The following is a 115,343-nucleotide window of genomic DNA, read 5'->3' as shown; positions in this document are numbered from 1 at the left end:
TTGACGATAAGATGCACGCCCGTTCAATCGGTCCGTACTCATTAATCACACAACAGCCATTGGGTGGTAAAGCACAGTTCGGTGGTCAGCGTTTTGGTGAGATGGAGGTTTGGGCACTGGAAGCATTCGGTGCAGCGAACATCCTTCAGGAAATCTTGACCGTTAAGTCTGACGACGTGATCGGCCGTGCCAAAACATACGAAGCCATTGTAAAAGGCGAGAACCTGCCTACACCATCTGTACCGGAATCATTCAACGTATTGGTTCACGAGTTAAGAGGCTTAGGTCTGGATATTACATTAGAATAATGAATGAATTTAGTGAAGGGCCGGTTGATCGATCATCCGGTCCCTTTGTTAACTTCTATGTGCAGATAAGTGATCAGATCACTCATTCACTAAACAAATCATTCAATCTTAAAAACAAAAGGAGACTATGTCTTACAAAAAGGATAATAAAATCAAAAGTAACTTTACCAGCATTACAATCAGCTTAGCCTCTCCGGAGTCTATTCTTGAGCGTTCAAGCGGTGAAGTTTTAAAACCTGAAACCATTAACTACAGGACTTACAAACCTGAACGTGATGGTTTATTCTGCGAGCGTATTTTCGGTCCGGTGAAGGATTACGAATGTCATTGCGGTAAATACAAACGTATCCGTTACAAAGGTATCGTGTGTGACCGTTGTGGTGTTGAAGTTACCGAAAAGAAAGTTCGTCGCGAGCGTATGGGCCACATTAACCTGGTGGTTCCGGTAGCGCACATCTGGTACTTCCGTTCTTTGCCAAACAAAATCGGTTACCTGCTGGGCTTACCAACCAAAAAGCTCGACCTGATTATTTATTATGAGCGTTATGTAGTTATTCAGCCTGGTATTAAAGAAGCTGACGGAATTTCAAAAATGGACTTCCTTACAGAAGAAGAATACCTGGACGTATTAGATACATTACCAAAAGAAAACCAATACTTAGACGATAAGGACCCACAGAAGTTTGTGGCTAAAATGGGTGCCGAAGCGTTAGAAGAATTATTAAAGCGTATCGACCTGGATCAGTTATCTTATGATCTTCGTCACCAGGCTGCCAACGAAACGTCTCAGCAACGTAAAAACGAGGCGTTAAAACGCCTGCAGGTCGTGGAAGCTTTCCGCGATGCAAGAACACGTATCGACAACAGCCCTGAGTGGATGATCGTGAAGATCGTTCCTGTAATTCCGCCAGAACTGCGTCCGTTGGTTCCGTTGGAAGGTGGCCGTTTTGCTACTTCGGATTTGAATGACCTTTACCGTCGTGTAATTATCCGTAACAACCGTCTGAAAAGACTGATCGAGATCAAAGCTCCGGAAGTAATCTTACGTAACGAAAAACGTATGTTACAGGAAGCGGTTGACTCGTTGTTTGATAACTCACGTAAAGTAAACGCGGTTAAAACCGAAGGTAATCGTGCCCTGAAATCACTTTCAGACATTCTGAAAGGTAAACAAGGCCGTTTCCGTCAGAACTTATTAGGTAAACGTGTTGACTACTCTGCCCGTTCAGTAATCGTCGTTGGACCAAACCTGAAACTGCACGAGTGTGGTTTACCAAAAGATATGGCCGCAGAGCTGTTTAAACCATTCATCATTCGCAAGATGATCGAAAGAGGTGTGGTGAAAACGGTAAAATCAGCTAAAAAGATTGTTGACCGTAAAGATCCTTTGGTTTGGGATATCCTGGAAAACGTACTGAAAGGTCACCCTGTATTACTAAACCGTGCACCGACGCTGCACCGTTTGGGTATCCAGGCGTTCCAGCCAAAACTGGTTGAAGGTAAAGCGATCCAATTACACCCATTAACCTGTACCGCATTCAACGCCGACTTTGACGGTGACCAGATGGCGGTTCACGTACCGCTGGGTAATGCGGCTATTTTGGAAGCACAGATCCTGATGCTGGCTTCGCACAACATTCTGAACCCTGCTAACGGTACACCTATTACTGTACCTTCTCAGGACATGGTATTGGGTCTTTACTACATTACTAAAGGCCGCAAAACAGATGAAACCAGAGTGGTTAAAGGCGAAAACCTGACTTTCTATTCTCCGGAAGAAGTGATCATCGCTTACAACGAGAAGAAAGTAGATCTGCACGCTTTCATCAAAGTTAAAGTAAATGTAAAAGAGCGTGATGGCAGTATTGTTAATAAATTGACTGAAACTACCGTAGGCCGTGTGTTATTTAACCAGGTTGTACCTGAAGAAGTAGGTTACATTAACGAATTGCTGACCAAAAAATCGCTTCGTGATATTATCGGCGACGTTGTGAAGAACACCGGTATGGCACGCGCAGCACAATTCCTTGATGATATTAAGGAGTTAGGCTTCCAGATGGCATTCCGTGGTGGTTTATCATTCAACCTTAAAGACGTGAACATCCCTGCACAAAAAGTAACCCTGATTGAGCAGGCCTCTAAAGAGGTTGAAGAGGTAATGAACAACTATAACATGGGTTTCATTACCAACAACGAGCGTTACAACCAGATCATCGATATCTGGACCCGTATCAACAACAGGCTTACTGCAAACGTAATGGATATCCTGTCTAAGGATAACCAGGGCTTTAACTCGGTGTACATGATGCTTGATTCAGGTGCCCGTGGTTCTAAAGAGCAGATCCGTCAGTTAGCTGGTATGCGGGGTCTGATGGCGAAACCTCAGAAATCTGGTTCGGGTGGCGAGATCATCGAGAACCCGATCCTTTCAAACTTTAAAGAAGGTCTGTCGGTATTAGAGTACTTTATTTCTACCCACGGTGCCCGTAAAGGTTTGGCGGATACGGCGTTGAAAACTGCCGATGCTGGTTACTTGACCCGTCGTCTGCATGACGTTGCCCAGGATATGATTGTTGGCGAACCGGATTGTGGTACCCTGCGTGGTATATTCACAACTGCGTTGAAAGACAACGAGGATATCGTAGAGCCATTATATGATCGTATCTTAGGCCGTACTTCATTACATGATGTACATGATCCTATTACTAACGAACTGTTAGTTGGCGCAGGTGAAGATATAACAGAGGAAATTGCAAAAGCAATAGAAAACTCTCCGTTAGAAGGCATAGAGATCCGTTCGGTATTGACTTGCGAAAGTAAACGCGGTGTGTGTGCCCTTTGTTACGGTCGTAACCTGGCTTCAGGTAAACGTGTTCAAGCCGGTGAAGCTGTGGGTGTAATTGCCGCACAGTCTATCGGTGAGCCTGGTACACAGTTAACACTTCGTACCTTCCACGTGGGTGGTACTGCATCTAACATCGCGGCTGAATCTCAGATCAACGCACGTTATGACGGTATCATCGAATTTGAGAACGTACGTACTGTTGAGTTCCAGACTGCAGAAGATGGCCCGGTTGATGTGGTATTAGGTCGTTCAGGCGAATTCCGTATCATTGAAGAGGGTAGCAATAAAGTGATCATGACCAATAACATCCCATATGGTTCATACCTGTATGTGAAAGATGGCAGCAAGATCACCAAAGGCGAGCGTATCTGTTCATGGGATCCGTACAACGCGGTAATCATCTCTGAATTCGCTGGTCGTGCACAGTTTGACGCTGTATTGGAAGGTATCACTTTCCGTGAAGAGTCTGACGAGCAAACCGGTCACCGCGAGAAAGTGATTATCGATACCCGCGATAAAACTAAGAACCCTGTAATTCAGATCACTGACGTTGCAGGTAACATTATCAAGGGTTATAACATCCCGGTAGGTGCGCACATCGCAGTAGACGAAGGCGAGAAGATCCAAACCGGTCAGGTAATTGCGAAGATCCCACGTTCAACCGGTAAAACCCGGGATATCACCGGTGGTCTGCCACGTGTAACTGAGTTATTCGAGGCACGTAACCCGTCTAACCCTGCGGTAGTAACCGAGATTGACGGTGTGGTAACTTTAGGCGGTGTGAAACGTGGTAACCGCGAGATCACTATCGAATCTAAAGACGGCCAGATCAAGAAATATTTAGTACCGCTTTCTAAGCACATCCTGGTACAAGATAATGACTTTATCAAAGCTGGTATGCCATTGTCTGACGGTTCTATATCACCTGCGGACATCCTGGCAATTAAAGGCCCTGCGGCTGTACAAGAGTATCTTGTAAACGGTATCCAGGAAGTTTACCGTCTGCAAGGTGTGAAGATCAATGATAAACACTTCGAAGTGATCGTTCACCAGATGATGCAGAAGGTACAGATCGAGGATCCGGGCGATACCCGTTTCCTTGAGAAAGAAGCTGTAGACGGATGGGATTTCATGATGGAGAACGACGAAATTTTCGACAAGAAAGTTGTTGTTGATCCGGGAGATTCCAGCACCCTGAAAGCTGGTCAGATTGTTAATTTACGTAAACTGCGCGACGAAAATTCGGTGCTGAAACGTAAAGATCTTAAACTGGTTCAGGTTCGTGATGCTATCGCAGCAACTTCAAGTCCGTTACTGCAAGGTATCACACGTGCATCTTTAGGTACTAAATCATTCATCTCCGCAGCTTCCTTCCAGGAAACTACTAAGGTGTTGAATGAGGCAGCTATCGCAGGTAAACGCGACAAAATGCTTGGTCTGAAAGAAAACGTGATTGTAGGTCACTTAATTCCTTCAGGTACCGGTATGCGTATCTATGATAACATCCGCGTAGGATCACAAGAAGAGTTTGACAAACTGATGGCTTCTAAAGCTGAAGAAGTTTAATAACTAATCTTTTTATAGATAATTAAGTCAAGGGAAGGGTGCTCCAAAAAGAGCGCCCTTTTTTATGCCTAATAGTAGGACTAAGACGTATAATGGTTTCGCTGTCTAATAAAAAGGTAGGGATTAGCGATAGAGCGATAGGTATTTTGCTGACTCAGCCTCTTTCGCTACTTCACAAGCAGTAAGGTATATCAGCTAGCTGTTCTGGATAGAAGTTGGCTAGTTTTCATTAAAACCAAATACAACGCTTAAAACATGGAATCCGAAGTGATTAAAGTGAATATGCTCAGTTGGCCGTCGAGGGGTATCGGCTTTCAGAATGAACATCGCTAATGGTAATCTTATGAAAGATATCAAATAGGAGAGAAGATGCTGCGCATTTTGTGCATAAACAATAAAGGTTGAAAACTGCTTCACAAGTCTGAAACTGTTGTCAACCTTTAAATATTATTAGAAAACCTAAGAGAGTAGAATTTCTTAATATCCTGAACCGCTTAAATTGAATGAGTAAGCTACATTTAAGCCGAACATGCTCAAATAATTATTTCTCTGATTCAGGTTCTCATATTTTAAGCTGATGTCTAGACCAATGTCCTGGTTACTGTAGCCGATACCAGGAGCAATTGTTTTAACAAATGTAGAGTTCAGCATACCTTTAGGGCTCGCAAAACCTATACCTACATCAGCAAGTAAATACAAATTAGATACAACAAAACCTTTCAGTCCCGCCCGTATCGGCACGAAAGAAAAGTCAGGCAATTTAACTCCGTTTGGTTTTGCACCGATTAATCTCAGGTAGCCTGTGGAAACAGTTACCCCCACATAGTTAGTAGGATAGTACTCCAATTGACCTTCAGCTCCGTAACCAATGTGAAGTACATCACTTCCTGGTTTTACATTGACTAGCCCACTTGGACCAACAACGAGATGCCACGAGTCTTCACGGTAGCTATTGTTACTGGATTGTGCTTTAGCGTTGTGCAGCACAAACAATGCGGCGACGATTAATAAAATTTTTTTCACAGAATTAAATTTATGTTAATTAATGACCTCAAACAGTAAGAATTCCTAAACGAACTGTAATTATAAATAAATAAATTAAAAAATATCGCTTTTTTGTGCAAAATAATTTCAATTATAGTCGTCGTTATTTTTTTTAATTAAAAGAATAAATTTAATAATAAGGTCGGTTTACTATAATGCTTTTTTAATTTTATTGTCATAAAATAATTGAGGAATTATTGATAGATTTGCAATAATATACATTTTTACCTGATGGAAGAACAAACTGAAGGACAGTTAAATATCGAGTTAAGCGAAGACGTTGCTGAAGGAATTTATTCGAATTTGGCTATTATTACTCATTCTAATGCAGAGTTTGTTATTGATTTTATCAGAGTGCTTCCCGGTGTGCCAAAGGCTAAAGTGAAATCCCGAATTATTCTTACGCCTGAACATGCGCGAAGATTACTAAGCGCATTGAGTGATAATATCGAAAAGTTCGAAAGCGCAAACGGTAGAATTAGGTTACAGGAGAATGTTTCCGGGTTCACCATGAATTTCGGCGGCACGATGGGGCAGGCTTAAATTTTCTATACTTTTTTCATATATTGTAATAGGGCTTTTAAGCCTTATAAGTTTAAAAACGCATTTGATGTCAACTAAAAAAAAGGAAAGTTTTTTCTCTCTGATTGTTCTTTTGGGCGTGATGATTCTGTCATCGTGTTTTAATGAGAAAAAGATAACTTATTTTCAGAGGTCTGGTTCGAAGGATACGGTAGCTATTGCCAGAGAATATGTACCTAAAATACAGCCAGGCGATCTTTTATCTATTTATGTAAATTCTCTCAGCCCCGAGGCTAGCAGTTTTTTTAATCCGTATTCATCTTCCCGGGAAACACCAGATGCAACCCCGAGTTTAAGTCAGTCCGCAGCGCCAGGATATTTAGTAGATGGCTCAGGAAATATTACCCTACCTTTAGTAGGTTCAGTTGCGGTAGGATCTCTTACTACTAATGAGGCAACGGGTATTATTCGTAAAAAGCTTGAGTTTTATTTGAAAGAACCGACAGTAACTGTGCGATTTTTAAACTTTAGAATTTCAATTCTTGGTGAAGTAAGTAAACCCGGTATTTACGTTATTCCTAACGAACGAATCACTTTGCCAGAAGCAATTACCCTTGCTGGTGACCTTACACCTTTTGCTAAACAAAATAGTATTGAAATTATCAGGGATGTAAATAATAAAAAGGAGTTCGGCGAAGTTGACTTTACAAAAAGCGACGTATTTTCTTCGCCATATTATTATTTGCATAGTAACGATATTGTTTATGTTAAAGCATCAAAAGGTAAGATTGCGCAGACAGACCTCGCTTTAAGATTAATTCCTATAATGGTATCTATCATAACTGTCGGGGTATTAATTTTTAGAAAGTAAGTAAATGCAAAGAACTTCAGAATATTCAGACGAATTTGTAGAGCCGGAAATAAATCAAGATGTTGATTTTAAGGAGGTATTACAAAAGTATTTGCGGCATTGGAAATGGATATTATTATCAGTTGTAGTGATGCTTTTAGCCGGTTATTTCTATGCGAAGACGTTAACACCGCAATTTAATGTGCAGATATCTATCTTAATCAAAGACAAACAATCTGGAAACGATAAGGACATACTTCAGCAACTGGATGTATTCTCAACCGATAAGATAGTCGACAATGAGATCCAGATTTTAAAAACCAATGCCTTAATGGAAAAGGTTGTTAAAGCGTTGGAACTGGAGAATACGTATTTGGTTAAAAAGGGCTTCACGAAAATTGTTCTTTATAAGAACGAACCGTTTAAGATAAGGATGCTTAGACCTTCTGCTAATATTGCAAAGCAGGAATGGGATGTGCAACAGATTAATGATCGTGAGGTTGAGTTTAACGGAAAAAAAATTCCTTATAACAAACCCGTTGAGACAGAGGCGGGTCTTCTAGTAGTAATTCCGACAAAAGTAAAGTCTGCCGAGGTGGTACAGGTTATTTTCGGCTCTGCCGAGGACGTTGCACAGTCATACATTGGCAAATTGCAGATCACACCCGCCAGTAAGCAAGCGACCGTATTGTTTATCTCAATGGAAGATCAGAATGCGCAACGGGGTAAGGATATACTGACCAAGCTGGTAGACGAATATAACCAGATATCCATCGACGATAAAAATAAAACCACTGCTAATACGCTGGCTTTCATAGAAGGAAGATTGGCAGCGGTGGCTGGCGAACTTAATACGGTGGAAAAGAAGGTTCAGGATTATAAGTCTACCAATGAAATTACAGATATTTCTACCCAATCGAGTATATTCTTAACCAATGTCCAGAATAATGATGCTCAGCTCACGAAGATTGATTTAGAGTTAGGTGGATTAAAAGTGCTGGAGAATTATCTGAACAATGATAATATGGATCAGATGAAGCTACCCTCAATGCAAGGGATAGAGGATCCGTCTTTAACCTTATTAATAACTCAGCTTAGCGATGTACAGGTAAAAAAAGAGAGTTTGCTTAGAACTATTCCGCAGACTAACCCTGCGGTTAGTTCCTTGAATGACCAGATCAAAGCCCTTAAGCAAACTATTTTACAAACCGTACAAAACATCAGAGCAGGTCTTGTTAGCAGTAAAAGACAATTGATAAACCAAAACAATGGTTTCAAGGCAATTATAAGAAGTGTTCCTTCAAAAGAACGGGGACTTATTGATATTATGCGGGACAGGGATATTAAAAATAACCTGTTTACTTTCTTACTTCAAAAGCGTGAAGAATCAGCAATGTCACTTGCCTCTACTGTTTCGGATAGTAAGACTATAGATAAAGCAAAAAGTTCAGGGATGTATTTCAAGCCTGCAAAAAATGCTGTTTACTTTTCTTTCTTCGCTATAGGCCTATTTTTGCCTATAATTAGCATATTCCTTTTGGGTATGCTTGATACTACAATAAAGCGAAGGTCTGATATCGAGCGTTATACCAAAGTTCCTGTTATTGCTCAGGTCAGTTACTCATCAGAGCAGGAGCCGATGATAACTATAGAACGTCCCAGAGCGATGATTTCTGAGCAAATACGCGTATTAAGGACAAATTTGCAGTTCATTATGCCGTCTGCAGAGGATAAAGTGATTTTGTTCACCTCTAATATCAGTGGCGAAGGGAAATCCTTTATCGCTTTAAACTTGGGTGCCAGCCTTGCAAGCACGGGAAAAAAAGTGATTGTCCTGGAACTTGATTTAAGAAGGCCAAGATTTGAAACGATGCTAGGTCTGCAACCCGAACTCGGGCTTTCAAATTATTTAATTGGGCAGGTGGATTACAAAGATGTGATGAGAGACCAGTTTAAGTTACCTAATTTACAGGTAATCACTAGTGGAACTATCCCTCCTAATCCTGCTGAGTTGCTGTTAAACGGTAAAATTGAATCTTTGCTTGAGCAGCTTAAGCAAGAATACGATTACATTATACTAGACGCTCCTCCTGTCGGAATTTTGACGGATGCGCAAATTCTAAGTAAATATGCAAGTGCAACATTGTTTATCGTAAGATATAATTATACACATAGAGACCAGATCAGATTTGTAGATGACCTTAGACAAAGGAGGATATTCAAAAACCTGAATATAGTCTTCAATTCTATAGATCAATCGAAAATTGGCTATGGTTACGGTTATGGCTATGGTTACGGCTACGGTTATTATGAGGAAGATAAGGGCAGAAAAAAATCATGGTTCAGCAGGTTCACTTCCTAATATTTTAATATAAATGAGTGCAGTAGACACGGCAGCTTCCTCAAAAAACAAACTCGACAAGTTAATTCATTGGTTTAAGCTAATTACAATAACTGGAACTGCGCAAATCATTGTTCAAGGTGTAAGTTTAGTAAGCGGTATAGTTATAATAAGATTTTTATCAACAGCAGAATACGCTTTATATACCCTTGTTAATACGATGCTTGGTACAATGACAGTTTTATCTGATGGTGGTATTAGTGCAGGGGTAATGGCTCAGGGCGGGAAGGTTTGGCAGGATAACACCAAATTGGGAGTGATAATGGTTACGGGCCTTAACCTGCGAAAAAAGTTTGCTATTTTTAGTTTGATAGTTGCTATACCGGTTTTGTTTTACCTCCTGGTACAGCATGGGGCCAGTTGGTTACAAAGCACCATAATAATACTATCTTTGATACCGGCATTTATAGCTGCGTTATCGGACTCATTGCTTGAAGTGGGATTAAAGTTGAGGCAGGATATCACTTCGCTGCAAAAAAACCAAGTTTGGGTCGGCATTTTCCGGATGATCCTAGTTTTCGCGACCTTTCTAGCTCCTTTTGCTGCAGTAGGCATTATCACAGCCGGGATACCTCGTATCTTAGGTAATATCAAATTAAAAAAACTCACTGCAAAATATGTGGATTGGAATCAGAAATCTGATCCAGAGGTTAGAAAAGAAATACTAGCAGTTGTCAAGCGTATTTTACCTGGCGCGATATATTATTGCGTATCCGGACAAATATCCATTTGGCTGTTATCTATTTTTGGAAATACAAATAATATCGCTCAAATAGGTGCATTAAGCCGTTTGAGCATGGTGCTGTCGTTGTTTAATGTACTTTTTAGCACTTTGATTATTCCAAGATTTTCTAGACTGCCTGATAATAAGGCTGTACTCACACGATATTATTTTCAATTACTTATTGGAGTAAGCGTTATTTTACTTGTAGTTGTAGGTGTTTCCGGTGTTTTTCCGACGCAAATATTATGGATACTGGGAAAGTCTTATTCCAATTTAAAGAATGAGTTGTTTTACAGTGTTATTGCTGCCTGTTTAAGTATAATGTCAGGCATATGTTTTGGATTAGCGACAAGCCGGGGATGGGTTATTAATCCTGTTATTTCTATACCTATAAACATTCTATCTATTGTTTTTGGGGCCTTGCTGTTTCACGTAACAACGCTCACGGAGGTTTTGCATTTCAATTGCTTTATAGCGCTTGTACAAGTGCTTATGCACGTTTTGTACACTTGTTACAGGCTTGTTAAGTTTGATAACGTTAATTACTAAATATGTCATCAGCTGTTTGCACCCTTTTTGAAGGACATTATCATTATGGAGTATCAGCTCTTGTTAATTCACTTTATAAGCAGGGGTATAAGGGAGATTTTTATGTTGGATATAGGGGGCAATTGCCAAAATGGGTAAATAACTATAACGATGTTCGCAATATTAGTAATTTCTTTGAGTGGCAAAACGTAACTTCGGTAGAGGTGACTAGCGATCTAAGAATATATTTTTTACCACTGACTACTGACTATCACCTTACTAACTATAAACCAGACTTTATGCTTAGGTTATTACAAGGCCCCGCAAAAAGTGCAGATGGTTTGTTTTATTTCGATCCAGATATCGTAATATCAGGTCCATGGTATTACTTTTTGGAATGGATACAATGTGGTGTTGCTTTGTGTGAGGACGTAAACTCTCCCATATCAGAGTATCATCCACGTAGAGTGGCTTGGAGACGATTATTTAGCCAATATAAAATTGAGTTGAAGTTTAAAACGTCTATCTATGTAAATGGGGGGTTTATTGGTGTTTCTAAAGCTGATTTTCACTTTCTAGAAAATTGGAAGTCTATTCAAGAACATATGTCTTTGTATATTGGAGGGTTAGATAAATCCATATTTAAAAATGGAGGACAGTTAGCTAAGGAGGCTCAAGGCGATTTTGCGCCTTTCAGCAAAACTGATCAAGACGCTTTGAATATAACAACTGAAGTTTGGAATAGACCCATTAGTTATATAGGGCAAGAGGCTATGGCTTTCAAGCATGGAGCTGCAATTCTACCGCATGCACTAGGTACGCAAAAACCATGGGTTAGTAGTCCCATAGTTCGAGCACTTAAAGGGCAACGTTTACGGGTAGTTGATAGGTTGTTTTGGGAAAATTTAAGTGGTCCAATTAGACCTTACAAACTTGGGTTGATTAAGTTTAGGCAATTTGAGTTGAAAATAGCTGCTTTTGTCGGAAGGTTTTATGGAAATAGCTAATGCTATACCAGTTTAAAAATGAGAATGTAATTTATTTGTTCTTAAAAATATTGATATCATAGGAAAACATGCTTATTGCCTCCGTTGGTACCAATTATAAGATGGATTATTAATCGGTTATTTCTGTGCCTTTAATATTCTATCTATTATTTCGGAGCCTTGCTGTTTCACTTAAAAACAGTTACAAAGGTTTTGTAATTCAATTGTTTTATAGCACGGGTCAAGCGCTTATACATGTTTTGTACACTTGTTATAGGCTGTTTAAGTTTGATAACGTTAATTACTAAATATGTCATCAGTTGTTTGTACCCTTTTTGAAGGACATTATCATTATGGCGGAGGAGCCTTAGTCAATTCGCTTTACAAAAGTGGTTTCAGAGGTGATTTTTTTATTGGATATAAAGGTGAATTACCTTTTTGGGCAAGGGCGGTAACGGAAAAGGTATGGCCTTCGGGAAAGATTTCGAAATCAGTTGAGGTAGCTGAAGGATTGCTGGTCCATTTTATTTTGATAGAAACCAATTACCATTTCACCAATTACAAGCCGCAATTCATGTTGCTTTTAATGAGTGATTACGCTAATGATGCAAGTGGAATTTTCTATTTTGATCCGGATATTGTTGTAAGGTGCAAATGGGAATTTTATGAAAATTGGATTCAATATGGTATAACTTTAGTTCATGAGATTGTAAGCTCGGATTTTCCACCAACTCATCCAAAAAGATTTGCGTGGCAAAAGGTAATAAACGCTCTAAATCTTAAAGTGGAGAGAGAATTGTATCACTATATAAATGCTGGCTTTTGTGGGGTTTCAAGTGATCGCTTACAATTTTTAAAAACATGGGATGAGATCATAAAAATCGCGATGAGTAGTTTTGGAATGGATATGAATTATCTTGACAACAAAAATGATCCGTCAAATGAATTTCATATGGGTGATCAAGATGCATTAAATATCTGCGCGATGTGTTGTAAAGAACCAATCAGTGAAATTGGACCTGAAGGAATGGACTTTATTGGCGGGGGATGGCTAATGTCGCACGCAACCGGAAAACCTAAACCTTGGAAGGTATCGTTCTTTTTGCAGGCATTAAAGGGTAGAAGAGCTTCGCTTTCGGAAAAGCAATTTTGGAAGAACGTTAAGTATCCTATCAATTTATATCCTAAAACAAAAGTTTTTTTTAAATACGTTGATCTTAAAGTGTCTTTAATAGTGAATAGGTTTTATTCAAAGTGATATTTTGTTAATAACTGTTTAGCGGTCGTACTTTTACTAAATAAATGAAAATAGCCTTCATATGCGGATCGCTTGAGCCTGGTAAAGACGGGGTAGGAGACTATACCCGTAAATTGGCAGAAGAGCTTTGCAAAAAAGGCCACGAGTGCCTTGCTATTGCCTTGAACGATAAATTTATAAAACAATGTGCGGACTTTAAAGATAGCACTCTCAACTTAACACTAACGCGCATTCCATTTACTTTTCCAGAGAAAGAAAGACTTAAAATACTGGAAGCAGTCGTTTATGCTTTTGAAGCAGATTGGATAAGTCTGCAATTTGTTTCATTTTCCTTTCAACCTAAAGGCATTATTTCCACCCCATTTATAAGAGTGTTTAAAAAAATAAGCGGGGATATCAAATGCCATATTATGTTTCATGAAATATGGGTTGGAATAGAGCAAAAAGCACACTTAAAACATATACTTTGGGGTAGAATACAAAAGGCGAGAATAGTAAGTCTGATGAAAAGTGTAAAATTTTTGCTTATAACAACTTCAAATAGACTGTACTACTTAAAGCTATCTCAAGTTGGTATCAAACCATTCATTTTAAGATTATTCAGTAACATTCCAATTATAAAGAGTACCAAAGTATCCTTAAAACCAACTTCGGAAGTGTTGATCGTTTTTGGAGGGATACATCACGGCGCGCCCATTGAAGATTTTGCAAAAGAGGTTTCGGATTTTTCTAAAAAATCTGGCAGAGCTTTCGAATTAATCATAGCAGGCAGATCTGGTAGTGAGCAGGTGAAATGGCAAGCTGCCTGGGAGAGGTATCAAATGCCTGTAAAAATCTCCGGAGAGATTGAGGAAAGCGGCATATCCGAACTTCTCCAAAGTTCAACCATCGGAATTAGTACTACACCAATTAATTTGGCAGACAAAAGCGGCGCTGTGGCGGCTATGCGTTTACATCAGTTACCTATTATCAGCGTTGCCCGTGATTGGTTGCCTCGAGGTCACAGTGTTAACAATGCTATCGCTCCTGATGACATATTCGATTATAGAGGTGGAAATTTTGAAACTATATATTCGAACTTACAGACTAGTTTAGGAAACAACAGTGTTGAAGAAATCAGTAAGATACTAATTGAAAGTATGGAGGAAACTATATGGCCAGTTTAAGTTATTTATATAAGAACAGGGCAAAATTTAGTGTTACATCTGTAGCTTTTTATAAGGCTTGGGCTAAGCGCTTGCTTACCTTTAATGAACTGATGAAACGGAATTACCGCCGTTGGAAACTTTTGAGAAAAGGAGCAGATATCCATCCAACTGCAGAAATAGGTTTAGTTGAGGTAGGTGGACAAAAGAAGAAATTAACGATTGGACCAATGTCTTTTTTAGGAAAGGTTCAAATAGCATTGCATGATGCCGTAGTTATTGGGGCTAATGTTTGCATAAATGACGGAGCAATACTTCTTACGGCATCGCATAATACACAGGATTCTCTCTGGCGGCATGTAAAAGGGCCAATCATCATAGGTGATTACGCCTGGATTGCCACCAATGCCATCATCTTACCGGGCGTTTCTATTGGCAAAGGAGCCGTAGTCGGCGCCGGAGCAGTAGTAACGAGAGATGTTAAGGATTTTGAAATAGTTGCTGGAAACCCAGCTAAACCGATTAGTAAAAAGCGGATAGAAGAATTAAATTATAATCCTTGTGAGTTTCTGGCTGCAAATCTTGCCTGGATCAAAGGTTAATATTATGAAAGTACTTTATACAGCACCAACCCGCGCACATCACTACAAATACGCCGCCTCATTACAACAACAGGGAGCCCTGTATAAATTTGTCAGCGGCTTTTCGCGGTTAAGCCCCAGGGCAGAGCTGCCAGAAGTAGGCGATAATTTGGTGCGTCAGGATTGGATACAAACTGTTTTCCTAGCAAGCCTTCGTTTTAATCTTCCTGCTAAATTTAGTGCGCACTTAGCCTATCTTGCAAAAAAGGAATTAGATTGGGCCTGCAAAAAACTGGTGGATGATGCCGATATTTTTATCTTTTACAATGGCGCCGGCCTTAATACTGCTAAATATGCAAAGCAAAAGGGCATTATTACCATAGTAGAGGCCGTGAACAGCCATGTATCGTACCAGGAACAATTACTTAAAGAGGAATACGAACTAAGCCATATACCTTGGCTTCCATTTCATAAAGCCGAAAAAAAACGCCGGATTGAAGAGTACGAAGTGGCTGATTTTATATTGATGCCTTCCGAATTTGTAAAACGAAGTTTTATCAAATATGGTTTCCCGGAGAAAAAGCTGATCAAGGTGCCTTATGGGTTTAACAGTCTGACCTTAAATACGGTAGTACCTGGCAAAAAAACCGATGAATTTAATATCTTGTATGTAGGGAGTGTATCAGTCAGGAAAGGATTAAGGTATTTGATCGAAGCATTTAAAATGGTTAAACACCCTAAAAAAAGGTTGACCATTGTAGGGCCTCCGAATACTCCGGATGGCTTAGCTGGAATTACGATTCCTGAAAATGTTATATTTACTGGGGTTTTAAAAGGAGCTGAGCTGGAAAATGTATACCAGAATGCAAGTGTTTTTTGTTTGCCGTCTATAGAAGAAGGGCTTGCATTGGTTTTAGGTGAGGCTTTGTCATACGGTATCCCCATTGTTGCTACAGAGAATACAGGAGCTGATGATCTTATAACAGACGGCAAAGAGGGATTTATTGTTCCGATTCGCGACAGCACAAGCATTGCGGCGAAAATACAGCAGTTAGCTGATGATAGTGAGCTGTACGACCGTGTGAAAGCCAATGCTGTCAATAGGGCAAGCAGTTTGAAGGGCTGGGATGAAAGTGGAAAAATGTTAAAGGTTGCACTGGACAAAATATTAGCAGAAAAGTTTCAAGGGATTTGATGGACAGACTAAGCACACTTAACAGACTTAGAACGGATAAACTTCGTGTTAAGGCCAAAACAATTGTTTATGCGCTGGTCTTTTTATTGGTTTTTGAGGGCTTAGTCAGAAAATTGCTTCCTTCTGCAATCGGCTTAGTGATATTTTTCCTTAAGGATGTTTTATGTATTTATGCGCTGACTTTAGTCTTGAACCTGAATTTTAAAGGCTTATCGAACACGATCTTAAAAAGTTGGAAAATAATATTTATCGCATTTATCCCTTGTATTATTCAAACAGCACTTCATGACCCTGTTTTAGCTATTTTCGGCATTAAGCAATATTTATTGTATATAGTTGTGGGCTTACTAGTTCCGATAGCTTTTCCGCCATCGCGTATTCTGGAATTTAGAACATTTTTATCGATATTTATTTTTTTGCTGATCCCGACGGCACTTATCGCTATAGTCCAGAATTCTTTACCTGCTACCCACTGGTTAAATCGCAGTGTTGACGGCGATTCATTAGAGGGTTTTTCAGCTGCGGGTTATTTGCGTGTAAGTTCTACTTTTGCCTTTACGGGGCAGTATTCGTGGTTTTTAGATGTGGTATGCGGTTTTTTTGCTGCCACTTTTTTTTTCCCTTCGTTTAAGCGAAAGAAGAAATATCTGAATATCTTGCTATTATCTCTTGCAGGTTTGTCACTGGGGGTTGGGGCTTTTATTACAGGGGGGCGCACCGCAGTTTTAGGGTGTGGGGGGTGTTTATTGATTGGATTCATTTTCGCATCCATAAAATCGCCCGGCCGGTTTGTTTTAAGAGGAATTGCTATGATAGCGGTATTTTTTATGCTATTAGGGGTGATTCGTGCGGTCAAGCCAGAGTTTTTCGCGGCCTATGATGCGCGTTCGACCGGTACAGAGGAACGATCACATTCGCAGGAAATTGAAGGTCGTGTATCGGAAGAATTGTTTGCATGGGTAGGATGGCTTTTCCGTCAGGACCTTTTGCCAATGTTGTTCGGTCGTGGTTTGGGGGTGATGAGTAATGGTTCAGATAAAATAAGCGCTTACGCTGCAGTAGAAAGGAGCTTTGGTGCAGAGGCTGATTATATTACCACAGCGTGGGAAGGCGGAGTTTACCTAATGATTATCTGGTACGGCTTCAGGATCTGGGCCATTTTTTTCTGTATCAGGATATGGGTAAAAAGTGTGAATTTAGGGGTGCCCATTGCATTCCTCCTCGGATTTGTTATCATTATTGGTTTATATAGCTTTATCGCCAAACAACCCCCGCTTAATATTTGGTTTTGGCTTACTATAGGTTCTATTATCACTTTAAAAAATTTTGATGACGAGCGCGAGAGAGTAAGCAAAAAAAGATTAGCTAACCGTCAACCTCAACCGATGCTTTAAAATATATGAAACAGATTATATTTGTAAATTCTCATCCCATCCAATATTTTGCGCCGCTTTACCAATTTCTTAACCGCAATGGTTTAAAAGTTAAAGCATGGTATAGCTCTGATGAGTCTATTAAAGGGTCCACCGATAAGCAGTTCGGCGTGAAGGTGAAATGGGATATACCATTGTTAGAGGGGTATGAATATCATTTCTTTAAAAATTATTCATGGAAACCTTCTCATTACAATGGTTTCTTCGGATTAATGAACTTGGGCGTAGTTAGGCAGTTGTTCAACGAACCTAAGTCTGTAATTGTAGTTCACGGATGGCATTATTTTACCCATACGCTTGTTTTACTTTTGGCAAAGTTAAAAGGGCATACCGTTTGTTTCAGATGCGAGATGCCTTACATTCAGGAAAACAAGAAAAGAGGTTTTAAGAATACATTGCGCAGAGCGGCTTTAAAATACGTGTTATTCCCCAGGATTAACTATTTTCTCAATATCGGTGAACAAAATAGGTTGTTTTATAAAAGTTTTGACATTGAGGATGACAGGATTATTTTCTGCCCTTACTCTGTGGACAATGACAGATTTAGAGAGGAAGCTGCAAAGCTAGATTTGAACCAGATCAGACAGATACACCACATCCCGGCCGGGGAAAAGGTAATAATTTACTCGGGAAAATATATTTCCAAGAAAAAACCTGTAGATTTAATAAACGCATATATTAAACTTAATCGTACCGACTGTTGGTTGATCATGATCGGCGAAGGTGAATTACGAAAAGAAATGGAAGCCCTGATTGCAGAACATCAGTTAACCAAAGTAATTCTTACCGGGTTTGTAAATCAGAGCCAGATAGCGGATTATTATGCCATGGGCGATTTATTTGTAATGTGTTCAACCGTTGGTGAAACATGGGGTCTATCAATCAATGAAGCAATGAATTTTAATTTACCGGTCGTTGTTTCTGACCTTACCGGCTCGGCCTATGATCTGGTTAAAGAAGGAGTGAACGGCTATGTGTTTAAAACCGGTGATGTTAATGAACTTACCGAAAAGATAGATGCAGTTTTATCGGGCAAGTTAAGCTGGCAGAATTCTTCTCAACAGATAGTAGACAGATATAGTTATCGTACGATTTTAGAACAGTTACGTCCCTTAACACAGTAAAAATACGATTGATGAGAATTGTTTTTTTTACCCATCCAGCTTTCTTAAACTCTCAAAGTATGCCCCGCTTTGCGACAATGCTAGCCGAAGGAATGAAGGGCAAAGGGCACGAGGTTGAGCTATGGAACCCCGAGGCTTTTTTTTATAAGGCGCCTGTTCCGGATAAACTAAAAAAATGGATGGGTTATCTTGATCAGTTTATCGCATTCCCGCTCAAAGTTAGAAAAGCGCTAAAACAACAGCCTGTTGACACTTTGTATGTTTTTACCGATCATGCATTAGGCCCTTGGGTACCTTTGGTAGCTGACCGTCCTCACGTGATTCATTGTCACGATTTTTTAGCTCAGCGCTCTGCGATGGGAGAGATACCCGAAAATGTAACCGGAATCACCGGGCGTAAGTACCAGGAATTCATTAGGAACGGTTACAAGCGTGGGCAGAATTTTATTTCGGTATCAAAAAAAACAGAGCAGGATTTACTATTTTTCTTAAACCGGAAGCCCCGATTCTCAACAGTAATTTATAACGGGCTTAATTCCGGTTTTCAACCGTTGCAACCTCAGAGGGTCAGACAGTCTATTCAGGCGGAAACCGGTATTGATGTCAGCAATGGCTATCTGTTACATGTAGGGGGGAACCAATGGTATAAAAACAGGGTAGGGGTTGTGAAAATATATAAGGAGTGGCGTGCGCAGTATCAGCAACGTCTCCCATTATTGCTTATCGGAGCTGCACCTACAGCCGGTTTATTGGAAGAAGCAAGCGCGTCTGATTACAGTGAAGACATCTATTTCCTGGTTGGGAAAGGTGATGATTTTGTTCAAAATGCATATGCTGGAGCAACACTGTTTTTATTCCCTTCCCTTGCAGAAGGATTTGGTTGGCCTATTGCAGAAGCAATGGCTTCAGGATGCCCTGTTATTACAACTAATGAAGCCCCTATGACTGAAGTAGGCGGAATAGCAGCGTCCTATATACCTAAGATGCCTCACGATACGGCTGAGTTGCGGGAATGGCTGAAAATTGCTGCTAAGGTTTTGCAAGAGACAGTCAATCTGTCAGTGGAAGCAAGGGAAGCAATTATCAATTCCGGATATCTGAATATCAAAAAATTCGACCTAGATCAAGCACTTAATCTTGTAGAACAAGCATACCAAAATATTTTAGCCGATAAGCAATTTTATGAAAGTGTTATACGTGATCGCAAGTATGGACCCAGCTAGCGGCGGGACTTGTCAAGGTTTACGAAATTCAATACCAGAACTGCAAAAGAGTGGCGATCATCATGAGGTAGTCAGCCTGGATTCGCCTGATGCGCCTTTTCTCGGAAAGGATAGTTTTAAAATAACAGCCTTAGGGCCGGGAAAAGGGCCTCTGAAATTTAACAGAGCATTGATTTTTTGGCTACGGGACCATCTGTCTGGTTTTGATGCGGTCATTATTAACGGTTTATGGTTGTTCCCCAGCTATGCTGTAAATAAGGTGATTCGTGAACTTAAAAAGCGAAATGGCAAAGTTCCGCGGGTTCTTGTAATGCCACACGGTATGCTTGATCCTTATTTTCAAAAGGCAAAGGGCCGCAAGTTGAAAGCTATCAGGAATAATATTTACTGGGCGTTGGTAGAAAATAAGGTGGTGAATGAAGCTGATGCACTACTTTTTACCTGTGAAACAGAACTTCTGCTTGCCCGGGAAACATTTAAAAATTATCATCCCAAAAGGGAATTAAACGTTGGTTACGGAATAAAGGAACCTCCGCAAGCAAATGATGAGGTTTTTAGGACGCTGTCTGATAATGGTTTTGAATGGTTAAATAAGCCATATCTTCTTTTTTTAAGCCGTATACACCCCAAAAAGGGGGTAGATTTACTGGTTCAGGCTTACATTGACTTAATTAAACTTAACAATGACTTACCATTTCTTGTGATAGCTGGCCCGGGCATAGAACAACCCTATGGGCGGCAATTGAAATTACTTGTTGATGGTGCACCCGAATTGACAAACCGTGTTTTTTTTCCGGGGATGCTGGCCGGGGACGCAAAATGGGCTTCATTTTATCGTGCAGAAGCGTTTATATTACCAAGTCATCAAGAGAATTTTGGTATCGCGGTGGTAGAAGCGTTAGCATGCAGTACTCCGGCACTTATTAGCAACCAGGTAAATATTTATAAAGAAATATTGAAATCTGATGCCGGGTTAGTGGCAGAAGATACTTTGGATGGGGTAGAAGATTTGTTGGTAAAATGGTTAACTTTGACTGCATCTGAAAAACAAGCAAAAAAAGCAAATGCTCTAAATGCTTATCTAACCTATTTTAAAATTGAGGTTGCTGCAACACAGTTGAAAAATGCAATAAAAGAATTAATCGAATCTTGAAAATCACAATCATATTCGGCGCTTTTTTAACGGTACCAATCTTACTTGGCGGTGCAGTTGAAAAAATGTGGCTCGCGCTTGCAAAAGAATTTGTTGCAAATGGTCATGAGGTAGTTCAGATCTGCAGGCAATATGAAGGAATGGCCTCGAATGAGGTTATTGACGGATTAATTTAATCATTGTGTTAAAGGTTACTCGGTAGATGATAGAGTAGTTAAATGCACATCTTAACTATGAAGGAACTTTTATGAGGGTATTACGCGTAATAGCAAGTATGGATCCGGCTAGCGGCGGGCCGTGTCAAGGTGTACGAAATTCAATACCAGAACTGCAAAAGAGTGGCGATCATCATGAGGTAGTCAGTCTGGATTCGCCTGATGCGCCTTTTCTTGGCAAGGATAGCTTTAAGATAACAGCTTTAGGACCGGGAAAGGGGCCTTTGAAATATAGCAGAGCATTGATTTTCTGGCTACGGGACCATCTGTCTGGTTTTGATGCGGTTATTATTCACGGTTTATGGTTGTTCCCCAGCTATGCTGTAAATAAGGTGATTCGTGAACTTAAAAGGCGAAATGACAAAGTTCCGAAGGTGCTTGTAATGCCACACGGTATGCTCGATCCTTATTTTCAAAAAGCAAAGGGCCGCAAGTTGAAAGCTATCAGGAACAATATTTATTGGGCCTTGGTAGAAAACAAGGTAGTGAATGAAGCTGATGCACTGCTTTTTACCTGTGAAACAGAACTTCTGCTTGCCCGCGAAACATTTAAAAATTATCATCCTAAAAGAGAATTAAATATTGGTTACGGAATAAAGGAACCTTCGCCAGTAAATGATGAGATTTTTAAGACGCTGTCTGATAATGGTTTTGAATGGTTAAATAAGCCTTATCTTCTTTTTTTGAGCCGTATACACCCTAAAAAAGGGGTAGATTTACTGGTTCAGGCTTATATTGACTTAATTAAGCTTAACAAAGACTTACCATTTCTTGTGATAGCAGGCCCGGGCATAGAACACCCCTATGGGCAGCAATTGAAATTACTTGTTGATGGCGCACCCGAATTGGTAAACCGTGTTTTTTTTCCGGGGATGCTGGCCGACGACGCAAAATGGGCTTCATTTTATTCTGCAGAAGCGTTTATATTACCAAGTCATCAAGAGAATTTTGGTATCGCGGTGGTAGAAGCGTTAGCATGCAGTACTCCGGTACTTATTAGCAACCAGGTAAATATTTATAAAGAAATATTGAAATCTGATGCTGGATTAGTAGCAGAAGATACTTTAGATGGCGTAAAAGATTTGTTGGTAAAATGGCTAACTTTGACTGCATCTGAAAAACAAGTAAAAAAAACAAATGCTCTAAATGCTTATCTAACGTATTTTAAAATTGAGGTTGCTGCAACACAGTTAAAAACTGCAATAAAAGAATTAATCGAATCTTGAAAATCACAATTATATACGGCGCTTTTTTACCGGTACCAACCTTACTTGGCGGTGCGGTTGAAAAAATGTGGATAGCACTTGCAAAAGAATTTGTTGCAAATGGTCATGAGGTAGTTCAGATCTGCAGGCAATATGAAGGAATGGCTTCGGATGAGGTCGTTGACGGCTTAAAGTATCATCGTGTTAAAGGATATTCGGCGCCCGAATCCGGGTTACTCTATAAGATATTTGATCTTTTTTATACCAGAAGGGCAATAAGGAAAGTCCCGATTGATACTGATATCATCGTGACGAACACCTTTTGGGCTCCTTTATTGCTGTCCGCCTCTTTCAACAAACGTGTTATGGTTGATGTACAGCGGATGCCTAAAGGACAGATGAAGTTTTATAAAAAATCTCGACGACTTCGTGCTAATTCTACCCCCGTGGCTGTAGCAATTAAGGCAGAACTCAGCTCTGATTTGCACTCTAAAGTGATAACTGTTCCCAATCCTCTTCCGTTTAAGGTGATTGATCAGGTTGATTTGGTGGATAAAAAGAAGGAGATACTGTATGTAGGTCGCGTTCATCCGGAAAAAGGATTACACTTACTTTTGTCAGCATTTAAAGGGATTGATACAGATTGGGTGTTAAAGATTGTAGGGCCGGTAGATGTTAGCGCTGGTGGTGGCGGAGAGCAATATTTAAATAAGCTAAAGGCTGAAGCTAATGAAAGAGTTCAATTTGTCGGCCCCGTTTACGATACTCAAAAATTGAATAGCTACTATTCAGATGCCGCCGTCTTTGTATACCCTTCTGTTGCTGAAAAGGGAGAAACCTTCGGTTTAGCACCGCTGGAAGCGATGGCATGGGGTTGTGTGCCTGTAGTATCCAATTTGCTTTGCTTTAAGGATTTTATAGAAGATCAGAAAAATGGTGCTATATTCGACCATAGACAGCCGAATGCCGTAGACCTACTTAAAGCCGCGATCGAAGCGCTTCTTGAGGATTCTGCAACTAGAAAGAAAATGGCAGAAGAGTCAGTTAAAGTACGTATTAGCCACTCTACGGCCTCAATTGCTTCGCAATTTCTCAATGAGTTTAAATTAATGCTTAATGAAACCAGCTGATAAGGTTGATATCCATTCTCAAAATAGTCCTTACGATAGTCCCTGGACGGTGGGTCAAAGGATGAAAATGTTATTGTGGGAATATGTTTGGGTTATATTTTGCTCTTGGACACCAAAGCCTTTAAATCCCTGGCGTTTATTTTGGCTAAAGATGTTTGGTGCCAATATTTATGGTAAACCATTTGTACATCAAAGAGCCAGAATACAAATCCCCTGGAACCTAACTATGCACCACTTAGCTGCTGTTGGTGACCGCACAAACATCTACTCTTTAGGGCCCATCGTTATTCATGAAGCAGCAACCGTAGCTCAAGAAGCCTATATCTGCACAGGCACGCATGCTTTTGACCGGCCAGAAAAAAATCTGATTACTGTGCCGATTATCATTGAATCCAATGCATTTATTGGTGCAAGAGCTTTCATTTTACCAGGTGTAACTATCGGAAACTCCGCCATCGTCGGGGCCTGTAGCGTGGTAACAAAAAATGTGGCACCGAATACTATTGTTAGAGGTAATCCAGCTCGGGTTTAATTTTCAATTCTTAATTTACACTTATGCTACCTGTTCTTGATCTCACCATAGCTATTCCTGTAAAGAATGAAGAAGTAAATCTAAAAGGTTGTTTACAGGCAATAGGAGAAGATTTCGCAAAGAAGATTGTACTGATTGACTCGGGCAGCACAGACGGTACAAAAGCAATCGCAGCGCAATTTGGTATTGAGGTTATCGATTTTAAATGGGACGGAAAATTTCCCAAAAAGCGCAACTGGTATTTGCGAACACATACGCCCACCACTAAATGGGTATTATTTCTTGATGCGGACGAATATATTACTCCAGCGTTCAAGAATGAACTAAGAGAGGCCCTTAAAACTGACGACTTTGTAGGTTACTGGCTTAATTATACCATTTACTTTATGGGTAAGATAAATAGGGGAGGGTATCCACTTAAGAAGCTTGCGCTATTCAAAGTCGGAGCAGGGGAGTATGAACGGATTGATGAGGAGCAATGGAGTAAGCTGGATATGGAAATCCACGAGCATCCTATCCTAAATGGAACTTTAGGTCTAATCAAAAGCAAGATTGACCACCGCGATTTCAGGGGTATCAATCATTATGTTGCAAAGCATTCTGAATATGCCTCATGGGAAGCGTCAAGATATCTTAAAATTTCGCAGGATGATACTATCCGGAACTCCTGGACCTGGAAGCAAAAATTAAAATACAGATTAATGCGCAGTGTTTTAATAGGGCCAGTTTATTTTTTGGGTAGTTTTTTTCTACTTGGAGGTTTTAGAGACGGAAAAAGAGGATTGGCCTTCGCCATATTAAAAATGTCATATTTTAATCAGATCTACTGTAAGATTAAGGAAAATGAAGCGTAATGGCTCCATTTTATTAGTCCTTTAAACTCTTATGGGGTTCATTGTTAATTATGATTATATTAATATCGTAAATAAAGTGGCAAAAAAATATTAAAAATGAGCTACTTCTTATGTAATTTTATATTAATTTTAAATGCTCGCTTGGATACTACCGTTGTGATTAATAAATGGCAATAAAAAAGGTTCTTTTAATAAGTCATAATTTCTACCCGGAACCGACGGGTATTGGCAAGTATAATGGCGAGATGATCGCCTGGATGGCTGCCAACGGCTATCATTGTACGGTGATTACTACCTTTCCTTACTATCCTTACTGGAAAATTCAGAAACCGTATAAGGGCAAATGGTACAAGAAAGAGGTGATCAGGAATCAGGGGAGTTTGCCTGTAACGGTTTATCGTTGCCCGTCTTACGTGCCTTCTGATCCGACTGGTAAGCAGCGCATGATACAGGATATTTCTTTCTGGACATCAAAACTCTGGCAGATCTTTCGCCTGATTATTTTTAATAAAAAGTTCGATCTGATTATCACCGTCGCGCCGCCTTTCCATTTAGCCTACCTTGGTTTTATGGTGAGAAAGTTTACCGGCGGCAAGCTGGTTTATCATATTCAGGATCTGCAGATCGAGGCCGCTCAGGAATTGAACATTCTTTCTAACAAAACGATGTTCAAGCGGTTATATAGTATCGAAAAAAAGATTCTGCGACGAGCCGATTTTGTGAGCAGTATATCTGACGGGATGATTAAAAGGATTGAGGAAAAGATAGAAGATAAAAATGTGCTTTTTTTTCCTAACTGGGCAGATACACACTTTTTTTCACCTTTACCCAATAGAGAGCAATTGAAACAAAAGTGGGGCTTTTCAAACAATGATAAAGTTTACTTGTACTCAGGGGCGATAGGCGAGAAGCAGGGACTGGAAAATATTATCTTAGCTGCAGAGCAGCTTAAGGACGATGATCAGATAAAGTTTGTAATTTGCGGTTCTGGCCCTTATAAAGAAAAACTGATAGGACTGGCCGGCCAGAAGGGATTAAAGAGTATCACCTTTTTGCCTGTTCAGGAGAAGAACGTCTTTAATGAGTTTTTGAACATGGCAGATTTTCACCTCGTACTACAAAAATCAAACGCAGGTGATCTGGTGATGCCTTCAAAACTAACTACCATATTGGCGGTTGGCGGTGTTAGTATTGTCACTTCATCCCCGGGAACATCATTGTTTGATGTGGTGAAAAAATATGATGTGGGTTATTTAATAGAACCAGATAGCTACATGGAATTAGCCAGGGTAGTTAAAATGGTGAAGACGGATGAAGATGCAGAGCGGAAAAGGGCACATTCGAGAGAATATGCGATGAAATATCTCAACATTGATCAGGTGATCAGTGGGTTTATTGAAAATGTATCATCTAAACAACAGGGAAAAATAGAAGAGGCTTTGGAAGCCGTTTAACACTTAATATGAAGAAGAAAGCTTTAGTTACAGGGATAACAGGACAAGATGGCGCCTATTTGGCAGACCTGTTATTAGAAAAGGGTTATGAAGTACACGGTATCAAACGCCGTAGCTCTTTGTTTAATACAGATCGTATCGACCATCTTTACCAAGACCCGCACGAGTCTAACAAGAATTTTTTCCTGCATTATGGTGATCTGACCGATTCTACCAACCTTATCCGCATTATTCAACAGGTACAACCAGACGAAATTTATAACCTTGGGGCCATGAGCCACGTGAAGGTAAGTTTCGATACACCGGAATATACTGCGAATGCAGATGGTATCGGAACGTTACGTATCCTGGAAGCTGTACGTTTGTTAGGGCTTACCCAGAAAACCAAAATATACCAGGCTTCAACATCAGAACTTTATGGGTTAGTACAGGCGGTTCCGCAATCAGAAACTACGCCGTTCTATCCACGTTCACCATATGCCGTAGCTAAGCTTTACGGTTACTGGATCACTGTCAACTATCGCGAGGCCTATGACATGTACGCCTGCAACGGCATCCTTTTCAATCACGAAAGCCCATTACGCGGCGAAACCTTCGTGACACGTAAAATCACTCGTGCTGTCGCTAAGATTGCATTAAACTTACAAGGCTGCCTGTTCCTGGGTAATCTGGATGCACAACGCGATTGGGGCCATGCAAAAGACTATGTAGAAGCAATGTACCTGATCCTACAACAAGAGAAAGCAGAAGACTTTGTAATTGCTACCGGTGTTACTACCCGCGTACGCGAATTTGTAAGACTGGCTTTTGCCGAATTAGGCATCGTGGTTGAGTTTAAAGGCGAAGGCGTGGATGAAAAAGGTTACGTGGTAAGCTGCAGCAAGCCTGAATACCAAGTAGAGATAGGCAAAGAAGTAGTGGCTGTAGACCCTGCTTATTTCCGCCCTACTGAAGTTGATTTGCTGATCGGTGATCCGACCAAAGCACAGGAAAAATTAGGCTGGAAGCCAAAATATGACCTGCAAGGCCTGGTTAGCGAGATGGTACATGCAGATGTTGAGCTTTTCCAACGCGAGAAATTGCTGAAAGCATCTGGATACGTCATTAAAAACCAATTCGAATAACCTGATGGAAAAACATGCCAAAATTTACGTAGCGGGCCATAGGGGAATGGTGGGGTCTGCTATTTGTCGTAAGTTACAAAAAGAGGGGTATAGCAATATTATCACCCGTGTTTCGTCAGAGTTAGATCTGCGAAACCAGCAGGCTGTTGCTGATTTTTTTGCGCAGGAAAAGCCTGATTACGTTTTTCTTGCCGCTGCGAAAGTAGGGGGCATTGTTGCCAATAATACTTATCGCGCAGAATTCTTATACGATAACCTGCAGATTCAAAATAACATCATCGATTCATCATACCGTAATGGCGTGAAAAAGCTGATGTTTTTAGGATCAAGCTGTATCTATCCTAAAATGGCGCCACAGCCATTGAAGGAAGATTATTTACTGACAGGCCCGCTTGAGTACACGAACGAACCCTATGCAATCGCTAAGATTGCCGGTATAAAAATGTGCGATGCGTACCGCGATCAATACGGATGCAACTATATATCAGTAATGCCTACCAACTTGTATGGCTATAATGATAATTACCATCCGCAAAACTCGCACGTATTGCCGGCAATGATCCGCCGTTTCAATGAAGCGAAGCAGAATAACCTGGCAGATGTAACAATCTGGGGAACCGGAACGCCTAAACGCGAATTTCTTTTTGCAGATGATCTGGCAGAAGCTTGTTTCTATCTGATGCAGAATTATAACGAACCCGGCCTGGTAAACATCGGTACTGGTGAGGATATCAGCATTAAAGATCTGGCAGAACTGGTTAAAAAAGTAATCGGGTTTGAGGGAGAGATTAAATTTGATACCACAAAACCGGATGGTACGCCGCGTAAGTTAATGGATGTATCTAAATTGCATAGCCAGGGCTGGAAACATACCATCGAACTTGAAGAAGGCATACAATTAGCTTATCAGGATTTTTTAAAACATTACGAACAACCCGTAAATAGTTAACCCATCACAACTTAAAAGCTCACATTAACAAAACATGAAAATAGCAGTTGTAGGTACAGGCTACGTAGGCCTGGTTACCGGTACTTGTTTAGCAGAAACAGGCAATAATGTAATTTGCGTTGATATCAACGTTGAAAAGGTGAAAAAAATGCAGGAAGGCCAGCTTCCAATTTATGAGCCTGGTCTGGAACAATTATTTCACCGTAACATTAACCAGGGAAGATTGCACTTTACAACAAGCCTTGCAGAGGCTATTGAAGAGGCGAAGATTATTTTCCTGGCGTTGCCAACCCCTCCGGGTGGTGATGGTGCGGCCGATTTGAGCTATGTACTTGGTGCAGCAAAAGATATTGCAGGCATTATTAAAGAGTACAAAGTTATTGTAACCAAATCAACCGTTCCGGTGGGTACCGCGGATAAAGTACGTGCCGTAATGAGCAAAGAAACAAATCTGGAATTTGCCGTGGTTTCTAACCCTGAATTCTTGAGAGAAGGGGTAGCCGTAGAAGACTTTATGAAACCGGACCGCGTGGTTGTTGGCACTACTGACGAACGTGCGCGTAAATTAATGGGTGAGCTTTATGCACCTTATGTTCGCCAAGGTAACCCGGTGATCTTCATGGATGAGCGTTCTTCTGAGTTAACCAAATACGCAGCCAACTCTTTTCTGGCTACTAAAATCTCTTTCATGAATGAGATTGCTAATATGTGCGAGTTGGTGGGTGCTGATGTGGACATGGTTCGTCGTGGTATTGGTGCTGATGAGCGTATCGGGAAACGTTTCTTATTCGCAGGTATCGGTTACGGTGGTAGCTGTTTCCCTAAAGACGTACAGGCTCTGGCCAAATCTGCTGAAGAAAATCAGTACGATTTCCAAATCTTGAACTCTGTAATGAGCGTTAACGAGATCCAGAAAAAAGTGCTGGTTCAGAAAGTAAAGAAATTCTATAACGGCGATATCGCAGGTAAGCATTTTGCACTTTGGGGCTTAGCTTTCAAACCGGAAACAGACGATATCCGCGAAGCACCGGCTCTATATATCATTGATGAGATTGTTGCCGCAGGCGGAACTATTACTGCTTATGACCCTGAAGCAATGCCTAACATCAAAAATCTTTTGGGCGATAAAATTAAGTATGCCGAAGATCCTTACCAGGCTTTAGATGGTGCTGATGCTTTGTTGATTGTTACCGAATGGTCTGTTTTCAGAACACCTGATTTTGACCAGCTGACCAGCGGCCTTCAAAGCAAAGTGATCTTTGACGGCCGTAATCTATACGATCTGGATAAGATGGAAGATTGTGGTTTTTACTACAACAGCATCGGTCGTAGGGTAGTAGAAAAAGCATAAATAACAAAACGAACAACAGGCCTTTTAAGGCCTGTTGTTTTAATAATCACTCATCAAAAACTCTGACCCAATGGGAGAAGCAAGAAAGCGTATATTAATTACCGGAGCCGCGGGGTTTCTGGGATCGCATTTATGCGATAGATTTATAAAAGAAGATTACCATGTTATTGCCATGGATAACCTCATTACCGGTGATCTTCGTAATATTGAACACCTGTTTAAACTGGAGAACTTCGAATTTTATAACCACGATGTTTCTAAGTTTGTACACGTACCAGGCGAATTGCATTATATCCTGCACTTTGCATCACCTGCAAGCCCGATAGATTATTTAAAAATTCCTATCCAGACCCTTAAGGTAGGTTCATTAGGTACGCACAACTTACTTGGTTTGGCAAAAGCCAAGGGTGCACGTATGCTGATCGCTTCTACTTCTGAAGTATATGGCGACCCTAACATTAATCCGCAGCCAGAGGAGTACTGGGGGAACGTTAACCCGGTTGGCCCAAGAGGTGTATACGATGAAGCAAAACGTTTCCAGGAGGCTATTACCATGGCATACCATACCTTCCACGGTTTGGAAACACGTATTGTTCGTATCTTCAACACTTACGGCCCTCGTATGCGACTGAATGACGGACGGGTATTACCTGCCTTCATCGGCCAGGCTCTACGCGGCGAACCGCTTACCATGTTTGGAGATGGTTCTCAAACCCGTTCTTTCTGCTACGTGGATGACTTGATCGAGGGGATCTACCGTTTGCTATTCAGCGATTACGCGCAACCGATGAATATTGGTAACCCTGATGAAATTACCATTAAAGAGTTTGGTGAAGAAATCATCAAATTGACAGGTACTAATCAGGAACTGATCAGTAAACCACTGCCTACTGACGATCCGAAACAAAGAAGACCGGATATCACAAAGGCTAAAGAAATATTAGGCTGGGAGCCTAAAGTATCACGTAGCGAAGGTCTGAAGATCACTTACGAATACTTTAAGTCGCTGCCAGAACACGAGATCAAACACAAAGATTTTACTTATTTTAATAAATAATTAAGATTTTCATAAAACCGCCCCCAAACAGCTAACGGCCATTTGGGGGTATTTTTTTGCTCAATAGTTTCCTATTTAACCTTTATTGTAAATTCCTGTTCTTTTATGGTGTTCAGGCCGGTAATTCGCCAACGATGTACACCGCTGTGGAAGCTTTCATCATTGTGATAAATATATACGTGCCCAAATTTGTCTTTAACAATTTTGGCTGCAAAAGCATTTCCGGCCATCATAGGCTGCGCTTCTGCATGCCAGTCTGTAGTGGTGCCGAACTGGCCGATAAATAATCCGTCGTCGTAAACGTGGTTCCATTTGTTCACTTCACCATTACCCCACCCTTCGCCATAATAGCCCCAAAAAACGTTTCTACCCATTACCAGGTCTGTACTGCCTGCATAGTTTACCCGCCGGTTATCAAAGCTACCGTCTGGGGGGTAGGGGCCTTTATAGTCCGGCGATGTCCCTTTAGCTGTGCGCCATAACCACTTGCTATCACCTATACGTATACCGCCAAGGTGCCAGTTCAGAATATTATTCGCGGTAAAGCGACTACGATTGAACTGGATGAGTATGTTAGACGAGGTAATGTCGGCAGCACGATAAGTTGTCAGATCCAGGTTCTCCATCGGGTCGGTTGGTTCAGCTGCTGGTAGTGTTGCCAGTACCTTCTCAGTTCCCCAGACCGGGGCGTTTTCTGCGTTAAATCCGGTCAAAGCACGTGATGTCCATATTACAGGCTTTCCCATTATTATTGGGCCACGCCCTCTTAGGGAACCATCGGGATATAGCTGTAAATTCATGTCGAAAGTAATACTGGTAAATCTTAAAGGGCCATGATCAGGCAATTCTGCCAGAAACTTTTTCTTTAGCTGAGGATTTAATAGAGTGGCGAAGGTGTGGCCATTACTCAGGGTAGTCACGTCTTTAAGTCGTAGGTATTTATTGTCTGTTTCTTTCGGAATATTGAACCCCCAGTTTTTTACTAAAGTCCATGATCCGTTGTTGGGGTTTAACGGTTTGCTGTAGTCTATCTTAAATTCAAGGAAGTCTGAGAAAAGCCGCTGGGGGTTGTTATCGTCAACGCCCATGCTGTAAGAGTACGTCAGAAACATAACTTTGCCGATTACTTTTCGGTCCGCTGAAAAATGAAGCAAACGACAGTTGCCAACATCATTAAGCCAGAATGAACCGTCGGGTTGAAAGGCTATGCAGGCTCCAAACAACCCGCGCATATCATTGAAATAAAATTTATCATCCCTAACATCAGGATTATCTTTATATCCGCCTGCTATACCCATCGTCCATTTGGCAGCCCCGGTTTTAGTATCAAAAGCCTTAACTTGCTGGCTGTTATCGCCATCAATAACTGCAACGGTCTGTTGATCGGGCGCTAAGCCTAGGGCTAGTGGCTGAACCAAATTTGAAAGGGTAAGCAGCGGTTTCGACAAATCACCATTACTTTTAATCTTTAATTTTTCAACTACAGCCTTCTGATCAACAGTTGCAATCAACCAAAGATTGTTTTCCAGATCTGTGGTTAAGGCTTTGGGGGAATTAATGGATACAGACCCGATCAGTGTTCCCCTGGTCTTATCCAGCACGTCAATTTTATTCATGTTACCATGTGCAACAAAAAGATAAGGCCCATTTTGTTGTACGGCCATACCGGTAATTTTAGCATTTATATCCGTATAGACGTCAATGGCGCTCTTGTAACTTCTGGCGAATTTTGTTTTTACAAATTTTCCGGCTTCAAAGTCGGTTTCAGAATCATCTGAATTTGCAGTTGCATAAACAAAAGAATTTGCGGGAATATTGGCGTCAGCACCGCCCCAAAATACATGTTGCCCGTCTGTAGCAACACACGCGGCATAAATACCTTTCCCTAAAACGCTGAACTTACGCTGCGGATCATTGGTTTTAAACCTGAACGTAGCCGGACTTTGTTCGTTGTAACCGGTAACATAATAGGCATCGCTACCAGATATGGTGATGCCGATCACATGTTCGTCAGCATGGTGAACACGTGGGCCGGACAAGGAGTCCGAAGTATTGCCGACAACCCCTTCCCATTGATAGGCTACGTTATTACTGAGAACACGCACTGTGTATGTCCCCTTAGGGGCTATTTTCCCATCGTCTGTCATACCATCCCAGGTTTCTTTATGCGGTCCGGAAGTGTACTTTACACCGCTCCATAAGGTTTTTAGCAAGGTGCCGTCCTCAGCAAAAACTCCGGCACTGGTTGAAGCCGGGGCCGACAACGAAAAAGTAAAACCGTATTTTTTTGTGTCCTGCATGTTTTGGGCACAGCAAATTATTGGCAGGAGAAGAAATAAAAAAAGGATATTTAGCTTACGCATAAGTCATTCACAAGCGTTAACAATGTAATTAAGCCCCTATTGAGTAGTGATGCGTAAAAGTTTCGACTTACTAAAGTAATGTTCTTTATACAAAAAAGTATATTAAAATTCGATTATAAATGCCTTAGGGAGACGAATACTACAAGTGCGAAATTTTATTTATAAATTCGACATTGATAATTCGCATAGTGCTTATCTAATGCCGATGCTGCCTGGTAAGTGCTTTTCAGATTCGCTTTCTGTGGACGATGAATATTAAGCAGCGAGGCAAACATCAAAAATGACCATCATAGAACTATAAAAACATACTACAACTAAATGGGTAAGATTCTGGTATTCGGAGGCTCAGGGCAGTTAGGCCATTGCCTGAAAACTGTAGCAGACCGGGTAAATTTTTCCGAAATAGAATTTCCGACGGAAAAGGATGCAAATATTCTGAATGAGGAAGGGCTAAAGCAATTGTTTGAAAAGTACCAACCAAAGTATGCCATTAATTGTGCGGCTTACACCGCTGTTGATAAGGCAGAAGATGAGGTAGAACTTGCACGGCAGGTGAACCGCGATGGCGCTGCAAACCTGGCGAAACTTTGCAGGAATTATGATTGTACGCTGGTCCACGTATCTACAGATTTTGTTTTTGACGGCAATGTGCCGAAATTACTGGCCGAAGAAGACATTGCCACCCCTGTAAACGTGTACGGATTGACCAAGCTGGAAGGCGAGCAGGCTATAACAGCAGAATGGGAAAAGCATTATATTTTGCGTACCAGCTGGCTATATTCTGAATTTGGGAACAATTTTGTGAAAACCATGCTGAAGCTTGGCGCTGAACGAACTGAGTTGAACGTCATTGCCGACCAGGTGGGCACGCCAACTTACGCTATTGATCTGGCAGCAGCAATTTTAAACGTAATCCAGCACGATGAACATCAGTATGGTATTTATCACTACAGTAACGAGGGGGTAACTTCCTGGTTTGATTTTGCAAAAGGTATATTTGATATTGCCGAAGTTAACATCAAAGTTAACCCGATCAAAAGTAGCGAGTACATCACCAAAGCCATCAGACCGGCTTTTTCTGTAATGGACAAATCTAAAATAAAGTCAACTTTCAAGCTCGAGATTCCGTATTGGAGGGATAGTTTAATAGCTTGTATTAATGCATTGAAATAATGAAAGGAATTATATTAGCCGGTGGGTCCGGAACCCGCTTATATCCTATTACCAGGGCGATCAGTAAGCAGTTAATGCCAATCTATGATAAGCCCATGATCTACTACCCGCTATCTGTTTTGATGATGGCGGACATCCGCGAGATATTGATCATTACCACCCCTGAAGATAATGCAGGTTTTAAGCGTCTTTTAGGCGACGGTGCTGAATTAGGTTGCCGTTTTGAGTACGCTGTTCAGGAGAAGCCTAATGGTCTTGCGCAAGCTTTTGTGATCGGCGCTGATTTTATTGGTGATGATAAAGCTGCTTTGATCTTAGGGGACAATATCTTCTACGGATCCGGGTTTGGCGAATTGATCCGTAGTTTTAATGATGTGGACGGTGCCGCTATTTTTGCTTACCAGGTAGCAGACCCTGAACGTTATGGCGTGGTGGAGTTTGATAAATCTTTCACTGCGTTGTCGATAGAAGAGAAGCCTACGCAACCTAAATCTAATTACGCGGTGCCCGGTTTGTACTTTTACGATAATTCTGTGATCGAGATTGCGCGTAACATCCAACCCTCTCCACGGGGAGAGTATGAGATTACAGACGTCAACAAGTACTATTTGTCACAAGGGAACCTACATGTAGGTGTAATGGATAGGGGAACAGCCTGGTTGGATACCGGTACATTTGATTCATTAAGCGATGCTACGGAGTTTGTGCGTGTAATTGAAAAAAGACAGGCTACTAAGATTGGCTGTATTGAAGAAGTTGCTTACCGCAGGGGGTTCATCACCCGTGAGCAACTAAACGAAGTGGCTGCAAAATATATTAAAAGCGGGTATGGCCAGTACCTGATGAATCTGCAAGATTAATCAGTTTTTCTGCCAACGCTACAACATTATCGGTAAGGGGATTAGTCCAGCTGATCTCCTTATCTTTATTGAACCAGGTTAGCTGCCTTTTGGCAAACTGCCTGGTATGTTGTTTAATCAGTTCTACAGCTGTATGCAAATCTGTTTTACCATCCAGGTAGTCAAATAATTCGGTGTAGCCTACGGTTTGTAGGGCGTTCAAATGCCGATAGGGTAGCAGGGCTTTCACTTCTTCCAGCAGCCCATCCTCCATCATCAGTTCTACTCTTTGATTAATACGGTCGTAAAGTTGCTCACGTGGCATTGTCAGACCGATCTTCACGATATGAAATGGCCTTGTATGCTTCTTTTCCTTACGGTAGGATGAAAAAGGTTTTCCGGTACTTTGATACACCTCCAATGCCCGTATCAAACGCTGGGGATTGTTCAGGTCGACTTCACGGAAGTAAACCGGATCTGCTTTTGCTAAATCTTCCTGTAAGGAAGTAATGCCTTTTTCCTGGAGTTGCCGGTTAAGATTTTCCCTTACTTCAGGCGGTGCGGATGGCAACTCGTCGAACCCCTCACAAACAGCCCTGACATACAACCCTGATCCACCTGCCATGATCACGACGTTATGATTTTCAAATAGCCGCTCGATTACCTTTAACGCATCCTGTTCAAAATCGCCAACGGTAAAAGTTTCAGTAATGCTATGCGAGCCAATAAAATGATGCTTTGCTGCAGCGAGTTCTTCCAGAGAGGGTTTAGCCGTACCAATAGACATTTCTTTATAGAACTGTCGGGAATCAGCCGAAATGATCTCTGTTTGAAAATAGCGGGCCAGTTCAATTGCAGCCGCAGTTTTTCCTACGGCTGTAGGGCCGGCAACAACAAGCAATGTTTTGGTTTTATCCATAGCAGGATAATAACGATGCCTTTATCCGGCGCTAGTAATCGTCGTGGTTTCCGCGTCTGCCACCGCCAAATTCGTCATCGCCAAAGTTTTCATTATCTGAAAATTCATCGCCGAATTCGTCTTCTTCCTCCTGCTCATCTTCCTGGCCATGCTCTTCGCCTTCGTCCATATCATCCTTCACTTCAGAAAAGTCGCTGGTATCTTCAGGGGTATATTCCATTTCGTTCAGGAAGTCGAACTCTTCGCTTGTCGGCGGTAAGACCGTTGGGTTGAAGGCGTTGCCAAACTGCTTTGGCGCTTCGCCAACACTTCTTACTACCACAGGATATTCTGTCCCAGGCGCGTCGGCTAATATTTTAACCAGCTCCACATGAAAGTCAAACGGGCGGTCGAAATTAAAGGTATAGTAGAATTTTTGGTGCGGATCATCAATAAAGCTACTCAGCTTTGCGTTCTCCATTAGCGCTACACCACGGTCTATTTTACGTTGGGAGGGTTTATAGGCAATTTCTTCGCCTTTGGTCCATTGGTCGTTACTGACGTAAAACGAGGAAGAATAATCAGGGTTGTAGCCGGTTGATTTATGTATTGCCTGGTGCAGATCAGCAAAAGTCTGGTTAGACTTAACGTCGATCTCCCTTATTACTTCGTCATAATCTTCAAAGGTAACCCTGAATCTGTAAATAGCCATTTTGTGGTTAGTAGATTTTTCGCCAAAAATAATATTTTAATTCAATTTGTGTTTGCTACAACTTTTAAGCCAATTTCTTCGCCTTTGCTAATGGTAAAGGTTAATGCGGCCTCGCGGGTGTTAGGTATTTCGCCCTCGAGTATCGCTTCGCGGATCTGATTTTTAATAATCCCCACCTCGCGACCTTCCTTAAGGCCAAACAGTTGCATAATGTCATTTCCCGTTACTGGGGGCTGCCAGTTACGTATTTTATCGCGCTCTTCAACATCTTTCAGCTTTTGCTGCACTAATTCAAAATTCTGCCGGTACTTCTTTACCTTGTACTCATTTTTGGTTGTAACATCTGCTTTACAAAGCAGCATCAGGCTTTCTACATCGTCTCCCGCCTCGAAAAGTAAACGGCGGACTGCAGAATCTGTAATGGTTTCCTGGGCCAGCACGATGGGGCGCAAATGCAGTTGCACTAATTTTTGTACAAACTTCATATGCTCATTCAGCGGCAGCTTCAGTTGCGCAAATATTTTTGGTACCATACGTGCGCCGCGGTCTTCATGCCCGTGAAATGTCCAGCCGTGGCCATGTTCGAAGCGCTTGGTGGCAGGTTTGGCAATGTCATGCAGAATGGCAGCCCAGCGAATCCAGAGGTCGGTGGTGTCCATGCAGATGTTGTCCAGCACTTGCAGCGTGTGATAGAAATTGTCTTTATGGCCTTTTCCATTGATATATTCCACGCCGTATAAGGCTGTCATCTGCGGGAAAATGAGATGCAGCAAGCCCGTATCAAACATATATTCGAACCCAATAGATGGTTTGGGCGATAAGATGATCTTATTAAGTTCATCTGTGATGCGTTCCTGTGAAACGATTTTGATACGCTCCTTTTGCTGTTTAATGGCATCAAAGGCATCATCTGCAATAGTAAAACCAAGTTGCGAAGCGAATCTTACCGCTCGCATCATCCGCAGGGGATCGTCCGAAAAGGTTTCTAAGGGATTCAGGGGCGTACGGATCAGTTGCCGCTTCAGATCTTTCATGCCCTCAAACGGATCGATCAGTTCGCCAAACTGATCGGGATGCAAAGCGATGGCCAGCGCATTGATGGTAAAGTCGCGGCGTTTCTGATCGTCATCCAGTGTGCCGTTTTCCACGATGGGTTTACGGGAATCTGCCCGGTACGATTCTTTTCGGGCACCTACGAATTCCACTTCTACATCCCGGTATTTCAGCATGGCCGTGCCGAAATTCTTGAACACCGAAAGTTTTACTTTTAGTTTTTTAGCAACGGTTTCGGCAAAAGCAATACCATTACCCAAAATCACGATATCAATATCTTTTGAAGGGCGGTGCAGGAAAATATCGCGCACGAAACCGCCAATAGCAAATGCCTGTACCTGCTGTTCGCCTGCAAGTTTAGAAATAATAGAAAATACAGGGTGTTTCAGGTGCGCTTTCATGAATAGTTCCTTTGCCGAAACCGCAAATTTACGGATAATGATTCAGGTATAGGAAACCTAAATCAACGCCGGATAAATTCGAACTTTCCGGAAGGCTCCAGGCGCATGATAGTCGACGGTTTTTTAGGCGTGGTATTGTTTTGTTCCAGGTCAACCACGTAATCCACGCCCTCTAAAATCTCCGGCGAAATCTCGGCAAACGTTTGCGGCGTAGGCTGCCCGCTGATATTAGCCGATGTAGAAACCAGGGGTTTGCGTAAACGTTGGATCAGCTGTTCACAGAAGGCATTTTTCACCACCCTTATGCCCACGCTACCGTCCGCGGCGATTACAGCAGGTGAGATATTCTTTGCCCCCGGCATGATCAGCGTCAATGGGTTTTCAGCGTATTCGATCAGGTCGAAAGCAATCTCTGGCACTTCCCGTATATAGCTTTCTAATTTATTGACTGTTTCAATCAGCACGATCATGCTTTTGGCCTCATCGCGCTGTTTCAAACTAAATATTTTCTTTATAGCTTCGGTGTTTGTTGCGTCGCAGCCGATACCCCATACCGTGTCGGTAGGGTAAAGGATAATACCGCCTTCTTGTATCACTTTAAGCGCTTTGGCAACTTCTTCTTTAAGCATGTCTGGTAATCTGTTGATAAAGGGAAATATATTGTTTAGCCAGTAAATCAGGGGCAAAGTTAGCGGAAAAACTTAATCCCCGGCTAATCATGCTGTTGGCAAGCTTTTCATCAGCCAATATGCGGTTAACGGCAACGGCTAAAGCCCGGTGGTCATCCGGATTTACATATAAGCTATCCGGACCGCCTGCTTCTTCCAGGCAGGAACCTGTTGCGGCTACTACGGGCACACCGGAACTCAAAGCTTCTAAAATGGGGATACCAAAACCCTCGTAACGCGAAGGATAAATAAAGCACTTAGCCAGGTGATAGATCGCAGGCAAATCTTCAAAAGGTACCTGGTGCAGGAACAGAATGCGATCAGTTAAATTTAACTCCCTTATCTGTTTTTTGATCAGTTCCAGATAGCCGGTTGGCTTGCCTACCACCACCAGTTTAATTTCAGGGATAAAAGGCAAGGCTTCGATCAGTAGCTGAAGGTTTTTCCGGGTTTCGATAGTGCCCACGTTAAGCAGGTACTGATCGGGTAATTGATATTTTAACCGCACCTCATTCAACCGAGCGTCATCCGGGCGTTTTTTGAAAGCCTCATCGCATCCCTGGTAAATTACGCTTATCTTGTCAAGAGGAACGTTCAGCAACTCATTGAGATCGCCTTTGGTTTGTTCGCTCATGGCTACAATGGCATTGGCAGCTTTACAGGCGTATTTCAGCTTTGCTTTGTAGATGAGGCGATCTACCGCTTTAAAGTACTGTGGATATTTTAATACGATGAGATCGTGAATGGTAACGACAGATTTGATACCGCTTTTTTTAATTCCAAACGGTAATTCGTGGCTTAAACCGTGGTAAAGGTCTATGCGGTCGCGTTTTAAGTCGCTTAGGATATACCGGGTTCGCCAGGCGGGTTTGAAAAGCGAAGCGTTAGGCAGCCGGGTTATTACGTTAATACGGGTTTCAGCAGGAAAGGTAATAGCTTTACTTTGCTTCGGGGTATAAAGAAAGTAATCATTATCCGGGAAGTATTCGACAAGGCTATGGATGAGCCAGCGGCTGTAGTTGCCCAGGCCGGTACGATTTAGAAAAGCACGTTTTGCATCAAAGCCAATGTTCATCAAATACTTTGGTTATTGAGTTAATAAGTTATTTAGTTATTGGTGTTCCTTTGCCTTTTTTAGATAGCTGATATATCCGTTCAATAACTTCAGACATTGCTCGTACTGTAACTTTAATTGTGCTAATTCTGTATCGCTAATATAATTGCAATCCACGGCACAAATTAAATGATCGAGGGTCTCACGAAGAGACCCTCGGGCAGTTCGGCAGAACTGTATATTTTCCTGATAATGAAACCTTCCAAAGCCCTCTGCAATATTAGCTGTAATGCTTCTGGAAGAACGGATTAACTGATCTGTCAATCGGTACTTTTCTTCGGTGGTAAAATTTAGAGGCAGTTAAGTAAACGTTATTTCTGAATAAGCGTGCTACTTTCCATACTTCTAACTCCTCAAAAGAATTCATTAATAACCAATAACTTATTAACCAGTAACCAGCTTATACCGCAACATTATTGTCTCTTAACGCATCGTTAAGGGAGGTTTTTTTGTCGGTTGATTCTTTACGTTTACCGATGATAAGCGCACAAGGCACCTGGTATTCACCGGCAGCAAATTTCTTAGTATATGAACCAGGGATCACTACCGAACGTGCAGGTACAACGCCTTTGTATTCAACAGGCTCCGGTCCGGTTACGTCGATGATTTTCGTAGAAGCAGTTAATACCACATTGGCACCTAAAACGGCTTCATGCTCTACTTTTACCCCTTCTACCACGATGGCGCGAGAACCCAGGAAGCAATTATCCTCAATAATTACAGGTGCTGCTTGTACCGGCTCTAACACACCGCCGATGCCAACACCGCCGCTCAAGTGACAGTTTTTACCCACTTGCGCGCATGAACCTACCGTAGCCCAGGTATCCACCATGGTACCTTCGTCTACATAAGCGCCTATGTTCACGTAAGACGGCATCATGATCACGCCTTTGGCCAGGTATGCGCCGTAACGGGCAATACCATGCGGAACAACACGAACGCCGGCTTTCTTGTAATCGGTTTTCAGTTTCATCTTGTCATGAAATACGAAAGGACCAACCTTGATCTCCTCCATTTTCATGATCGGGAAATACAGGATCACCGCTTTCTTGATCCAGTCGTTTACGTGCCAGCGGCCCGCAATACATTCTGCAACGCGCATTTCGCCACGGTCAAGACGTTCTATAATGGTTTCAATGGCATTAATATAATCGCTTTCGCTTAAAAGGGAGCGGTCTTCCCAAGCTTCTTCAATTAATTGTTTGATTTGGGTATACATGATCTAAATTTTGGCAAAGTAAATACTTTTTAGGCAGAAACACTACCTGATAATTAACGGCCTGCGCCGCCAACTAAAAACAGTTGTAAGATAAATAACAAAAACGCCACCAGCAGCGGGCCTGCAATACTGCGCGGATAGTAATCCTTCTCTGGAAAGTACTTCCGGTAAAAGTAAAATATCAGCACAAGTGCGCCTATGAGGTTAGCAGCCAGCATAATACCTAACAAAGTGGTAGCATTTTGTGGTGTTACCTTCTGAAAATCAACTACCGATGGCAGATAGCTTTTTAAAAGCAGATTTTCTAAAAGATAGTAAGCAAACGAAAAAAGTAAAACTATCCAGGCCGGGGTTTTATAACCGCTCCAGCGGAGGTTGAGCATCATCATAATACCCCCGAAAATGGGTGTGAATATTAAACTGAACCAAAATATCGCCCGGCGGGAGTAGATCTCTACGTAATTATCTTCCTGCTGGTTATTATAGTCCTCTTGATCCTGAAATTCCATGCCTCAAATATAATTTAAAACAACACTTGATGTTTCGCGATTTATTTAACCATTTTGTAATTTGTTGTTAGTTAAAAACCATGCCTGAAAAAGAAAAGCTACGTATAGATAAATATTTGTGGGCTATCCGCATTTTTAAAACCCGTACCATGGCTACAGAAGCCTGCAAAGCCGGTCGTGTGAAGTTAGACGGGCAGAACATAAAGGCTGCGCACGAGGTGAAAGTAGGAGAGGTGTATCATATATCTAAAGGGATTGAACGTAAGGTAGTTAAAGTAACCGGCTTGTTGGAAAACCGAACCGATGCCAAAACTGCGGTACTGTTTTATGAAGACCAGACACCGGTAGAACAACGGCCGGGTTTTCAATCCATGTTTCATTCGCCACTACTCCGCCGCGACCGCGGTGCCGGCCGGCCAACTAAACGCGACCGCCGTGAAATAGACGATCTGCAGGAAGGCTTTTTCTCTAAAGAGGAGGAAGATGATGAGTAAGATTTAAATTATTAGTCATTGAACATTAGTCATTGCTTGCAGGGTTTACTAGAATTAATTAATGACGAATGATCAATGACCAGTGCCTGATTACTTCCCAAACGGCGGTTTGCCTTCTAACTGCCGGTAAACCGGAAACTCCGGATGGGGCTGCTTGCTGATGTGGAAGTTTTTGCAATAATACACCTGCAGGTGCAGTTCGTCCCGTCCGTTACGGTGGATGATTACATCGGGCAGTTGTTGTACATTATCAAAAAACGGTGCTACGTTAACCGGGATACTTGCCTGGTGTTCCTGTCCGAAAATAACGGCATCACTGCCGGTTAACATACGCGGATCTACCAGGAAAGCCAGGTTGCGTGGGTCTTCATCAAAAACGATGATCGGTTTTTTGCCTTTAAGCGCCCAGTCTACTTTACCGGTTAACCACCAGCGCGTGCTTCCGGTAAAAACTTTAGGATTATTCATCCAGCCCTTTTGTTCAAAAAGCGTTTCTATGTCGTTATAATCCTGTCCCTGCATGGTAGGGTCGCTCTTCCCACCAAATTGTTGAACGATCCATTTTGGCCCATATGCCTGCCAGAAACCGGTAATCTGGTGAAGGTTGACCGCAAAAACAATAATAACGGTAAACCAGGTGGTGAAAGAAACCCATCGGCGCGTACGGTTATATGCTGAATTTGCATGGTTACTTAACGCAGTATCAATGGCAAACCCCAGAGGCATAAACAGCATCATGTAGCCTGGCGCCTGCCAGTGAAAGTGATATTGCAAATCGCTCCAGAGGGTTACCGTAGTGAAGAAAATGATCGTCAGAACGGACGTCCACATTAAGAAGCTGAACTCTTTGGACTGGTTCCGCAGCTTGATGCTTTTAATCAGTTGGCCCATTACCGGTACCCATATCCATGGTAACAGCCAAATGGCCTGCCCTAAAATGCTGCGTAAAAACCATTCTGGGTGAAGTGAAAAATGTCCCTTATTTCCGGCCCTTGATCCCTGGAATACAAAAGATACCCAGTGGTTGTTATAGTTCCACCAAAGAACCGGGAAAGACATGGCCAGGGAAATTACCACGGCGATATAGGGGCCGGGATGTGTAAGCCAATGTCGCTGATCTTTATTGGTGATGATGAATAGAAATACCCCTACGAAAAGAAACAGCACGTGGTATTTGCTAAGGATATCCAGCCCCATGCTGACACCGATTAACAACCACATCAGGTATACTTGGCTGCTGCTGCGGTTTGCAATTGAGCCATCGGCTTTTTTGTTGAAAAGTAGCTGAACAATAAAATACGTACTTAACAACCAGAAAAACATCAGCGGCGCGTCCGGCTGGAACCAGCAGGCAATAGGTATAGTGAACACGGCGCTAAGGTTCATGATCAAAACTGCCCAAAACCCTGCACGGGAGTTGAACATTAGCCGGGTAACCAGGAACAGTAGCCAACTGGTACCTGCAAATAACAGTACGGACGGAAAGCGCAACCCTAATGTAGTCAGTCCAAGCAGTTTAATACTGATACCGCCCAGCCAGAAAAAAAGTGGCGGTTGGTCAAAATAGCTCAAGTCCAGTTTAAGCGCACCACGGAAATAGTAAGATTCGCCAATACCTAAACCGGTATAGGCTGCAACCAGTAAGCGCAATACAAAGGTGACGGCAATAAGTAAAAGAGTGTAAGTACGCGCGTTACTGTCGTTTATTTTTTTCATAATCACAATTAATGATGCAGGCGTTTTTCGTAACAGAGAAACTTTAACCCCGGGCGGAAGCCCAAGCCTATTTCGCCCGATAATATATATCCCAGTTTAGGGAACAAGGCTTGTGTTGCTTTATTCTGCGTGTTGGTATCTACACGTAAAACGCTGATGCCTTTTTCTACGGCAACCGCTTCTGCTTGCTGCATCAGTGCTTTAGCAACACCTTTGCCCTGCGCGTCCGGATCGACGGCGAGCCTATGCGTCACGATAGCCGGTTCGGTAATGTCCCAGCCTACCTGTTGATATTCGGGTTCCTGGTCTGTGGTAATGGCAGAAACGCCTACAATTTCTCCGTCCAGTTCTGCTACCCATAGATGCCCGGCTTCGATGTCATTTTCAAAAACCTGGCTGTTTGGATAGCTATTGTCCCATTGATAATTACCTTGTGCGTTCATCAGCGGAACAACCTTGGCAATAACCTTTAAAATAGGTGTAATATCAGCGGTGGTAGCGAGTCTGATTAACATCGGGTATTAAATAGCGAACAAATATCGCATTTGTATGCTATTATTCATCTTTTACCCATAACTTACCTCAAAAAAGTACTTTATGCCGACGTTATCACTATCCCCACGCTTTTACAGGAATGCGTTATACCTGACGGGTTTAGGTGCCGGGATTTTAGTCTTCGGATTGTTTATACTGTATAGGCTACCGGTAACCAAGCAAAATATGATGGCCGATGCTTTGCTGGCAGATATGGTGATCAGCTTTCCCCTGGCTTACTACCTGTTGATGATTAAGCCCTTTAAGCTCAGGAAAACAGGTGTGCTATTGGTGATTAGCATTTGTTGTTTAATGGCATGGTTGATATTGCCACCCCGGCAACAAAGCTACATAGTTCAACTCCGGCATTTGATCAGTCTAGTCGAGCTTGGTTTTGTTGTTTATGCTATAGCAAAGATCAGGCGGATAAGGGCGATTTATCAATCGAAGCAAGCCTTATTCCCGGATTCCGCCTATCATCTGCAGGAAAGTATGGTTGAAGTATTGGGCCATTTAAGACCGGTGAAGCTGCTTGCCGCAGAACTTGCTGTTTTGCGTTACAGTATTTTTGCTATGCGACGGGAGAGAAAATCGCAAGTGCGCTATTTGTCTTTCAGCGTTTATAAAGAATCAGGATACATCGGTTTATTTTCGGTTATACTTTTTGTAGCTATCATTGAAATGGTTGGGTTGCACCTGTTGTTAATGCAGCATCATCCGGTAATTGCTTTGTGGGTAAGTCTTCTAAGTGGTTATAGCCTGTTTTTAATGGTAGCAGATATTTCTGCCGTGGTGAAAAGACCAGTCATGATATTGGAAGATCAATTAATGCTTCGTATTGGTATTCGCTGGCGTGCGGTAACAGGTATTGAAAATGTACAGGAAATACAAATAGTGAATAGTGATATGATTACTGACGAAAACTGTTTAAGAGGGGGATTGATAAAAAGCAGTATCAACTTATCCGTTACATTTAAAGAACCCGTGCAAGTAGATAAGCTTTATGGCAAAAGCAGGTATTATCATCGTATTTTAACTACGGTGGACGATCCTACAGGAATAATTGATAAGATCAAAGGCGTATAATTTTGTTAAATAACCGATAAATCTCAACTTGGAAAGTTCAATTACCACCAACCGGCTGAAGTTAAACCTTATAACTTTTGACGACCACCGCTTTATGCGTCAACTGGTAAATACCCCCGGATGGCTAAAGTTTATTGGTGACAGAAATGTACATTCAGACCAGGATGCGATTGCTTATGTAGACAAGATCATAAGCACGGCTGATCTGTATTATTGGGTGATCCGTTTATTGGATGATGCTAAGCCGATTGGGATTATCTCCTTTATCAAGCGGGAATACCTTGATCATCCGGACATCGGGTTTGCCCTAATACCCGAATATTCAGGCCAAGGGTACGCTTTTGAAGCAGTGTCGGCGGTGTTAGATATGGTTAAAGCGGATGGAAATAAAATCATCCTCGCTACCGTGATGCCGGAAAACGGAAAATCTATTGCCTTACTTAACAGGCTGGGGTTAAGCTTTCAGGAAGAGAAAGAGCTGGGCCACGGTAAAATTCACATATATACCAATCAACCGGGTTAAAATATTTTATTCCCGGCCGACTGGTATTTAAGTATTTAAAGCACTAATTAAAAAGCCCCTTTTAACAAGCCGCCTTCTGCGCGGATAGCCGCGCCGTTAGTGGCGGAAGCCAGCGGACTGCTTAAATAAGTTACGGTGTTAGCAATTTCTTCAACTGTTAAGAAGCGTTGAATCAATGAAGTCGGCCGCATGTGTTTGAAAAAGTCCTGCTCTACCGCTTCGACCGTTTTATTCTGGTCTTTCGCCAGGTTTTCGATAAAGCCGCCCACACCTTCAGACATGGTTGGGCCCGGCAGTACGGTATTTACTGTTACATCTGTCCCTTTAGTTAACTCGGCGAGGCCACGTGCTACGGCAATCTGTGCAGTCTTGGTCATGCCGTAATGGATCATTTCTTCAGGGATCTGTATCGCCGACTCGCTGGAGATAAAAATAATTCGTCCCCAGTTCTTTTGCAGCATCTTGTCGAAGTAAGCACGGGATAACCTGATGCCGCTCAGTACGTTCAGTTCGTAAAAGCGCAGCCAGTCTTCATCGCTGATATCTTTAAAGGCTTTGGGCTCGAAAATAGCCACGTTGTTGATCAGGATGTCCACATCGGGCAGTTGTTGTATTAGGCCGTCTATTTGCTCTTTTACCGCAAAGTCTACCGGGATGCCCTTTACATTGCTATTCCCGGTATCGGCTTTTATTTCTTCTACGGCTTTATCCACACGTTGCTGGGTGCGGCCGGTAATAATTACGCTTGCGCCTTCTTTAGCCAGTTGTTTTGCAATAGCATAGCCAATGCCGGCGGTTGAACCGCTGATGAGCGCGGTTTTGTTTTTCAGTTGCAGGTCCATGTTTTTGTCTTAAATTTCTACAAACATAAGGGCTATCGCGATCGATCGTTTCATTACCTGTAAAACATGGATTAGGGCTGACAATCAGCGGGAACGCGTGTATTGCCAGGAATCAAGATTTACCGGAAGACCTCGACTAAAAACTGTCATTCTTCTCCGCAGACTGGCGGATCAGAATCTTCTTCGATTTGTATATTAATGAAGATTCCTCGTTACTCTCGGAATCACAATATTGGTAACACTTTTGCGAGATAATGCCATCGGACGCGCGTGACAAATAAACTATTACAATTTTCCGTCATTGCGATTCGCCAACAGCGTGCGAAGCCCGCTCTACTCTCTTCTCTTGCCGCCAATCCTCTACGCCAGCGCAGGCATCGCATTAGTCAATGTTTGGATTTCTTCCAGCAGATCATCACTTGGGTTAACGCGGATGGATTTTGACGGCATTTGCACTAGGTAACCTTCATCATCTTTCACCAAGAACTTCAGCTGACAATTTCGGGCGGGATATTTTTCGCTGTTCTTTTTAAACGCTTCATCCAGGCCCTGCAGCAACTGCTCGTTCAGGTGATGCAGGTCGATGTGCACTGTCAATGATTTGGTCAATTTGTCGCGTAGTTCGGAGAGGAGCGAAATGGCTGTAATCCGCAGATCCCAGTTGTCTTTCTGGCGGAACTTCTCTTCAATATTACCCCGTATCTGCACAAAAAAGCCTTCACCTAATAGGTTGCGGAATTTGATATAATCGTCACCGAATAAAGCGAACTCGTACGACTCGTTGTAGTCTTCTAACACAAACGTGCCGAAAGGCCGACCAGTCTTGGTGGTTTTGTGCTGTACATTGCTCATCAAGCCGCCCACACATAATTCTCCCTTCTTGCGTAGGTTGGCAAAAGCAGCGGCAGTATCATCGCCACCCTCGCCAGAGCGTGCTTTTTGCATCAGCTTCAAATCACTTACCGAACTATTACAAAAACGGCTGATCTCGAACTTATAATTATCCAACGGGTGACCAGTCAGGTAAATACCAATCACATCCTTCTCGTATTTCAGTTTCTCTATCAACGCCCATTCCTCGCACTCGGGCATAGCAGGTTCGGGGATAGCAGCAGAGACACCGGCGGAACCAAACAGCGACACCTGTGAGCTGCTTTCGTTATTCTGATAATCGTTCGCAAATTTGATCAGGCGTTCAATACCGTTTAGTACACCATTCTCTGTTTTGGCAAAGAATTGCGCACGCTTTAAACCCATGCTATCAAAAGCACCGGCATAGATGAGGTTTTCGTATGATTTTTTGTTTACGGCACGGACATTAGAACGCTTTGCAAAATCAAAAACCGAAGTATACGGGCCATTGGCATTACGTTCTTCAATGATGCTTTCTACCGCCTTTTCGCCTACACCTTTCACGCCTGATAAGCCAAAACGGATACTGCCCTTGCCGTTAGGTGTAAAAGCCATCACGCTTTCGTTTACGTCCGGGCCAAGCACTTCAATACCCATGCGGCGGCATTCGTCCATAAAGAACGAAATCTTGTCGATGCTGTTCTGGTTGTTCAATACCGAAGCCATGTACTCGCCAGGGTAGTGGGCTTTCAGGTAAGCCGTTTGATAAGCCACAAAAGCGTAACAGGTAGAATGCGATTTATTGAAGGCGTATTGCGCGAAAGCTTTCCAGTCGTTCCACACCTTGGTCAATACGTCTTTCGGGTGACCTTTCGCCATGGCGCCCTCCATAAACTGGGCTTCCATTTTGTTCAGTACCTCTATCTGCTTTTTACCCATGGCCTTACGCAGCACGTCGGCATCGCCTTTACTAAACCCTGCCAGTTTTTGCGATAGAAGCATCACCTGTTCCTGGTAAACAGTAATACCATAGGTTTCGCCAAGGTATTCTTCCATGTCCGGAAGGTCATAGGTAACAGGTTCCAGACCGTGCTTACGCTTGATGAAGTTGGGGATGTACTCTATCGGGCCCGGGCGGTAAAGGGCGTTCATGGCAATCAGATCCTCAAACCTGTCCGGCTTTAGGTCGCGCAGGTACATTTGCATACCATCACTTTCAAACTGGAATGTACCGTTGGTATCGCCGCGTTGGTAAAGCTCGTATGTTTTCTGGTCATTCAGCGGAATGTAATCAATATCGATTTCCACTCCGTGGTTCTTTTTGATCATGTTCAGGGCGCCCTTAATAATGGTTAGGGTTTTTAAACCCAAAAAGTCCATCTTGATTACGCCCGCGTCCTCAATCACACGGCCGTCGTACTGGGTTACTAACAGGTCAGAGTCCTTTGCGGTGGCGACGGGTACAATATTCGTCAGGTCGTCCGGTGCGATAATGATTCCCGCAGCGTGTACACCGGTATTGCGGACAGAGCCTTCCAGCTTTTCTGCCTCACGAAGTACTATGCCTTTGATATCATTGCTTTTGTAGATGTCCTGTAGTTCGGGTACGTCTGCAATAGCCTGTTTCAAGGTAATACCAAGCGTTTCTGGTACCAGCTTTTTCAGGGCGTTTACATCCGAAAGCGGCATATCCAATACCCGGCCCACGTCCTGGATACTGGTACGGGCCGCCATAGAACCATAGGTGATGATCTGCGCCACCTGGTTCTTGCCGTATTTATCTACCACATAGTCGATCACCTTCTGCCGACCTTCATCGTCAAAGTCCGTATCAATATCGGGCATCGACTTACGGTCGGGGTTCAGGAACCTTTCGAACAGCAAGTTGTATTTAATTGGGTCGATATTGGTGATGCCGATACAGTAGGCCACTGCCGAACCCGCCGCCGATCCACGGCCCGGCCCGATGAATACCCCGATATCACGGCCAGCCTTGATAAAGTCGGCCACGATGAGGAAGTAACCCGCAAAACCCATGGTTTTGATGGTGAACAGCTCAAAGTTCAGGCGTTCCTCTACATCCGGGCTAATTTCCTTGTAGCGTTCCTTGGCACCGGTAAAAGTAAGGTGCTTCAGGTATTCCCACTGGTTCAGGTTGTCAGCCTCGGCACCGGTGTGGATCTTGAATTCCGGAGGGATGGGGAAGTTGGGCAGCATAATATCACGCTTCAGCTTCAGTACATCTACCTTGTCTACGATCTCATTGGTATTATCAAGCGATTCCGGAATATCGTGGAACAGCTTGCCCATTTCAGCCTGGGTTTTAAAGTAGAACTGATCGTTAGGGAAACCGAAGCGGAAACCCTTACCACCTTCCTCATCGGTAGCGATAGGGGTGCTCTGCATATCGCCGGTGTTCACGCATAGTAAAATGTCGTGGGCGTTGGCATCCTGCTGATCCACATAGTGCGAATCGTTAGAGCAGATCACCTTAACGTTATGCTTTTTAGCGAAACGCAGCAATACTTCGTTGATCTTTAACTGCTCCGGGATATCGTGGCGCTGCAGCTCGACGTAATAATCTTCGCCGAAAAGATCTAGCCACCATTTAAACTCTTCTTCGGCTTCGGCCTCGCTTTTTCTTAAAATAGCTTGTGGTACAGATGCACCGATACAACAGCTGGTAGCGATCAGGCCCTTATGATATTTCAGGATCAGTTCCTTATCAATACGCGGCCATTTACTGTACAGCCCCTCCATGTAACCCAGCGAACAAAGCTTAATGAGGTTACGGTAACCTTCGGCATTCTTGGCCAGGAACAGCTGGTGATGACGGACGTCTTTTTTCTCTTTGGTGAACTGCTTTTTATGGCGGTCTTCCACCACGTAAAACTCGCAGCCGACGATAGGTTTTACGTTATGCTTACCGGCCTCGGCCACAAACTTAAACACTCCAAACATATTACCGTGGTCGGTAATAGCCAGGGCCTTCATACCATCGGCTGCTGCTTTTTTATACAGCTTGCTGATATCGGCGGCGCCATCGAGCAAAGAAAACTGGGTGTGTACGTGTAAGTGCGAGAAATCCGGCATAACTAATCCTTTACGAGAGTTACAAATTTAGTAAAAATGTAAGTGGCGTTGCGTTTAAGAAAGGTCAGTATTTTTAAACAATCTGAATTGGACTTGTTTTAAGGTTGTCATGCTGAACGCATAAAGAATTTGTAATCAAGCTAACTGATAGATCCTTCGCATAGCTCAGGATGACATCTTGAATTTAAGAAAAAATAATCAAATTGTGTTATCCTGAAAGATGTAAAGAATCTATTTTTTAGGCCAAGACTAATGCAAAAGAACACCTGGCAGATTCTTCATTTCAATCAGAACGGCGCAGGAGTTCTAGGAATTATTCCCAACTAAGTTTGTCATTCTGAACGCAGTGAAGAATCTGTATTTAAGCTAACTGGTGGATAATCTATCCACATTGTTCAATTGGAGGCCATTCTGAGAAATCTTGATTTAAAAATTTCCATTCTGGATTAGATCGTGCAATTAAATCGTCTTTCTTATCGCGTTTCCATCCTTTGATTTCTTTCTCACGTTCGATTGCGTGAGTAATAAACTGATGCCTTTCAAACCATACCAGATAGAAGCACTTGTACTTTTTTGTAAAATTCTCTCTTTTATCTAATCCAAAATAGTGCTCGTATAGTCGTCTAGGTAGATCGTTTGTGACACCGGTATACAATACGGTCCTGTTATAATTAGTAAGGATATATGTGAAAAAGTTGTATTGCATCTTGCAATATATTAAACAATGAAAAATCTTTTACGTCTTCTTTCCAAGAGTGACTTAAATAGTTTAAGAACATTTACGCCCGCCCAGCATCAATTACCTCGTTACAAAACAACTTTTGCATACTATTTGTAATATTACCGTAACATCACACTTCCACCTTTTGAATATACATTAACTTGGAACGATTCGGACGTATTGCTATAAAAACCCTGCTTTGGATTATTGCGAGTGTTATTTTCTTGGTATTGCTTGTATTTATTTTGATACAGGTACCTGCCGTACAAAACTTCGCAAAAGATAAAGCCGTAAATTATTTACAGGGAAAAATCCATACCAAAGTAGCCATTGGTCATATCACCCTGGGGCTGCCCAAACTGCTGGTGCTCGAGGATGTTTACTTCGAAGACCAGAAACGCGATACCCTTATTGCGGGCGAGCAGTTAAAAGTGGATATCAGCATGCTGAAACTGCTGGACCATAAGCTGGAGATCAACGAAATTAACCTGAAAGGCATTACTGCCAACGTTTACCGCGACCGCGATAGCGTGTTTAACTTCGATTATATCATCAAGGCGTTTACTGGCGAACAAAAGAAAGAACCCAAACCAGAGGATACTACTTCTACCATGAAGTTCTCGCTGGATAAGGTGATTCTGGACCGGATCAATATCAAGTATAACGACTTAACTACCGGTAACAACGTACGTTTCCTGCTAGGCCATTTTGATACCCGGGTAAAAAAGTTCGACTTGGATAAAATGGCATTTGCCATTCCGAAGATTACCTTAAATGATGTAAACGCCACCATTATCCAAACGCCTACAGGCTCTGCAATTGCGCAGGCGGCTACCATCGATACCACTACCCGCCCGATGAATCTTAGCCTTGACCTGGGTACGATCGATGTTAACCGGATCAAGGTGAACTACCATACGCAGGAAATGAAATCAAACGTCGACTTGGGGAAATTTATGGTAGAGTTTGATAAGCTGGACCTGAAGAAACAACAGATCGTGATCAACAACGTCCAGTTGAACGATACCAAGGCAGCCCTTGCATTAGCTAAACCTCAAACAGTGGCTAAGGCGGTAGAAAAGACCGCTAAAAAAGTAGATACACTGATGAAGCCTGCTGCATCTACCAAACCATGGTCGGTCGCAGTAAATAAGATCAGCCTTGCGAATGATAACATCAAGTTTGATAACAATGCACAAAACCCGTTAAAGCGTGGGTTGGACTATGCGCATATGGATATCCGCAACCTGAACACGGATATTGAAAACCTGCGTTACACCGGCGATAGTACATCAGGCCGTATCAATAACTTTACCTTTACAGACAAGAGCGGCCTTGCTTTAAAAGAGTTTCATACCTCGTTCTTCTACGGGCCTAAGAATGCTTACCTTAACGATCTTTACCTGGAAACGCCGAATACCGTATTGCAAAAACAGGTGCAGGTGGCTTATCCTTCTATCGAGAGTATCAGTAAAGATATCAGCAAACTAACCATCAATGCCAATTTGGATGGCAGCCGGTTGGGGTTGAAAGATGTATTACTGGTGATGCCGACAATGGCCTCGATGGAGCCTTTCCGCCATTACCCTAATTCGTATTTTCGCATAGACGGCCGCATGACCGGCCAGGTAAATAACATGCGGATACAAGGACTGGAAATTCGCGGCCTTTCCAATACACGCATCCTGGCCTCGGCGACGCTCCGCGGATTGCCTGATGTAAATAAAGCCTACTTTGATGTAAACATCGGCGACTTCAATACCACGCGCAGCGATATTTTAAAATTGGTTCCGGCCGGAACCATTCCTAACACCGTAACCATCCCTGAAAGCATGGATCTTAAGGGCACGTTAAAGGGGAGTATGCGCGATTTAACCGCGCGGATGAATCTGCGGACAAACCTTGGGGCGGCAGATATTCACGGCAGGGTGCGTAACGCTACAGACATGAAGCGTATTGCTTACAATGCAAACGTTAAAGTGAACAACCTGAATGTGGGCGTACTTACCAAACAGCCGCAGATGGTAGGGCGCGTCACGATGGATGCAACGGTTGACGGTTACGGCGCCGATCCGAAAACGTTAAACGTAAAGTTTAATACCCGCGTAGCGAGTGCTTATGTAAAGGGTTATACGTACCGGAACTTGATAGCACGGGGCAGCGCAGCCAACGGCAATTATACGGCTATCGCGACTATGAAAGATCCGAACATCAGCTTCAAGCTGGATGCGAAGGCTTCCATGAATAAAAAATACCCTTCGGTTAAAGCTAACCTGGATATTGATAGCATCAATCTAAAGAACCTGCATTTTACACAGGACGAAATGCGTTTCCATGGCAGGTTGATCGCTGATGTACCTACTGCAGACCCTGACTATCTAAATGCAAAGGTGTTCTTGAACGATATGGTGCTGGTGAACAAAGGACAGCGAATCAAGATGGACAGCATCAGTCTCATCTCAACAGCTAACGCCGACAGTAGCGCCCTTCGCTTAAAGACACCGATGTTCAGTGCGCACATGGGAGGTAAGTACAAGCTTACCGAGGTAGCTACCGCACTACAGGATCAGATTGATAAATACTACAATACCAGCCTTGCTACGGGGAAGGTGAAACCTAAATATTCGCCGCAACAGTTCAGCTTTGATATCCACCTGGTGCAAACGCCGCTGCTGAAACAGTTCGCGCCGGACCTGAAGCAACTCGATCCGGTATTGATCACCGGAAGTTTCAACAGTACCAGCGGGCAGATACTGGTTAATGGCTCTATTCCGAAAGTGGTATATGGTACCAATAGTATCAACAATGCCAGGCTGAATATCAACACAGGGAATAACGCATTGAATTACAGCTTTACGGTAGACCAGATCAAAGCGGGGCAATCGCTTAATTTGCTATACACCAGCCTTACCGGTAACGCGCAGAACAATAAACTTAACCTGAGCCTGCAGGTGAGGGACGCGGCGAAGAAGGAACGCTTCCGGGTGGCAGGTATCTTCAGTGTGATGAATGGCGGCTACCAGTTCAGCTTCCTGCAAAATGGCTTATTGCTTGATTATGCGGCCTGGGCCGTAAACCCGAACAACGCGTTGCAATACGGCAAGAACGGGATACTGGCGCGCGACTTTACCATCTCTAACGCCAACCAGATCCTGAGTGTAAACAGCAACCCGCAACAGGCTAATGCACCGATTACCGTGGCTTTTACGAATTTCAGGATAGAGACCCTCACCCGCATGGCACAGCAAGATACCGCGCTCGCTGCAGGTGTGATTAATGGTAACGCAGTGCTAACTAACCTGCAAAAGACGCCTACATTTACTTCAAACCTCAACATCAGCGATTTCAGTTTCCGGGGAGATACTGTAGGAAATATTGCGCTTAAAGTAAATAACCAGACTGCTAATGCCTATGCTGCTAATGTGGCGATTACAGGCAGGGGTAACCAGGTAAATTTAGAAGGGATTTATTACACCACGCCCGAAAGCAGGTTTGATATGACGCTCAACATCGTCACGCTGAATATGAAGAGCATTGAGGGCTTTACCTATGGAGGGATCAGAGAGTCGACTGGTAATATCACCGGCCAGTTAAAGGTAACAGGCACCATGGATGCACCGGCCGTTAGGGGGGATGTGCGTTTTAACCAGGTTGGGTTTAACGTATCCATGCTGAACTCGTACTTCCGGATGCCGAATGAAAGTATTGCCTTTACTAATGATGGCATCCACTTTAATGATTTTTCGCTGATAGATTCCACAGGAAACAAAGCGGTGATTACCGGCGCGGTTTACACCACAGATTACCGGAATTACAAATTCGGAATGGACATCAACGCCAAAAACTTCAGAGCTATCAATTCAACCCGTGCAAATAACAAACTCTATTACGGTAAGCTTTATATCGATACCCGCATCCGCATTCGTGGTGATATGGTGAAACCAATTGTAGATGGCAGCTTATCTGTTAATGATAATACAGACCTGACCATTGTGCTGCCGACGGCCGACCCAAGTGTGGAAGATCGAAAGGGGGTAGTAGAATTTATTGATCAGGATGCACCGAAAGCAGATTCTATCTTGCTGGCCAGGCAACTGGATTCTTTACGCAAGTCTGAAGTGACCGGCATGGATGTGAACATGACCTTAAACATCAACAAGAACGCGAATTTCAATATTGTGATTGATGAGCGTAACGGCGATGTGGTACACATTAAAGGTGGCGCAAGTTTACAGGCAGGTATCGATCCAAGCGGAAAGATCAACCTGACGGGTACTTATACGGTTACAGAGGGTTCGTACACACTATCTTATGCTACCGTTACGCGTAAATTTAATTTCAAGCCGGGTAGTACCATTACCTGGACAGGCGACCCGACAAGTGCTAACATCAACCTTACTGCGGTATATGTGGCTAATGTGCCGCCGATCGATTTGGTTAATAATCAAACTGCAGGGCCTGACGCACAGAACGTGATGCTGAAGCAAAAGCTGCCGTTCAATGTTAACCTAAGCCTAACCAATCAGTTGATGACGCCACAGATTGGGTTTGATATCGTACTGCCAGATAGCAACTACACAGTTTCACCCACTGTGATCTCTACTGTAAATACACGGTTGGCGCAGATACGCCAGGACCCGAACGAGATGAATAAACAGGTACTGGGCGTGCTGGTATTGGGCCACTTCATCGGCGATAATCCTTTACAAAGTCAAGGTGGCAATGCCGGAGTAGAAGGTGCTGTAAGGAACAGTGTAAGCAGCCTGTTATCCGATCAGTTGAACAAACTGGCTGGCGACCTGATCGCGGGAGTGAACCTCAGCTTTGACCTGACATCCGGCGCAGACTACTCAACAGGCACGGAACAGAACCGTACGGATCTGAACGTGGGGCTTTCCAAGCAATTCCTGAATGACCGGCTGACGGTTACCGTTGGTAATAACTTCAACCTGGAAGGGCAGAACCAGCCGGGGCAGAAGTCGACCAATATTGCCGGTAACATCAACGTGAATTACAAGCTGAGTAAAGATGGTAGGTACATGCTCCGAGCTTATCGCCGCGACCAGTACATCGTGCTGCAGGGGCAAGTGATTGAAACCGGTGTGGGCTTTACACTAAGCGTGGAGTATAACCGCTTTAAGCAGATCTTCTCTAAAACTACTAAGCGCGAGCGTGAATTGCACCGTCAGTACAAAAAAGAAGAAAAACAGGAGAAAAAAGAACAGAAACAGGCGGAAGATATGAAACAACCTGCCGACGATAAAATTAAAGCCGGTGACCATACGGAAGAAGATGCCCACTCAGGAAACTAAACCTATGACCAATAAGTATAAATATTTACTACTACTTTCAGTTTTTATAAGTGCTTGCAGCAATACCAAATACTTGCCCAAAGGAGAGAAGTTATATACCGGCGGCCAGGTAAATGTTGTAGATAAAGATTTAAGTAAAAGCGATAAGAAAGCCCTAAAGGCCGACCTGGAAGGCTTACTGCGCCCAAAACCTAACGGCAGTTTCCTGGGCTTGCGCCCGAAGTTGTACCTCTGGAATATCACCCAAACCAACAAGACCAAAGGTTTCAGGCATTGGCTGCACGAGAAGGGCGAACCCCCGGTTTTAGTGAGCGCGGTTGATGTGAACAAAAACAGTGCAATTCTAACTAACCGTTTACAGAATGTCAGCTACTTTCAGGCGGTTGTAACTGGCGACACCGTTAGCAAAGGCCGTACAGCCAAAGCGGTATATACCGCCACCACCGGGCCGGGCTATAAAATAAGGAGGGTTCTTTTCCCCGACGGCAAGGATAACCTGGATACTGCTGTTGCCGGTACCGCAAAAGAAAGTTTGCTGAAAGTGGGAGATAAGTACAACCTGGATGTAATCAAAAATGAGCGTATTCGGATTGACGCCCGTTTGAAGGAAAAGGGCTTTTATTATTTCGCACCCGAAGACCTGATCATGCGGATAGACAGTACGGTTCAAGGCCATCAGGTAGATGTTTTTGTGAAGGTGAAGGATGCAACGCCTAATAAAGCACGAAGGATCTATACCATCAATGATATCTACGTTTACCCCAACTATAGTTTACGAGATACTTCGCTGAAGCTGGATTCTGCCGTTCAATACCGTTGGTACAAGGTTATCGATCCAAGGCATACCATCCGGCCGTTTGCCTTTAAAAATACGGTGCTACTGCATCCGGGAGAAGTATACAATCGTACAGATCACAATAAATCGCTCAACCGTTTTATTGAACTTGGGCCGTATAAATTTGTAAAGAACCGGTTTGAGGATGTATCTGCGGATTCGCCCAAGCTGAACGTCTTTTACCAACTGACACCTTACGCCCGCAAGGCGCTGCAGTTTGAAACGCTTTTCCGTACCACTTCTGCAAACTACAACGGTACGCAGGTAAATATCAACTGGCGGCATCGCAATGCTTTTAAGGGGGCAGAATTGTTAACGGTTACTGCTTTTGCCAGTACAGACGGGCAGATTGCAGCAGGCAATGGTGGTTACGCACTGAACCAGATCGGCGGACAGCTAACCATTTCATGGCCGCGGTTTATCAGTCCATGGAACTTCAAGTCGGACAATGCTTTCATTCCGCACACCAACTTAACTGCTGGATATTCTATCGTTAACCGCTCGCAGTTATATAACCTGAATAGCTACAACGCATCATGGTTCTACAACTGGAAGCAAAACCAGCACCGAAGCCACGAACTACACCTGATTGATTTCACCTTAGTAAATCCCGCAAGAGTTACTAAACTCTACCGCGATAGTATTGATAGTACCGGTAACCCAACGTTAAGGCACGTGATCGACCGCCAGTTTACCATTGGCCCAAGTTATCGTTATACTTATGATAATACCACGGAAGATTATCGGACCAACTCCTTTTTCTATAGCGGCCGGGTAAGTTTATCAACGGGCTTGGCAGGTTTGATCAATAATGTCGATCAGTACGTGAAACTGGAGAATGAGATCCGTTTCTTCCACAAAACCGGGCCGAACAGTGTTATTGCCGCTCGTGTACTCGCAGGCGTGGGCGTACCCATGGCAGGCACTTACATATTGCCTTACAGCCAGCAATTCTTTATTGGGGGGGCAAACAGTTTAAGAGGTTTCAGGGCCAGGGCAGTCGGGCCAGGTGTCATTGATCCAAAGAAGTTTGTGAAAAACAATGCTGATTTCATTCCCGACGCATCTGGTGATATTAAACTGGAGGCTAACGTAGAATACCGACCAAAGCTGTTCAGCATTGTGCGCGGTGCGCTGTTTGTAGATGCCGGTAACGTTTGGAATTATCATTCCCAGCCAAACCTGGAAGAGGGTACGTTCAGCAAGAATTTCCTGAGCCAGCTTGCCGTTGATGCGGGCTTTGGTTTGCGTTTCGATGCATCCATCCTGGTGCTGCGTACAGATTTTGGCTTCCCATTAGTGAAGCCTTGGATGCCGGCAGGTGAGCGTTACAAAATGCCGAAACTGAAAGATGGCGTATTTAACCTGGCGATAGGTTATCCGTTCTAATACAAAGTTATTTGGTTAAAATTCAAGCCTCGCAACAGCGGGGCTTTTTGATTTATGCCACTTTAATTTTAACTTCTTCGCGATATAGTTTGATAAAGCTAAGGGTATAGGTAATAAAGAATACAGTGAGGATGGCTAATATTGCTGCATGCGATTGCATAAAGATCTTGTAATTAAAAAGCCGCGGGATAAAGTTAAGGACGTTGAAAACTGAAATGCTAATAAAGTTTACCTGTACAAGGAGAGCGGTTTTAATAGACAACTTCGAGCGTCTTTTTATTGTCTGGAAGCAAAGCAGCATCATTGGGCTGAATGAAAATAAGAGCATCGCCAGCACAAATGCCTTCCTATTGATGTAAGTATCTACCATTAAATAAGAAGCCACCGCGAGCACCAGTGTAAAGCCAATCAAAGGCAATCTAAAGTGTTGTTTAAAATATTCCCATTGTTTGCTGTTAAGTGCCTTAAACGCCATCTTTGCCCGCTCTTGTTCCATCGCTCTCAGGTTGCTTTTACCTCCAAAATCCTGGTCAAGCACGTGTTGAACCATGGTTTCTAACGGTTCATAAGCTTCTGGTTGTAGTTCTATCGCACTCACGACATGGTCTACCACTTCATCAAGTGTTTCCTGGTATTTCACATATTTACCAATGGTTTTTTTGCACTGGTTAATCTGATCGGCTGTGAGTATCATAACTATAGGATTTTGTGGTTTAGCTGGTAATCTTGCTTAAATGCCTGATAGTATGAAAGAATAAATATGGGTATCAGTACGTAAACATAACCGATAAGAATAATACCAAGCACGCTATTTGAATGAGTGGTGTGTATGCGAGTTCCAAGTGCACCAAAAAATGCACCCATCGGGCGACCCGGGAAATTCAGTATCTCTGATACTGCTTTATGATAAAGGGATTGTTTTTTGCCTTCGTTTAAATAGCCCGCTTTGAAGGGGCGATAGAAATGATCGCCTACGATGATGATGAAATATGCTGAAAAAATACTCAACATGACTGGCATATTGATAATATCAAGCTTAAAATAGCAGGTTAAAATAAGACACACTAACGTTAGAAAGGCACCGGTGATACGTGCGTTTTTTAAAAATAGCGCTTTAAACTGGTTCCAGACATCTTCTTTTGCAGCTGATTGATAACTCTTCTCAAGATCTTTGAACTTGTTTGAACCGCCAAAATCAGACTTTATAATATAGTTTACTGTATCTTGAAATGAAAGGTCGCCCTGGTACTGTTCGGCAGCGGAAAGAATATGGTCGTAAACCTCATTCAGCGTTTCACGGTAAGTAAATACCTCGTCAAGGTAGTGATACAAATTCTGTTTTTGTTCTGCGGTGATATTCATTTTACAGACGGTTTAAGGTTCAAAAGCAGATTGAGCTGGTCGATAAAATTGCTTGCCTCAGTAACTTTATTAGTTACTTCCTGCCCGCCTTCTTCTGTTAAACGGTAATATTTTCTTAACCGGTTATCTACTACTTCGGTATAGGTCTCTAACAAGCCTTCGGCTTCCAGTTTATGCAAGGCAGGGTATAAGGCGCCTTCAGTCAAAATAAGTTCACCCCGGGTTATTTCTTTTACTTTCTGGGTAATTTCATAGCCGTACATGTGCTTGTTATCCTGCAAAAGTTTAAGGATGATGGTTTGTAAAGTTCCTTTTAACAACTGGTTGCTGCTCATAATAACAAATATAAAAGAAACTTCAATACATAATAAAATTATGTATTATTTTTTTCGTTAGATTTTTTGACCCAAACATAGAATGGAGCACCTACCATCAGTAGTAAAAATCCGGCATAAACAGTTTTTTCTCCAGCGCCTGCTATGGCCCATAAGCTGTAACCAAACGCTAAAATGAAAAGCATTACGGGTGCAGAGAGCGATTGCTGGTTGGCTCCTTTGCTTTGCAATCGCAAAATGAGGTAAGCTACCGTTGAAAGCAGGTAGGGTACCAGTACCAGGAAAACAGAGAGTGTCAGCAGGAAACGGAACTGCTCTACCAAACCTTTGGTGTAATTCATGATCATGAACAGCGAGATTAATATGCTATTGATCACAATACCTGTGTAGGGCACGCCCTTACGGTTCTCTTTCGCAAATAGAATCGGGAAAAGTTTGTCTTTTGCAATTGCCCTGGGCAATTGGCCCTGCAATAAGATCCATCCGTTCAGTGCACCAAAAGCTGCAATAGCAACACCTGCGCTTACCCAATAGCGTGCGCTTTTACCAAACATGATCTCTGCAGCATCTGCATAAGGAGTGGTTGACTTTTGGAGGGTTTCTGCCGGCAGCATACCCATTATACTAATACTGCCTAATAGGTAGATCACAGTTGCCACCATTAAGCCAATTAAGGTGGCACGGGGGATAGTGATTTCGGGCTTTTCGACATTGCCAGCCGGTACCGAGGCGCTTTCTATGCCTACGAATGCGAACATGGTAAAGGTGGCCGTGATGTTGATCGCGCTGAAAACCGAGCCACCGGTTCTGTTGAAAGGAATGAAATTTTCAGGACGGATAAAGAATAAGCCGCCAAAAGCTACAATAATCAGCGGCAAAATTTTTAATAGAGTGGTAACCAGTTGAAGCTTTCCCGACACGGCAATTCCCCGGGTATTGATCCATGTAAGCAGCCAGATAGCCGCAAGACCGGCTAATACCGCCGGGACAGGATTGTTGTTAAGAACAGGGAAGAAGGTGCTTAGTGCGCTAACAAATGAAATGGTGATAGCCGCATTGGCACAGGCAACACAAATGTAATATCCCCACGCCACCAGAAAGCCAGTAAAATCACCAAGGCCCTCCCTTGTGTATGCGTAAGGGCCACCGGTAATGCCTGGGGCTAACTTGCTTAGGTTACCGAACACTTTTGCCAGAAAAAAAGAACCAACCGCGGCAAATACCCATCCCAACAGGCTTACACTGCCGTAGCCTGCTAATGCAGCTGGCATTAAAAACACGCCGCTGCCGATCATGTTGCCTACCACTAAAGAGGTAGCGGTCCATAAGCCTAATTTTTTACCGGGGTGATTGCTGTTCATTACAATGAATATATGTTGAAGATAACATAAAAAAAGTAAGGCCCTGCATTTGCAGAGCCTTACTGTATTCAAATTGTGTCTTTAATTTTTGTCTTATATCCTTCGTCGGAATTATGCGTCTATGCGCGCGTATTTCGCGTTCTTCTCGATAAACTCGCGGCGTGGCGCCACTTCATCGCCCATCAGCATAGAGAATGTGTAATCGCATTCCGCTGCGTTTTCAATGCTTACCTGGCGAAGGGTACGCGTTTCAGGGTTCATGGTGGTTTCCCATAACTGTTCGGCGTTCATCTCACCCAAACCTTTGTAACGCTGTACGTGAACGCTGTCTTCGCGGCCTGCGCCTTTCAAACGCTGAATGGCGGCATCGCGTTGCTCGTCGTTCCAGCAATAAGCCTGCTCTTTACCTTTCTTAACCAGGTAAAGCGGTGGCGTAGCAATATAGACGTAGCCATATTCTACCAGTTCTTTCATGTAGCGGAAGAAGAACGTAAGGATCAACGTGGTAATGTGAGAACCGTCCACATCAGCATCCGTCATGATCACGATCTTGTGATAACGCAGCTTCGTCAGATTTAGAGCTTTGTTATCCTCTGGTGTACCGATGCTCACACCCAAACCGGTGAACATGTTCTTAATCTCTTCGTTCTCGTAGATTTTGTGCTCCATGGCTTTCTCTACGTTCAGGATCTTGCCTCTTAATGGAAGAATTGCCTGAAACTCGCGGTTACGGCCTTGCTTTGCAGTACCACCCGCAGAGTCACCTTCGACAAGGAATAACTCACAAACAGCAGGATCGCTGTTGGCACAATCAGCCAGTTTGCCTGGTAAGCCGGAGCCGCTCATGACGCTCTTGCGCTGTACCATCTCGCGTGCCTTACGTGCAGCAGCGCGGGCAGTAGCTGCAAGAATTACCTTGTTGACGATCATTTTAGCTTCGCGCGGGTTCTCTTCCAGGTAGATACCTAAAATTTCACCAACAGCTACGTTAACAGCACCGCTCACCTCGCTATTGCCAAGCTTGGTTTTGGTTTGCCCTTCAAACTGTGGTTCAGCAACCTTAACCGAAATCACGGCTGTCAAACCCTCACGGAAGTCGTCGCCACTGATGTCAACCTTTACGTTCTTTAGTAAACCTTCTTTTTCTGCGTAAGCTTTCAAGGTACGGGTAAGACCCATACGGAAACCAGCTACGTGGGTACCACCTTCGATGGTATTAATGTTGTTTACGTAAGAGTGAACGTTTTCAGAATAGGTGTCGTTGTACTGTAAAGCCAGTTCAACCGGGATACCTTGTTTAGTTCCTTCTACATAAATCGGCTCTGGGATGATTGGAACACGGGTGCCGTCCAGGAACTTTACAAACTCTTTCAAACCGCCTTCAGAATAATACTCCTCGATGCGGAAAGTGCCGTCTTCCAACTCTTCACGTTCGTCGATCAGTGTCAGACGGATACCTTTATTCAAGAATGCCAGCTCGCGTAAGCGGGCTGCCAGTGTGTCATACTTATATTCGGTTGTTGTGGTGAAAATTTCCGGATCTGGCTGAAACCATTGGGTAGTGCCGGTGCGATCGCTTTCGCCAATCACCTTAACATCATACTGCGGTTTACCAATGTGGTATTCCTGCTGGAAGACTTTGCCTTCGCGGTAAACAGTGGTCACCATTTTGGTAGAAAGTGCGTTAACACAACTTACACCCACACCGTGCAAACCGCCGGAAACTTTATACGTGTCTTTGTCGAACTTACCACCGGCGTGCAGGATGGTCATTACCACTTCCAGTGCCGATTTCTTTTCTTTAGTGTGCATAGCGGTAGGGATACCGCGGCCATTATCTTCTACCTGGATAGCGTTGCCTTTCAGGATTTTCACCTTAATGGTATCGCAATATCCGGCCAATGCTTCATCGATAGAGTTATCCACCACCTCATAAACCAGGTGGTGCAAGCCTTTAACACCGGTGTCGCCGATGTACATCGATGGTCTTTTGCGAACGGCCTCGAGGCCTTCTAAAACTTGTATATTATCTGCTGAATAATTGGACTTATTTTGATTTTCTTCGCTCATGTGTGAATTAAAAATAACTAACAAAAATACGGATTTTTGGCGATATTTCCGCATCTGTGGATAAATAACCACTTGTTAATAAGCCCTATAAAAAGGTTATAATAATTGGTTTGAAATTATATCTTTGTCGGATAAACTTTTTAGAGATTAAGCAAAAAATGAAACATTTAGGTTCGGTTTTAACGAAACTTACTTTAGGAGCAGCGCTTGCAACAGCAATGGTAAGCTGCAGTCAGAACAAAACTGCTGATAAGTCTGCAACTGCATCCCCGGCGTCTGCAACTTCAGCCCCTTCAAAAACGGATGTTGTTTACATTAACCAGGATACCCTGTTAGCAAAATACGATTACTTTAAAGACATGAGCTCTCGTTTAGAGGGTAAGGGTAAAGCAGCCCAGGCTGATTTACAGTCAAAAGGTCAGGCTTACCAGCGCGAGGTAGTGGAATATCAGAAAAACGCACAAACCATGAGCGCGGATGCACGTCAGGCAACAGAACAACGTTTGCAGCGTAAAGGCCAGGAACTGGAGGCTTATCGCCAGAACGCAGGCGCCGAATTGCAAAACAACCAGGCCAGCGAGCAAGTGAAGCTTTACGAAAAAGTAGCCGAATATGTGAAACAGTACGCTAAGGATAAAGGTTATAAACTGGTGTTAACCTATCAGAAAGGTAACTCTGCGGTTCTTTACGGCGATCCGAGCCTGGATGTAACTGCTGACGTTCTGAAAGGATTGAACGAGGCTTACGCAAAAGACAAAAAGTAATTCATTACAACAAGATAATTTGGAAGCCTCGTTTACGAACGGGGCTTTTTTAGTTTACGATACGATGGAAAATAAACATGAGAAGTTTATGCGGATGGCTATTGCGCTGTCTGAGAAAAATGTAGCCGAAGGTTTGGGTGGCCCATTTGGTGCCGTGATTGTAAAGGACGGCGAAGTGGTAGCGGCGAGTGCAAATAAGGTGGTGCCAACGAACGACCCCACCGCACATGCAGAGGTGTCTGCAATACGTTTAGCCTGCCAGGAATTAAATACATTTAATTTGGAAGGTTGCGAGATTTATACCAGTTGCGAGCCTTGCCCCATGTGCTTAGGAGCGATCTACTGGGCCAGGCTGGACAAGATCTATTATGCCAATACAAAGGTAGATGCGGCTGCGATAGGATTCGACGATCATTTTATTTACGAAGAAATAGAGCGGTCGATGGCTGAGCGTAAGACTCCTTTTATCCAACTGCTGCGCGATGAGGCAATCGGTGCGTTCAAAAAATGGGAAACATCCAGCTTAAAAACCGATTATTAGTCTGTCTGATTAGCTGTTGTCAGCCAGTTTCGCCCTTCTACAAATCTATTCACCAACAGAGCGGCTGCGGTGTCTCCCGTAGCATTTAGCAGGGTGGCAACCGGATCAATTAGTGTCCCTATGATAATAGCCGGTGGCAGTGCCTGCGGCGGCAGGCCATAAACCGAAATAAAAAGCAGTTCGCCGACATAACCGCCGTTGGGTATTCCGCCTTCCACAATGCTTACCAATACCGTCACTCCAAGGGCGATGATAATGGTTTCGGCGCTATCAAACCCTCGCCCGAACATGGCAAATACCACGGCCATCTTTAGGATGGATGAAACACTGGAGCCATCTTTATGCAATGTTCCACCCAAAGGCACCACAATGCTCGCGATGGTGTCAGAGATGCCCATTTTCTTAGCAGCATCTAAATTGGCCGGGATGGTGGCTATACTACTACATGTGCCTACTGCTGTCGCTGACGGAATAATGTTGTTCTTCCAATAGCGTTTGATCCCACTGATGCCGCCAGCGATAAACGCGTATATAGAGTAGAATACGAGGTAATAAAAAATGCTGACTGCATAACCAACCCCGAGGGTCTTACCATACGTGCCAAAGAGTGAGGGTCCGAACGTGGCTACCTGTACCGCAAAGTAGGCACCCAAACCAATGGGGGCTGGCTTCATGATAATGATGAACATGTTTTTGAATACTTCATTGGCCGAATTCAAAAAGCCGGTAAACGCAGTTCCTTTTTCGCCCGATTGTAAGGTGCCGAAGCCGACCAGCAGGGAGAAGATGATCAGTGCAAGCATGTTCTTTCTCGAAAGTAATTGATAAAGCTGATCTGTCGTGAAAATGCTGGTGATCTGGTCACCGAGCGCTGTTTTTTTACCTTCTTCGGGGATCAGCGTTACTACTTTGTCCATATGCACCGGAAACAAGCTAACACCTGCTATAGTAAGTAAGGCTGCAATGATGACCGTGCCTACAAATACTGCAGACATGATAAACATGATACGGCTGAGCTTTTTAGTGCCATGCAAATTGGCGATAGCCGAAGAAACGGCAAAGAATACCAAAGGAATTACAGCCACAAACAGCAGGTTCAGAAATATATCGCCAATGGGCTTAAGCACACCCATTATCAGCTCTTTATTCAGAAATAAACCAGCCACACTTCCGGCAATAATTCCAGTCAGCAGCCAGATCATCCCGCTGTAGTTCTTTATCCAGTTCGGCATAGTGTGATATTTCCTAAGAGGAGAATTTATCTTTCAGACGTAAAAATCTGCTTTCGTAAAGATAAAAACTAGCTATAGCAATGCCGTATGAAGCTAAAAATATCAGGATTAGGGTAGGTAAAAAGCTGGTTGTATAAAAATATTTTACAGCAATTTCAATACATAATGGATGAAAGATATACAAGCCATAGCTGATCTTTCCGGTATACCTAAGGAAATTCAAGTTGAAAATCCTGTTTAAAAAAGTTTCCTTTTCGGTAAGGATCAGGATCAGCAGCATGTAAAAAAACGCTGTTAAGGGCACTTTGAAAAGGGAAACTACATCACTTTTAGTTTTACCTAGGAAATACCAGGACGCAGCTAATGTGATTAGCAGCACCGAGATGATTAATAATGCTTTTTTTACCGATAGCCACTTGTGGTTGTAGTTCAACGCTGCAAATCCGCCCATGGCTAGGCAATCCATCGTTGTGAAAGTAAAATAAAAGGTACCGTACCCTAAATGAGCAAATAAAATCCTGAAAAAAATGCTCGTTATAATTATTCCTATTATCACTTTTAACAAACTTCTATCGTTGCAATAATATACCACCAGTGGCCAGATCAAATAAAAGTGCTCCTCAACAGCTAAACTCCAGAAATGGCCTGGACCGTTTAATGGCCAATTGAACGTCATTGCTACATTTTGAAGATATACCCAGAACGTCCAGCTGTCTTTAAAGTTGGTAACTTGCCCAGTGCTAATTAATGGTACAACGACAAGAAAGATTAGCAGCGATAAATAATAAAGCGGGAATATTCTGAAACTGCGGCGAATATAAAAGTTCGAAAAATAGTGAGGCCTTTCTTTTGAAGCGATCAGAATACGGGTTATTAGGAAGCCAGAAAGAACAAAAAATAGAATGACACCGGTTTGCCCTATCGTGCCCGGTTTATGAATCAGCCTTTCGATAAAGGAGTTATTTCCGGTTGCTTGATTGATGTGGAATACTACAACCATAAGAGCGGCTAATCCTCTTACACCGTCTAATTCTTTGAAATATTTTAATTGCATTATGCTTTTAAAATTACGAATATGATATGAACATCCGAAATCTGTTATAAATAATTTAATTGTCAGATTGTCAGTAAGGGTATTGTGGCAAGTATTTTGAATAGTATATATTTGTTAAAATTAAAACGAAAGATCATGGCTTTAGAAATTACTGACGCAAACTTCGAGCAAGTTGTGTTAAAATCCGATAAACCTGTATTAGTTGACTTTTGGGCTGAATGGTGTGGTCCGTGTCGTATGGTTGGTCCGGTTGTAGAAGATATCGCAAAAGAATATGACGGTAAAGCGGTAGTAGGCAAAGTTAACGTAGATAACAACCCTGGTATTTCAATGAAATACGGTATCCGCAATATCCCTGCACTGCTGTTCTTCAAGAACGGCGAGATTGTTGACAAGCAAATTGGTGCTGTGCCTAAATCTGTTCTGTCTGGTAAACTGGATAAACAACTGGTATAAGCTTAACAATAATTTATTTTGAAAAACGCTGTAACTTTAGTTACGGCGTTTTTTGTTATTATTGAATTGATGGCAAACTTAAAAGACGATCAGCAGGTAAGGCACCTGGCTAACCTGGAGCTACTGGCAAGGCAGGTGGTGGAAGGGTTTATCACAGGCTTGCACCAAAGCCCCTTTCACGGCTTTTCTGTCGAGTTTGCCGAACACCGTTTGCACAATACGGGCGAGTCTGTAAAGAATATCGACTGGAAGCTTTTTGCCCGTACAGATAAGCTGTTTGTGAAGCAATATGAAGAGGAAACCAACTTGCGCTGCTATCTGCTGCTGGACACTTCTTCGTCTATGAACTTTCCGCAAAAAGGTATCAGTAAACTACAGTTTAGCATTTACGCAATTGCTTCGTTGATGTACCTTTTTAAAAAGCAGCGCGATGCCTTTGGCCTCGGCATTTTTGCCAAACAACTGGAAACGCTTAGTGCTGCGCGTTCCACGGCAACCCATCTTTTTTACCTGTTCGCCCAACTCGAAAAAGCTTTCAATGAGCCCCAGGATGCCGTCACTACCAATATCAGCGGGGTGTTGCACCAGGTGGCGGAGCAGATACACCAGCGTTCGCTGGTGATTCTCTTTAGCGATATGGTAGAGAACGGGCTTGACGAACAAAAACAAAGCGACTTGTTTGCCGCCATCCAGCACTTAAAATATAACAAACACGAAGTAATTATCTTTAACGTGAACGACCGGAAGAAGGAAGTGGAGTTTGAGTATGATAACCGTCCGCATTTGTTTGTCGATATCGAGACAGGCGAGCAGTTGAGGGTTCAGCCTAACCAGATCCGCGACAGCTACCTGGAAAAAATGCGCCAATACCGCCATCAGTTAGAATTGAGGTGTGCGCAATATCACATTGATCTGGTTGATGCGAACATTCATGAAGGGTATTATGAACTGTTGAAGGCCTATTTAATAAAGCGAAACAGGATGATATAAAAAAGGCTGCACGACATGCTCATCGTACAGCCTTCAAATAGGGGTAACTCGAAACTAAAACTTTACAGTAGCAAAACTGCGCTTTATTTATGAAGATTGTGTGAAGTTGATAACTGATTGAATTTTAGTGAGATAGTAGTGCCTGCGTCTTTTATGGAGGTAATGCCGATTGCGATGTTATGGAAGGCTGCGATACTTTTTACAATCGCCAAGCCCAATCCAAAGCTTTCCCGTTCGTCGGTATCCAGCTTTTCAAAGCGTTCAAAAGCCCTTTGTATCTGTTCATTCGCCATACCTACCCCGGTATCAGTTATTTCTAAAACATAATCGCTGCCGTCCAAACTGTCAGTAATGTCAATATGGCCATTCAAGCGGTTATATTTAATAGCGTTATTAATAACATTATAAAGCATGGTATGGATCAACGCGCGGTTAGCAGTTATGGTGATGTGATGCTTTAACTTCTGATTCAGTTTTATGCCTTTATCTTCGATGCGGTCTTCAAGTTCTTCCTGAATTTCATGTAATACTTCGGATAGATTAACCTGGTCGGCCTTGTTAAACTGGTTGTTCTCCACCTGCGATATTAGCAGTAAGCTGTTAATGATCGATTTTAGCCGGTTAAGTGTTTTCAGTGAACCGAAAATTTTATTCTCAGCATCTTCACTTAAAGTTTCATAAGCCAGTATATTCTCCAAACGAGACGTAATGATAGAAATAGGCGTTAATAACTCATGAGATACGTTTGCGATGAACTGCTTTTCAAGCAAAAACATCTGCGAGATTTTTCTCATCAGTGTGTTAATGCTGTCATCAAGCAAGTTAAAATCCTGGGTGCTGGTACTAATCTTCTGATAATCGTAATTCAGCGGGTCATTCACCCTGATCAGCTTGGTATCAATGATCTTATAAAGCGGATTCAATAAATATTTGGTAAAAATCAGGTCGATGAAAAGTGTCAGGGTAAGGGCTGCGATAAGGATAAAAAGGGTGTAACTTTTGATGGTTTCTTTTACCTGTTCCACCGCATCAATGGTGTTGCCAACCTCCAGAAAGTAGGTTTTTTTATTGTAGTTGAATTTGCAGCTTAAAATACGGTAGGTTTCGGTTGTGCGGTCAATGGTGCGCTGGGCGGTGCTAAAAGTGTCTATAACGGTATTTATCGGCTCGTATTTAACCTCTTTTAAGATGATGTAATCATCTTTCAAAATGTTATAATCAATGAACGTGTCCTGTTGTTGCAGCAGGTCTTTTACCGTGGTTGAGCTAAGGTGGCGCAGAAACTCGTTTTTCTTATCTTCTAACCGTAAAGAAATGTGGTGATAGGAAATCTTTTCGAGCGAAAACAGGATAACCACGGCCGTACATAAAATAATAGCCAGCTTGGTAACCGTGTTGTAAACCGTTAGTTTAAACTGTAGTTTCATCTACAATCAGATATTTATCCGGTAGCCGATACTTCTTACCGTTTCAAACCAGTCGATTGGGGCATACTGTGACAGTTTTTTTCGCAGGTTCTTTACGTGTACATCTACAAAGTTAGAATCAGAGTTAATCTCCAATACATCACCCCAAACATGTTCGGTTAAATTGGTACGCGAAATAACACGGTTTTTATTTAGCACCAAGTAGTTGAATATCTCAAATTCTTTTTTCGTCAGGTTAATCCGTTCTTCGCCATGGCAAACTGTTCTGTTCTGGATGTTTATTTTAAAACCCTTCAGGTTTACTTCGTTGCTTTCCAGTTTATGTTTACGGCGGGTTATGGCGTGCATCCTTGCCAAAAGCTCGTTAAGGGAAAACGGCTTGGGCAGGTAATCATCTGCGCCTTCTTCCAGCCCCCGTACGCGGTCATCAACTTCGCCGCGGGCGGTAAGCACTATCACGGCATCCTCTCGGTTGCTCATTTTCTTAAGGGTTTTCAGTAAATCAAAACCATCGCCGTCGGGTAAGCCAAGGTCAAGCAAAATAAAGTCATAGTTGTTCACAAACATCTTTTCTTCTGCTGTTTTGCAGGTGCGTGCGTGTTCAACCGTAAACCCTTCCCGGCTTAAGTATTCATCAATTTCAAGCGCAAGGCTTTTCTCGTCTTCGACAATTAAAACGTTCATAAAATCGGTAACCCCTTCAAATGTAGCCACAATTTTAAAATTTAGCTCGGCTTTATCATATTTGGCGCAATCAAAATGATGACAAAGCTGTTTGAACTTTGAATATTTTCTTATGAGATTAGCAATAGAACGTAAGCCGGTAAAAGTAAATCCCGATCCGAAAAGAGTAATTGCCCGTTTTTTCTTTAATGGGAATGACAGGGCCAAAGAGGTAATCCAACGCGTTTTGGAACTTCCGGAAGAAAAGGCTTTTGATATTATTTCTCCGCTGCTGCAAGAATACTCTAAGCGGCACCGTAACATAACCAGGGTATTAAACAGGCATGCCAGTAAACTAAAACACTTGTTTGAAGAGCTGAGTATCGATTACGACGGACTTACCGTTTATCAAAAACTCTTAATAGGGTCTTATTTTACTCACGAGTACTCTATCGAATCTGCTGCATTTTTTAACCCGTCTATCGTAGACGATCCAGACCAGAGCGATCTGGAAGATGGTGAACGCCGCGTGATTATCAGCTTTAGGGCAGTGGGCGAGGGGCACATATCCTCTATTACCTTCAGAAGGGCGCTTATTGATAAATATAATAACATCACGGTTATACCGGCAGGTAATTATATTGATGAGGCCGAGATTATCCGCAACGCAGTGTACAACAAAAAGCTGTTTTTCGAAAAAGCCGTAGTAACACAGATTAATGTGGATGTGCTGCGCGAGATAGAAGAAAAGCTGGATTCGCACTTCGAATATGCAACGTTAAGAAGGATACTCATCGACTCGCAAAACCTGCAGGATACCGATCTGAAGAAAATGGAGTATGATAAGATCCTCTGGCTGGCGGATTCTTATTACGAGATCGTGTTTTCGTTAGACACCGATATTTCCGACAGGGTGATCTTTCCGATATCCGAGTATGAACGAAAGGGTATAGAAGATGCGCGTTTTGTGAAGTTTACCCACGAGGATGGCAGCCAGGTTTACTATGCCACTTATACCGCTTATGATGGCGCACTGATTATGCCTAAGCTACTCCAAACTAACGATTTTTATAACTTCCGCATCATGCCGTTATATGGGGCGGGAGCACAGAATAAAAACCTGGCGCTGTTTCCGAGGAAGATCAATGGTAAATATGTGATGATCTCGCGGATAGATGGCTGGAACAACTACATCATGTATTCAGACAAGATCAATATCTGGGAAGAGCCGATTATGTTACAGCAACCGAAATTTAGCTGGGAGTTTATCCAGATCGGCAACTGCGGTTCACCTATCGAGACGGAACATGGCTGGCTGATGATTACACATGGGGTAGGCCCGATGCGTAAGTATGTACTGGGGATTAGTTTGCTGAAACTGGATGATCCTTCTGTCGAAATCGGGCGATTGAAAGAGCCCATCCTGGTACCAAACAGTGACGAGCGTGAAGGCTACGTGCCTAATGTGATCTATTCCTGCGGGTCAATTATCCATAACAATAAGCTGATTATTCCTTATGGTCTGTCTGATTATTCCACATCTTTTGCCGAAGTTGATCTGGACGAATTGATCGACCGATTACTGCACGGTTAAGGTAAGTGTTACTCAGGATTTGATCCTTGCATCAAAAACGAAGGAATCCGAGCTGACCAGGTGGATATGTTTAAAGTCGGGATGAGCGGGGTTAAGCAGAATATTTACTTCTTCGGGTATAATCGAAGAGGGTATCTGTAGCAACGCCGTTCTTCCCGCATTTAGCCACTTTTGCCCCAGATGTTGGGTAAAAGGCATCTGGTGGAAGTTTTTCCAATCGAAAGGCAGATCGTTTAATTGAACGACATCCTTTTTTAGCTTTTCGCTGACCTCTATCGTCATAACGTTAAACAGCTGCGTCAGCCCCAACTGACTTCGATGGACGACGTTTTCCAGGCAGGCTAAAGAGCGGGAACCTGAGGTATAAATTACATTGGTATCATTAGGGTTCCAACGCCCTGCGCGGCCGGAAGCTACCAGGGAATGCGCATATTTCGTGAGGGCGATTCTGTAAACCAGCATCAGGCCAGATCCCCGTATTCTAAACGGATAAGTTCCTCTTCAATCAGCGTCATGCCGGTAAAAGTATCCATCAGTTCAAAAGGGACCTGGTTGCCCAAGCCATAAGCCGGAGTGTTTAACCATTTATGAAAAACATCAGCAGAGCCAAAAATTTCTATTCCCTTTTCAAATAAGGCAAATGATTTCAGGATCTTTTCACTGAGGGAAGGATCAAGTTTTTGTGCATTACCTGCGTAGTTCTGGATGGTTTTAACGGTAGTTTTAAAAGTATCCTGAAACTCCTGGTGGCTAAACCCCGAAAGATTGATAAAATCAAGCGCAGCTTTAGCATCCAAGCCCTTTTTAGAACTGGTAAGCAACGCAACCGGATTTTCAAAAAAAGAATGATACGTAGCCGTTTGTTCCAGATCATGATTGTTGCCATAGGGCACAACAAAATCATTAACCACAGGTAGTGGTTCTTCTTTTACCTGGTACGCTATCTCTTTCTTTTTCATATTCAAATATAGAAATTTTTCTAAATAAAATAGAATTTTTTCTACATTGTTTGCTTTCAGCACAAATTCATCTTTAGTACGTTCTATATTTATGCAACAGTTAAGCTTTTTTGCGGACGAAGGGCAGAGCGCGGGCTTACCAAAAGAGGTGTTGGATTATAGGCCAGGGTTGTTTAACGAAAAAGAGAGCAGCCAGTATCTGGAAACATTTATCAGCACGGTTCCGTGGGAACAAAAAGTAATCACTTTGTATGATAAGCAAGTGGTAACGCCACGTCTAACCGCATGGTTTGGTGATATAAATAAGAATTACGCTTATTCTGGCAGTTCGTTTCATCCATTGCCCTGGACAGAAGAATTACTGGAAATTAAAGCACGCATAGAACCAATAGCCGGTACGCAATTTAATAGTGTGTTACTGAACTATTACCGTGACGGAAATGACTCTGTTGCCTGGCATAGTGATAACGAACGGGAACTTGGTCAGCAACCATTAATTGCATCGGTCAGTTTTGGGCAGGTGCGCAAATTTGATATCCGCCATAAACAAGATCATAAGCGCCAGTATAGCGTAAAGCTAGAGAATGGCTCGTTGCTTCTAATGAAAGGCGAACTGCAGCAGAACTGGGAACATCGCATTGCTAAGTCAACCTTGCCAATGCAAGCCCGTGTTAATCTCACTTTCAGGATAATTAAGCGGTAGCAATTTGGAACAGGCATACTCAGTGCCTGATTATTTCGCTCCTGGCCGTCTTTACACCACACATACTCTTTTATATCAGTAATTTAATTGACAAGCAGGAAGCGTCTTAAATGTCTTATTCAGCGCAGAACCTCACCCTTTCCAAAAGGAGAGGGAATTAAGTCCTCCCCAGCCGGGGAGGATTGAGAGGGGCTTCGTAACCCCATAAAATACCACCGCTTTCTGACAGCTTTTCTGATAGTTTAATTTACCTTTGCCCAATTTTTATATTTCTATGCTTAAAAGAGTTGTTGTAACCGGGCTGGGCGCATTAACACCTATCGGGAATAATGTAAATGATTTCTGGGCAAATGCTGTTGCTGGTAAAAGCGGGGCGGGACAAATCACCCATTTCGATGCGTCGCTGTTTCGTTCGCAGGTTGCTTGTGAACTGAAGGGCTACAATGCAGCCGACCACCTGGATAAAGCCCTTCTTAAACGTACCGACCCTTATACTCAATATGCCTTGATCGCTACAGACGAAGCTATCAAAGATTCGGGCTTTGAGTTTGATAAAATGGATCCGTTTGATGTTGGCGTGATTTGGGGATCTGCGCAAGGGGGAACAACAACATTTGAAGAGCAGGAAACGGAATATATTAAAGGGGATGGGCACCCGCGCTTCAACCCATTCTTCGTGCCTAAATACCTGATCAACATGGCATCGGGTATGATCTCGCTCCGCAATGGCTTCCGCGGAATTAACTACGCGCCTGTTTCTGCGTGTGCAACCGGTAACACGGCTATCATGGATGCTTTCAATTACATCCGCCTAGGCAAAGCAAAAATCATGATTGCAGGCGGATCAGAAGCGCCTATCACACCGGCCTCTTTCGGTGGGTTTAGTGTGATGAAGGCCATGTCGCACCGCAATGACGATCCGCAAACGGCTTCAAGGCCTTTCGACGTTGACCGCGATGGTTTTGTGATGGGCGAAGGGGCAGGCGCGTTGATACTTGAAGAATACGAGCATGCGGTAAAACGTGGCGCTAAGATTTATGGCGAAGTGTTGGGCGCTGCCATGACAGCCGACGCCTACCACATGACGGCTACCCACCCCGAAGGCATTGGTGCCGTAAAAGCCATGCAACTGGCTTTAGCAGAGGCACAGGTAACTATAGAACAACTGGATTACCTGAATATGCATGCTACCTCTACACCCGTGGGCGACTTGTCTGAAGCGAAGGCGGTAGCTACTTTAACAAACCATCAGAAGAATAATTTATGGCTTGGGGCAAGTAAATCCATGACGGGACATTTGCTGGGTGCTGCCGGCGCTATTGAAGCAATATTGTGCTTGAAAGCTATCGAAAATAAAATTATTCCACCGACCATCAACACCACCACGCTCGACCCGGAGATTCCTGAGCATCTGAATATCGTGATCGGCGAAGCTAAAGACCATGATGTGAAAGTAGCCATGAGTAATACTTTCGGCTTCGGCGGTCATAATGGTATTGCTGTTTTCGGAAAGGTTTAACGGTAGGTTCGGGGAGCGAGTGCTCAGGTGCGAGTAATTGTTTAATGGCAAAAGGCTCCTCGTCACTCGCTCCTCGAACCTGAATACTCGCTCCTCCTATTACAAAGCATAGTCCCAAACACTTTGATAACCGCTGTGCTTTTCTGCGTAGCTAATAAAGTCTGCGTAAAAAGGTAACTGAGCAATAGTGGCGCTATCGCCGATGACTACCAGTTTTTTTCGTGCGCGTGTCATAGCTACATTCATGCGGCGGGTATCAGCCAGAAAGCCTATTTCTCCATTAGCATTGCTCCTGGTCATGCTGATGTAGACCACATCCCGTTCCTGTCCCTGGAAACTATCGATCGTGTTGATCGCGATATGATGCTTATGCGCTTGCAGGATAGGGGAGGCTTCCGCCAGTTCATTCAAAATCCTGATCTGCTCCTTGTAAGGAGAGATCACGGCGATGGTAGGGAAGGTATTTTTATAACTGCTTTCTAATTTTTCAACCAACTGTTCCAGATGGCGGATCAGGAAAGCCGCCTCTTCAGGATTAGTAGAACTGGTCCCTTCCAATTTTTCATCGTAGCCCGCGCCGGCAGTGTCGATAAAAGTTAAAGGGACATCTTTGTCAAATAGCAAACGGTTAGCAACGTCTTTGTGCGCCTTCAAGCGGTTATGATAAAACTCCTGAGACGAAAAGCCCATGATCACTTCGTTCATCCGATACTGTTCTTCCAGTAATACTACCGCTTCGGGATGTGCAGCGACAAGCTTTTCCAACAGGGTAACTGCTAAGCCTTTTTTGGCCGCATCGGCAGACTTTATCGTTGGCGGAAGTTGCAGATGATCTCCAGCCAAAACCACTTTATCTGCCTTAAGGATCGGTATCCAGCAGGCCGGTTCTAAAGCTTGTCCTGCTTCGTCTATTACTACGGTTTTAAACTGCTGATTTTTGATGGTGTAATGTGCAGCGCCTACCAGTGTAGCGGTAATCACTTGCGCTTTAGCTACCAGGTCGTCTATGATAAATTGCTCGGTCTTGTCTACCTCGCGCATAATTTTGTGCGCTTCGTCAAATAAAGCTTTGCGTTGTTCGCGTTCTGCACGGCCAAAATTGCGCTTGTACTTATGCGCCATGTTTTTGTATTCCGCCGCCTGCTTCTTCAGTTGCTTTATTTCCTTGTTGTAATTGTGTGCCGAGATTTTGTTATCCAGCGTTAAAGCCATTAATCGTTCGGATACCCTTGCCGGGTTACCTATCCGCAGTACATTTAAACCTTCGCCAGCTAATTTTTCACTCAGCAGGTCTACAGCAGTATTGCTTGGGGCGACTACCAATACCCGTTCATGTTGCTGCTCGACCAGCGCTTTAATAGCCTGCACAAGTGTAGTTGTTTTACCGGTTCCCGGCGGGCCGTGTACAATGGCAAGGTCTTGTGCGGTAAGGATATTCTGCGCCGCCGTTTGTTGTGAATGGTTCAGTCCGCTAAAAGTTACTAAAGAATTTTCACCGTTAAATGCCGGCTTTTTTGAACCGGTAAGTATTTGAATGAGTCTGTTTTCTTTAGCGTTTTCGCTTTTTTCTGTCGCTTGTTTAAGTGCTTGCTCCATCTCGCGATAACTGTTCTCGTCAAAAAGCAAGTCTATCCCAAGTTTACCATCGTCGGCCCAGTCGGGCAGTTCTTCAATCCGTAAATTTAACTTTAATCGGTTTCCTCCCTGGTAGGTGACAATACCTTCTACTCGGTCTGTCTTTGCATTATGATTAGAGAATAATGCAGCCGAAGCACCAAACCTGAATTGATGGGAAATATCCTGATGCGTGGTCCGTTCCAGTTCAATAGTCAGGTAATCTCCGCGACTGGGTTCAGTACCCCGTATCGCCACCGGGTACCAGGCCGTACCAGCTGCGCGCCTGTCTGTTACAGAAGTAGTCTCAGTAAATTTAAGATAACCCTGCCTGTCTTCATTCCGTTCTATCTTCAGCAGTTCCAGCAGGTTTTTAAAATAATCCATCAGTACAAAAGTACTAAAGAGGTTTGATGTAAGCCCCAGCTCTAAGATACCTGTGTTAACGCGTTATCTAAGTGTTGGATGATCAGAATTATCCTTGTTGTAGAATCTGCTGATAGAGCCCATAGTAGTCGTCTACCATTTTCTCGCTGGAAAAATTAGCCGCAGCCCAATCGCGGCAGTTTGCCCGGTTAATATGTTTCAATTGTGCAACAGCGTTAACGGCTTCCTCAATATTACTTACTAAAAAGCCGGTTTGTTCATTACGGACCAACTCTGGCATAGAACCACGGTTAAAAGCAATAACTGGTGTTCCGCAGAGCATTGCTTCGGCTACACTCATACCAAAAGGTTCGTTAAAATTGATTGGATGTAACAGTGCTGAGGCATTGCTTAGTAACTGGTTGCGTTTCTCTGGTCCGGCGTGCCCAACATAAACAATTTGCTCATTGTCAATAAAAGGTTCTACGTTGCTTTTATAATAGCCTTCATCTTGTATAATGCCAGCCATTACCAGGCGTTTATTTGCTTTTCTGGCAATTTGTATCGCCTCTGCTGCGCCTTTGTCATGGTGTATCCTGCCAAAGTAAAGCAGGTAATCTTCAGGTCGGTCATTAAAGGTAAATTCGTCTTTGTTCAACCCGTTGTAAACCGTGGCTAAATAATTTAATTCCGGGCTACGGTCTGCATTACTGATGGAAACATAATAGCCACGTTGGTTATACTTTTTGTAAACCGGAATAATTTTAGGTGACGAAAAGCCGTGGATAGTAGTAATCACCGGTGTTTTTATGAGGCCCGAATAGGTGAGGGGAAGAAAATCAAAGTTGTTGTGGATCAGGTCGAAATCATCTGCCTTTTCCATCAGATTACTGATATGCAAACACTCCAGTACCTTGGCATCCTGCGTTTTATCTTCCTCATAACCCTTTTCGCAAATAGCATCAAGCTTACCCTTTGTTAAAGAATCACCTGTCGCAAACAGCGTTACATCTACGCCTTTTCCAACCATACCTTCAGCAATGTTCGAGGCTACCTGTTCCCAGGGACCATAATGCCGCGGAGGAGTGCGCCATGCAACAGGAGATAAAACGGCAACTTTCATCTTTAAATAAGAGACCAGGTAAATGATAGGTATAGCTACTGGATGAGCGAACGACTACTATTAAACAGCCGTCCGCTCATTCAATAAGGTGCATTAGCACACCTGTATTTTTTGTTTGTACTTTTTGTATTCGTATTCCAGCTCAAAGGCTTTTAATACTGTCAGGTGAGAGATCAGATACGCCAGCGTACTTTCGGCGCCCTGGTTACGGTTAATGCCGTTAGGCATCAGACCATCGCAGCATCCTTTGGTTTCGTGGTCATACAATGGAGCCCGCAATGTATTTTCGCCCAGGAACCATTTGTAGCTCAGGAATAACTTTTCGATATACTCCGGCTCGCGGAAAATTTCGTAAGCTTTAAAATGCATCAGAACCATCGCCATAGTTTCAATTGCCTGCTGGTCATAGGTAGGGAAGCTTCCCCCGCGATAGTACCAACCGTCGTTACCGACCGGGCTAAGGTATCCGTTAGACAGCGTGAGCTTATCCAAAAAGTTCATGGTTTTCAGGGCGATCTCTTTCACTTTCTCGTTCCCTGTTAATTCGCATGATGACAAAAGGGCTAAAGGCATAATGGCGTTATCATAGGTCATTACATCTTCAAACCACTGCCAATCTTCAGTTTGATGCGCTTCGTAAGCATCGATCATAGGTTGGGTCAATCGAATCAGTTCGGCCATCATGCCTTCATCGGCAGGGTAAGCTTTCAGGTATAGGCTGATACCAATTACGGTATTTGCCATCCCCCTGATATGTTTTAACGCTTTAAAATGCGGATACGACCGGTGGAAAAGCTCCAGTGCAAATTCACGATAAGAGTTATTAGGTGCAGCACCGATCAGGTAACCTAACGACCAAATAGTACGGCCGAACGAGTCTTCAGAACCTACTTCATCGAGGTACTGGCGACTAAAGCTCAGGAAATTCCGGAAGTTGCCATCATCGCATTGCATATAATGGATATAGCTGAGGTAGATGGGCAGCAATTCAATTGCTTCCTCGCTTTTATTTCGCTGGTAGGCCATCAATGCCATAATCAGCGCACGGGCATTATCGTCCAGGCAATAACCCTCTTTCAGGTTCGGAATACCATACTTAGCATGCTGTACAATACCGGTATCATCCGTCAGCCTTACTACGTGTGCCAGACTGAACTTGGGCATAATTTCGGGATCGACAATACTGTTCTTTAGTATCTTATCGCTGAAATCGTGCTCCTGCACGGCATGATGGGCAATGGTAAGGTATTCTGCCCCGATTTTTGGCCAGCGTAAATGCAAGCCATAATTGTAGGCGTTTTGTTTGATGTGTCGAAGTTCGTCCTGATTGCTCAACAGATCATTTACTACCTGGGCCAAGGCGTCATGATCCTTAAAATCGAAAAGGCGACCGCGGCCTTCGTCAAGTAACTCCATGGCATGCCAGTACGGCGTAGATACTACGGCAGCACCTGCACCTACTGCGTAAGATAACGTACCGCTGGTAATTTGCGCCTCGTTAAGGTAGGGGGTTACATACAAAGTGGCTGCAGTTAAATAACCCATCAGCTCTTCTTCACTTACAAATTTGTTGATGAAAGCGAGATGGTCTGACACCTTTAGTTGCTGTGCCAGCGATTTTAAGCTATCACGGTATTCTTCACCAGAGTGTTTAACCACGCCAGGGTGGGTATTCCCCAGGATAACATACATCACGTCCGGATGCTTTTCAACAATCTTTGGAAGCGCCCTTACTACGGTTTCCAGGCCTTTATTACGGCTGATCAACCCGAAGGTTAACAGTACTTTCCTGTTTTTAAAAGCGCTGAGGTTTTTAACCGGGTTGTCTTCTGGTTCTTCCAGGTCGGGAACACCATGCTCGATGATCTGGATCTTCTCCAGTGGAATATCGTAAATGGTGGTCAGGAATTCTACGGCGCGCTTGCTCATCACCACAATTTTGGCCGACTGTTCCGCTATTTCACGAATGATGATTCGCTGTACATAACTTGGCTCTTTCAGTACCGTGTGAAGGATAGAGATCAACGGTTTTTCGAGGCGGTTAATTAGTGGCAGCACATAAATGCCGCTTTCTCCACCGTAGATCCCAAATTCGTGCTCCAGTATACAGGCATCTGCTTCACTGGTATTGATGTAATTAGCGGCACGTATGTAATCTTTCTGGTGGTTTTGACGAATGATATACTTTACTTCTTCAGGATACTCATATTCCTGCAGATTTTCAGAATCATTAAGGGCTACCACAAAGCCGTTTTGTAATAATGTTTTACGCTCTGGAAAGTTAGCAGCAACTGCCTTCATCAGGTTTTGATTGAAAGTGGCAATGCCACACTCCCGTGGCGGATAGGTTGATATGTAGGCGATCTTCATAGATATGGGTAAAGTAGCTTTTAGTACGCTCTTCAATACACTATCCGACCTAATTACGCGTCAGTACGTAACCTTTCGGAAGTGAAATCAAAGCGTGTAACGGTAAATAACAATCACGCCCTATCTGTGCAGAAACTATACCAAATACACTTTTAAGAAAATATAATTTACGAGGGACTGAAATTTTTTCAGTTAGAGGTGCTGTAGTAATCTAAAGCTTCGATGATGATTTCGCATGCCTGGCGAATTTCGCCTAGCGAAATAATCAGCGGGGGGGCAATACGCATAGAATTGTCGCAATGCAGGAACCAATCCGTAATAACACCATGTTCGATACATCGGTCTATTACTTTTTTGTTCAGGTTAAAATCGGCCAGTTCCATGGCTAACATCAGCCCTTTTCCGCGCACCTCTTTAATGGCTGGATGAACTAATAAGCTTTTAAACAAGTTGCTTTTATCTTCCACGCCGCTGATCAGGTCTTCGGCAAGCAAGGCTTCCAGCCCCGCTAAGGCAGCCGCACAAGAAACCGGATGACCGCCAAAGGTGGTGATATGACCAAGGATAGGGTTGTGCTTAAATACTGACATAATTTCAGCCGATGATATGAATGCGCCGATCGGCATACCGCCACCCAAAGCCTTGGCTAGTAGTAAGATATCCGGAGTAATATGGTAATGTTCGAAAGCAAAAAGCTTCCCCGTTCGGCCCATCGCGGCCTGTATTTCATCCAGGATCAGCAGTGTGCCCATCTCATCGCATCGTTTACGCATGGCTTGCATATAGGCGACATCAGGCACCCGGATGCCAGCCTCGCCCTGGATGGTTTCCATAATTACACAGGCCGTATCCCGGTTAATCAGATCCAGGTCTTCCATTACGTTAAAGCGCATAAAGCTAACACCAGGTAACAATGGCCGATAGGCTTGCTTAAATTCTTCGTTACCCATTACGCTTAGTGCGCCATGCGAACTGCCGTGATAGGAATTCTTGCATGCGATGATATTACTGCGGCCGGTAAAACGCTTAGCCAGCTTCAACGCGCCTTCAACGGCTTCCGCGCCAGAATTAACCAGGTAGACAGAGTTCAGCGATGATGGCAATAGCCCGGCTAGTCGCTCGGCTAACTTTACTTGGGGTGTCTGTATGTATTCTCCGTACACCATCAGGTGCATGTATTTCTCTGCCTGGTCTTTGATTGCTTTTACTACCGCAGGATGGCAATGCCCGATGTTACTTACGCCAATGCCAGAGATCAGGTCCATATAGGCTTTTCCTTCCGGGCTGTACAGGTAAATTCCTTCGGCACGCTCAAATTCCAGCATCAGCGGAAAATCTGTTGTCTGGGCGTTGTGTGCTAAGAAAAGCTGGCGTAAAGTTAACATGGTACAAAAATAGCAAAGGCTCACCACACCTGCGGTAAGCCTTTGACGAGAGTTTCAATATTTTAATTGTTCTTGCGCTCGTGTAACTGGTGAATCAGTTCGTCTTTAAACTCGCGTTCGCTCTGGTAAAGCAGATCTACTTTTTCAGATGGCAGTACTTTCAGGAATTCTGTCATATAACGCTTGCGTACACTTAGCAATTGCTGTTCAAAATAAAGGTCTTTGTTCACCTTTTCTACACCGCCGGTTTGTGTGCTGGCGTTGTTCTGCCTTCTTTCCCGCAATAGCTGGCTAAGCTCGCCCTGGTACTGGTTATACAAAGGCCAGAACCGGTCTGCCTCGTCGGGCGTCAGGTTCAAGCGCTTATTGATGTAGGCATTCTTTATCGCATCCAGCTTACGGAAGTTTTGAGGACGTGACGGAGAAAAAGACGGCGAACTATTACTGCGGAACGGTATGCCGGGCTGCGCACTGGTATCCTTCCGGATACAAAAAGCAAGCAGTACAACAAAACTGTATTTAATTAACTTGTTCATCCCTCAATACCTTTCTTTAGTTGTTGCTCAGGTAATCTTTCAGATCATCTGTGCTGATGTGGTCTAATCCCTCGTTTCCTAAATCTGCCTTTTCCAATAATATCCGGGTATCAGAATTGTCCAGGTGCAAATCCAGATAGCTTTCGATCGTATTATCGGGCACATCAGACAATGCCTTGTGCAGGTAAGTACGATCGTGTGAGCTGTTAAGGCCGCCAATGAATACCGCTGCACCGATGATTAAAGCGAAACATGCTGCTGATGCATACTTAAATGCGGCAGAGGAGAACATGCGGCGAACCACACTTCTGCGTTTCTCAGAATCATTGTCCGTTACCTTGTTCAGGATCTTTAAGTGAAGGCTATCAAAATAATTTGCAGGTACTTCTAACGGAAGTGCGGCGCCAAACGCATCCTCTAAGGACAGGCGGCTTTTTAATTGATACTTCATATCCTCAAAATAGGTTTCTGGAACAATAAATGGGCTCTCTTTGCCTGCAACTTGCTCTATATTAACCCTTGCCTCGATGTTCGCGCTTAAATCCTCGAAATAATTTTCAGGGATGCTGAAAGCGTTTGCATCGTTAACCAATTCCTCAATACCAATTCTGGCGTTAATATTGTCGCTTAATTCTTCAAAGTAATTTTCGGGAACAGAAAAAGCAGCCTGGCTCTGCGCAACAGCTTCCTCTACTTTTATCCTGCTCAGGATATTACTTTCAAGTTCGTTAAAATAATGCTCAGGTACGGTAAAGGCCTGCGCCGATGCCGGTACTGATTCCTGTAAACGAACACCCGATATTATCTGCTCTTCAAGACCATTAAAATAGCTTTCAGGCACCGTAAACGGGTTATTTGAATTAACCTGTTTTAATGACGGATATTCCTGTAGCCACTCTCTGTTTTCTTTCTCGCTATTCATATCGTGTATAGGATACAATTAGTATGCAAAGGTTTAATGATAAAATTAAAAAATTAATCTTTGGACAGCAGGTAACTTTCAATCTTTTTAACTGCCAGGTGAAACGATGCCTTTAACGCGCCAACGCTGGTGCCCAACACCTCTGAAATCTCTTCGTACTTCATATCGTCGAAGTATTTCATGTTAAAAACAAGGCGTTGTTTTTCTGGCAATGTCAGCAGCGCCTGCTGCAATTTCATCTGCGCTTTATCACCGTTGAAATAAGTAGAATCGGCCAATGACTCGGCCAGTTCATACGATACATCATCCAGCGGAATGTTATTTTTCATCTTCTTGCGGTTCAGGAAGGTGATACATTCATTAGTTGCAATCCGGTACATCCAGGTATACAACTGCGCATCATTTCTAAACCCCGGAAGATTTTTCCAAACTTTCACAAAAATATCCTGTACCAGGTCGTCGGCATCGTCATGGTCTATCACCATACGGCGCACGTGCCAGTAAATCTTCTGCTGATATTTCTTCAGCAAGAGGCTAAATGCTTGATTCCTGGTCTTTTCGTCCTGGAACATGCTTAATATTTCAGCATCTTCAACCTGTGCAGACATTCAATACAAATTTTAGACTTATAAAAAACCTTAAGGTTTACTTTTGTTTTCTGGCGATGGCATTTTTAGCAGCGATGACGATGTGCTTGCTGTCGAGGCCATACTTGGTCATGAGCTGCTCAGGGGTACCAGACTCGCCGAAAGAATCATTCACGGCGATGTACTCCTGCGGGGCAGGATAATGTTTGGCCAGTACCTGAGCCACACTGTCACCCAGGCCGCCGAGGCGGTTATGCTCTTCAGCCGTCACCACACAACCCGTTTTCCGCACCGAAGCTAAAATGGCTTCCTCGTCCAGCGGCTTGATGGTGTGGATGTTGATGATCTCGGCATCGATACCTTCCTCGGCTAACTGCTCACCCGCTAAAATGGCTTCCCAAACCAGGTGACCGGTCGCAAAGATGGATACATCTTTCCCTTCGTTGACCATCCAGGCCTTGCCGATCTCGAACTTCTGGTCAGGATCGGTAAAGATGGGCACTACCGGACGACCGAACCGCAGGTATACCGGGCCATGATGCTCGGCAATAGCAATGGTCGCAGCTTTGGTCTGGTTGTAATCACAAGGATTAATAACGGTCATGCCCGGCAGCATCTTCATCATGCCCAGGTCTTCCAGGATCTGGTGGGTCGCGCCATCCTCGCCCAGGGTTAAACCTGCGTGCGAAGCGCAGATCTTCACGTTCTTGTCCGAATAAGCGATGGACTGACGGATCTGGTCATAAACGCGCCCGGTGGAGAAGTTGGCAAACGTACCGGTAAAAGGGATCTTACCGCCGATGGTTAACCCGGCAGCAATACCCATCATGTTGGCTTCGGCAATACCGATCTGGAAGAAACGCTCCGGGAAGGCATTGATAAAGTCCTGCATTTTAAGCGAGCCTACCAGGTCGGCACAAAGGGCCACCACCTGGTCGTTCTGCTTACCCGCTTCGAGTAAGCCCGCCCCAAAACCGGAACGGGTATCTTTTTTATCTGTGTAAGTGTATTTTTTCATTATTCAGTTTTCAGGTTCGGGTATTCAGTTGCGTGTTAAGGGTGTGCACATACTGTCATTGATCTCCTTCCACCCGCTCCCCGCACCTCGCTACTCGTAACTATCTTGTTTCTTAGCCTCTTTTTAAATCCTCCTCGGTAGGGAGAACTTTAGATTGAGTTTTATTTGTTGTGTTAAGTCTTGACTCTTAGCCCCTTCTTAAATCCTCCCCGGTAGGGAGGACTTTAAAAGGCTTTATGGTTAATGTCTTGACTCTTGATTCTTGTTTCTTGGCTCTGCCGAAGGCCGTTAATAATCTCCCAGTGTTTCTTCCAGCTGCGCTAACGCCTGTGCTAACTGCGCATCGTTAGGTGCAACACCATGCCACTTGTGGCTGCCCATCATAAAGTCGACGCCATAGCCCATTTCGGTATGCATCAGGATCACGACAGGTTTACCCTGGCCGGTACGGCTTTTCGCTTCTGTAAGGGTAGCCAGTAACGCTTCCATGTCATTGCCTTTGGTTTCCAGTACGTCCCAGCCAAAAGCAGCCCACTTAGCATGCAGGTCGCCTAAGGATAATACCTTACTGGTTGGCCCGTCAATCTGCTGGCCGTTGTAATCTACGGTAGCAATTAAGTTATCTACTTTGTTGTGTGCGGCAAACATCATCGCTTCCCAGATCTGGCCTTCCTGTAATTCACCATCGCCGTGCAGGGTATATACCAAAGCACCATCCCCGTTCAGCTTTTTAGCTAAAGCAGCGCCAATACCTACAGATAAACCCTGGCCTAAAGAACCCGAAGCGATGCGTACCCCCGGTAAGCCTTCGTGGGTAGTCGGGTGGCCCTGCAGCCTGGAGTTCAGTTTACGGAAAGTACCCAGCTCTGCTTTATCGAAATAGCCGGAATGGGCTAAAACGGAATAGAAAACCGGGGAGATGTGCCCGTTGGACAGGAAGAAAAGATCCTGGCCTTTGCCATCCATATCAAAGGGGACAGGCTGGTGCTTCATCACAGAAAAATAAAGGGCAACCAGGAAATCGGTACAACCGAGTGAACCACCCGGGTGACCAGACTGGCAGCCGTGCACCATGCGTACAATGTCGCGCCTCACCTGCGAGGATACGCGCTTTAATTCAGTAATATCGTTCGTCATTAAAAGTGATTGGTTATTTGGCTTGCAACAGATCAAGAACCTGCTGCGAAGAATTTTTAGTGTCTACTTTGGCAATAACGTGTGTAATGGTACCCTCGCCGTTGATAATAAAGGTACTGCGCTGCACGCCCATATATTTTTTGCCGTACATGTTTTTTTCTACCCAAACACCGTAGTCTTCCACAATTTTGTGGTCGGTATCGGCAATCAATGTAAACGGAAGGCTGTACTTAGTTTCAAATTTTTTGTGCGATTTCTCGTCATCCACACTCACACCCACCACTTCGTAACCCATACTGCTTAACAGTTGGTAATTATCCCTAAAGCTGCAAGCCTCCGCAGTACAACCGGGGGTATCATCTTTCGGATAAAAATAAAGGATAACAGTTTTGCCTGCAAAATCGGCTAAAGAAACGGTGTTCCCATTCTGGTCTTTGGCGGTAAAGCCCGGAGCTTTAGTGCCTTCGGTAAGTGAACTCATTATCGGTAAAAATCAGCTGTGTATTGAGTTGTATTATCTTTATAATCTCTGACCACTAATTCTAAATGGTGCTTGCCAGGGGCCAGCCCTGCATCAAAGGTATAATTTAGAATCTTAGTTTTATAATCCCACTCCATTAAAACCCACTGTCCGTCAATCTTTCCAATATAAGACTGGATACCCGAAAGGTTATCGCTGATGCGGAACGACATTTTGCTTTTACCGGCCATACTGCCGCCATTTATCAAATTTATCGGCCTCACCACCGGGGGGATAGTGTCTAAACGTACATAAAATTCGCCAAAATCGTGTACGTGCGCTTTTACATAACCATCTTCATAATTACCGCCTTCGCAGCCGGATACCGTATTAAAGATAACGGCTTTAGCGGCTAATGCGCCGATGGTACTATCCGGTTTAATCCTGATCTCATAACTGCCGTGAATCGGGGTAAGGCGGTTATGCAATTTATAAGTTGCAGAGTATGCACCGGTATGCTTAGGCAGTATGCCGAACGTAAAATCCAGGTCGTCGTACAAATTCCCCTGCGGGATAGTTAGTTGCAGGCGATTGTTATCCGCCGTGAAATTATTCACCTGGTCATACTTGAACCGGGTTGAACCCTCTGGCGGCGCAGGCGACATGTCCCTTGCACCAGCTTTGACCTTTAAATTCAGCGTTGAGGTGTTACCTGCAATATCCTTGACGATGTAAGTGACCTCATGCACCTCATCATCATTTAACTGGATGATGCCCCGGTTGATGTTCTGCGGATACAGATTGATCTTACTTCCGGGCAGGATAAAACACTTTTGAATAAACCTGCGCGAGGTTTGATATGCCGGGTAATCGATATAGGCGTTGATGGCATGGGTTTGATCGAAAGCAAAGCGTTCTACTGCATAAGTATAGATCGTGGTGCCATCGAGTTTTAGTTCAAGCGAATAAATGCCGTTATGATTGGCCGAAGCGCTGTTCCGGTCGTCGCATACAATGCCCAACCCGGCATCCCTGCCGATGGTTACTACTTGCTGGTTCATCAGGTGGTAATTCCCTGAAGCACCGGTAATAGGGTAATAAGCGCGCGAGGTGCGCTCGCTGAATGGCTGACCGTTTAATCGGTATACAGCTATCGCGCTGATGGCCGGTGGAATATGGTCTGCAATGGTTAACCCGAAAAGCTGTGCGTTGATGGTTTCTTCGGTGTTGGCATCTCGTAGTTCAAAATGCAGGTGCGGACCGGCAGAGCCACCCGTATTACCCGAAATGGCAATGACCTGTCCTTTCGCCACGGGCAGTTGGAACGGTGTAAGCGTAAAATCGACAATGTCTTTCTGCTGGATGCGCTGCTGCTCGCGCACAAAACGTTCCAGTTCGGGCGCAAAGCGCTGCAGGTGGCCGTAAACAGAGGTAAATCCGTTAGGGTGGGTAACGTAAACCGCGTTACCGAATCCTCCGAACTGCACCCGAAGCCGGGACACATATCCATCATAAACAGCATGTACCGGGTAGCCTTCGCGCTGGTTGGTGCGAAAATCTAAACCAGAGTGGAAATGGTTCGGACGCAATTCGCCGAAAGAACCGGCAGTACTTGGCGGCAGATCTATCGGGTAACGAAAAATGTCAACAGGGTAGGGCCTGCTTTGTATAGGCTGGGTAGATTGTGCTTTAGCGGCCAAAACTGCCATCGCGGCAGTAAGGCACAAAGCCAGGGCATGTTTTAGCATAGGTTATTTAACGTAGAAATCAAGCAGCTTTTCGTCTTCTAAAAATCCTTCCAAATGGTCGCCTTGTTTTACGGCAGAAACACCTTCGGGTGTACCGGTAAATATCAGGTCGCCTTTTTTAAGGGTGATGTATTGTGATACAAAAGCAATAATGCGCTCGAAAGAGAATAGTAAATTTTGTGTATTGCCGGTCTGGCGGGTTTCGCCGTTAATGTCTAAATGGAAATTAATGCTGTACATATCGGCAAACTTGCTTTTAGGTACAAAATTGCTGATAGGGGCAGAGCCGTCGAAGGCTTTAGCCAACTCCCAAGGCAAGCCTTTTTCTTTGTGTCGGGCCTGCACGTCGCGGGCCGTAAAATCTATCCCCAGGGCTACTTCATCGTAATAGTTGGCGGCAAATTTCTCGTCGATGTGTTTGCCTTCCTTACATATTTTCAACACCAGTTCAATCTCGTGGTGAACATCCTGCGAGAAATCGGGCAGGTAAAAAGGTTTGTTGTCTTTAAGAATGGCGGTATCCGGTTTCATAAAAATAACGGGCACCGTAGGAACAGGGTTATTTAACTCTTTAGCGTGTTCCGCATAGTTGCGGCCAATGGCAATAATCTTCATAAAAGGTATTGGGTAAATCCCAAAACTAAACATTAAATACACCAAGATGTTGGTGCATTTAAAATTTTACCCAATAGGCCATTGCATTGCCGTGTTGCCGATCATTTGACCGCTATAATAAACAGACGTGGATATGGTAACAAAACTGTTCCGTCTGATTGAGCTTTATATGCTTTGCTAATTTCTGCCTGGTAAGCTTCCAAGAATAAGTCTTGGTCCTTAGGAGCAAGCGTATCCAGGTAAGGTCTTAAGCCGGTGCTTTTTACCATTTCAACAATCCCTTCTGCACCATTTTTTATCGGGTGGAAATATGTAGTGCGCCAGATATCCAATGCGCTAACCCGTGGATACAAAAGGTTAAAGTACCAATCGGCTGGCTGCCTGTCAAGCCGTTTAGGGGCATCCGTTAATTGTTTAGCCCAGTGCCCGCTCGCTGCTACCTCGCGCATCAGGCGGTGTGTAGGTTCTGCAAAATTGTCGGGCATCTGAATGGCAAGCGTTCCGCCTGCGTTTATTTTTTCCAGCAGATTTGGAATAAGGGTGTGATGATTAGGCACCCATTGCAATACGGCGTTAGACAGAATAACATCAAATGAGGTTGAATTTTGCCAGTTGGCAACGTCTGCTACCTCAAAGGCTATATCAGGCAGGCGCTTACGGGCTGCTTCTATCATATTCGGCGAGCTATCCATGCCAACTACCGTTGCCTTCGGGAATTTTTCCTGAAGCAGTTGGGTAGAGTTACCCGGACCACAACCAATATCAGCTGCTGATTTTACTTCGGTAGTGATAATGCGATTTAAAAGATCAACCACCGGCCGGTTGCGTTCCGCTTCGTATTTACGGTAAAGATCTGCAGACCAGGTATCGGCCGACGAAGTATTGTTCGTTGTCATTATTATTAAAGTAGAAACGAATAAAAACCAGGTTGGTTTTGCTTACAGCACCGAGATCCGCTTGATGATAGATTCTGTACCTACCACTACACGTACAAAGTAAAAACCGCTGGTGAGTTGTTTGTTCAGGTTGTAGCTAAACTTTTGCTCGCCGGGTTCCATTCGTTGCGAAAGCAGTGTAAGCACGTTGTTACCCAATACGTCCATAATCTTAATGGTCACGTTTGAATTACGGGTGATGGTGTACTTAACGTTGATCTGGTCCGACACCGGGATGGGGTAGATCTGCACATTCGTCAGCGCCTTATCCTCTACCGCAGGCTTGGCCATACCCGCCTTGGTGGAAGATGGGTTGATGATAGACTTGAAAGACGGGAAATTAATGTGTAACCCCTTCAGGTAAGAAGTTTTGGTAGTGGGTTTGGGATTTTTCAGTCTTAAAAAAGTGGTATCCAACCTTGACTGAGGAGCAGACACAGCCGTATTGAAGCAGATAATTGCCGCAATAAGCGCTGATACTGAAAATTTTATAGTAAATTTTTTCCTCATAGGTTAAATTTCACATTGCAAAACTATAAATTCATACCCTTAATATCGCTATTATGGTGCGTATTTGTTAATATTTTTAACAAAATTTAACAAAATTAAAGATGTTGCCAACCATTATCCCCCAACTGTCTTATACGTATGTGTTATTGTTTATGTTATCAACAAACATTTAATACTTTTGTACTCGTTTTCTAAAATAAAAAGTGTCACATCACAAAGATTTACAGAAGCTCACAGCAGCCGGTGTTCTCATAAGCCTGGGTATTATCTACGGCGATATTGGTACCTCTCCTTTATACGTTTTTAAGGCTATCGTAGGCGGGCAACGGATATCTGAAACCTTAATTTTAGGCGGCTTATCGCTTATATTCTGGACGTTAACTTTACAAACCACCATTAAATACGTTATCATCACCCTTCGGGCAGATAACAAAGGTGAGGGCGGTATATTTTCGTTGTTCTCGCTGGTGCGCAGGCGTGCCAAATGGCTGATTGTGCCGGCGGTGCTGGGCGGTTGCGCCCTGCTTGCCGATGGTATCATCACCCCGCCGATCACCATTTCATCGGCTATAGAAGGTTTAAAATCCTACTACCCGGATCTGCCGACGGTTTACATCGTTATCGCCATTATTGCCGGGTTGTTCTTTATTCAGCAATTCGGTACTTCGCTGGTGGGAAAGGCATTTGGCCCGATGATGTTCGTTTGGTTTACCATGATGGGCGTATTGGGGATTATCTATGTGGTGCAGGATCCCACTATCCTGAAGGCTTTAAGTCCGCATTATGCCTTTGAATTATTAGTCAGCAGTAACAGCCATGTCGCTTTTAATATCATTGGTGCGGTATTCCTTTGTACAACAGGGGCCGAAGCCCTTTATTCAGACCTGGGTCACTGCGGCAGGGATAATATCCGCGTGAGCTGGGTGTATGTAAAAGCCAGCCTGATCCTAAACTACCTGGGGCAAGGCGTATGGTTATTACAGCATAATGGCCAGGTAATGGACCTGAATATCAACAATCCTTTTTACCAGATCATGCCGCAGTGGTTCCTGATTTACGGGATCAGCATCGCCACCATCGCTGCAATTATTGCCAGTCAGGCATTAATTTCAGGTTCGTTTACGCTGATTGCGGAAGCCGTGCGTTTAAACTTATGGCCGAAGGTAAAGATCAATTATCCATCGGAACAAAAAGGACAATTGTACGTGCCGAGCATCAACTGGTTGCTGGGAGCAGGTTGTATTGGTGTGGTATTATTATTTCAACAGTCGGACAGGATGGAAGCCGCTTACGGCTTAAGCATCACCGTTGCCATGCTGATGACCACCATCCTGGTTTCTAAATTCCTGAAGCGGAGAAAATATCCCAATTACGTGATCACCATTTTCCTGGTAGTTTACCTGCTGATTGAAGGCACCTTCCTGTTTGGTAACCTGGTGAAATTTATTCACGGTGGCTGGTTTACCCTAACCGTTGGCCTGGTGCTGTTCTGCATCATGTGGACTTGGCATACCGCCCGTAAGATCCGCAACCGCTACGTGAAGTTTGTAGAGATTGAAGATTATTACGAGATCATCAAAGAACTTAGTGACGATAACACCGTGCCTAAATATGCTTCGCAGTTGGTTTACCTGACCAGCGCGAACTTTAACTCAGAAGTGGAGTCGAAAATTATTTACTCCATTCTACAGAAGCAACCTAAGCGTGCCGACGTATACTGGTTAGTGCACGTAGACGTGATGGACGAGCCATACACCCGTGAGTATGAGGTGGACTTCCTGGTGCCGAATAAATTGATCCGTATCGATTTTAAACTTGGTTTCCGGGTAGAGCAGCAAATCAACCTGTTGTTCCGCAAGGTGGTGGAAGACCTGGTGAAAAAGGGCGAGGTGGATATCACCAGCCGTTATGCGTCACTGAACAAACATAAAATTGTAGGCGATTTCCGTTTCGTCGTGATTGAGAAAGTGATGTCGCGCTCCAGCTATTTGTCGTTTTATGAACGCTTGGTGATGGAATTCTACAAACAACTGAAGAAGATCAGCTTATCAGAAGAACGCAACTTTGGCCTCGATCTTAGTTTTGTTACGGTAGAGAAGGTGCCATTGATGCTTGCCGATCCGGAATCGGTACAGATCCATCGCATACAATAATTGAAACTGATACAGGGCTAAGTTAATCTTAGCCTTGTTCGTTTATTACTTATCCAGTTCGCTCATTAGTCCGTTAAAATCAAGCGCGCGGGTAAACATGTTCAGGTTGCCGTGCTCGTCCATCGGCCATTGCTCACGAGGCCTGTCCCAATAAAGCTCAACGCCGTTCTCGTCCGGGTCATTCAGGTATATTGCTTCAGAAACGCCATGGTCTGATGCACCGGTAAGCTGGTAACCGGCTTCGGCCAGCCTTTTAACAATCGCTGCCAGGTCTTTTCTGGTAGGATATAAAATGGCCGTATGGTAAAGACCCGGCGCACGTTCGGGTGCAGGAGGCGAGTTTTTGCTATGCCAGGTGTTCAGTCCAATATGATGGTGGTAGCCACCTGCCGAAATAAAAGCAGCAGCATCGCCATACATCATCATCAGTTCAAAGCCTAACAATCCACAATAAAAATCCAGCGACCGTTGCAGGTTGCTCACTTTTAAGTGTACATGCCCGATACGGGTTTGAGCAGGGATCTGATAGTTTTCCATATTTTATATGTTTAAACATGTAAATTTAAATTGTTCTGTTTAAAGTGTTGTAATAATCCTGTAAAATAGCAATGTTCTGCTGCTGTTTAAATAAATCCCTAACTTTGCGTTTATGATTGTAAAGTCGGCAGAGTTTGTTTGCAGTAATACCCAGGTTTCTAAATTGCCTGCACCCACAAAACCAGAATATGCTTTTATCGGCCGCTCTAACGTGGGAAAGTCGTCACTGATCAACATGCTTACTAATAAAAAAGGACTGGCAAAAACATCGCAGACACCCGGTAAAACGCAACTCATTAATCATTTTATCATCAATGATGAGTGGTACCTGGTGGATTTGCCTGGATATGGCTATGCACGGATTTCGAAAAGCAAAAAAGAGGACTGGAACAAATTTATCCGGTTCTACCTGGATAAGCGCGAAAGTCTTCAATGTGTGCTGGTACTGATCGACAGTCGCCACGAACCGCAGAAGATAGACCTGGAGTTTTGTAACTGGTTAGGTGAACACGGTTTACCTTTTGTGATCGTGTTTACAAAAGCAGATAAGCAATCTGGCGTAAAGACAGACCAGAACGTGGCGCAGTTTAAAAAAGCTTTACTGCAAACCTTCGAGCAAATGCCGGATTATTTTATCACCTCATCAGAAAATAAATTGGGCCGCGAAGAAGTACTGGCGTTTATAGATGGGGTGAATAAGGGGTTTACAGCTTCCCCTCTTGAGAGGGGTTAGGGGTGTGTTTAATGAAGAGAAGCATTATCCCTTATAATTCCAATTTAAAAGAGTTAGCTCAAGAATTGAGGAATAACGGAACGCCAGGTGAAATTAAACTATGGCAGTGTTTGAAGGGTAAGAGGTTTTTAGGCTTCGATTTTCACAGGCAAAAGCCTTTGCTCAATTATATTGTTGATTTCTATTGTTATGAAATAAATTTGGTGATAGAAATTGACGGCATCTATCATACGAAGGAAGAGGCTTATCTGAAAGATGTCAATCGCACTGCTGAACTTCAGAAGCATGGCTTGACCATTTTAAGATTTATGGAAACAGAAGTTATAAGAGATATCACTAATGTTTTAAGAACATTAGAAACTTATATAGAAGAATTTAAAAAAAGAACACACCCCTAACCCCTCTCAAGAGGGGAACTTATAAGATCAATGAAAAAATATTTCTCATTAGTAACATTTTCTCATACCATATTCGCAATGCCGTTTGCGTTTATCGGTTTTTTTCTGGCAGTAACCACAACTAATCACCCGTTCCAATGGCAGAAGCTGGTGCTGATGGTCTTGTGTATGGTGTTTGCGCGTAACTCGGCCATGGCATTCAACCGCTACCTCGACCGGGACATTGACGCCAAAAACCCACGTACGCAGAAGCGAGATATCCCGGCGGGGCGGATCAGTCCGGCAGCGGCGCTTACCTTTACTATCGCAAACTGCCTGTTGTTTATTGGCGCTACTTATTTTATTAACTCACTTTGCTTTTACCTTTCGCCGGTCGCTTTACTGGTGGTATTGGGTTACAGCGCTACCAAACGTTTTACAGCGCTATGCCATATGGTGTTAGGTTTAGGCTTATCGCTGGCGCCGATAGGGGCCTATCTGGTAGTTACCAACGAATTTGCCCCATTGCCGATATTTTTCTCACTTGCGGTACTATGCTGGGTAAGCGGGTTTGATATTATCTATGCCCTGCAAGACGAAGACTTTGACCGCGGCGAGCAACTGCATTCTATCCCGGCTTACCTGGGTAAAGTTAGGGCGTTAAACCTCTCGAGTTTCCTCCATGTGCTGTCGGCTATATTTATTATCACGCCGGTTTTTTATACCCATGTGGGCTTCCCATATTACATAGGCATTGTGGTGTTCTGTAGTATGCTCATTTATCAGCATAGCCTGGTAAAACCAAACGATCTTAGTCGTGTGAATTTTGCCTTCATGACTACAAATGGTATTGCCAGCGTGGTGTTTGCGTTGCTGTTTTTAATAGACAGGATATGGATACGCTAGCAGCTACAGAAACCTTCAGGGATTACCTCAGCCGTTACATCACCTACACAGATGAAGAATGGGCAATTGCCAGCAAAGGCTTTGTTTTTTCTACCCTAAAAAAGAAGGCTTACTTTGCAGAAGTAGGCAAGGTATCTAACGAGTTAGGTTTTATCTATAAAGGTTCTGCGCGTTATCTGCATATCCGCAACGGCGAAGAGATTACCAATTACTTTACTTTCGCCCCTGATTTTATCAGCGCGTATAAAAGCTTCCTCAGAAGGGAGCCAGGGCATAACTACATCCAGATGCTGGAAGATTCCGAACTGGTGATTGTAACTCACAAACACTGGCACTTTATGCTGGAGCATCCGCAACTGGCCCATAAAACTGAACGTTTAGGCAGGCTGATCGCCGAACATTACTTATGTTGTTATGACGACCGTGTGGCATCTTTCGTCACGAAATCTCCCGAAGAACGCTACCTGGAACTGCTGGACGAAGGCAAAGAAGTGATCCAGCGTATCCCGCAACATTATATCGCTAACTTTTTGGGTATCACGCCTGTTTCCTTATCGCGCATCCGCCGCCGTATCCTGGCATAAGTTACATTCCTGTTTTTCTTATCTTTTGTTAACGTTTTAACCTGACCGGCTTAGGTAGGTTTGCATCATCACCAAAACGAAAAAAGATGCATACTATTTTAGGCGCAGGCGGTCCGGTGGCAAATGCCCTTACCCGCGAGTTAATAGCAAACAATGAAACCATTCGTCTCGTTAGCAGACGGCCATCCAGCTTTAAAGGCGAAAACATTACCTGGAAGAAAGCGGACTTGTTGAATTATGACGAGTTACTTGCCGCAGCAGAAGGTTCGGAGGTAATTTACCTTTGCGCAGGCCTTACCTACGATAAAAAGATTTGGAAAGCACAATGGCCGGTAATTATGCAAAACTGTATTAACCTAACAAAAGCTACTGGTGCCAGGCTGATCTTCTTCGATAATATTTATATGTATGGGCCGGTTCAAGGACCAATGACCGAGAATACACCCTACAAACCCACTAGTGTAAAAGGAAAAGTACGGGCCGGTATCGCAGCCATGCTGATGGAAGAAGCACGCAACGGCAGTATCAGGGCAAGCATCCTACGCGCGCCAGATTTTTACGGTACCGATAACAAGAACAGCTTTTACGACCAGTTAGTGCTGGATAAACTTGCCAAAGGCCAGAACGCGCAATGGATGGGCAACCCACGGGCGAAGCATAATTTTATTTACATACCAGACGCAGGTAAAGCAATGTATCTGCTTGGGCAACACCCCGAGGCTGATAACCAGGTGTGGCATGCGCCAACAGCTGCACCGATGACAGGTATCCAGTTTATAGAACTGGCTGCTGAAATCTATGGTGCGAAGCCCAAATATAGTGTGATCAACAAATTGATGTTAAGGCTTGTAGGCTTATTCAATAAACAGATGTATAACATGATTGAAATGTTCTACCAGTTTGACCGCGATTATTTTTTCGACTCCACCAAGTTCGAACGCCATTTTAACTTTAAGCCTACCAGCTACCGCGATGGGGTGACGGAATTATCAAAAACCTTATATCAACCGGTTAATCTTAAATAGCAAATCGCCTTGTTGCAAATGAGGGATAGTGTAGTGTGAAAGTCGAAATTCGAAACAAAATTCGCAATTGAACATTTGAAATCCGAAATTGGACGCCATGATTCACAAAAAACAGAAACACTATATACCAGAAAACCTGGAAATGCAATGGGGAAACCTGGAACCGCTATTTGTAGAACTGCGCGACAGGGCCATCAATTCTGTGGAAGAATTGGAGCAATGGCTGCGCGACCGCAGCGAGGTAGAAGCTGCCCTGGAAGAAAATTTCGCCTGGCGGTATATCAAAATGACTTGCAACACGGCTGACGAAAACCTGCTGAAGGACTTTCAGTATTTCGCAACCGAGATTGAACCTAAGATAGCACCTTACAGTAACGAGCTGAACAAAAAGCTGGTGAACAGCGAGTTTTTCGATAAGCTGGATAGTGAAAAATACTTCATCTATCTGCGTGGTGTTAAACGTGCGCTGGAATTGTTTAGGGAGGAGAATATTCCGCTGCAGACCGAAATACAGGTAGAACAGCAAAAATACCAGTCGATCACCGGGGCGATGTCGGTAGAAATAGATGGTAAGGAGTTCACTTTGGAACAAGCGGCCGCTATCTTAAAAAATACAGATCGTGCTAAACGGCAGGAGGCTTGGGAAAAGATCACCGGTCGCCGCCTGCAGGATAAAGATCAGCTGGATAGCTTGTTTGATCATCTGCGCGGTCTTCGCCACCAGGTAGCGTTGAATGCGGGTTTCGAAAACTTTCGCGATTACATGTTCCAGGCTTTAGGCCGGTTCGACTACACACCGCAGGATTGCTATGAATTTCATGAAGCAATAGAGCGCGAAGTGGTACCGGTATTGGAAGAACTGGCTAACAAACGTAAAGAAGCGTTAGGCTTACCGGAATTAAAACCTTGGGATATGGACGTAGACCCAAGCGGGCAAGCACCGTTAAAACCGTTTAAGGATGGCAATGATCTGATCGAGAAATCTATCCAATGCTTCAGCAATATCAGCCGTTACCTGGGCGAACGCCTGGAGATCATGAAAGATAATGGCCTGTTTGATGTAGAGAGCCGCAAAGGCAAAGCGCCGGGAGGATATAACTATCCGCTGGCAGAAACAGGTGCGCCGTTTATCTTTATGAATTCGGCCAATACCTTCCGCGACCTGACCACTATGGTACACGAGGGCGGCCACGCGGTACACACCTTCCTGACGGCAGATTTAGAACTGAATGATTTTAAGCACTGCCCTTCAGAAGTGGCAGAGTTAGCTTCCATGTCAATGGAGCTGATCTCAATGGATCAATGGAATGTATATTTCGAAAACCAGGAAGAACTGAAGCGTGCCCGCCGCGATCAGTTGATCGATGTCATCAAAACTTTACCGTGGGTAGCGGTGGTAGATCAGTTCCAACACTGGATCTATACCAACCCGGATCATACAGATGAACAACGTCGCGATGCCTGGGTGCAGATCTACCAGCGCTTCGGAGCTGGTTTTGCAGACTGGAGTGGACACTCCGACGCTTTAGCCAACCTTTGGCAGAAGCAATTGCACATTTTTGAGGTTCCGTTCTATTATATTGAATACGGAATGGCACAGTTAGGTGCAATTGCCGTTTGGAAAAATTACAAAGAAAACCCGGAGCAAGGTCTCGAACAATACTTAAATGCCTTAAAATTAGGCTATACGAAGACAATCCGCGAGATTTATGAAACTGCCGGGATTAAGTTTGATTTCAGTGCGGCCTATGTCAAGGATTTAGTGCAGTTTGTCAAAGCCGAGTTAGAAAACCTCTGATAGCAGACAGTTTTTCCTGCCAAAATAACCTATTGGTATCTTTTTTGGACTATAGTAGCCATGAAGAAGATATTAATAGGTTTTTTTTCAGCTATATATGCGATTACTGCACAAGCCCAGGTGCTTGAACCAGTAAAGGTAGATAATTTGGTCACGGTTTCGTTGCCAAAGGAATTCTCCAAGAAAGACACGTTAGGGCAAACCATCTATTCTGGTAATGCTTCTTTAGGTTATGTAGTGGTGATTAAATCGCCGAACCCTCCTGAGAAAACTTTGAAGAAAGAGAAAGATCTGAAGAAGGTTTTCAAAGAGTATACCGATAAAGTGGTACAGTCTTCCGGTAACGGTACTGTTTTAAATAGTAAAGATACAGTTGTCAATAACGTAGAGGTGCGCGATTTTACTTTGGCCACCACAGGCGAGCAGGGTAACCAAATGCGCAGGTTCAGGGTGCTTTACACCAAGCCTGCCACCTATACTTTCCAGTATACTTACCCTGAAGAACGCGAGGCTTTAGCATCTAAAGAGATGAAGGAGTTTTTGGCATCGATAAAAACTGCTCCGGATTTCGACGGGAAAGACCAGTACGCCACCTTTGGCCAGTCACAGGGGATGAACACCGCGGTAAAGATCATCCTGATAGGTGTTGGCGCGCTGCTGATAGTGCTGGTAGTATGGCTGGTAAAACGTAACAGCAACAAAATGGCAGTTTAACGGTGCTTTTTAAGCAAACCGTGCTTCCACTTTAATGAATGTAAAAATGGCTTGCTATCTATGATAGTGAGCCATATTACTGTTGTGATGGTTCCAATAATAGAACCCGCCACTACATCCTCAAAAAAGTGCTGGCTTAAATACATACGCGAGTAACCGATAAATAAAGCAAAAAGTAAGGCAATAAAGCCCCATCGTTTTTGCCGGGCCACATAGGCCAGTACTACGGCAATGGTAAAAGCCTGCACCGTATGCCCTGACGGGAAACTGTTGGTGCTTAAAATCTTAATTCCTTTTACAAAGTAGATATGCGTTAACTCGTCCTTAAAGTACAAAGAGGGGCGGGGCGAATGGAAAATCCGTTTTACAATCTGGGCTAATACACTGGTAATGGCAAAACTGGTAGCCAGCAAAAAAGTATTGCGATAGCTGTACAGCAGCATCACTATAAGAATAATCACTGCAGCAATACCATTGCCGAGGTCGGTAGCATAGCTGAAAAAATCATCGAAAAAGTGATTATGATGATGATTTACCGTAAAATAAATGTCTTCGCGGCTGTGTGTCAGTTTAATAATCAGGCAGGTGATTAAAATAGCCAGGTAGGGAATAAAAAATAACCGTAATCGGTAAAGTACGTCTATTATCCGCAGTTTCATCGGCGCAATTTACTATATTACTCCTGATTAGCTGAGAAAATTTGGCTATGTTTGAAGTTTGAAATGATAGCTCCTGATGTCTAAAAATATCTTTCGCAAAAAATCTATCGATCTTATTCTTGACGACGTAGCCAACGGTTTCGGCGATGGCGAGTCGGGCGGCGGACACGCATTGAGCAAGGAGCTAAATACCAGGGATCTTACCCTGATGGGTATTGCGGCGGTAGTAGGCGCGGGCATATTTTCTACCATTGGCGAAGCTTCGTTCAACGGCGGCCCGGGTGTTACCATCCTCTTTGTACTTACGGCCATCACCTGCGGTTTTTCTGCCATGTGCTATGCCGAGTTTGCCTCGCGGATACCGGTAGCGGGTAGTGCTTATACGTATGCCTATGCCTCTTTCGGGGAACTGATCGCCTGGATCATCGGTTGGGACCTTTTGATGGAGTACGCCATCGGGAACATTGCAGTAGCCATTTCATGGAGCGAATATTTTGTGAATTTGCTTGAAGGCTTTCATATCCATATTCCCAAATATTTAACGATGGACTACCTTACGGCCTCGCGCGCTTATGATAGTGTGCAGCAGCTGACAAGGGAAGGCCATTTGGCTGATATTACAGATAAGTTACGGGCAGAAGCGCAGGCCTGGGCAAATGCACCGGCTATCGGCGGCTTTAAGATCATTGCTAATATCCCGGCGTTATTAATCGTTATCATCATCACTTACTTGGTTTACGTAGGTATTAAAGAAACCAAAAAGGTAACTAACGGCATGGTGCTGCTGAAGATAGGGGTGGTGATTGCCGTTATCGTGCTCGGCTTCTTTTATGTTACTCCGGCAAACTGGCACCCGTTTTTCCCGAATGGTTTCAGCGGCGTGATGAAAGGTGTATCGGGGGTATTCTTTGCTTATATCGGTTTCGATGCCATTTCAACAACAGCCGAAGAATGCCGTAACCCACAGCGCGACCTGCCGCGCGGCATGATCTACTCACTGATTATCTGTACCGTTTTGTATATCCTCATTGCGCTGGTATTAACAGGTATGGTAAGCTATAAAGACCTGCAGGTGGGCGATCCGCTGGCTTTCGTATTCGCGAAGATCGGCCTGAAGAAGATCAGCTATGTTATCTCTATCAGCGCGGTTATTGCCACGGCAAGTGTGCTGCTCATTTTTCAATTGGGCCAACCGAGGATCTGGATGAGCATGAGCCGCGACGGCCTGCTTCCTAAAGCTTTTTCACGCATCCATCCCAAATTTCATACACCATCTTTCGCCACTATTGTTACCGGTATTGTGGTAGCGGTGCCTGCACTGTTTATGAACCTTACCGAGGTAACCGACCTAACGAGCATCGGAACTTTGTTTGCGTTTGTATTGGTTTGCGGTGGCGTGTTGCTGCTGCCTAAAGAAGAGCGCCAGCGGGGTAAATTCCGTATTCCTTATATCAACGCCCAATGGATAGCGCCTGTGATTTTTGTAATAGGCGTAGTGGTATTCTGGAAGCCGCTGTTGGGTTTGCTATCTGGCGAAAATCCGCATCATAACTTTCCCTATTTCCTTTTTATCATCCTGTCAACAGCGTTAACGGTGATGGCTTTTGTAAAAAAGCTATCGCTGATACCGGTATTGGGGTTGTTAAGCTGTTTTTACCTGATGACGGAATTGGGTTATACTAACTGGCTGCGGTTCTTGTTCTGGCTGGTGATTGGCCTGGTTGTATACTTTACCTACGGCTATAAGAATAGCCGTTTGGGAAAAATGAATTCTTGATTAAGCCGATTTTTTTACCGCTTTCGTTTCTAATGAGTATTGGATAAGCATGACAATTTAATCGTCTATCATTTGTGCATGCGTTACAAACGCGCGCAAGAGGTAGAATAATTTGGCTAAATCAATCGGTTTAATCCCAACTAATCTGTGTAATCAATCAATCATCAGTGTAATTACAAAAAGCTATCTTTGCGCCTGATGAGCAATACTGTTACGCCTTATAAAAGTGCGGATGCTACCAAGAAGCAGCAGGTAGCAGATATGTTTAACAACATTTCGCACACTTACGACTTTCTTAACCATTTTATGTCGCTGGGTATTGATATTATCTGGCGAAAAAAGGCGATTAACGAGTTAAAAGCAAATCAACCCAAAAAGTTATTAGACGTTGCCACCGGTACCGGCGATTTCGCTATCGAAGCGTTAAAGATGCTGAAGCCGGAAAAGATTGTCGGCGTTGATATTTCTGAAGGCATGCTGGACATTGCCCGAAAGAAGATCAAAACCCGTGAACTGGCGCCACGGTTCGAGGTTACCGGGGGCGATTCTGAAAACCTGCCTTTCGAAACCAATACTTTTGATGCAGTAACTGTTGCCTTCGGGGTACGTAATTTCGAAAACCTGGAAGCAGGTTTGGTAGAAATGCTGCGGGTGTTAAGGCCGGGAGGTAAGGTAGTGATCCTCGAGTTTTCAAAGCCGCGGGTTTTTCCTGTAAAACAGCTGTATAACTTTTACTTCCGCTATATTACCCCGGGTATAGGTAAGTTATTTTCTAAAGACAGCAGGGCCTATTCTTATCTGCCAGAATCCGTTGCCGCTTTTCCGGATGGAAAAGATTTTACAACATTAATGGAGAAGGTGGGTTATAAAAATACCAAAAAACGTGCTTTAACGTTTGGCATAAGTTCCATATATACCGGTACCAAGTAAATGAGAAAAGCTTTATTGCTGTTTATAGTCCTTGCCTGTTTAGCTGTCGGAAAAAGCTACGCGCAGTCTGTTCCGGCCTGGGGCAGGGGATTAGATCAGCAGGATTTTAGCTTTGGTTTTACTTTTCAATACCTACAGAGCGATTTTAAGATTGTAAAGAACCCAAACTGGCGACAACCTTTTATAGATCGTTCAGATCCGGCGCACCCTGTCCAGATCACCGATTCGCTAAGTTCCATTAGGTCTAAAGGGCTGCCCGGTTTTGGTATTGGCTTCCTTGCGCGTTATAGCATTAACCAGTATATAGAGATCCGGACAACGCCGTCGCTTATTTTTTCAGATAAACAAATACTGTATACTTACCGCGACGCCTCGCAGAACGTGCAAAAGCAAATACAAAGTACTTCTTTTGATGTACCGATGCTGCTGAAAATAAAATCCGACCGGATAGGCGATTTCAGAATGTATTTATTAGGAGGCGCTAAGGTTTCTACGGCAATCAATAAAAAGCCCGACGATGCAGACCAGGCATTGACAGATAAGCTGGTGAAATTAAAACGCAATTATGCGTCGTACGAAGTGGGTATCGGATGTGATATCTATTTCGAATATTTTAAGCTTTCGCCCGAACTGAAACTAAGCAATTCTATCGGCAATGTGTTGCTGCCGGAAAACCATCCATACTCGTCACCCATTAGTAAGCTTTTCATGCATACCTTCATGATTAGCCTGTACTTCGAATAGTTAGTTTAAAAAAACATAATTTCGCAGCGGTAGTTACCAACCTATGGCTAAAATTGCTTTGATTACAGGCGCCACCGCTGGGATCGGTGAGGCTTGTGCCCATTTATTCGCTGCACAGCGTTATAACCTGATATTAACCGGCCGACGTGCCGATAGGCTGGAGGCGCTGGCCAACCGGCTGAACGATAAATACAATGTAGAGGTTGCCGTGGCCGCCTTTGACGTACGCAACCGCGATAGCGTGGCCAGTAACCTGGAAAGCTTGCCTGCAGAATGGCGTAATATCGATGTACTGATCAATAACGCCGGGCTGAGCCAGGGTCTCGAACCGATCAATGAAGGTGATCCGGATGATTGGGATAGAATGATCGATACCAACATTAAAGGCCTGTTATATGTAACAAAAATCGTTTCCAACTGGATGGTCAATAATGGTTACGGCCATATCATCAACCTGGGGTCAATCGCCGGGAAAGAGGTTTATCCTAACGGTAATGTCTATTGTGCAACCAAACATGCCGTTGGCGCTTTAAGCGACGGTATGCGGATAGACCTGCTGAAACATGGTATTAAGGTAACAGCAGTACACCCGGGTGCGGTAGAAACAGAGTTTTCTGAAGTACGCTTCAAAGGCGACAGTGACCGGGCTAAAAAAGTATACGAAGGTTTTACCCCTCTGGTGGCCACTGATATTGCAGATACCATCTGGTGGATAGTTTCGCGGCCGGCGCATGTGAATATTAACGAGATTACGGTAATGCCAACGGCGCAGGCTACGGGTACCAATATTTTCAGAAAATCATAACAACCGGGTGATGTAAACTACCATCACAAATAATAACTTAGTAACTTATAATTTCAATCAGATGTCACTCAGTACTCAAATAGATCAGGATATCAAACAAGCGATGTTAGCACGCGACCAGGTAAAGCTGCGCGGTTTACGTGGGATAAAATCAGCGCTGCTGTTGTTAAATACTTCAGGCCAGGAAGTAAACGAGGCCGAAGAGCTTAAACTTTTACAAAAGCTGGTGAAGCAGCGTAAAGAGTCTGCGGAAATTTATAAAAACCAGGGACGTGAAGATCTGGCCGAGGTTGAATTGGAAGAAGTAAGCGTAATAGAGCTGTATTTGCCAAAGCAACTATCGCGCGAGGAGATTGAAGTGGTAGTTAAAAAAGTGATTGAAGCCACCGGTGCAAACAGTAAGGCAGACATGGGTAAAGTAATGAGCGCGGTTAATAAAGAGCTGGCCGGTAAAGCCGAAGGCAAAACAATATCAGAAGTGGTTAAACAATTGCTGGCATAATTAAGTTGCTATAATTGTTGTAACTCTGATTCTATAAAGTATCTTTATGGCGGCTAAATAACCAACTTTTATACTAAATTTAAAAACGGTATAAATTAAAACTTTACATTAATCGGAATATGAATTACGTGCTTCGGGAAGAAAACGGTTTCAGATATATTGAAGAAGGCGAAGGCGAAACCTTGTTGCTTCTGCATGGCTTAATGGGCGCATTAAGCAATTGGGAAAAAGTAATTGAAGCTTTTAGCCCCAATTATCGCGTACTGATTCCGATGCTGCCCATATATGATTTACCGTTGCTGACTACGGGCGTAAAAACCTTGTCGAAATTTGTCCATAAGTTTATAAAATATAAAAAATTAACTAATATTACATTATTGGGTAATTCGCTCGGTGGTCATGTGGCCCTGATCTATTGCCTGGCGCATCCTGAAAATATTAAGACCCTGATATTAACAGGCAGTTCGGGTTTATATGAGAATGCTTTCGGCGGATCATTCCCGCGGCGCGAAAGCTATGATTTTGTAAAGGAGAAGGTAGAGTATACTTTTTATGATCCGGCTACGGCAACAAAGGAATTGGTAGACGAAGTTTTCCAGACCATTAATGACCGTAACAGGGTGATACGTATATTGGCGATGGCTAAATCGGCTATCAGGCATAACATGGGTAAAGAATTACATAAGATTACGATACCCGTAGGCCTGATCTGGGGAAAGAATGATAAGATAACCCCGCCTGAAGTAGCTGTTGAATTTAATCAGTTGCTGCCGGATGCCAGCCTTTACTGGATAGACCACTGCGGGCACGCCCCGATGATGGAACAGCCAGAGCAGTTTAATTTGCTGCTGAGAGAGTTTTTAGAAAAAGTAACCTTAAAAGTATAGTATGGTAGCCCAGGAACTGATCGCCTACGCAATACCGTCGTTACATAGCACTGATACGATACAGCGCGCGCTCGACCGCATGGCCGAGTTCAAGGTACGGCACATGCCCGTAGTGAATGAAGATCAGTTTATAGGTCTGGTAGCCGAAGACGACCTAATCGCCCCGGATCATCAGCTCGCATTAAAAGATATTCAGGTCTCGCTGCTTACTTCATACGTATTCGAAGATCAGCATATCTATGAGGTAATCCGGATTTTTTACGAATCTAAGGCAACCCTGGTACCCGTACTTAGCCTTTCAAAAGCCTACCTGGGTGTTATTACAGTTAACGAATTAAGCAACGCATTTGCAGAACTTACCTCCGCTTCAGATCCGGGCGGAATTATCGTGCTTGAAATGAGTAATAAAGAAAACTCCATGTCGCACATTGCGCAGATCATAGAGTCTGATAACGCACACATCTTAAGTTCTTATACCCGCACTTTCCCGGATTCTACCCGAAACGAAGTAACCTTAAAGCTTAACAAGCAGGATCTTTCTGGTATTTCTGCCTCTTTCCTGCGCTACGGCTATGACGTGAAAGCAGTTTTCGGGGGTAATGATGGTAACGACGATTCCATGGACCGTTACGATTCGCTGATGAACTATCTTAACCTCTAAGCGAATGAAGATTGCGGTTTACGGCAGGCAGTTTAACGATACGGCACTACCTTATGTGAAACTGGTTTTCGACCAGTTTGCCCATGGCCATGCAGAGGTGTATGTTCACCGGCAGTTACACGAATTTTTAAAAAACCGTCTTCCCGATCTGGATTTCCCGGTACTTGAAGAAGGTGTTCCGCTCGCCGGGTTTATCGATATTTTTATCAGCCTGGGCGGCGATGGGACCTTATTGGATACCGTCGCACTGATCAGAGATAGTGGCATCCCGGTTATCGGGATTAATTTCGGTAGGCTTGGTTTCCTGGCCAGTATCAATAAAGGCGAGATTGAAACGGCTATAAAAGCGGTCATCAATGGTGATTATACTTTGGATAGCCGGACGTTGATTAAGATTACATCGAGCGAGCAGATTTTTGGTGAGGATAATTTCGCCTTGAATGACATCACGATTCATAAGCGTGACGATGCGGCGATGATCACCATTGATGCCTACCTGGACGGCGAATTCCTGAATTCGTACTGGGGCGATGGTATCATTATCTCTACGTCTACAGGTTCTACAGCCTACTCACTCAGTTGCGGTGGGCCTATTATTTTTCCGCAGTCAGATACCTTGGTGGTAACACCGGTATCGCCCCATAATTTAAATGTAAGGCCTATTGTGTTTCCGGATGAGTGTACACTTTCTATCGAGGTGGAAACCCGCAGTGCTAATTATTTAATATCTTGCGATTCGCGGACAGAGATCATCAATAAAACAGAAGAGCCGATTAAGTTTAATATTTCAAAGGCAGATTTTAAGTTGAATCTCATCCGTCTGAACAACGAGAGTTACCTGAAAACATTAAGGAATAAATTACTTTGGGGGATTGATGCCCGCAACTATTAGTCTTGCTGAATGCTGAAAAAACTTTTACTCTTTTCTTTAGCGCTGTTTTCCGTTCTACAGTCAATGGCCCAGAAGTGGGATATCGGTATCAGCGGTGGTGGTTCCGGTTACATGGGCGATCTTAATCAACGTAATGTTTTCCAGGTAAGCGGTCCCGCAGTGGGAGGCTTTGTTCGTAGAAACTTCAGCGACTATGTTTCAGCAAAAATTGGCTTTATGCATGGGCAGGTAGTAGCTGCAGACCGTTGGTCTTCTGATGCCGAAACCCAGTCGCGTAATTTAAGTTTCTTTAGCAACCTGGATGAACTGGCGGCAACGGTAGAGTTCAATTTCATGAAATTCCGTCCGGGTATAGACCTGCACGCATTTACACCATATGTGTTTGCCGGTATAGGCGCCGTAAATTTCAATCCCAAAGCATATGATTATAACGGAAATTTGTACGAGCTAAGACCGCTGATGACGGAAGGTCAGTCAAAACCTTATCCCAATGTGGTGATGACCATTCCTTTCGGTGCAGGCGTAAAATATAATTTCTACAGAAATCTTTCTTTAAGTGCCGAAGCAGGTTACCGTATACCTAATACTGATTATCTGGATGACGTAAGCGGCATGTATGCTAATCCTACCAATTTCACGGCTAAACAAAAAGAATTTGCAGACCGCCGTTTATCATCTGACTATGGCAGTTATGGCACCCAACGCGGTGACGGCCGTTCTAAAGATACCTACATGTTTTTCACCGTGTCGTTAACGTTCACTTTTCTATCCAGCGACTGTTACTTCACCAATAGCAACCGATACCGGTAGGCCAGAAGTCTTCTCCAAATGGCCATGATAACGAAGACGTGGAATAGGTGAAAATATTCCAGCACTTCCCGTTAAACCTTCGGTAAATAGTTATATCAAACCATATAACTAACCGATGCTATTCACCTAACTAAACTTTACATCATGGCCGAATTAAACACCTCTGAGAAGACAGGCCGGCGCTCTGGTCTTTCCCGTACAGCAGCCCGTGTAGATCTTACCGCTATGGTTGATCTTGCTTTTTTACTCATTACTTTTTTTATGCTGACCACCACGTTACAGAAGAACAATGCGATGCCGGTGGCTATGCCTGATAAAACGGAAGTTGTTGATGTGCCGGGAGTGCCTGCAAGCAGGACTATGACCGTTTGCCTCGGCAAAAATGATAAGGCCTTGTTATATATGGGAGAGGCGGGCAAACCTTCTTACCAAAAAGTGGTAGACTATGGCCGGATGGGGTTAAGACAATCTTTGCTGGCTAAACAGCAGGATGTAAAGGCTACCACCGGCAAGGATATGATTGTGTTGATTAAACCGAGTGATCATAGCATTTATAATAATCTGGTGAACACCCTTGATGAAATGAATATTGCCAAAGTAGAGCGGTATGCCATTGTAGATATTGCTGATGCAGACATCAACCTGCTTAAGAAACAGCAACTGTATTAAGTTTATTTTTTTGATTTGTTAGATAGTGTGTAGCCGCCGGGTGCTTGTATCCCCGGCGGCTTATTTTTAATTGGGGGTCAAGCCGTTCACCTGTAACTCTTTTCTGTTTTTCTTTAGGCAGTTATAATAAAAAAATTGAAAGTAAGTTTTACCTTTGTACCCTGAAATTTTACGGTCATCCGGCATTTAACAAGCCTGGCAGCCTGTAAGTTTGTAAGCGAGTAAGGCGCTTAAAGCGGCATAAAGCAGATTAGTGATTAAGAAGCCACACAGGTTGACGATCAGGAAGCATGAACTATAAAGAACAGATAGATCCTAATAAATTACCCCGGCATATCGCCATTATTATGGATGGTAACGGGCGTTGGGCAAAGGGCAGGGGCAAACTCCGCATATTTGGTCATCATAACGGCGTACTTTCTGTAAGGGATGTGGTTGAGGGTGCCGGGGAGATCGGCGTAAAATATCTGACGCTTTATACTTTCTCTTCAGAAAACTGGAGCCGCCCCAAACTGGAGGTGACGGCGATCATGGAACTGCTGATCAGCACGGTACATAAAGAAATTAATAAGCTGATGGAAAATAACGTTAGGTTAAATACCATTGGTGATATTGATGCCTTGCCGGTAAAAGCGGCACGTGAGATGCGTGCTGCGATAGAAAAGACGGCTAACAATACCGGTTTAACGTTAACATTAGCATTGAGCTATAGTTCGCGCCGGGAAATAATTCAGGCTGCAAAGCAACTGGCGTTAAAAGCACAGCAAGGTTTGATCCGCGCCGAAGATATCGACGAAGAGATGTTCTCGCGTAGTTTATATACCGCCGAAATGCCAGACCCGGAATTATTGATCAGAACCAGCGGCGAGCACCGTATCAGTAATTACCTGCTTTGGCAAATTGCTTACGCCGAGCTTTATTTTACTTCTAAACTATGGCCTGATTTCAGAAGGGAAGATTTGTACGAAGCCATCCTGGATTACCAGAAGCGCGAACGTCGGTTCGGCAAAACCAGCGAGCAGGTTAACTAATTTCACTTTTAACAATTTTTAACAACTGTTTAAACTATTTTTAGCCCACTTAAATATTCGAATGAATAAACTTCTTTTTGCAATTCTCCTCACTTTTTTAGGTACGGCTGCTATAGCTCAGGTTAGGGGTTCACAACCCCGGCAAACATTTGCACAACCGGTTCCGGCTGATAGTTTAAGCTACCTTAACCCTAAAGATTATATCATTGGCGGGGTAGCAGTTAACGGTGCTAAAAATCTTGATAAAGATGTTCTGATCCAGATCTCCAAACTGAACAAGGGCGATAAGATCTCTTTGCCGGGCGATGCCTCTGCAAACGTTATCCGCAACTTGTGGCAGCAAGGTTTGTTTGACGATGTTCAGCTGAACATCCAGAAAATTAACCTGGATACCGTTTACCTGGAAATATCGGTTTTAGAGCGTCCGCGTTTGTCCCGCCTGCACATCACCGGTATCCGTAAGGGTGAGATTGAAGACATTCAGAAAAAACTGAATGACAAAACAGGTAAAATTGTTAACGAAAATCTGCTGAACACCACTACTGCTATTATTAAAAAGCATTTCCACGAAAAGGGCTTTTTAAATACTACGGTAGATATTAAACAGCGCAAAGATCCGGGAGATGCGAACAGCGTAATACTGGATGTTGCTGTTGATAAACATCAGAAGGTAAAGATCAACGAAGTAATTTTTGAGGGGAATAAGGCATTCAAAGCAGCAACGCTAAAGAAATTCCTGAAAAAGACCCGCGAGAAAAAGTTCTATAATATCTTCGGATCAAAGAAATTCAAAGACGACCAGTACCAGGAAGATAAGCAAACGCTTGTTGAAAAAATGCAGGCCCGCGGTTACCGCGATGCAGAAATTATCAGCGATTCTGTATGGAAGAACGACGAAAATACCGTTAACGTAAAAATTAAAGTTTTCGAAGGCCCTAAATATTATTTCGGTAATGTGACGTTCTCCGGCAACTCTAAATACCCAACTTCTACCTTGGTGAAGATACTGAGTATCAAAAAAGGGGATGTGTTCAGCGAAGAGGAATTAAATAAACGCCTGAGCGGACCAACCACCAATAATGACGACGTTTCTTCCCTGTACCTGAATGATGGTTATTTAACCTATAACTCTGACGCAGTTCAGACACGCATTTATAATGATACGGTAGACCTGGATATCCGTATTTACGAAGGCCCGCAGTATACCATCAACCGGGTAATCTTAAAAGGTAACGACGTAACGAATGATAAAGTTGCGCTTCGTGAGATCAGGACCAAGCCGGGACAGAAATTCTCGAAAGATCTGATTATCCGCAGTACCCGCGAGCTTTCACAGTTGGGTAACTTTGATGAGCAGAAAATTGAACCTAAGCCAACCAACATTAATCCTAATGAAGGTACAGTTGATATTGTGTACAACGTGGTAGAAAAGCCGTCAGACCAGATCGAACTGTCCGGTGGTTTTGGTGGTGGCCAGTTGGTAGGTACGCTGGGTTTAACCTTCAACAACTTCTCGTTACGTAATATCTTTAACCTGAAGGCTTACAAACCGCTGCCAAAAGGCGACGGGCAGAAGTTAAGCCTACGTGGACAGGCGAACGGTAAGAATTATCAGAATTACTCGTTTACCTTCTCTGACCCATGGTTCGGTGGTAAAAAGCCCATCTACTTCGGTCTTACCGCTTATACGCAGTTAAGTTCTACCGGGCAGTATTACGCAAAGACGGATCCGCGTTACAACTATCTTCGTATTAACGGTGTAGGTATTACGCTGGGTAAGCGCCTGAACTGGCCGGATAACTATTTCCAGTTGAACTACTCGTTAAACTTCGACCACTATAAACTGGATAACTTTACCGGTTACCTGTTTACCAATGGTACCTCTTACAATATCAAGTTAACGCAGGAGTTAAGCCGTAACTCGTTAGATGCCCCGATCTATCCAACCCAGGGTTCTAATATTAAGTTCACCATTCAGGTTACGCCGCCATACTCTTTGTTCAATAGCACCAACTATGCAATTGCAACGCCAGAGCAGCGTTACCAATTTGTAGAATACCACAAGTGGAAGTTTGATGCGCAATGGTTCACCCGCATCACCGGTAAATTGGTTCTGATGTCACAGGTGCGCTTCGGCTTCCTCGGTACCTATAACAAGTTAGTAGGTCAGTCACCGTTCGAAAGGTTTAAACTCGGTGGCGACGGTATGCAGACTTATCAGTTCCTGCAGGGTAGCGAGATCATCGGTTTAAGAGGTTACCGTAACTTCTCTATTGTTCCGGTAGGTTCAAACTATAACCCGGATACCAACCCAGGTAGCCCTATTTATAACAAATACACACTGGAGTTAAGACACCCGGTAATTGCCAGCCAGTCTGCAACTATCTTCGTTGAAGCATTTGCAGAAGGCGGTAACGTATGGAACAATTTTAGCCAGTTTAATCCGTTTAATGTTCGTCGTTCGGCAGGTATTGGCGCACGTATATTTTTACCTATCTTTGGTTTGCTTGGGCTTGATTATGGTTATGGGTTTGATAAGATACCGGGTATTCCGGATGCAAACAAAGGCCAGTTCCACTTCTCTATTGCTCAGAGCTTAAGCGGAGGATTTAATTAATTTTTATAATGAAGAAGTTAATTTTAACATTATTTATATCATTTACGGCTATTGCCGGCGCTTTTGCACAACGTTTTGCTTATGTTGACTCTGAGTACATCTTAAAGCATGTACCTGAATATGCAGCGGCTCAGTCGCAGTTAAAAACGTTGTCAGAAACGTATCAACGGCAGGTAGATGATCGTTTCCAGGAGATCGACCGCCTGTACAAAGCGTATCAGGCAGACCAGGTGCTGATGACGGCAGATATGCGTAAAAGACGCGAGAGCGAAATTGTGATGAAAGAAAAGGAAGCGAAAGACTTCCAGCGTTCTAAATTCGGGCCGGATGGCGAGCTGGCTAAACGTAGTACAGAATTGATTAAACCCGTTCAGGATCGTGTTGCTAAAGCTGTACAGGCTTTGGCAGAAAGCGAAAACCTGGACATGATATTTGACAAAAACAGCGAGGTAATGATGCTTTATGCCAATCCACGGTACGATAAAAGCGCCGATGTGATTACCCGCTTAGGATTAAAGCCCGGAGTTTTTGCCAAGTGATAATTTTTATCTAAAATCGTAGTAAATTAAATAAAAGACAAAGAACAGAAAATGAAAAAACTATTGAGAGTTGCTTTAGTTGCGGGTTGTATGTTGCTGGCGGGTAATTTTGCAAAAGCACAAAGCAAAATGGGTTACATCAACTTTAATCAGCTGGTGGAACAAATGCCGGAAATTAAGACTGTTAAAACCCAGCTCGACGCTTACCAGAAGCAATTTATGGATCAGTTGCAAACCATGAATACCGAGCTGCAAACCAAAGCTCAGGATTATGATGCAAAACGTGCAACCATGACAGACGCTATCCGTACTGCTAAAGAAACCGAATTGCAGGATATTCAAAAACGAATGCAGGATTATCAGAACAACGCTAGTCAGCAAGTTCAGGCTAAAAGCAACGAGCTTTCTAAGCCGATCATCGACAAAGCACGGACCGCTATTTCTGCTGTAGCTAAAGAAAAAGGTTATACTTATGTGTTAGATACTACACAAACAGACCTTATTGTTGCGCCGCCTGCAGACGACCTGATGGCTGCTGTTAAACTAAAATTAGGTTTAAAATAACATTTTGACGTAAACATTAACGAAGCGCGGCTGATAACAGCCGCGCTTTTTTTATTTTTGTATAGTGATAACCAATCAGCCCATCGGTATTTTCGACTCCGGCATCGGCGGACTTACCGTCTTCAGTTCCATCCTGAAAGCGCTTCCACAATACGATTACATTTACTTTGGTGATAATGCCCGTGCGCCTTACGGCAGCCGTTCATTCAACACCATCCATCAATATACCTGGGAGTGTGTGCAATGGTTATTTCAACAGGGTTGCCCGCTGGTGATCCTGGCTTGTAACACAGCTTCGGCACGCGCATTACGTACCATTCAGCAGCAGGACCTTGAAAAGGCCGGTTACCAGGACAGGCGCGTTTTGGGCGTGATCAGACCGACTGCAGAAGTGATCGGCAATTATTCTGATACGAAACAAATTGGTGTGCTGGGTACAAAAGGAACGGTAAACTCAGGCTCTTACTTATTGGAAATAGTTAAGTTCGCCCCGGAAGTTAAAGTTTATCAGCAGGCTTGTCCGTTATGGGTACCCTTGATAGAGAACGGTGAACATGAAAAGCCGGGCGCAGACTATTTCATTAAAGAATACCTCGACCAGTTGATGGGGCAGTGTAAAGATATCGACACCTTATTATTGGCATGTACCCATTACCCACTTTTGGCCGAAAAGATAAAGGCCAACCTGGCCGAGAACTTTACCGTGGTTTCACAAGGGGATATTGTAGCGGATAGTCTGGTGGATTATTTAAACCGTCACCGGGAAATGGAAGCGCGTTTAAGCAAAGATGCAACGCGTAGGTTCTATACCACTACAGATGATACCAGCGATTTTGACAACCTTGCCGCCATGTTCTTTCCCGAAGAAGTAAAGGCAAACCATGTGGCGATGAAAGGGTAGCGATAGTTAAAAATTTCTTCTTATTTTTAGAGAGTTGTGGAAAGACTGTCCTTATTACTCCTGAATTTT

105 protein-coding genes (1 of these 105 only partly in view) are annotated in these 115,343 nt (G+C 43.6%); 62 read left to right on the top strand and 43 right to left on the bottom strand.

The features are described 5' to 3' along the window. Both rpoB and rpoC read left to right on the top strand, forming a co-directional pair. Positions 1-308: the 3' portion of a DNA-directed RNA polymerase subunit beta gene (rpoB, locus tag MUY27_RS11040; protein WP_245130083.1), read on the top strand. 3,496 nt of this gene lie to the left of the window's left edge; 308 of the gene's 3,804 nt are visible here — the last part of the coding sequence; its start codon lies beyond the left edge, outside the window; it ends in the stop codon at positions 306-308. 127 nt (positions 309-435) lie between these two features. Continuing rightward, complete coding sequence (gene rpoC, locus MUY27_RS11035) at positions 436-4,719, top strand: DNA-directed RNA polymerase subunit beta' (RefSeq protein ID WP_245130082.1); 4,284 nt, start codon at positions 436-438, stop codon at positions 4,717-4,719. 477 nt (positions 4,720-5,196) lie between these two features. Here the strand turns inward: rpoC and MUY27_RS11030 are convergent, their stop codons facing one another. Beyond that, the gene (locus MUY27_RS11030) at positions 5,197-5,742 is read right to left on the bottom strand and encodes a porin family protein (RefSeq protein ID WP_245130081.1); all 546 of its coding nucleotides are present in this window, start codon (positions 5,740-5,742) and stop codon (positions 5,197-5,199) included. 252 nt (positions 5,743-5,994) lie between these two features. Here MUY27_RS11030 and MUY27_RS11025 point away from each other — a divergent pair, with 252 nt between their 5' ends. The 23 genes from MUY27_RS11025 (at position 5,995) to MUY27_RS10915 (ending at position 30,757) form a co-directional block, all read left to right on the top strand. Next, entirely contained in the window at positions 5,995-6,306 is a 312-nt protein-coding gene (locus tag MUY27_RS11025; protein ID WP_245130080.1) for a DUF3467 domain-containing protein, read from the top strand. A gap of 67 nt (positions 6,307-6,373) precedes the next feature. Beyond that, positions 6,374-7,156, top strand: coding sequence for a polysaccharide biosynthesis/export family protein (locus MUY27_RS11020; RefSeq protein ID WP_245130079.1), 783 nt, complete (start codon positions 6,374-6,376; stop codon positions 7,154-7,156). Positions 7,157-7,160: 4 nt separating this feature from the next. After that, complete coding sequence (locus tag MUY27_RS11015) at positions 7,161-9,497, top strand: GumC family protein (RefSeq protein WP_245130078.1); 2,337 nt, start codon at positions 7,161-7,163, stop codon at positions 9,495-9,497. A gap of 13 nt (positions 9,498-9,510) precedes the next feature. Next, entirely contained in the window at positions 9,511-10,809 is a 1,299-nt protein-coding gene (locus MUY27_RS11010; RefSeq protein WP_245130077.1) for an MATE family efflux transporter, read from the top strand. A gap of 2 nt (positions 10,810-10,811) precedes the next feature. Then, the gene (locus MUY27_RS11005) at positions 10,812-11,795 is read left to right on the top strand and encodes a hypothetical protein (protein ID WP_245130076.1); all 984 of its coding nucleotides are present in this window, start codon (positions 10,812-10,814) and stop codon (positions 11,793-11,795) included. A 289-nt stretch (positions 11,796-12,084) separates the two neighbouring features. Continuing rightward, complete coding sequence (locus tag MUY27_RS11000) at positions 12,085-13,032, top strand: hypothetical protein (RefSeq protein WP_245130075.1); 948 nt, start codon at positions 12,085-12,087, stop codon at positions 13,030-13,032. Between the two features lie 44 nt (positions 13,033-13,076). Then, on the top strand, positions 13,077-14,198 hold the full coding sequence (locus MUY27_RS10995; RefSeq protein WP_245130074.1) for a glycosyltransferase family protein: 1,122 nt from the start codon (positions 13,077-13,079) through the stop codon (positions 14,196-14,198). Beyond that, a complete protein-coding gene (locus tag MUY27_RS10990; protein ID WP_245130073.1) occupies positions 14,186-14,779 on the top strand; it encodes an acyltransferase in 594 nt (197 codons plus the stop codon). The genes MUY27_RS10995 and MUY27_RS10990 overlap by 13 nt, the downstream gene beginning before the upstream one ends. Before the next feature lie 4 nt (positions 14,780-14,783). Continuing rightward, the gene (locus tag MUY27_RS10985) at positions 14,784-15,953 is read left to right on the top strand and encodes a glycosyltransferase family 4 protein (protein ID WP_245130072.1); all 1,170 of its coding nucleotides are present in this window, start codon (positions 14,784-14,786) and stop codon (positions 15,951-15,953) included. After that, positions 15,953-17,347 carry a hypothetical protein gene (locus tag MUY27_RS10980; protein ID WP_245130071.1) on the top strand — a complete coding sequence of 465 codons (1,395 nt, stop codon included), beginning with the start codon at positions 15,953-15,955 and terminating at the stop codon, positions 17,345-17,347. The genes MUY27_RS10985 and MUY27_RS10980 overlap by 1 nt, the downstream gene beginning before the upstream one ends. Before the next feature lie 5 nt (positions 17,348-17,352). After that, complete coding sequence (locus MUY27_RS10975; protein WP_245130070.1) at positions 17,353-18,510, top strand: glycosyltransferase family 4 protein; 1,158 nt, start codon at positions 17,353-17,355, stop codon at positions 18,508-18,510. A gap of 11 nt (positions 18,511-18,521) precedes the next feature. Beyond that, positions 18,522-19,733, top strand: coding sequence for a glycosyltransferase (locus MUY27_RS10970; protein ID WP_245130069.1), 1,212 nt, complete (start codon positions 18,522-18,524; stop codon positions 19,731-19,733). Further along, entirely contained in the window at positions 19,720-20,886 is a 1,167-nt protein-coding gene (locus tag MUY27_RS10965; RefSeq protein ID WP_245130068.1) for a glycosyltransferase, read from the top strand. Before MUY27_RS10970 ends, MUY27_RS10965 begins: the two co-directional genes overlap by 14 nt. Then, entirely contained in the window at positions 20,883-21,062 is a 180-nt protein-coding gene (locus MUY27_RS10960; protein WP_245130067.1) for a hypothetical protein, read from the top strand. The genes MUY27_RS10965 and MUY27_RS10960 overlap by 4 nt, the downstream gene beginning before the upstream one ends. A 98-nt stretch (positions 21,063-21,160) precedes the next feature. After that, on the top strand, positions 21,161-22,327 hold the full coding sequence (locus MUY27_RS10955) for a glycosyltransferase (RefSeq protein WP_245130066.1): 1,167 nt from the start codon (positions 21,161-21,163) through the stop codon (positions 22,325-22,327). After that, positions 22,324-23,436: a glycosyltransferase family 4 protein gene (locus tag MUY27_RS10950; RefSeq protein WP_245130065.1), complete on the top strand. Its 1,113-nt coding sequence runs from the start codon at positions 22,324-22,326 to the stop codon at positions 23,434-23,436. Before MUY27_RS10955 ends, MUY27_RS10950 begins: the two co-directional genes overlap by 4 nt. Next, positions 23,423-23,968 (top strand): DapH/DapD/GlmU-related protein, encoded by a 546-nt coding sequence (locus MUY27_RS10945; protein WP_245130064.1) that lies wholly within the window; start codon positions 23,423-23,425, stop codon positions 23,966-23,968. The genes MUY27_RS10950 and MUY27_RS10945 overlap by 14 nt, the downstream gene beginning before the upstream one ends. 23 nt (positions 23,969-23,991) lie before the next feature. Beyond that, a complete protein-coding gene (locus MUY27_RS10940) occupies positions 23,992-24,822 on the top strand; it encodes a glycosyltransferase family 2 protein (protein WP_245130063.1) in 831 nt (276 codons plus the stop codon). 167 nt (positions 24,823-24,989) lie between these two features. After that, positions 24,990-26,276, top strand: a complete 1,287-nt coding sequence (locus tag MUY27_RS10935; RefSeq protein WP_245130062.1) for a WcaI family glycosyltransferase — start codon at positions 24,990-24,992, stop codon at positions 26,274-26,276. Positions 26,277-26,284: 8 nt separating this feature from the next. Then, positions 26,285-27,400: a GDP-mannose 4,6-dehydratase gene (gmd, locus tag MUY27_RS10930; RefSeq protein ID WP_245130061.1), complete on the top strand. Its 1,116-nt coding sequence runs from the start codon at positions 26,285-26,287 to the stop codon at positions 27,398-27,400. A gap of 4 nt (positions 27,401-27,404) precedes the next feature. Next, a complete protein-coding gene (fcl, locus tag MUY27_RS10925; RefSeq protein ID WP_245130060.1) occupies positions 27,405-28,349 on the top strand; it encodes a GDP-L-fucose synthase in 945 nt (314 codons plus the stop codon). Between the two features lie 34 nt (positions 28,350-28,383). After that, positions 28,384-29,700 (top strand): UDP-glucose dehydrogenase family protein, encoded by a 1,317-nt coding sequence (locus tag MUY27_RS10920; protein WP_245130059.1) that lies wholly within the window; start codon positions 28,384-28,386, stop codon positions 29,698-29,700. A 70-nt stretch (positions 29,701-29,770) separates the two neighbouring features. Next, a complete protein-coding gene (locus MUY27_RS10915; RefSeq protein ID WP_245130058.1) occupies positions 29,771-30,757 on the top strand; it encodes a UDP-glucuronic acid decarboxylase family protein in 987 nt (328 codons plus the stop codon). Between the two features lie 71 nt (positions 30,758-30,828). Here the strand turns inward: MUY27_RS10915 and MUY27_RS10910 are convergent, their stop codons facing one another. Continuing rightward, the gene (locus MUY27_RS10910; RefSeq protein WP_245130057.1) at positions 30,829-33,057 is read right to left on the bottom strand and encodes a FlgD immunoglobulin-like domain containing protein; all 2,229 of its coding nucleotides are present in this window, start codon (positions 33,055-33,057) and stop codon (positions 30,829-30,831) included. A gap of 381 nt (positions 33,058-33,438) precedes the next feature. On the opposite strand from MUY27_RS10910, the gene rfbD reads away from it, so the two are divergent. Next, positions 33,439-34,293: a dTDP-4-dehydrorhamnose reductase gene (gene rfbD, locus MUY27_RS10905; protein WP_245130056.1), complete on the top strand. Its 855-nt coding sequence runs from the start codon at positions 33,439-33,441 to the stop codon at positions 34,291-34,293. Continuing rightward, positions 34,293-35,153, top strand: coding sequence for a glucose-1-phosphate thymidylyltransferase RfbA (gene rfbA, locus MUY27_RS10900; RefSeq protein ID WP_245130055.1), 861 nt, complete (start codon positions 34,293-34,295; stop codon positions 35,151-35,153). The genes rfbD and rfbA overlap by 1 nt, the downstream gene beginning before the upstream one ends. On the opposite strand, the gene miaA is transcribed toward rfbA, so the two are convergent. The 9 genes from miaA to MUY27_RS10860 all read right to left on the bottom strand — a co-directional run bounded on the left by miaA (position 35,110) and on the right by MUY27_RS10860 (position 41,706). Continuing rightward, the gene (gene miaA / locus MUY27_RS10895; RefSeq protein WP_245130054.1) at positions 35,110-36,051 is read right to left on the bottom strand and encodes a tRNA (adenosine(37)-N6)-dimethylallyltransferase MiaA; all 942 of its coding nucleotides are present in this window, start codon (positions 36,049-36,051) and stop codon (positions 35,110-35,112) included. The two genes, rfbA and miaA, sit on opposite strands and share 44 nt — an antisense overlap. Positions 36,052-36,082: 31 nt before the next feature. Beyond that, positions 36,083-36,742 (bottom strand): IS1096 element passenger TnpR family protein, encoded by a 660-nt coding sequence (locus MUY27_RS10890; protein ID WP_245130053.1) that lies wholly within the window; start codon positions 36,740-36,742, stop codon positions 36,083-36,085. A 41-nt stretch (positions 36,743-36,783) separates the two neighbouring features. Beyond that, positions 36,784-38,196 carry a CCA tRNA nucleotidyltransferase gene (locus MUY27_RS10885; RefSeq protein ID WP_245130052.1) on the bottom strand — a complete coding sequence of 471 codons (1,413 nt, stop codon included), beginning with the start codon at positions 38,194-38,196 and terminating at the stop codon, positions 36,784-36,786. A 62-nt stretch (positions 38,197-38,258) separates the two neighbouring features. Next, positions 38,259-38,825 carry an L-threonylcarbamoyladenylate synthase gene (locus MUY27_RS10880; RefSeq protein ID WP_245130051.1) on the bottom strand — a complete coding sequence of 189 codons (567 nt, stop codon included), beginning with the start codon at positions 38,823-38,825 and terminating at the stop codon, positions 38,259-38,261. Then, positions 38,818-39,939 carry a glycosyltransferase family 4 protein gene (locus tag MUY27_RS10875; RefSeq protein ID WP_245130050.1) on the bottom strand — a complete coding sequence of 374 codons (1,122 nt, stop codon included), beginning with the start codon at positions 39,937-39,939 and terminating at the stop codon, positions 38,818-38,820. Before MUY27_RS10875 ends, MUY27_RS10880 begins: the two co-directional genes overlap by 8 nt. A gap of 36 nt (positions 39,940-39,975) precedes the next feature. Beyond that, a complete protein-coding gene (locus MUY27_RS20710) occupies positions 39,976-40,242 on the bottom strand; it encodes a four helix bundle protein (RefSeq protein WP_420846905.1) in 267 nt (88 codons plus the stop codon). Then, positions 40,199-40,345 carry a hypothetical protein gene (locus MUY27_RS10870; RefSeq protein WP_245130049.1) on the bottom strand — a complete coding sequence of 49 codons (147 nt, stop codon included), beginning with the start codon at positions 40,343-40,345 and terminating at the stop codon, positions 40,199-40,201. The genes MUY27_RS20710 and MUY27_RS10870 overlap by 44 nt, the downstream gene beginning before the upstream one ends. A gap of 33 nt (positions 40,346-40,378) precedes the next feature. Next, positions 40,379-41,197, bottom strand: coding sequence for a 2,3,4,5-tetrahydropyridine-2,6-dicarboxylate N-succinyltransferase (locus tag MUY27_RS10865; protein ID WP_245130048.1), 819 nt, complete (start codon positions 41,195-41,197; stop codon positions 40,379-40,381). A gap of 53 nt (positions 41,198-41,250) precedes the next feature. Continuing rightward, a complete protein-coding gene (locus MUY27_RS10860) occupies positions 41,251-41,706 on the bottom strand; it encodes a hypothetical protein (protein ID WP_245130047.1) in 456 nt (151 codons plus the stop codon). 80 nt (positions 41,707-41,786) lie between these two features. On the opposite strand from MUY27_RS10860, the gene MUY27_RS10855 reads away from it, so the two are divergent. After that, positions 41,787-42,200 (top strand): RNA-binding S4 domain-containing protein, encoded by a 414-nt coding sequence (locus MUY27_RS10855; protein WP_245130046.1) that lies wholly within the window; start codon positions 41,787-41,789, stop codon positions 42,198-42,200. A gap of 90 nt (positions 42,201-42,290) precedes the next feature. Here the strand turns inward: MUY27_RS10855 and MUY27_RS10850 are convergent, their stop codons facing one another. Continuing rightward, entirely contained in the window at positions 42,291-43,916 is a 1,626-nt protein-coding gene (locus tag MUY27_RS10850; RefSeq protein ID WP_245130045.1) for an ArnT family glycosyltransferase, read from the bottom strand. Positions 43,917-43,924: 8 nt separating this feature from the next. After that, positions 43,925-44,431, bottom strand: a complete 507-nt coding sequence (locus tag MUY27_RS10845; RefSeq protein WP_245130044.1) for a GNAT family N-acetyltransferase — start codon at positions 44,429-44,431, stop codon at positions 43,925-43,927. Positions 44,432-44,513: 82 nt separating this feature from the next. Here MUY27_RS10845 and MUY27_RS10840 point away from each other — a divergent pair, with 82 nt between their 5' ends. Further along, positions 44,514-45,536: a hypothetical protein gene (locus tag MUY27_RS10840; RefSeq protein ID WP_245130043.1), complete on the top strand. Its 1,023-nt coding sequence runs from the start codon at positions 44,514-44,516 to the stop codon at positions 45,534-45,536. 28 nt (positions 45,537-45,564) lie between these two features. After that, positions 45,565-46,059, top strand: coding sequence for a GNAT family N-acetyltransferase (locus MUY27_RS10835; RefSeq protein ID WP_245130042.1), 495 nt, complete (start codon positions 45,565-45,567; stop codon positions 46,057-46,059). 47 nt (positions 46,060-46,106) lie between these two features. On the opposite strand, the gene MUY27_RS10830 is transcribed toward MUY27_RS10835, so the two are convergent. From MUY27_RS10830 to MUY27_RS10820, 3 genes are all read right to left on the bottom strand, one after another. Beyond that, on the bottom strand, positions 46,107-46,901 hold the full coding sequence (locus MUY27_RS10830) for an SDR family NAD(P)-dependent oxidoreductase (RefSeq protein WP_245130041.1): 795 nt from the start codon (positions 46,899-46,901) through the stop codon (positions 46,107-46,109). 360 nt (positions 46,902-47,261) lie between these two features. Next, complete coding sequence (gene dnaE, locus MUY27_RS10825) at positions 47,262-50,846, bottom strand: DNA polymerase III subunit alpha (RefSeq protein WP_245130040.1); 3,585 nt, start codon at positions 50,844-50,846, stop codon at positions 47,262-47,264. A 382-nt stretch (positions 50,847-51,228) separates the two neighbouring features. Continuing rightward, positions 51,229-51,552, bottom strand: coding sequence for a GIY-YIG nuclease family protein (locus tag MUY27_RS10820; protein ID WP_245130039.1), 324 nt, complete (start codon positions 51,550-51,552; stop codon positions 51,229-51,231). A 176-nt stretch (positions 51,553-51,728) separates the two neighbouring features. Here MUY27_RS10820 and MUY27_RS10815 point away from each other — a divergent pair, with 176 nt between their 5' ends. Then, the gene (locus tag MUY27_RS10815; protein WP_245130038.1) at positions 51,729-56,879 is read left to right on the top strand and encodes a translocation/assembly module TamB domain-containing protein; all 5,151 of its coding nucleotides are present in this window, start codon (positions 51,729-51,731) and stop codon (positions 56,877-56,879) included. 4 nt (positions 56,880-56,883) lie between these two features. Continuing rightward, positions 56,884-59,103, top strand: coding sequence for a translocation and assembly module lipoprotein TamL (gene tamL / locus MUY27_RS10810; protein ID WP_245130037.1), 2,220 nt, complete (start codon positions 56,884-56,886; stop codon positions 59,101-59,103). Between the two features lie 52 nt (positions 59,104-59,155). Here the strand turns inward: tamL and MUY27_RS10805 are convergent, their stop codons facing one another. The 5 genes from MUY27_RS10805 to gyrB form a co-directional block, all read right to left on the bottom strand. Beyond that, positions 59,156-59,797, bottom strand: a complete 642-nt coding sequence (locus MUY27_RS10805; RefSeq protein WP_245130036.1) for a hypothetical protein — start codon at positions 59,795-59,797, stop codon at positions 59,156-59,158. A 2-nt stretch (positions 59,798-59,799) separates the two neighbouring features. Next, positions 59,800-60,465, bottom strand: coding sequence for a hypothetical protein (locus MUY27_RS10800; RefSeq protein ID WP_245130035.1), 666 nt, complete (start codon positions 60,463-60,465; stop codon positions 59,800-59,802). Further along, positions 60,462-60,800 (bottom strand): PadR family transcriptional regulator, encoded by a 339-nt coding sequence (locus MUY27_RS10795; protein WP_245130034.1) that lies wholly within the window; start codon positions 60,798-60,800, stop codon positions 60,462-60,464. Before MUY27_RS10795 ends, MUY27_RS10800 begins: the two co-directional genes overlap by 4 nt. Positions 60,801-60,838: 38 nt before the next feature. Beyond that, positions 60,839-62,161 carry an amino acid permease gene (locus MUY27_RS10790; RefSeq protein ID WP_245130033.1) on the bottom strand — a complete coding sequence of 441 codons (1,323 nt, stop codon included), beginning with the start codon at positions 62,159-62,161 and terminating at the stop codon, positions 60,839-60,841. Between the two features lie 111 nt (positions 62,162-62,272). Further along, complete coding sequence (gene gyrB, locus MUY27_RS10785) at positions 62,273-64,231, bottom strand: DNA topoisomerase (ATP-hydrolyzing) subunit B (protein ID WP_245130032.1); 1,959 nt, start codon at positions 64,229-64,231, stop codon at positions 62,273-62,275. 158 nt (positions 64,232-64,389) lie between these two features. Here gyrB and MUY27_RS10780 point away from each other — a divergent pair, with 158 nt between their 5' ends. Then, positions 64,390-64,995, top strand: a complete 606-nt coding sequence (locus MUY27_RS10780) for an OmpH/Skp family outer membrane protein (RefSeq protein ID WP_245130031.1) — start codon at positions 64,390-64,392, stop codon at positions 64,993-64,995. 64 nt (positions 64,996-65,059) lie between these two features. Further along, positions 65,060-65,536, top strand: a complete 477-nt coding sequence (locus MUY27_RS10775) for a nucleoside deaminase (protein WP_245130030.1) — start codon at positions 65,060-65,062, stop codon at positions 65,534-65,536. Here MUY27_RS10775 and MUY27_RS10770 read toward each other — a convergent pair. Beyond that, a complete protein-coding gene (locus MUY27_RS10770; RefSeq protein WP_245130029.1) occupies positions 65,533-66,768 on the bottom strand; it encodes a dicarboxylate/amino acid:cation symporter in 1,236 nt (411 codons plus the stop codon). The genes MUY27_RS10775 and MUY27_RS10770 overlap by 4 nt on opposite strands. 13 nt (positions 66,769-66,781) lie before the next feature. Then, positions 66,782-67,822: an acyltransferase family protein gene (locus MUY27_RS10765; protein WP_245130028.1), complete on the bottom strand. Its 1,041-nt coding sequence runs from the start codon at positions 67,820-67,822 to the stop codon at positions 66,782-66,784. A gap of 135 nt (positions 67,823-67,957) precedes the next feature. Here MUY27_RS10765 and trxA point away from each other — a divergent pair, with 135 nt between their 5' ends. After that, positions 67,958-68,278, top strand: a complete 321-nt coding sequence (gene trxA / locus MUY27_RS10760) for a thioredoxin (protein WP_245130027.1) — start codon at positions 67,958-67,960, stop codon at positions 68,276-68,278. Positions 68,279-68,347: 69 nt separating this feature from the next. Beyond that, positions 68,348-69,268 (top strand): DUF58 domain-containing protein, encoded by a 921-nt coding sequence (locus MUY27_RS10755; RefSeq protein WP_245130026.1) that lies wholly within the window; start codon positions 68,348-68,350, stop codon positions 69,266-69,268. A gap of 83 nt (positions 69,269-69,351) precedes the next feature. Here MUY27_RS10755 and MUY27_RS10750 read toward each other — a convergent pair whose 3' ends face one another. Together MUY27_RS10750 and MUY27_RS10745 are read right to left on the bottom strand one after the other, a co-directional pair. After that, positions 69,352-70,695 (bottom strand): sensor histidine kinase, encoded by a 1,344-nt coding sequence (locus tag MUY27_RS10750; protein WP_245130025.1) that lies wholly within the window; start codon positions 70,693-70,695, stop codon positions 69,352-69,354. Between the two features lie 6 nt (positions 70,696-70,701). Beyond that, a complete protein-coding gene (locus MUY27_RS10745; RefSeq protein WP_245130244.1) occupies positions 70,702-71,379 on the bottom strand; it encodes a response regulator transcription factor in 678 nt (225 codons plus the stop codon). 112 nt (positions 71,380-71,491) lie between these two features. On the opposite strand from MUY27_RS10745, the gene MUY27_RS10740 reads away from it, so the two are divergent. Further along, positions 71,492-72,952, top strand: coding sequence for a glycoside hydrolase family 130 protein (locus tag MUY27_RS10740; protein ID WP_245130024.1), 1,461 nt, complete (start codon positions 71,492-71,494; stop codon positions 72,950-72,952). A gap of 12 nt (positions 72,953-72,964) precedes the next feature. On the opposite strand, the gene MUY27_RS10735 is transcribed toward MUY27_RS10740, so the two are convergent. Together MUY27_RS10735 and parS are read right to left on the bottom strand one after the other, a co-directional pair. Continuing rightward, positions 72,965-73,414, bottom strand: coding sequence for an RES family NAD+ phosphorylase (locus MUY27_RS10735; RefSeq protein WP_245130023.1), 450 nt, complete (start codon positions 73,412-73,414; stop codon positions 72,965-72,967). Further along, positions 73,414-73,911, bottom strand: a complete 498-nt coding sequence (gene parS, locus MUY27_RS10730) for a type II RES/Xre toxin-antitoxin system antitoxin (RefSeq protein ID WP_245130022.1) — start codon at positions 73,909-73,911, stop codon at positions 73,414-73,416. Before parS ends, MUY27_RS10735 begins: the two co-directional genes overlap by 1 nt. Positions 73,912-74,002: 91 nt before the next feature. Here parS and MUY27_RS10725 point away from each other — a divergent pair, with 91 nt between their 5' ends. Together MUY27_RS10725 and fabF are read left to right on the top strand one after the other, a co-directional pair. Continuing rightward, the gene (locus tag MUY27_RS10725) at positions 74,003-74,614 is read left to right on the top strand and encodes an alpha-ketoglutarate-dependent dioxygenase AlkB family protein (RefSeq protein WP_245130021.1); all 612 of its coding nucleotides are present in this window, start codon (positions 74,003-74,005) and stop codon (positions 74,612-74,614) included. Positions 74,615-74,888: 274 nt separating this feature from the next. Beyond that, positions 74,889-76,133, top strand: a complete 1,245-nt coding sequence (gene fabF, locus MUY27_RS10720; RefSeq protein ID WP_245130020.1) for a beta-ketoacyl-ACP synthase II — start codon at positions 74,889-74,891, stop codon at positions 76,131-76,133. Positions 76,134-76,232: 99 nt separating this feature from the next. Here fabF and MUY27_RS10715 read toward each other — a convergent pair whose 3' ends face one another. From MUY27_RS10715 to MUY27_RS10650, 14 genes are all read right to left on the bottom strand, one after another. Beyond that, positions 76,233-78,134 (bottom strand): AAA domain-containing protein, encoded by a 1,902-nt coding sequence (locus MUY27_RS10715; RefSeq protein ID WP_245130019.1) that lies wholly within the window; start codon positions 78,132-78,134, stop codon positions 76,233-76,235. A gap of 88 nt (positions 78,135-78,222) precedes the next feature. After that, entirely contained in the window at positions 78,223-79,236 is a 1,014-nt protein-coding gene (locus MUY27_RS10710) for a glycosyltransferase family 4 protein (protein WP_245130018.1), read from the bottom strand. A 93-nt stretch (positions 79,237-79,329) separates the two neighbouring features. Then, complete coding sequence (locus tag MUY27_RS10705) at positions 79,330-81,606, bottom strand: glycosyltransferase family 4 protein (RefSeq protein ID WP_245130017.1); 2,277 nt, start codon at positions 81,604-81,606, stop codon at positions 79,330-79,332. Positions 81,607-81,794: 188 nt separating this feature from the next. Continuing rightward, positions 81,795-82,991, bottom strand: coding sequence for an aspartate aminotransferase family protein (locus MUY27_RS10700; RefSeq protein WP_245130016.1), 1,197 nt, complete (start codon positions 82,989-82,991; stop codon positions 81,795-81,797). A 62-nt stretch (positions 82,992-83,053) separates the two neighbouring features. Further along, the gene (locus tag MUY27_RS10695; protein ID WP_245130015.1) at positions 83,054-83,527 is read right to left on the bottom strand and encodes a hypothetical protein; all 474 of its coding nucleotides are present in this window, start codon (positions 83,525-83,527) and stop codon (positions 83,054-83,056) included. A 16-nt stretch (positions 83,528-83,543) separates the two neighbouring features. Beyond that, a complete protein-coding gene (locus tag MUY27_RS10690) occupies positions 83,544-84,449 on the bottom strand; it encodes a hypothetical protein (protein ID WP_245130014.1) in 906 nt (301 codons plus the stop codon). Positions 84,450-84,502: 53 nt separating this feature from the next. Beyond that, entirely contained in the window at positions 84,503-85,057 is a 555-nt protein-coding gene (locus MUY27_RS10685; protein WP_245130013.1) for an RNA polymerase sigma factor, read from the bottom strand. Between the two features lie 37 nt (positions 85,058-85,094). Then, positions 85,095-86,054, bottom strand: coding sequence for a transketolase family protein (locus MUY27_RS10680; protein WP_245130012.1), 960 nt, complete (start codon positions 86,052-86,054; stop codon positions 85,095-85,097). A 288-nt stretch (positions 86,055-86,342) separates the two neighbouring features. After that, positions 86,343-87,191 (bottom strand): transketolase, encoded by an 849-nt coding sequence (locus MUY27_RS10675; protein WP_245130011.1) that lies wholly within the window; start codon positions 87,189-87,191, stop codon positions 86,343-86,345. Positions 87,192-87,204: 13 nt separating this feature from the next. Then, complete coding sequence (gene bcp / locus MUY27_RS10670; RefSeq protein ID WP_245130010.1) at positions 87,205-87,672, bottom strand: thioredoxin-dependent thiol peroxidase; 468 nt, start codon at positions 87,670-87,672, stop codon at positions 87,205-87,207. Beyond that, positions 87,672-89,399, bottom strand: coding sequence for a M23 family metallopeptidase (locus MUY27_RS10665; RefSeq protein ID WP_245130009.1), 1,728 nt, complete (start codon positions 89,397-89,399; stop codon positions 87,672-87,674). The genes bcp and MUY27_RS10665 overlap by 1 nt, the downstream gene beginning before the upstream one ends. A gap of 3 nt (positions 89,400-89,402) precedes the next feature. Continuing rightward, entirely contained in the window at positions 89,403-90,014 is a 612-nt protein-coding gene (locus MUY27_RS10660) for a fumarylacetoacetate hydrolase family protein (protein WP_245130008.1), read from the bottom strand. Positions 90,015-90,115: 101 nt separating this feature from the next. Further along, the gene (gene tam, locus MUY27_RS10655; RefSeq protein WP_245130007.1) at positions 90,116-90,910 is read right to left on the bottom strand and encodes a trans-aconitate 2-methyltransferase; all 795 of its coding nucleotides are present in this window, start codon (positions 90,908-90,910) and stop codon (positions 90,116-90,118) included. Positions 90,911-90,952: 42 nt separating this feature from the next. Continuing rightward, positions 90,953-91,459, bottom strand: coding sequence for a T9SS type A sorting domain-containing protein (locus MUY27_RS10650; RefSeq protein ID WP_245130006.1), 507 nt, complete (start codon positions 91,457-91,459; stop codon positions 90,953-90,955). 203 nt (positions 91,460-91,662) lie between these two features. On the opposite strand from MUY27_RS10650, the gene MUY27_RS10645 reads away from it, so the two are divergent. Next, entirely contained in the window at positions 91,663-93,612 is a 1,950-nt protein-coding gene (locus tag MUY27_RS10645; protein WP_245130005.1) for a KUP/HAK/KT family potassium transporter, read from the top strand. Between the two features lie 45 nt (positions 93,613-93,657). Here the strand turns inward: MUY27_RS10645 and MUY27_RS10640 are convergent, their stop codons facing one another. After that, on the bottom strand, positions 93,658-94,149 hold the full coding sequence (locus MUY27_RS10640; protein WP_245130004.1) for a VOC family protein: 492 nt from the start codon (positions 94,147-94,149) through the stop codon (positions 93,658-93,660). A gap of 112 nt (positions 94,150-94,261) precedes the next feature. Here MUY27_RS10640 and yihA point away from each other — a divergent pair, with 112 nt between their 5' ends. The 7 genes from yihA to MUY27_RS10605 all read left to right on the top strand — a co-directional run bounded on the left by yihA (position 94,262) and on the right by MUY27_RS10605 (position 100,286). Next, complete coding sequence (gene yihA / locus MUY27_RS10635; protein WP_245130003.1) at positions 94,262-94,882, top strand: ribosome biogenesis GTP-binding protein YihA/YsxC; 621 nt, start codon at positions 94,262-94,264, stop codon at positions 94,880-94,882. Positions 94,883-94,893: 11 nt separating this feature from the next. After that, the gene (locus MUY27_RS10630; protein WP_245130002.1) at positions 94,894-95,280 is read left to right on the top strand and encodes an endonuclease domain-containing protein; all 387 of its coding nucleotides are present in this window, start codon (positions 94,894-94,896) and stop codon (positions 95,278-95,280) included. Positions 95,281-95,310: 30 nt separating this feature from the next. Next, complete coding sequence (locus MUY27_RS10625; protein ID WP_245130001.1) at positions 95,311-96,165, top strand: UbiA-like polyprenyltransferase; 855 nt, start codon at positions 95,311-95,313, stop codon at positions 96,163-96,165. Continuing rightward, entirely contained in the window at positions 96,153-96,749 is a 597-nt protein-coding gene (locus tag MUY27_RS10620) for a Crp/Fnr family transcriptional regulator (RefSeq protein WP_245130000.1), read from the top strand. Before MUY27_RS10625 ends, MUY27_RS10620 begins: the two co-directional genes overlap by 13 nt. Before the next feature lie 86 nt (positions 96,750-96,835). Further along, positions 96,836-97,774 carry an NAD-dependent epimerase/dehydratase family protein gene (locus tag MUY27_RS10615; RefSeq protein WP_245129999.1) on the top strand — a complete coding sequence of 313 codons (939 nt, stop codon included), beginning with the start codon at positions 96,836-96,838 and terminating at the stop codon, positions 97,772-97,774. Between the two features lie 97 nt (positions 97,775-97,871). Continuing rightward, a complete protein-coding gene (locus tag MUY27_RS10610; protein WP_245129998.1) occupies positions 97,872-99,572 on the top strand; it encodes a M3 family oligoendopeptidase in 1,701 nt (566 codons plus the stop codon). Between the two features lie 60 nt (positions 99,573-99,632). Further along, complete coding sequence (locus MUY27_RS10605) at positions 99,633-100,286, top strand: hypothetical protein (RefSeq protein WP_245129997.1); 654 nt, start codon at positions 99,633-99,635, stop codon at positions 100,284-100,286. On the opposite strand, the gene MUY27_RS10600 is transcribed toward MUY27_RS10605, so the two are convergent. After that, positions 100,283-100,945: a phosphatase PAP2 family protein gene (locus MUY27_RS10600; RefSeq protein WP_245129996.1), complete on the bottom strand. Its 663-nt coding sequence runs from the start codon at positions 100,943-100,945 to the stop codon at positions 100,283-100,285. The two genes, MUY27_RS10605 and MUY27_RS10600, sit on opposite strands and share 4 nt — an antisense overlap. Positions 100,946-101,021: 76 nt before the next feature. Here MUY27_RS10600 and MUY27_RS10595 point away from each other — a divergent pair, with 76 nt between their 5' ends. From MUY27_RS10595 to murI, 15 genes are all read left to right on the top strand, one after another. Next, positions 101,022-102,722 (top strand): amino acid permease, encoded by a 1,701-nt coding sequence (locus MUY27_RS10595; RefSeq protein WP_245129995.1) that lies wholly within the window; start codon positions 101,022-101,024, stop codon positions 102,720-102,722. Between the two features lie 198 nt (positions 102,723-102,920). After that, positions 102,921-103,652, top strand: coding sequence for a bifunctional demethylmenaquinone methyltransferase/2-methoxy-6-polyprenyl-1,4-benzoquinol methylase UbiE (ubiE, locus tag MUY27_RS10590; protein ID WP_245129994.1), 732 nt, complete (start codon positions 102,921-102,923; stop codon positions 103,650-103,652). Further along, positions 103,653-104,396: a type IX secretion/gliding motility protein PorT/SprT gene (gene porT, locus MUY27_RS10585; protein WP_245129993.1), complete on the top strand. Its 744-nt coding sequence runs from the start codon at positions 103,653-103,655 to the stop codon at positions 104,394-104,396. It begins immediately after the preceding gene. Between the two features lie 43 nt (positions 104,397-104,439). After that, entirely contained in the window at positions 104,440-105,201 is a 762-nt protein-coding gene (locus MUY27_RS10580) for an SDR family oxidoreductase (protein WP_245129992.1), read from the top strand. 61 nt (positions 105,202-105,262) lie between these two features. Continuing rightward, on the top strand, positions 105,263-105,703 hold the full coding sequence (locus tag MUY27_RS10575) for a GatB/YqeY domain-containing protein (protein ID WP_245129991.1): 441 nt from the start codon (positions 105,263-105,265) through the stop codon (positions 105,701-105,703). Positions 105,704-105,822: 119 nt separating this feature from the next. Then, positions 105,823-106,590 carry an alpha/beta fold hydrolase gene (locus MUY27_RS10570; RefSeq protein WP_245129990.1) on the top strand — a complete coding sequence of 256 codons (768 nt, stop codon included), beginning with the start codon at positions 105,823-105,825 and terminating at the stop codon, positions 106,588-106,590. A gap of 1 nt (position 106,591) precedes the next feature. Continuing rightward, complete coding sequence (locus MUY27_RS10565) at positions 106,592-107,251, top strand: CBS domain-containing protein (RefSeq protein WP_245129989.1); 660 nt, start codon at positions 106,592-106,594, stop codon at positions 107,249-107,251. 4 nt (positions 107,252-107,255) lie between these two features. Continuing rightward, positions 107,256-108,143, top strand: coding sequence for an NAD kinase (locus MUY27_RS10560; protein WP_245129988.1), 888 nt, complete (start codon positions 107,256-107,258; stop codon positions 108,141-108,143). A gap of 9 nt (positions 108,144-108,152) precedes the next feature. Next, positions 108,153-108,953, top strand: coding sequence for a type IX secretion system protein PorG (gene porG, locus MUY27_RS10555; RefSeq protein ID WP_245129987.1), 801 nt, complete (start codon positions 108,153-108,155; stop codon positions 108,951-108,953). A 144-nt stretch (positions 108,954-109,097) separates the two neighbouring features. Further along, positions 109,098-109,622 carry an ExbD/TolR family protein gene (locus MUY27_RS10550; protein WP_245129986.1) on the top strand — a complete coding sequence of 175 codons (525 nt, stop codon included), beginning with the start codon at positions 109,098-109,100 and terminating at the stop codon, positions 109,620-109,622. 290 nt (positions 109,623-109,912) lie between these two features. After that, positions 109,913-110,653 (top strand): isoprenyl transferase, encoded by a 741-nt coding sequence (locus tag MUY27_RS10545; protein WP_245129985.1) that lies wholly within the window; start codon positions 109,913-109,915, stop codon positions 110,651-110,653. A gap of 61 nt (positions 110,654-110,714) precedes the next feature. Then, entirely contained in the window at positions 110,715-113,270 is a 2,556-nt protein-coding gene (gene bamA / locus MUY27_RS10540; protein ID WP_245129984.1) for an outer membrane protein assembly factor BamA, read from the top strand. 8 nt (positions 113,271-113,278) lie between these two features. Continuing rightward, positions 113,279-113,809 carry an OmpH/Skp family outer membrane protein gene (locus MUY27_RS10535; RefSeq protein ID WP_245129983.1) on the top strand — a complete coding sequence of 177 codons (531 nt, stop codon included), beginning with the start codon at positions 113,279-113,281 and terminating at the stop codon, positions 113,807-113,809. A 51-nt stretch (positions 113,810-113,860) separates the two neighbouring features. Then, positions 113,861-114,373, top strand: coding sequence for an OmpH/Skp family outer membrane protein (locus tag MUY27_RS10530; RefSeq protein WP_245129982.1), 513 nt, complete (start codon positions 113,861-113,863; stop codon positions 114,371-114,373). 64 nt (positions 114,374-114,437) lie between these two features. Then, positions 114,438-115,274 carry a glutamate racemase gene (gene murI, locus MUY27_RS10525; RefSeq protein WP_245129981.1) on the top strand — a complete coding sequence of 279 codons (837 nt, stop codon included), beginning with the start codon at positions 114,438-114,440 and terminating at the stop codon, positions 115,272-115,274. Positions 115,275-115,343 lie beyond the last annotated feature (69 nt).

This window comes from Mucilaginibacter straminoryzae (assembly GCF_022953055.1).
Taxonomy (GTDB): domain Bacteria; phylum Bacteroidota; class Bacteroidia; order Sphingobacteriales; family Sphingobacteriaceae; genus Mucilaginibacter; species Mucilaginibacter straminoryzae.
This window is presented reverse-complemented; position numbering and strand designations above follow the sequence as displayed.

Bases quoted from the DNA above. Each gene is read 5' to 3' on its own strand.
- MUY27_RS10605 (WP_245129997.1), top strand. From the start codon at position 99,633: ATGAAGAAGATATTAATAGGTTTTTTTTCAGCTATATATGCGATTACT.
- MUY27_RS10630 (WP_245130002.1), top strand. From the start codon at position 94,894: ATGAAGAGAAGCATTATCCCTTATAATTCCAATTTAAAAGAGTTAGCT.
- MUY27_RS10980 (WP_245130071.1), top strand. From the start codon at position 15,953: ATGGACAGACTAAGCACACTTAACAGACTTAGAACGGATAAACTTCGT.
- bcp (WP_245130010.1), bottom strand. From the start codon at position 87,672: ATGAGTTCACTTACCGAAGGCACTAAAGCTCCGGGCTTTACCGCCAAA.
- dnaE (WP_245130040.1), bottom strand. From the start codon at position 50,846: ATGCCGGATTTCTCGCACTTACACGTACACACCCAGTTTTCTTTGCTC.
- gmd (WP_245130061.1), top strand. From the start codon at position 26,285: ATGAAGAAGAAAGCTTTAGTTACAGGGATAACAGGACAAGATGGCGCC.
- porG (WP_245129987.1), top strand. From the start codon at position 108,153: ATGCTGAAAAAACTTTTACTCTTTTCTTTAGCGCTGTTTTCCGTTCTA.
- MUY27_RS10805 (WP_245130036.1), bottom strand. From the start codon at position 59,797: ATGATACTCACAGCCGATCAGATTAACCAGTGCAAAAAAACCATTGGT.
- MUY27_RS10860 (WP_245130047.1), bottom strand. From the start codon at position 41,706: ATGGAATTTCAGGATCAAGAGGACTATAATAACCAGCAGGAAGATAAT.
- MUY27_RS11000 (WP_245130075.1), top strand. From the start codon at position 12,085: ATGTCATCAGTTGTTTGTACCCTTTTTGAAGGACATTATCATTATGGC.
- MUY27_RS10680 (WP_245130012.1), bottom strand. From the start codon at position 86,054: ATGAAAAAATACACTTACACAGATAAAAAAGATACCCGTTCCGGTTTT.
- MUY27_RS10775 (WP_245130030.1), top strand. From the start codon at position 65,060: ATGGAAAATAAACATGAGAAGTTTATGCGGATGGCTATTGCGCTGTCT.
- MUY27_RS10575 (WP_245129991.1), top strand. From the start codon at position 105,263: ATGTCACTCAGTACTCAAATAGATCAGGATATCAAACAAGCGATGTTA.
- MUY27_RS10715 (WP_245130019.1), bottom strand. From the start codon at position 78,134: ATGGATTATTTTAAAAACCTGCTGGAACTGCTGAAGATAGAACGGAAT.
- MUY27_RS10710 (WP_245130018.1), bottom strand. From the start codon at position 79,236: ATGAAAGTTGCCGTTTTATCTCCTGTTGCATGGCGCACTCCTCCGCGG.
- trxA (WP_245130027.1), top strand. From the start codon at position 67,958: ATGGCTTTAGAAATTACTGACGCAAACTTCGAGCAAGTTGTGTTAAAA.
- yihA (WP_245130003.1), top strand. From the start codon at position 94,262: ATGATTGTAAAGTCGGCAGAGTTTGTTTGCAGTAATACCCAGGTTTCT.
- MUY27_RS10920 (WP_245130059.1), top strand. From the start codon at position 28,384: ATGAAAATAGCAGTTGTAGGTACAGGCTACGTAGGCCTGGTTACCGGT.
- tam (WP_245130007.1), bottom strand. From the start codon at position 90,910: ATGACAACGAACAATACTTCGTCGGCCGATACCTGGTCTGCAGATCTT.
- MUY27_RS10800 (WP_245130035.1), bottom strand. From the start codon at position 60,465: ATGAATATCACCGCAGAACAAAAACAGAATTTGTATCACTACCTTGAC.
- MUY27_RS10675 (WP_245130011.1), bottom strand. From the start codon at position 87,191: ATGACGAACGATATTACTGAATTAAAGCGCGTATCCTCGCAGGTGAGG.
- MUY27_RS10690 (WP_245130014.1), bottom strand. From the start codon at position 84,449: ATGAATAGCGAGAAAGAAAACAGAGAGTGGCTACAGGAATATCCGTCA.
- MUY27_RS10725 (WP_245130021.1), top strand. From the start codon at position 74,003: ATGCAACAGTTAAGCTTTTTTGCGGACGAAGGGCAGAGCGCGGGCTTA.
- MUY27_RS10885 (WP_245130052.1), bottom strand. From the start codon at position 38,196: ATGAAAGCGCACCTGAAACACCCTGTATTTTCTATTATTTCTAAACTT.
- MUY27_RS10890 (WP_245130053.1), bottom strand. From the start codon at position 36,742: ATGGCTATTTACAGATTCAGGGTTACCTTTGAAGATTATGACGAAGTA.
- MUY27_RS10975 (WP_245130070.1), top strand. From the start codon at position 17,353: ATGAAACAGATTATATTTGTAAATTCTCATCCCATCCAATATTTTGCG.
- rfbA (WP_245130055.1), top strand. From the start codon at position 34,293: ATGAAAGGAATTATATTAGCCGGTGGGTCCGGAACCCGCTTATATCCT.
- MUY27_RS11025 (WP_245130080.1), top strand. From the start codon at position 5,995: ATGGAAGAACAAACTGAAGGACAGTTAAATATCGAGTTAAGCGAAGAC.
- MUY27_RS10530 (WP_245129982.1), top strand. From the start codon at position 113,861: ATGAAAAAACTATTGAGAGTTGCTTTAGTTGCGGGTTGTATGTTGCTG.
- parS (WP_245130022.1), bottom strand. From the start codon at position 73,911: ATGAAAAAGAAAGAGATAGCGTACCAGGTAAAAGAAGAACCACTACCT.
- bamA (WP_245129984.1), top strand. From the start codon at position 110,715: ATGAATAAACTTCTTTTTGCAATTCTCCTCACTTTTTTAGGTACGGCT.
- porT (WP_245129993.1), top strand. From the start codon at position 103,653: ATGAGAAAAGCTTTATTGCTGTTTATAGTCCTTGCCTGTTTAGCTGTC.
- MUY27_RS10560 (WP_245129988.1), top strand. From the start codon at position 107,256: ATGAAGATTGCGGTTTACGGCAGGCAGTTTAACGATACGGCACTACCT.
- MUY27_RS10820 (WP_245130039.1), bottom strand. From the start codon at position 51,552: ATGCAATACAACTTTTTCACATATATCCTTACTAATTATAACAGGACC.
- MUY27_RS10600 (WP_245129996.1), bottom strand. From the start codon at position 100,945: ATGAAACTGCGGATAATAGACGTACTTTACCGATTACGGTTATTTTTT.
- MUY27_RS10875 (WP_245130050.1), bottom strand. From the start codon at position 39,939: ATGAACATTGGCTTTGATGCAAAACGTGCTTTTCTAAATCGTACCGGC.
- MUY27_RS10840 (WP_245130043.1), top strand. From the start codon at position 44,514: ATGCCGACGTTATCACTATCCCCACGCTTTTACAGGAATGCGTTATAC.
- MUY27_RS10915 (WP_245130058.1), top strand. From the start codon at position 29,771: ATGGGAGAAGCAAGAAAGCGTATATTAATTACCGGAGCCGCGGGGTTT.
- MUY27_RS10870 (WP_245130049.1), bottom strand. From the start codon at position 40,345: ATGAATTCTTTTGAGGAGTTAGAAGTATGGAAAGTAGCACGCTTATTC.
- MUY27_RS10855 (WP_245130046.1), top strand. From the start codon at position 41,787: ATGCCTGAAAAAGAAAAGCTACGTATAGATAAATATTTGTGGGCTATC.
- gyrB (WP_245130032.1), bottom strand. From the start codon at position 64,231: ATGAGCGAAGAAAATCAAAATAAGTCCAATTATTCAGCAGATAATATA.
- MUY27_RS10545 (WP_245129985.1), top strand. From the start codon at position 109,913: ATGAACTATAAAGAACAGATAGATCCTAATAAATTACCCCGGCATATC.
- MUY27_RS10990 (WP_245130073.1), top strand. From the start codon at position 14,186: ATGGCCAGTTTAAGTTATTTATATAAGAACAGGGCAAAATTTAGTGTT.
- MUY27_RS10865 (WP_245130048.1), bottom strand. From the start codon at position 41,197: ATGTATACCCAAATCAAACAATTAATTGAAGAAGCTTGGGAAGACCGC.
- MUY27_RS10695 (WP_245130015.1), bottom strand. From the start codon at position 83,527: ATGAACAAGTTAATTAAATACAGTTTTGTTGTACTGCTTGCTTTTTGT.
- MUY27_RS10845 (WP_245130044.1), bottom strand. From the start codon at position 44,431: ATGTTAATCAGACTCGCTACCACCGCTGATATTACACCTATTTTAAAG.
- MUY27_RS10615 (WP_245129999.1), top strand. From the start codon at position 96,836: ATGCATACTATTTTAGGCGCAGGCGGTCCGGTGGCAAATGCCCTTACC.
- MUY27_RS10830 (WP_245130041.1), bottom strand. From the start codon at position 46,901: ATGGACCTGCAACTGAAAAACAAAACCGCGCTCATCAGCGGTTCAACC.
- MUY27_RS10580 (WP_245129992.1), top strand. From the start codon at position 104,440: ATGGCTAAAATTGCTTTGATTACAGGCGCCACCGCTGGGATCGGTGAG.
- MUY27_RS10750 (WP_245130025.1), bottom strand. From the start codon at position 70,695: ATGAAACTACAGTTTAAACTAACGGTTTACAACACGGTTACCAAGCTG.
- MUY27_RS10965 (WP_245130068.1), top strand. From the start codon at position 19,720: ATGGACCCAGCTAGCGGCGGGACTTGTCAAGGTTTACGAAATTCAATA.
- MUY27_RS11015 (WP_245130078.1), top strand. From the start codon at position 7,161: ATGCAAAGAACTTCAGAATATTCAGACGAATTTGTAGAGCCGGAAATA.
- MUY27_RS10570 (WP_245129990.1), top strand. From the start codon at position 105,823: ATGAATTACGTGCTTCGGGAAGAAAACGGTTTCAGATATATTGAAGAA.
- MUY27_RS10610 (WP_245129998.1), top strand. From the start codon at position 97,872: ATGATTCACAAAAAACAGAAACACTATATACCAGAAAACCTGGAAATG.
- MUY27_RS11010 (WP_245130077.1), top strand. From the start codon at position 9,511: ATGAGTGCAGTAGACACGGCAGCTTCCTCAAAAAACAAACTCGACAAG.
- MUY27_RS10955 (WP_245130066.1), top strand. From the start codon at position 21,161: ATGGATCCGGCTAGCGGCGGGCCGTGTCAAGGTGTACGAAATTCAATA.
- MUY27_RS10650 (WP_245130006.1), bottom strand. From the start codon at position 91,459: ATGAGGAAAAAATTTACTATAAAATTTTCAGTATCAGCGCTTATTGCG.
- MUY27_RS10595 (WP_245129995.1), top strand. From the start codon at position 101,022: ATGTCTAAAAATATCTTTCGCAAAAAATCTATCGATCTTATTCTTGAC.
- MUY27_RS10940 (WP_245130063.1), top strand. From the start codon at position 23,992: ATGCTACCTGTTCTTGATCTCACCATAGCTATTCCTGTAAAGAATGAA.
- rpoC (WP_245130082.1), top strand. From the start codon at position 436: ATGTCTTACAAAAAGGATAATAAAATCAAAAGTAACTTTACCAGCATT.
- MUY27_RS10535 (WP_245129983.1), top strand. From the start codon at position 113,279: ATGAAGAAGTTAATTTTAACATTATTTATATCATTTACGGCTATTGCC.
- tamL (WP_245130037.1), top strand. From the start codon at position 56,884: ATGACCAATAAGTATAAATATTTACTACTACTTTCAGTTTTTATAAGT.
- ubiE (WP_245129994.1), top strand. From the start codon at position 102,921: ATGAGCAATACTGTTACGCCTTATAAAAGTGCGGATGCTACCAAGAAG.
- MUY27_RS10910 (WP_245130057.1), bottom strand. From the start codon at position 33,057: ATGCAGGACACAAAAAAATACGGTTTTACTTTTTCGTTGTCGGCCCCG.
- MUY27_RS11020 (WP_245130079.1), top strand. From the start codon at position 6,374: ATGTCAACTAAAAAAAAGGAAAGTTTTTTCTCTCTGATTGTTCTTTTG.
- rfbD (WP_245130056.1), top strand. From the start codon at position 33,439: ATGGGTAAGATTCTGGTATTCGGAGGCTCAGGGCAGTTAGGCCATTGC.
- MUY27_RS10795 (WP_245130034.1), bottom strand. From the start codon at position 60,800: ATGAGCAGCAACCAGTTGTTAAAAGGAACTTTACAAACCATCATCCTT.
- MUY27_RS10660 (WP_245130008.1), bottom strand. From the start codon at position 90,014: ATGAAGATTATTGCCATTGGCCGCAACTATGCGGAACACGCTAAAGAG.
- MUY27_RS10995 (WP_245130074.1), top strand. From the start codon at position 13,077: ATGAAAATAGCCTTCATATGCGGATCGCTTGAGCCTGGTAAAGACGGG.
- MUY27_RS10945 (WP_245130064.1), top strand. From the start codon at position 23,423: ATGAAACCAGCTGATAAGGTTGATATCCATTCTCAAAATAGTCCTTAC.
- MUY27_RS10625 (WP_245130001.1), top strand. From the start codon at position 95,311: ATGAAAAAATATTTCTCATTAGTAACATTTTCTCATACCATATTCGCA.
- MUY27_RS10550 (WP_245129986.1), top strand. From the start codon at position 109,098: ATGGCCGAATTAAACACCTCTGAGAAGACAGGCCGGCGCTCTGGTCTT.
- MUY27_RS10735 (WP_245130023.1), bottom strand. From the start codon at position 73,414: ATGCTGGTTTACAGAATCGCCCTCACGAAATATGCGCATTCCCTGGTA.
- MUY27_RS10640 (WP_245130004.1), bottom strand. From the start codon at position 94,149: ATGGAAAACTATCAGATCCCTGCTCAAACCCGTATCGGGCATGTACAC.
- MUY27_RS10620 (WP_245130000.1), top strand. From the start codon at position 96,153: ATGGATACGCTAGCAGCTACAGAAACCTTCAGGGATTACCTCAGCCGT.
- miaA (WP_245130054.1), bottom strand. From the start codon at position 36,051: ATGGATAAAACCAAAACATTGCTTGTTGTTGCCGGCCCTACAGCCGTA.
- MUY27_RS10565 (WP_245129989.1), top strand. From the start codon at position 106,592: ATGGTAGCCCAGGAACTGATCGCCTACGCAATACCGTCGTTACATAGC.
- MUY27_RS10740 (WP_245130024.1), top strand. From the start codon at position 71,492: ATGAGATTAGCAATAGAACGTAAGCCGGTAAAAGTAAATCCCGATCCG.
- MUY27_RS10985 (WP_245130072.1), top strand. From the start codon at position 14,784: ATGAAAGTACTTTATACAGCACCAACCCGCGCACATCACTACAAATAC.
- MUY27_RS10935 (WP_245130062.1), top strand. From the start codon at position 24,990: ATGGCAATAAAAAAGGTTCTTTTAATAAGTCATAATTTCTACCCGGAA.
- MUY27_RS10665 (WP_245130009.1), bottom strand. From the start codon at position 89,399: ATGCTAAAACATGCCCTGGCTTTGTGCCTTACTGCCGCGATGGCAGTT.
- MUY27_RS10765 (WP_245130028.1), bottom strand. From the start codon at position 67,822: ATGCAATTAAAATATTTCAAAGAATTAGACGGTGTAAGAGGATTAGCC.
- MUY27_RS10970 (WP_245130069.1), top strand. From the start codon at position 18,522: ATGAGAATTGTTTTTTTTACCCATCCAGCTTTCTTAAACTCTCAAAGT.
- MUY27_RS10700 (WP_245130016.1), bottom strand. From the start codon at position 82,991: ATGTTAACTTTACGCCAGCTTTTCTTAGCACACAACGCCCAGACAACA.
- MUY27_RS10880 (WP_245130051.1), bottom strand. From the start codon at position 38,825: ATGCTTAAAGAAGAAGTTGCCAAAGCGCTTAAAGTGATACAAGAAGGC.
- MUY27_RS10705 (WP_245130017.1), bottom strand. From the start codon at position 81,606: ATGAAGATCGCCTACATATCAACCTATCCGCCACGGGAGTGTGGCATT.
- MUY27_RS10780 (WP_245130031.1), top strand. From the start codon at position 64,390: ATGAAACATTTAGGTTCGGTTTTAACGAAACTTACTTTAGGAGCAGCG.
- MUY27_RS10685 (WP_245130013.1), bottom strand. From the start codon at position 85,057: ATGTCTGCACAGGTTGAAGATGCTGAAATATTAAGCATGTTCCAGGAC.
- fcl (WP_245130060.1), top strand. From the start codon at position 27,405: ATGGAAAAACATGCCAAAATTTACGTAGCGGGCCATAGGGGAATGGTG.
- MUY27_RS10770 (WP_245130029.1), bottom strand. From the start codon at position 66,768: ATGCCGAACTGGATAAAGAACTACAGCGGGATGATCTGGCTGCTGACT.
- MUY27_RS10755 (WP_245130026.1), top strand. From the start codon at position 68,348: ATGGCAAACTTAAAAGACGATCAGCAGGTAAGGCACCTGGCTAACCTG.
- MUY27_RS10745 (WP_245130244.1), bottom strand. From the start codon at position 71,379: ATGAACGTTTTAATTGTCGAAGACGAGAAAAGCCTTGCGCTTGAAATT.
- MUY27_RS11005 (WP_245130076.1), top strand. From the start codon at position 10,812: ATGTCATCAGCTGTTTGCACCCTTTTTGAAGGACATTATCATTATGGA.
- fabF (WP_245130020.1), top strand. From the start codon at position 74,889: ATGCTTAAAAGAGTTGTTGTAACCGGGCTGGGCGCATTAACACCTATC.
- MUY27_RS10790 (WP_245130033.1), bottom strand. From the start codon at position 62,161: ATGAACAGCAATCACCCCGGTAAAAAATTAGGCTTATGGACCGCTACC.
- MUY27_RS10850 (WP_245130045.1), bottom strand. From the start codon at position 43,916: ATGAAAAAAATAAACGACAGTAACGCGCGTACTTACACTCTTTTACTT.